This is a genomic window from Paraburkholderia sp. EG287B (genome assembly GCF_040965595.1).
Classification (GTDB): domain Bacteria; phylum Pseudomonadota; class Gammaproteobacteria; order Burkholderiales; family Burkholderiaceae; genus Paraburkholderia.
Genome location: NZ_JBFRCG010000011.1, coordinates 170,899 through 284,132 on the forward strand (window position 1 = coordinate 170,899; position 113,234 = coordinate 284,132).

Genomic DNA, 113,234 nt, shown 5'->3' on the forward strand with positions numbered 1-113,234 from the left:
GCTGCCCCGCCGCCAGCGGCATGCCGGCCACGAATTCGCGCGCGGGCAGGCGCTTGCCGCCCGGCTTTTGCAGCTGCGTGAGGCGCAGCGCGCCCTCGCCGCAGGCCACCACCACGCCCGCCGCGCTCACTTCGAGAATCTCACCCGGCTCGGCGGCGGCGGTCGACGTACGCTCGACCGGCTCGGCGGCCCACAGCTTGAGCTGCGCGCCGTCCAGCGTGGCCGCGCCGCCCGGGAACGGGTCGAACGCGCGAATCTGCCGCGCGAGCGCCAGCGCGGGCCGGCGCCAGTCCAGCGCGGCTTCCTGCTTGCCGATTTTTTCGGCGTAAGTCGCGCCTTCTGCCGGTTGCGGCGTGGCGGGCAGCGCGCCGTCGCGCTCGAGCGCGACGAGCCCATCCACGATCAGCTGCGCACCGAGTTGCGCCAGGCGGTCGTGCAGCGTCGCCGTGGTGTCGCCGGGCGCGATCGGCGTGCGCACCTCGGAGATCATCGGGCCGGTGTCGAGCCCCGCGTCCATCTGCATGAGCGTGATGCCGGTCTCGGTGTCGCCGGCTTCGATCGCGCGATGAATCGGCGCCGCGCCGCGCCAGCGCGGCAGGATGGACCCGTGAATGTTGATGCAGCCGCGCGGCGGGATGTCCAGCACTTCCTGCGGCAGCAACAGCCCGTAGGCTGCCACCACCATCACGTCGTGCGGTGTGGCGCGCAGCAGGTCCAGCGCCGCGGCGGCCTCCTGCGGATACTTGCCCGCACGGCGCAGCGACGGCGGCTGGGCGACGGCCATGCCATGCTCCTGCGCATAGCGCTTGACCGGGCTTGCCTGGAGCTTCATGCCGCGGCCCGCCGGGCGGTCCGGCTGGGTCAGGACGAGCGGCACGGCAAAGCCCGCTTCGTGAATCGCCGCGAGCGCCGCGGCGGCGAATTCCGGCGTGCCGGCGAAGATGACGCGAAGAGTGTGGCTCATGGGCGCTCGGTGCGTGGCGGGTTGATGAAGAAAGAGACCGTCGGATCGCGCTTACATCGCGCGTTCGAGCTTCTTCATCTTGCTGCGGATGCGCGTCTGCTTGAGCGACGACAGGTATTCGACGAACACCTTGCCCATCAGGTGATCCATTTCGTGCTGGATGCACACGGCGAGCAGCCCTTCGCAGTCCACCTCGTAGGTCTCGCCCTTTTCGTTCAGCGCGCGCACGCGCACCTTTTCCGCGCGCTCGACTTCATCGTAGATGCCCGGCACGGAAAGACAGCCTTCCTCGTGCACTTCGCGCTCGTCGCTCGACCAGATGATTTCCGGGTTGATGAACACGCGCAGCTCGTCGTGCGCGTCGGACACGTCGATCACCACGACGCGCTCATGCACGTCGACCTGGGTGGCCGCGAGACCAACGCCCGGCGCGGCGTACATGGTTTCGGCCATGTCGGCGACCAGCTTGCGGATGCGGTCGTTGACCGCCTCGACCGGCTTCGCGACCTTGTGCAGACGCTTGTCCGGGTAATGAAGAATGTTCAGTAGAGCCATGATTTGACGGGTTTCTCGTTGGGCGCCTGAAAGAGCCGGGCACAGGGAACGATGCACGGCCTGGCCATTCGGCCAGCTTGCGGGTCCCAGGCCGGATACGGAGGATATCTCCTCATATTCGGACGAAAGGGCCGCAATTCAACGTTGAACGCGCGTATCGCCCGTGCGGGCGCAGTGCGCCCGAAGGCGTGTGCGCAGTGCCACGGGTCAGGACGCCACGGTGTATTTCGGATGGTGAAAATTTTATCACGAGGTGCGGCAAGCCGTCCGCGCCCGGGGAACGCGATGCCGACGACCTTGCCGCTGTCAGAAGAGGAACTGGCCGCCTGGCTGAGCCTCGCCCTCGCGCGCGGCCTGAGGCCCGCTGCGCTGCGCGCGCTGCTCGGCGCGTTCGGACTGCCTCAAAACGTGCTGGCCCAGCCGTTCGCCGCGCTCGCCGCGGTGGCGGGTGCGCAAGCCGCCCACGCTGCCCTGGCCGAGTCCCGGCCGGACTTCGCGGCGCAACTCGATGCCCTGCAGGCGTGGCGCGCGGCGCCCGGCAATGCGCTAATCACGCTTGCCGATCCGGCCTATCCGGCCCGCCTGCTCGACATGCCCGATCCACCGCCGTTGCTCTACGCAATGGGCCGGCTCGAGCTGCTCCACGCGCGCGCGGTAGCCGTCGTGGGCAGCCGCAACGCCACGCCGCAGGCCGTCGAGGACGCCATGCGCTTCGCGCGCACACTCGCCGCGTCGGGTCTCACGGTCGTCTCGGGGCTCGCGCTCGGCGTGGACGGCGCCGCGCATCGCGGTGCACTCCACGAGCGGGGCGGCACCGTCGCCGTGATCGGCACCGGCGCGGATCTCGTCTATCCCCCGGCCCATCGTCCGCTCGCGATCGAGATCGCCGCACACGGCGCCCTCGTCTCCGAATGGCCGCTCGGCACCCCGGCGCGCTCCGCGAACTTTCCGCAGCGCAACCGCGTGATTGCCGCGCTCGTCGAAGGCGTGGTGGTGGTCGAGGCCGCGCAACGTTCCGGCTCGCTCATCACGGCAAGGCTCGCCAACGAAATGGGACGCGACGTGTTCGCGCTGCCCGGCTCGATTCACGCGCCGCTCACGCGCGGCTGCCACGGGCTCATCAAGCAGGGCGCGCAGCTGGTCGAAACGCCCGAAGAGGTGCTCGATGCACTCAATGTCGGGCCACCCCCGGGTGCCGGGCGCGCGCTCGCGTCGCCGCGGGAACCACGCCGCCAGAAGGTCTCGGTTCCCTTCGATTGCATCCAGCGCGACGACACAAGCGAAACGCCGCAGCTGGCGCTCGCACTCCCTCACCCCGAGCCGCCGCCTGTGCCTCGCACTGAAGCAGCGCGAAAACCGCCCGCCAGCCTTGGCGCCGAAGCCCGGCGCCTGCTCGACGCGCTCGGTCACGCGCCGGCCACGGTTGAAATCCTCGCGCAGCGCACCGACATGGCCGAAGCGGTGCTGCAAGGCACGCTGCTGCAACTCGAACTCGCGGGACACCTCGACGCCCTGCCCGGCGGCTGGTTCGTGCGGGCTTCGCGCGGCTGATGCCGCACATTGGGGGAGCATCACCGCCTGCGCGCCGCCGTGATACATTCGCGCCAAATACCCCGCTCTATATATAAGAGAACGCAAGGAACGACCATGCCCGCGCTAGACCTCGACACCGACGCCGACCAGATCGCCGAGCGCGTCAGCAATCAGGACACGCTGTTCGTCGCGTGCCTGTGCGCGCAGTGGTGCGGGACGTGCCGCGACTACCGTGCCACGTTCGACCGCATCGCCGAGGCGCATCCCGATGTCTGCTTCGCATACATCGACATCGAAACCCATGCCGACCGCTTCGACGATCTCGATGTCGAGAACTTCCCGACCATCCTGATCGAGGACGGTCACGCCACGCGCTTTTTCGGCACGGTCCTGCCGCACGCCGCCGTGGTCGAACGCATGCTCTCGGACCTCACGGCGCTGCCGGGTGTGTCCGATGCGCCCAAGCTGCGCCCCGCCCTGAGCGCGGTTTGAGCGCCCCCAGCATCTGACCCCGATCAGGCACACCGCTTGCCGCGCGGCCTGGCGCGCCCTTATGATTGGGCGCCCTGGCGGGTGCGCGGGTGTCGTCATGAGATGACGCAAAAATCGACGCCGACGCGCCATGTGCTATAAAGCGGTCGAGAACGGCCCCCCGAGCGGGGCAGCAACGCCGGGCATCGAGCCCAAGCGCCCATTCAGGCGGCATCGGCCCCGGGGGCGCCAACCGGAACACCCACAAGTAACCAGTCATGTCCAAAGCTCTGATCATCGCCGAGAAGCCGTCCGTCGCGAACGACATCGCGCGCGCGCTGGGCGGTTTTACCAAGCATGACGAGTACTACGAGAGCGACGACTACGTGCTCTCGTCGGCAGTCGGCCATCTGCTGGAAATCGCAGCGCCGGAAGAATACGAGGTCAAGCGCGGCAAGTGGAGCTTCGCTCACCTGCCCGTGATCCCGCCGCACTTCGACCTGAACCCGATCGCCAAGAGCGAATCGCGGCTCAAGGTGCTCAACAAGCTGATGAAGCGCAAGGACGTCACGCAGCTCATCAACGCCTGCGACGCGGGGCGCGAGGGCGAACTGATCTTCCGCCTCATCGCGCAGCACGCGAAGGCGAAGCAGCCGGTCCAGCGCCTGTGGCTCCAGTCGATGACGCCGCAGGCGATCCGCGACGGCTTCGCGAACCTGCGCAGCGACCACGACATGCAGCCGCTCGCCGACGCCGCCCGCTGCCGCTCGGAAGCCGACTGGCTCGTCGGCATCAACGGCACGCGCGCGATGACCGCCTTCAACAGCAAGGGCGGCGGCTTCTTCCTCACGACGGTGGGCCGCGTTCAGACGCCAACCTTGTCGATCGTCGTCGAACGCGAAGAGAAGATCCGCCGTTTCATCCCGCGCGATTATTGGGAAGTGCGTGCGGAGTTCGTCTGCGCGGGCGGCTTCTACGAAGGCCGCTGGTACGACCCGAAATTCAAGAAGGACGAGTTCGATCCGGAAAAGCGCGATTCGCGCCTCTGGAGCCTGCCGGCCGCCGAAACCATCGTGGCGGCCTGCCATGGCCGCGAAGGCACGGTCAGCGAGGAATCGAAACCGTCCACCCAGCTCTCGCCCGCGCTTTTCGATCTGACGAGCCTGCAGCGCGAAGCCAACGGCCGCTTCGGCTTTTCGGCCAAGAACACGCTCGGCCTTGCCCAGGCGCTGTACGAAAAGCACAAGGTGCTCACCTACCCGCGTACCGATTCGCGCGCGCTGCCCGAGGATTACATGGGCACGGTGAAAGAGACGCTCGAGATGCTCAAGGAGAGCAACAACTACCTGCCGCACGCCAAGCAGGTGCTCGACAAGGGCTGGGTGAAGCCGAACAAGCGCATTTTCGACAACTCGAAGATCAGCGACCACTTCGCCATCATCCCCACGCTGCAGGCGCCGAAGTCGCTCTCGGAGCCCGAGCAGAAGCTGTACGACCTCGTCGTGAAGCGCTTCCTCGCCGTGTTCTTCCCGGCGGCGGAATATCGCGTCACCACGCGTATCACCGAAGTCGCCGGACATCACTTCAAGACCGAAGGCAAAGTGCTGGTCGAGCCGGGCTGGCTGCAGGTCTATGGCCGCGACGCGGGCGGCGACGACGCCAACCTCGTGCCGGTGAAGAAGGACGAGAAGGTCAAGACCGACAAGATCGCGGCGCACCAGCTCGTGACCAAGCCGCCTGCGCGCTACAACGAAGCGACGCTGCTCTCGGCCATGGAAGGCGCGGGCAAGCTCGTGGACGACGAAGAGCTGCGCGAGGCCATGGCCGCCAAGGGCCTGGGCACGCCGGCCACGCGCGCGGCGATCATCGAAGGTCTGCTCGGCGAAAAGTATCTCGTGCGCGAAGGCCGCGAACTGATCCCCACGGCCAAGGCATTCCAGCTCATGACGCTGCTGCGGGGTCTCGACGTGAAAGAACTCACCGCTCCGGAACTCACCGGCGAGTGGGAGTACAAGCTTTCGCAGATGGAGCGCGGCAAGCTCCCGCGCGACGCGTTCATGCAGGAAATCGCCCGCATGACGCAGACCATCGTGAAGCGCGCGAAGGAATACGACTCGGACACGATTCCCGGCGACTACGCGACGCTGCAAACGCCATGTCCGAATTGCGGCGGCCAGGTGAAGGAAAACTACCGCCGCTTCGCCTGCACGAAGTGCGAGTTCTCGATCTCGAAGATTCCGGGCGGCCGTCAGTTCGAAATCCCCGAAGTGGAAGAGCTGCTGCAGAACAAGACGATCGGCCCGCTCTCGGGCTTCCGCAGCAAGATGGGCCGCCCGTTCTCGGCGATCCTCAAGCTCTCGTTCGACGACGAAATCAAGAACTACAAGCTCGAGTTCGATTTCGGCCAGGACTCCGGCGCGGAAGACGGCGAAGCGCCCGACTTCTCGCAGCAGGAGCCGGTGGGCGCGTGCCCGAAGTGCAAGGGACGCGTGTACGAGCACGGCATGAGCTACGTGTGCGAGCACTCGGTCGCGAATCCGAAGACCTGCGATTTCCGTTCGGGCAAGGTGATCCTGCAGCAGGAGATCGCGCGCGACCAGATGGCCAGGCTGCTGGCCGAAGGCCGCACCGACTTGCTGACCAACTTCAAGTCGTCGCGTACGGGCCGCAACTTCAAGGCCTTCCTCGTCAAGCAGCCGGACGGCAAGATCGGCTTCGAGTTCGAAAAGAAGGAGCCGAGCGCGAAGACAGCGGCCAAGACGGCCGCGAAGAAGTCGGCTGCTGCGACGGACGATGCCGCGAACGACGCGGCGGAGTCGGCCGAAGAAGGCAAGGCGAAGCCCGCGCGCAAGACGGCGGCCGCCAAGGCCGCACCGGCGCGCAAGACCGCCGCCCGCAAGACGCCGGCGCGCAAGACAGGGTCGTAAAGCCCATCCTCACCAGGGCCGTCGCCGGCCCCGGTGCAGCAAGGCAAAAAGGCGCAGCTTCTCACGAAGCTGCGCCTTTTTTATCGCCGGATGAACGGCGATATCGGGCTTATAGCGGCGAGATCGCCGAAGTCCGGGTGCGCGCCGCCGAAGCGCGCGCGGCCTTCGGTGCACGCTCGCCGTCCATGCCGTTGTGCTCGCCGTCGTGCAGGCTACCGCCCGGCGCGGGCTGCACGCCATCGTAGTCGTCGCCCGCAACACCGTTGCGAGCCGCCGCTGCCGGACGTGCAAGACCATCCTTGACCCACTGCTCGCCAAGCTGGCTGTTCGGCGTCTGGCTGAAGTGCTCGACGAGATGGTCGATGAACGTACGCACCTTGGCCGGCAGGTGACGGCGGCTCGGATACGCGACGTTGATCTCCACCTGCGGCAGACGATAGTCGCCAAGCAGCCGCACGAGGCGCCCGCGCGTCATGTCGCGGCCGATCAGGTAGCTCGGCAGGATCGCGATGCCCATGCCGAGCAGCGCGAACTGACGCAGCATCTCGGTGTTGTTCGCCACGATCACGTTGGTCGGGCGCACGCGGATTTCGCCGTCCGGCCCCGTGAACACGCGCTCGTCACCCCAGTACTCGGAGGGCAGCGAGAGGCTCGGGTGCTCCATGAGGTGCTCGGGGCGCGTGGGCGTGCCGTGCTTTTCGAGGTACGCGGGCGTGGCGCACACCGTCATGCAACCCGTCGTGAGGCGGCGCGTGACGATGCTGGCGCTGCGCATCTGGCGCGCAGTCACGACGCCCAGATCGAAGCCCTCTTCGACGAGATCGACCTGACGGTCCACCAGCGTGACGTCAGGAATGACCTGCGGATAGCGCTGCGTGTACGTCTGCAGCACCGGCGCGAGATTATGGAGCCCGAACACGACCGGCGCGACGATGCGCAGCGTGCCGACGGGCTCGTGATTGCGCGCGACGACCATCTGTTCGACATCCTCGAGTTCATCGAGGATCTGGCGGGCGCGCTCGAGATAGACCTGACCCGATTCGGTCAGGGAGAGACTGCGGGTCGTGCGGTTGAGCAAACGCGTGCCGAGTCGACCTTCGAGGTCGGCAACATGCCGCGTCGCAACCGCGTTGGAGATATCCATCGCGGAAGCGGCCCGGGCGAAACTGCCGAGGTCGGCCACTTTGACGAATACTCGCATCGACTGCAAATGATCCATGAGACAACTCCTGCCTGTTACTACCCCGCTGTTAATCAGCGGAGGAAACCGCGAATTCTCCTACGACAGCAGAAATCCTGCAGAAGTTGCCTCCGAAGCCCTTATTTTCTTTACGAATTCTTCAACTGCACCCCAAAATGCATTAACCGAGGTCCGATTGTTACCTCGAACGAAACAATTTTGCGCATTGCAGCGAAATAGCCGCTCAAACGGCGAACAGACGGGCCAGTGCACCGCACCAATGCATTCGACCCCGAAAATAAAAAAGGCCGCCCGAAGGCGGCCATTCAGTTAGCGAGCGCCCACATCACATACTTACAGGCGCGTTTCCAGCGTCTTGCGAGCGTCCTTCAGCACTTCCGGCAGGCCATGAGCGAGCTTGTCGAACAGCTCGGCGTGCAGCGCGAGTTCGGCGCGCCAGGCGTCGGCATCCACCGAAATCACCTGCTCGAACTGCTCCTGCGTAAAGTTCAGGCCGCTCCAGTCGAGATCGCTGTAGCGCGGCGACACGCCGAATGCGTGCTCGTCGCCCGTGGCCTTGCCCTCGATACGGCGCACCATCCACTCGAGCACGCGCATGTTCTCGCCGAAGCCCGGCCACACGAACTTGCCATCCGGCCCCTTGCGGAACCAGTTCACGCAGAAGATACGCGGCACCGTCGCGCCGGCCCTGGCGAGGCGTGCGCCCACGTCGAGCCAGTGGCCGAAGTAGTTGGCCATGTTGTAGCCGCAGAACGGCAGCATCGCGAACGGATCGCGGCGCACCACACCCTGCTGCCCCGCGGCCGCGGCCGTGGTCTCCGAGCCCATGGTCGCGGCCATGTAGACGCCCTCGGTCCAGTCGCGCGCCTCGGTCACGAGCGGCACCGTGGTCGAACGGCGGCCGCCGAAGATGAACGCATCGATGGCCACGCCCTTGGGGTTCTCCCACTCGGGATCGATCGAAGGGCACTGCGACGCCGGCGCCGTGAAGCGCGCGTTCGGATGCGCGGCCTTGCGGCCGGTTTCCTTGCCGATGGCGGGCGTCCAGTCGTTGCCGAGCCAGTCGATCGCGTGCGCCGGCGGCTCGTCGGTCATGCCCTCCCACCAGACATCGCCGTCGTCGGTGAGCGCGACGTTCGTGAAGATCACGTTCTCCTTGAGCGTCGCCATGGCGTTGAAATTGGTCTTCTCACCGGTGCCCGGCGCCACGCCGAAATAGCCGGCCTCCGGGTTGATCGCGTAGAGACGGCCATCGGCGCCGGGCTTGATCCACGCAATATCGTCGCCGATCGTGGTGATTTCCCAGCCGTCCATGGCCGGCGGCGGAATCAGCATGGCGAAGTTGGTCTTGCCGCACGCCGACGGGAACGCCGCCGCGACGTGGTACTTGCGGCCTTCCGGCGAACGCACGCCGAGAATCAGCATGTGCTCGGCGAGCCAGCCTTCGTCGCGGCCCATGGTCGAAGCGATGCGCAGCGCGAAGCACTTCTTGCCGAGCAGCGCATTGCCGCCGTAACCCGAGCCATAGCTCCAGATCTCGCGCGTTTCCGGGAAGTGGACGATGTACTTCGTCTTGTTGCACGGCCACGGCACGTCCTGCTCGCCCGCCGCGAGCGGCGCGCCCACGCTGTGCACGCACGGCACGAACGCGCCGTCTTCGCCGAGCACGTCGTACACGGCGCGGCCCATGCGCGTCATGATGCGCATGTTCACGGCCACGTAGGGGCTATCGGAAAGCTCTACCCCGATATGCGCGATCGGCGAGCCGAGCGGGCCCATCGAGAACGGCACGACATACATCGTGCGGCCGCGCATCGAGCCTGCGAACAGGCCGTCGAGAGTCGCGCGCATTTCGGCGGGCGCGACCCAGTTGTTGGTGGGGCCGACATCTTCCTTGGTGGGCGAGCAGATGAAGGTGCGGTCTTCGACGCGCGCGACGTCCGAGGGGTCGGAGCACGCGAGATACGAATTCGGCCGCTTCTGCGGATTGAGACGGCGCATCGTGCCGGCCTCGACCATCTGCGCACACAGGCGGTCGTATTCTTCCTGGGAGCCGTCGCACCAGACGATGCGATCCGGCTGCGTATGCGCTGCGATTTTCTGCACCCAGTCGATCAGTTTCCGGTGCCGGACCCAGGCGGGCACCTGCGCGGCGGCCTGGGCTTGGTAATCGGGATGGTTCATCGAGCTGTCTCCATTTTTAGGGCTGTAAAAAGGGAATCGGCCCTTTTCAACGCTGCACGCGAGAGGCGCAACTCATGCGAACCGGATGTCGATGGCAGATCAACATGCGAATCGATTCGCGCAGTTGGGCAGGTCGTCAAGGTCCTTCAGCCTGGGGTTCGAAACCGTCTGTAAAGCGGCTTGCATCGGAGCCCGACAAGCTGTTAAAAGTTGCAAATTCGCGGCTGATTACCGCGTCAAAAACCTGCGTGCGTAGCCTCGGGCTTGCGCAATTGCAATGCCTGCTGCGCACGCGGCGAGCGACGTGAAGGCTCCCTATATTCATACCAGCCTTCCCGGCGCTGCATAGTGGGATAACCACCAGATGAACACCGAAGTCGCGCTACGAAAGGCGCGATGCAAAACACGCAAAACAACCCGCTGCCATGAAAATTGCCATCCTTGACGACTACCAGGACGCCGTCCGCAAGCTCGACTGCTTTCAACTGCTCGCCGACCACGAGGTCAAGGTTTTCAACAACACGGTGCGCGGCCTCGGCCAGCTCGCCAGCCGCCTCGCCGAAGTCGACGCGCTCGTCCTGATTCGCGAACGCACCCGCATCACCTCGCAACTGCTCGACAAGCTCCCGCATCTGCGCATGATCAGCCAGACGGGCAAGGCCGGTCCGCACATCGACATCGAGGCCTGCACCGAGCGCGGCATCGCCGTGCTCGAAGGCACCGGTTCGCCCGTCGCGCCCGCCGAACTCACGTGGGCGCTCATCATGGCCGCGCAGCGCCGCATTCCGCAGTACGTCGCCAACCTCAAGCAGGGCGCGTGGCAGCAGTCGGGCCTCAAGACCTCGGCGATGCCGCCCAACTTTGGCCTCGGCCAGGTGATGCGCGGGCAGACGCTCGGCATCTGGGGCTACGGCAAGATCGGCCGGCTCGTGGCCGGCTACGGCAAGGCCTTCGGCATGCGCGTGCTGGTGTGGGGCCGCGAGCATTCGCTCGAAGCGGCGCGCGCCGACGGCTACGAAGCCGCCGCAAGCCGCGAGGCGCTGTTCGAGGAGAGCGACGTGCTCTCGCTACATCTACGCCTGCACGATGACACTCGCGGGATCGTCAAGCAGGAAGATCTGCTGCGCATGAAGCCCACGTCGCTGCTCGTCAACACGAGCCGCGCAGAGCTGATGGAAGAAAACGCGCTGCTCGGCGCGCTTGCGCACAACCGGCCGGGCATGGTCGCGATCGACGTGTACGAGAGCGAGCCGATCCTGCAGGGCTACAGCCTGCTGCGCATGGAAAACGTGATCTGCACGCCGCACATCGGCTACGTGGAGCGCGAGAGCTACGAGCTGTACTTCGGCGGGGCGTTCCGCAACATCCTCGCGTTCGACGCGGGCGATCACGCGAGCGTCGCGAACCCCGAAGCGCTGCAGGGCGGCCGCCGCAAGTAAGCGCGGCGGCACGGGGGGCGCGCGCCGCCCTTCGTGCGACTTTGCGTCTGATTTTCGATGCGGCCGCGTGCGCTCAAGCGTTCGCGGCCGCTTCCATGACCTCGGGCAAACGCGCGAGGAAGCGCTCGCCGTCCACGCGGCCGAGGTTGTAGGCGTGCTGCATCTGCTGCGGGCTCGTGTAGTCCCAGCTCGAGATCGGCACCCTGGCCGACGGCTGCACGTAAAGGCGCTGCTGCACGCCCTGCGTTGCCTGATGCCGCACCACGAACATCTGCGGACGCGGATAGAGCCGCGTCACCATCACCAGCACACGGCCGGGCGTGTCGTCGAGCGCGCCGACCGGCACGTTGTCGACCATGCCGCCATCGAGCACCGGGCGGCCGTCGCGCCGCAGCACCGGCGTGAACGGCGGCGTGCATGACGACTGCAGGATGAGATCGGCCAGATCCTCCACGCTCGCGCATTCCTGCGCCGTCACGAACTCCGGATGAAACCCGAGCCTGCGCCCGAGCGTGGGGTGCAGCGTCTTGCGGATGTGTTTTTCGATGTTGTACGCGATGAGACCGGCCGCCACGGCGCTGCGCGCGCCGAGCCAACGCGGCACATGCGACACGCCGATGCGGATCTCAGGCGCGTCCTGAAGCTGCGTGAACGGCTCGCCGTAGATGTCGAGCAGCGCCTGGCGATAGATGCGGTAGTGCGGAAACACCGACTCGCCGCGCAGCAGATTGCCCCAGTAGGCGTTGCGCTTGTTGTGGCGCAGCGCTTCCTCGTAATAGCGCATGACCCAGTCGGCGTCGCGCGTGTAGAGCATGCACGCGGTGGCCGCGCCTGCCGAAATGCCCGTAATGACGCGCGGGCGAATGCGCAGCTCGGGCTGGACGATGTCCCAGAACCCCGCCTGCCACCAGCAGCGATTGCCGCCGCCAGCGAAAACCACCTGATCGAACATGCCTTCTGCGTCCTTCGAAGCGACCGAAACCGATCGGAAGCGCCAAGCTTAATCGAGCAGCGCGTAGGTCGAGGTCGCGTGAACGGCCATCCGGCCGTCTTCGTCGTAGAGTTCTATTTCACCGAACACCAGATTGCGGCCCATGCGCAGCACGCGCGCCGTCACGAGCACGTCGCCCTTGCGCACCGCGCGCATGAAGTTCGTGTTCAGCGCGACGGTCGTCATGGGCTTGAAGCCGCCGAGCGCGGCCGTGATCGCGACGATCATGGCCGTATCCGCCGCCGCCATGAACACCTGGCCGCAGATCACGCCGCCCGAATGGCGCAGCTCGCCGGAAAACGGCAGGCGCAAGGTGGCGCTGTCTTCCGAGACCTCGACGGGCTTCATCCCGAGCGCGCGCACCCACGGGGCCAGCACGCGCTCCAGCAGCGCGTCGATTGCGTTGTCGTCCATCGTTTGCCTTTGTGGATTGCCGTGCGACGATTCCAGCCGATTGCCACCGACCTCGGCCAGCTTTGGCTTCGGCAAACGGGCGGTGCACAGCGGCTGGCTTGAAACCTGGCTTGATGCCAGGAGTGGCGACATCATACCGGGACAGCAAGGCCCCCGTGGTAAAGGGGCAAACGCGTTCGCAGACGGAGCCTGCACCGCATCGACAAACTATTTCCAGATAATTTGCAGAAGGGGCTTGCCAAGCCCAAAAAAGTCCTGCATAATCTTTCTTCTGTTGGGGGCGTTAGCTCAGTTGGTAGAGCAGCGGACTCTTAATCCGTAGGTCGAGTGTTCGAGTCACTCACGCCCCACCAGCGAATTCAGCCAAAAAGCCCGATCCTTGCGATCGGGCTTTTTGCATTTCTCCGCCGCCACAGGCCTGAGTTACTTCACGCGCCTCACGTGACGCGAGGCCTGCTTCGGGCGCGGCAGCCAGCGGCCGAGCGCCTCGAAGCCGTCGAGCTGGCGCAGCAGCGTGTCGACGGTCGAGAGTTGAACGTGGGTCAAATGATTTTGCTTCAGAAGCGCGTGCAGGCGCTTGCGCCAGTACGCGACACCCATCACCGGCATTTCGAAATCGCCAGCCAGCGACGGCGGCATCACGCGCGCGATGTGCGCGATTTCCTGTTCGACGAATGTCATGGCTATCCCCGTTGGTCCTGCCGTGGTTTCTTATCGTATGAAGTACTGTAGGACGCTCCGGGGCGCTCGCCAGCCTACCCGTATGGATAGGTAACAAATAGTCCGACTAAATTGGGGATGGACGCCGCTGAAAGCGGCGCCTCGTTGCCCGACTCTCGTGCCTCACCGGTAGTCGGCAAGCCGGTCATGCACTTGCCACGCTTGCCAGGTCCGTAACGGTATGGACGGCAAAAAGCTTCGGAATCCAGACGATCCAACGCCGATCCGCTCGCCTCGCTTTTCGGCCTCTTCTTCGGCGTCATGCTCGCGGCCCAGAACCTCTAGCCGCCAGCGCTCAGAGGAACGGCTTGCCGTCCACCTGTTCGTAGACAACGTTGCCATCGTCGTCTTCGAACTGCTCCAGGTAGTTGCGGGCGCCGCACAGCGGACACCGGAACAAGGGCCCCTGCCCTTCGTTCTTGATCACCACCTCGTTCTGTTCCCACGGGGTGCCGCACGACTGGTTGCGGCAAACAAATGTACTCGACATGCAGACTCTCCTGACTGTTACGGGTGCAAAGCCTACCGCAAGTACGGCCCGCGCGCCGCAAATCTCCGACTCCCGCCGCTATTGCGCTCCCAGGCTGTTCACTTCTTGAGCAGTTGGCCGCGCTCCTGTTCCGGCCTGACGCAATCCTTTCGCGGCCCTGAAGGATCGCGCGCCGCGCATTCGAGCGGCATGCACGCGCCAGGCCGCGACTGCCCGGCGGCGCGCCGCGCTGGCATGGTTCTCGCGTTAGCGTGCCGCGGTAGCGCGGCCTCGCCGCGTCCATCCATATCGAGATCGAGAACACAGAGGAGCACGCAGATGAATCACGCGGACATGCAATTCCTGACCACCGAATTCCCGTACAAGAAGCAGTATGGCAACTTCATCGGCGGCGAGTGGGTCGCGCCGCTCGGCGGCGAGTATTTCGACGATGTCTCGCCCATCACCGGCCACGCGTTCACGTCCATCCCGCGCTCGCGTGAAGCCGACATCGAACTCGCGCTCGACGCCGCACACAAGGCCAAGGCCGCATGGGGCAGGACCTCGCCCACCGAGCGCGCCAACATTCTCAACCGCATTGCCGATCGCATCGAGCAGAACCTCCACAAGCTCGCCGTGGCCGAGACCATCGACAACGGCAAGCCGCTGCGCGAAACGCTCGCCGCCGACATCCCGCTCGCCGCCGACCACTTCCGCTATTTCGCGGGCTGCGTGCGCGCGCAGGAAGGCGGCATCTCCGAGATCGATCACGATACGGTCGCGTATCACTTCCATGAGCCGCTGGGCGTGGTCGGCCAGATCATCCCGTGGAACTTCCCGATTCTCATGGCCGCGTGGAAGCTCGCGCCGGCGCTCGCGGCCGGCAACTGCGTGGTGCTCAAGCCCGCCGAGCAGACGCCCGCGTCGTTCCTCGTGCTCACCGAACTGATCCAGGACCTGCTGCCGGCCGGCGTGCTCAACGTGGTGAACGGCTTCGGCCTCGAAGCCGGCAAGCCGCTCGCCTCGAACAAGCGCATCGCCAAGATCGCCTTCACGGGTGAGACCACGACGGGCCGCCTCATCATGCAGTACGCGAGCCAGAACATCATTCCCGTGACGCTGGAGCTGGGCGGCAAGAGCCCGAACATCTTCTTCGCCGACGTACTCGACCACGACGACAGCTATTTCGACAAGGCGCTCGAAGGGTTCGCGATGTTCGCGCTCAACCAGGGCGAGGTGTGCACGTGCCCGTCGCGTGTGCTCATCGACGAGAAGATCTATGACCGCTTCATGGAGCGTGCGCTCAAGCGCGTAGCGGCGATCCAGCAGGGCCATCCGCTCGACACGAAGACGATGATCGGCGCGCAAGCCTCGCAGGAGCAGCTCGAGAAGATCCTCTCGTATATCGACCTCGGCAAGCAGGAAGGCGCGCAATGCCTGATCGGCGGCGAGCGCAACAGCCTCGCCGGCGAACTCGGCGAGGGCTATTACGTGAAGCCCACCGTCTTCCGCGGCCACAACAAGATGCGCATCTTCCAGGAAGAAATTTTCGGACCCGTGGTGTCCGTCACGACCTTCAAGACCGAAGAGGAAGCCCTGGAAATCGCCAACGACACGCTCTACGGCCTCGGCGCAGGCGTGTGGACGCGCGACGGCACGCGAGCCTATCGCTTCGGCCGCGCGATCCAGGCGGGACGCGTGTGGACCAACTGCTACCACGCTTACCCGGCGCACGCGGCGTTCGGCGGCTACAAGCAGTCGGGCATCGGGCGCGAGAACCACAAGATGATGCTCGACCACTACCAGCAGACGAAGAACCTGCTCGTGAGCTATAGCGAGCAGCCGCTCGGGTTCTTCTGATCGCACGGTGTGCCCTGTGCGTCGCGCGCGGCGTTTTGCGGTCGAGCAGCCGCAGCCGCGCGCGACGCCTCCATCATTGCACCTTGAGAGGAGCATCACGACATGGTCGAACGCGTTATCGCCACGCCGGCCGCGCTCGCGCTGATCGAGCAGTTGGCGCGCGAGCACGGGTCCCTGCTCTTTCACCAGTCGGGCGGCTGCTGCGACGGCAGCGCGCCCATGTGCTTTCCCGTCGGCGAGTTCATGGTCGGCAATGCCGACGTGCAGTTGGGAGAAATCGGCGGGATGCCGTTCTATATGACCCAGGCGCAGTTTGAATACTGGCAGCACACCCAGCTCGTCATCGACGCCGTGCCAGGCAACGGCGGCATGTTTTCGCTCGAACGCCCCACGGGCCTGCGCTTTCTCACGCGCTCGCGGCTCTACGACGACGAAGAGAACGCGTGGCTCGAGGCGCATCCGGTGACGCGCGTGAGCTTGTGAGGTTCGAGCGCCCGGCACGTCAGGGACGTCGCACGGAGCGTGGTGCTATCTTGGTCCGCAGGCGCTGCGCATTCGCGCGGCCATCGCACCAGGAGACGCCATCATGCAAAACCACGACGTGAAACTCCTCACCCTCGAGCCGATGGACCTGCTCGCCGTCAGCCACGTGGGTCCGTACATGAAGATCGGCGACGCGTTCTACACGCTCGCGCAATGGCTCGGCGAGCGCAACGTGCGCACGTCGGGCTCGAAGATGGTCGGCATCTATTACGACGATCCCAATACGGTCGACGAGTCGAAGCTGCGCTCAAAGGCGGCGCTGCATCTGGGGCACGAAACCGATGTGGAGGTCGTGGCGCCGGTCGAGAAGTTCCAGCTGCGCGGCGGCGAGCACGCGATGGTGCTGTACAAGGGGCCGTATCAAGGGCTGGGCCAGGTGTGGATGTGGTTTTACAACGAAGGATTGCAGAAGCTCGGACGCACGCCGGACTTTTCGGCGCCATCGTTCGAGGTTTATCTGAATACGCCCGATGAGGCGGCGCCGGATGACCTGAGGACCGAGCTTTATATTCCGCTCGCATGAGCTATGCGATTCGCACGGTTTGAACGATGCCGCCGGGACGTTTACGGCGGCATCTTCGTTTCCGATGCGAGGGTTCTAAGGTTTTAATAACGTATGTATACGTAAACGTAGTAATAGTTAACAAGCCCCTGGGTAATCTGTGGATAACCCCGGAAAACCATTGAGTAAACAAGGCTGTGGAAAAACCATAACCTTGCGGGCGTTAACGGGACAACGCCAGATTGCTGCTGGCAACTTTTCCACAGTTTGCGTGCAGACGAAGTTATCCCCGATTCATGCACAGTGATTTCCTGGGGTTTTCCGAGAGTTATCCGCTGGGGGCTGTGGATAGTGCAGGACGCGAATTTCCGCTGTCTTCCAGACGAAAAAATGGCGCCTTCAAGGGCGCTTTTTCGCTGGTGAAAATCGCGACGTTGAATCGGACCTCGCAATCTCGAATTTACGGTCTATAACTTCTGCGAGTGGGCCAGTGGTGACTGTTGATCAAATTGCGCCATGGCCCGAGTGTCGCTCGAAAAGGTGAAATAGTAAGAATCGAAGGCCATTGAGGCCTGCTCCGTCACTCATGGAGGCGCCGGATGAAACGCCGTGAACTGCTGGCCGCGCTAGCTGCGGGCGCAATGACCCAGGTTTCCACCGGCCAGGCACAGGCGAGCCCGGCGAAGTACACCGACGAGATCGAACTGCCCAAGCCCAAAGTCTCCGGCACGGTCTCTCTCGAGGATGCCATCCAGCGGCGCAGGTCCGTGCGCAGGTTCCGGTCCGACGCGCTGCCTGTCGAGACCATCGGCCAGCTGCTGTGGGCCGGCCAGGGCGTGACGAGCCCGGACGGCAAGCGCGCGGCGCCTTCGGCCGGCGCCTTGTATGCGCTTGAACTCTACATGGTGACCGCCGCGGAGGTGATGCACTACGTGCCTCAAGGCCACCGCGCGCAGACGCGAGCAACGCCCGATATGCGCCCCAAGCTGCAAGCGCTTGCACTCAACCAGGCGTCTGTCGGGGCGGCGCCAGCCTTGATCGTGGTGGCTGCCGATCCCGGCCGGCTCAAGCAGCGGTATGGGGGAAGAGCCGGTGTGTATAGCGACCTGGAGGCCGGGCACGCCGCCCAGAACATGCTGCTGCAGGCCGTTGCGCTGGGGCTCGTCGCCGTGCCCGTGGGCGCGGTCGACGGGCCGCAGGCAGCCCAGGCGCTCGGTTTGCCTGCCGGGCAGAGCGTCGTCTATGTCATCCCGGTGGGATTTGCGGCTTGAGTTGCGGCGTGCGACCGTACAAAAAACAAACGCCCGGGAAACCGGGCGTTTGTTGTTCAATGACAGCAACAGACGATCAAACGTCGATATTCCCCGCCCGCAGCGCATTGCTTTCGATAAACGCGCGACGCGGTTCGACATCGTCACCCATGAGCGTTGTGAAGATGCCATCGGCGGCGATCGCGTCCTCGATCTGCACGCGCAGCAGACGGCGCACCGTCGGGTCCATCGTCGTTTCCCACAGCTGCCCGGGGTTCATCTCGCCAAGCCCCTTATAGCGCTGCTTCGACACGTTGCGCTCGGCATCCGCGATCAGCCACTTCATCGCGCTCTTGAAGTCGTTCACGGCCATGCTGCGCTCGCCGCGCTTGATCACGGCGTTCTTGCCGATCAAGCCCTTGAAGGTATTGGCCGTGTTCACGAGCTGCTGATAGTCGGCGGTGAGCTGGAACTCCTCGTCGATCACCGAGACCTTCACGTTGCCGTGATGGCGGCGCTCCACGCGCAGCGAACGTTGCTCGCGCACCTGATCGTACATCGGCACCACGCTCACTTCAGGCTTGAGCGGATCGTCGCGCAGCTGCGCTTCGAGTGCACGCGCCGAAGCTTCGGTCGAGGCTTCGCTCGACAGGTCGATCGCCACGCCGTCCATGATCGCTTCGAGCGCGCGCTCGTCGTACAGACGCGAGAGACGATCCACCACGCCGCGCGCAAGCTGGTACGAGCGCGCGAGTTCGCCGAGCGCGTCGCCGGAGATCGGCGTGGCGCCTTCGTTCGGCACCAGCTCCGAGCCTTGCAGGGCGAGACGCAGCATATGCGCGTTGAGCTCCGAATCGTCTTTCAGATAACGCTCGTCTTTCCCCGCCTTGAGCTTGTACAGCGGCGGCTGCGCGATATACACGTAGCCGCGCTCGATCATCTCCGGCATCTGGCGATAGAAGAACGTGAGCAGCAGCGTGCGGATGTGCGCACCGTCCACGTCCGCGTCGGTCATGATGATGATGCGGTGATAGCGCAGCTTGTCGAGGTTGTAGTCGTCCTTGCCAATGCCGCAGCCGAGCGCGGTGATCAGCGTGACGATCTGCTCGGAAGACAGCAGCTTGTCGTAGCGCGCCTTTTCGACGTTCAGCACCTTGCCGCGCAGCGGCAGGATTGCCTGGAACTTGCGATCGCGGCCTTGCTTGGCCGAGCCGCCTGCCGAATCGCCCTCGACGATATAGACCTCCGACTTCGCCGGATCCTTTTCCTGGCAGTCCGCGAGCTTGCCCGGCAGCCCCACGCCGTCGAGCACGCCCTTGCGGCGCGTCATTTCGCGCGCCTTGCGCGCCGCGTCACGCGCCCGCGCGGCGTCGACGATCTTGCCGCAAATGGTCTTCGCGTCGTTCGGCGTTTCGAGCAGGAACTCTTCGAGCGCCTTCGCCACGACGTCTTCCACCGGCGCGCGCACTTCCGAGGAAACCAGCTTGTCCTTCGTCTGCGAGCTGAACTTCGGCTCCGGCACCTTCACCGAAAGCACGCACGACAAACCTTCGCGCATGTCGTCGCCCGAGGTTTCCACCTTGGCCTTCTTGGCGATTTCGTTGTCGGCGATGTACTTGTTGATCACGCGCGTCATCGCCGCGCGCAGGCCGGTCAAGTGCGTGCCGCCGTCGCGCTGCGGGATGTTGTTCGTGAAGCACAGCACGCTTTCGTTGTAGCTGTCGTTCCACTGCATCGCCACTTCCACGCCCACGCCGTCCTTCTCGCTCGAGACGTAGAAGATGTTCGGGTGCAGGACCTGCTTGGCCTTGTTGATGTACTCGACAAAGCCCTTCACGCCGCCCGCGAAGGCGAAGTCGTCTTCCTTGCCGGTGCGCTGATCGGTCAGGCGGATGCGCACGCCGTTGTTCAGGAACGAGAGCTCGCGAATGCGCTTGGCGAGAATGTCGTAGTGGTACTCCACGCTGCCGAAGATGGTTTCGTCGGCCATGAAGTGCACTTCGGTGCCGCGATTTTCCGTGTCGCCGAGCACTTGCATCGGCGAGATCGCGTGGCCGTCGCGCTCTTCGAGAATGCGGTTCTGCGGCACGCCACGGTGGAATTCCATGAAGTGCTTCTTGCCGTTGCGGCGCACGGTGAGGCGCAGGAAGCTCGAAAGCGCGTTCACGCACGACACGCCCACGCCGTGCAGGCCGCCCGAGACCTTGTAGCTGTTCTGGTCGAACTTGCCGCCCGCGTGCAGTTCCGTCATCACGATTTCGGCGGCGCTGCGCTTCGGATCGTGCTTGTCGTCCATCTTCACGTCCGTGGGAATGCCGCGGCCGTTGTCGGTGATCGAGATGGAGTTGTCCGCGTGGATCACCACGTGGATGTCGTTACAGTAGCCGGCGAGGGCTTCGTCGATCGAGTTGTCCAGCACTTCGAAGACGAGGTGGTGCAGACCGGTGCCGTCCGACGTGTCGCCGATGTACATCCCGGGGCGCTTGCGCACTGCCTCCAGACCTTCGAGGATCTGGATCGACGAGGCGCCGTAGCTGCTGTTGTCGGGTTGCGAGTTGTTCGTATCAGTCATGGAATTTTCCGGTTCTGCGTACTGCCTGTGTTACTGCTCGAGACTTTTTCAAAAAGCCATAAAAACGCCAAAGGGGCGCAGCGCCCCCTGGTGTTCTTCTTCTGTCGCGCTTTTTAGATGCGCATCGGCATCACCACGTACTTGAATTCCTCGTTCTCGGGAATCGTGATGAGCGCGCTGGAGCTGGCGTCGCCGAGGCTCACTTCCAGCGTGTCGACCTTCAGGTTCGCGAGTACGTCGAGCAGATACGTGACGTTGAACCCGATGTCGATGGTGTCGCCCTGGTAGGCGATTTCCAGCTCTTCCTGCGCCTCTTCCTGGTCGGCGTTGGTCGACATGATCTTGAGCTGGCCCGGCTCGATGATGCAGCGCACGCCCTTGAACTTGTCGGACGTGAGAATCGCCGCGCGTTGCAGCGAGCGTTGCAGTTCTTCGCGGCCGATCTGGAAGGTGTTCTTGTGCGCCTTCGGGATCACGCGCTGGAAGTCGGGGAACTTGCCTTCCACGAGCTTCGAGACGAGCTCGACCTGGCCGAACGTGAACTTCACCTGGGTCGAACCGATGTCGATCTTCAGCACGTCGTCGATGTCTTCGAGCAGGCGCTGGAGTTCGAGAATGGTCTTGCGCGGGATGATGACTTCCTGGCGCGCGAACGAGCCTTCGATCTTCATCGACGAGAACGCGAGGCGGTGGCCGTCGGTGGCGACTGCCATGAGCTGGTCGCCGTCCACGACGAGCAGCATGCCGTTCAGGTAGTAACGGATGTCCTGCTGCGCCATGGCGAAATACACCATGCCGAGCAACTGGCGGAACGTCTTCTGCGGCACCGCGAGGTTCGCGCCGAAGTCCTTCGCCTGCGCCACCGTGGGGAACTCGTCCGCGGCGAGCGTTTGCAGGGCGAAGCGGCTCTTGCCCGACTGCACCGTGAGGCGCTTGTCCGCGAGCGTGAGCGTGACCTGGCCGTCGGGCATCGCGCGCAGGATGTCGAGCAGCTTGCGTGCGGCGACGGTCGTGGCCACCTGGTCGTTGCCGACGCCGAAGTCGGCGGTCGTGGTGATCTGCAACTCGAGGTCGGTCGACAGGAACGAGACGTCGGAACCGGTTTTGGTGATCAGCAGATTGGCGAGGATCGGCAACGTATGGCGGCGTTCGACAATGCCGCTCACCGTTTGCAGCGGCCTCAGCAGGTTATCGCGTTCGGTCTTGACCAGTTGCATAGAGTTCCTTCGTTGATGTGACGGACTGCGCGCCCGCCTGGCGCCGGTTTTGCCGACGTGACCCCACGAAAGTCACGCGGCTTTGGCGCCGCTCAGGCGGTTAATGCGGCACAGGCCGCGGCGGTGGTTCCCGCCCCTGACCGCCGGGCGGTTAAACCCATATTGTGCCTGAAAACGGACCACTTCCCTAAATTGGGGGCGATCCGCGAAATAAACAAGGCAAACCTTTCGGGATGCGACGTCCGCCCCGCCATTCCGTTGCCGCCTGATGCGTATTACCCCTTCAGCGTCTGCTCGAGCACGTGCAGCTCATGATTGAGCTGGGCGTCCTTGGTGCGTTCGTCGGCGATCTTGCGCACGGCGTGCAGCACCGTGGTGTGGTCGCGGCCGCCGAACAGCTCGCCGATTTCCGGCAGGCTCTTCTGCGTGAGCTCCTTGGCCAGATACATGGCGATCTGGCGCGGGCGCGCGATGTTCGCCGGGCGCTTCTTCGAATACATGTCGGCGACCTTGATGCTGTAGAAGTCCGCCACCGTCTTCTGGATGTTCTCGACCGAAATCTGGCGGTTCTGCACCGTCAGCAGGTCCTTGAGCGCTTCCTTGGTCAGCTCGATCGAGATCTCGCGGCCGTGGAACTTCGAATACGCGAGGATCTTGCGCAGCGCGCCTTCGAGTTCGCGCACGTTCGAGCGCAGGTGCTTGGCGACGAAGAACGCCACGTCCTCGTTCAGGCTCACGCCTTCCGACTGCGCCTTGCGCATCAGGATGGCCACGCGCATTTCGAGCTCCGGCGGCTCGATCGCTACGGTCAGGCCCGAGTCGAAGCGCGAGATCAGACGGTCGTCGATACCCGAGATTTCCTTCGGATAGGTATCGCTCGTGATGATCACCTGCGCCTTGTTGGCGACGAGCGCCTCGAACGCGTAGAAGAACTCTTCCTGGGTGCGCGACTTGCCCGAGAAGAACTGAATATCGTCGATCAGCAGCAGGTCGAGCGAGTGGTAGTAGCGCTTGAAGTCGTCGAACGCCTTGCGCTGGTAGGCCTTCACCACGTCGGACACATACTGTTCGGCGTGGATGTAGCGGATGCGCGCGCCCGGCTTGTCGAGCAGCAGCTGGTTGCCGATCGCGTGGATCAGGTGGGTCTTGCCGAGGCCCACGCCGCCGTAGAGGAACAGCGGGTTGTACGAAATGCCGGGGTTGTCGGCGACCTGGATGGCGGCCGCGCGCGCGAGCTGGTTCGCCTTACCCGTCACGAAGTTGTCGAACGTGAGCACCGGGTTGAGCTTCGAGCGCTCGTAGGTCGGGTCGGGCTCGCCGCTCGAAGCGGCCGCAGCCGCACCCTGGCCCGGACGCCATGTGCGGCGGCCGGCGGCGGCTTCGTTGGCGTCGAGGCTCGGCAGGTCGAGGTCGGCGGCGTCTTCGGCGGTGGCCTGCGCGGCGGCGGCCGACGCGGCTTGCACCATGCCCGCGAGTCCCGTACCGCCCGTCACGGCGGCCGGGTGCGGCGCGGCGGCGGCGCTCATGACCGATGCGGACGCCGGCGCGGCAGCCAGCGGGCTGCGCGATGCCGCGGCGGGTGCCGGTGCGACATGAGGCGCGCGCATGCCCGCCTTCGGGTCGAGGACGAACTGCACGTCGACGGGCGTTTGCCAGAAGTCGCGCGCGAGATCGGTGATCCGGCCCGAGAACTGACTCTTGACCCAGTCGAGCTTGAAACGGTTGGGAGCGGCTATCTGCAGCGTGTTCGCCGCAGCATCGAAGGCAACCGGGGCCAACGGTTTAATCCACGTCACGTACTGCTGGGGCGTTAGCTCACGCTCCAGTAGTGCGGAACAGTGTTGCCAGAATTCGTTCATCGAGTTGCTGTGGTCGTTTTGTTTGCATGCGTTGCGGTCGCTTCGCTCTTGTCGCACAGATGCGACGAGGCCCTGACGAGGCGACGGCAATGGCTCCGGAAGCCCGCGCGGCAAAGGTCTTGCGGCAAGCAGGCGGGCCGGAGCGGCATGCAGGATTCTTGGGATAGGCGAGATTCTAACGCCGAAATCCCCTCACCAGGAAGTTATCCACAGGGACGGATCAACGCACGCTCGTTCGTGCCCTCGCCGCGGCCGATGCAGGCGCTGCGCGCCCGTCCCGGAAGGTTCGATCGCCTAACCTATTGACGGCCAACGAAAAACCGGCTTAAATAGCGGGTTCCTCGAAAACCAATCCCTAGTACCACCGGCCATTGCCTTTTTCCGCGATGCTCGCCGCGGTCAAAACTCAACAGTGAGAGCAACATGAAACGTACTTTCCAACCTTCCGTTACCCGTCGCAAGCGTACCCACGGTTTCCGCGTGCGCATGAAGACCGCCGGTGGCCGCAAAGTGATCAACGCACGCCGTGCGAAGGGTCGCAAGCGCCTCGCCGTCTAAGTCGGGCAGCATCGCTATCAGCGAAATCACGGGTAGCGGCCCGCTCGCGAGCACGGCGAACAGGACGAACCTGGTAACTGATCGGGGCGTCATGCCGTCGCGAACGCAAGCCGCTTTTCCGAAAGCCGCAAGGCTACTGAAAACGGATGAGTTCTCATCCGTTTTTCGTTTGCGCCCCTGGCGCCGCACCGAGCACTTCGTCGTGTACGGCCGGCCCACCGGCAACGAGGCGCGGCTCGGACTCGTGATCGGCAAGAAGTACGCACCGCGCGCGGTCACGCGCAACCTGGTGCGCCGGATTGCCCGCGAAGCGTTTCGTGTGCGTCGTGTGCAGTTCGAAGGTTTCGACCTGCTGCTGCGCCTGCATACGAAGTTCGACCGCAAGGCGCTGCCGGGCGCGTCTTCGCCGGGGCTCAAAGCTTTGTGCCGCGGCGAGATCGAGACGCTGCTCGAAAAGGCCGCGCGCGAAGTCACGCGGCGTGGCGGCGCCGTGCCTGCGACATCTGCGCGCACCCCTTGCGCAACGCAGGCTGCGGCACCAACTGGGCAGGCAGCCGGGAAACCGGCGCAGGCCCAGGCCAGTAAAGATTTGCCGCCGGACGAGAGCAAGACCCGCGCATCATGAGCGGGGCGCGCGAGTCCGGCATATCCGACGTCGCCGCCGCGCAAGCGGCACGTGGTTCGTCATCGAACGCGGCGCAGCCAGGCCGCAACGCCATGCAAACGGTATTGATCGCACTGCTGCGTTTCTACAAGCTTGCCGTGAGTCCCCTCCTCGGCAGCCGGTGCCGTTTTTATCCTTCCTGTTCGGATTACGCACGCGAGGCAATCCAGTATCATGGCGCCGCGCGTGGGACTTACCTCGCCGCGCGGCGGCTGTGCCGCTGCCATCCGTTTTCGGCGGGCGGCGTCGATCTCGTCCCGCCTGCATCTCCGAAAAAGCGCTGACGCGCCATTCCATCGACACTGAGACAACGCATGGATATCAAACGCACCGTCCTATGGGTCATCTTCTTCATGTCAGCTGTCATGCTGTACGACAACTGGCAGCGCGACCATGGACGCCAGTCGATGTTCTTCCCGAACGCGACGCAAACGCAGACGCAAACCGCCGCGAGCGGCCCTGCGCCGGCTAGCGCCGCCAACGGCGCGTCCGACCTGCCGACGGCCGCCGCCGCGGGCCAGGCGCCGACGAACACCGCCCAGCCGGCTGCAGCCGCAGCACAGCTCGTTCACTTTCGCACCGACGTCTACGACGGCGTGATCGACACGCGCGGCGGCACGCTCGTGAAGCTTTCGCTTGTCAAGGAAAGCGCCGACGGCAAGGGTCCCGACCAGTACATCACGCTGTTCGACCACACCAACGACCACACGTACCTCGCGCGCACCGGCCTGCTCGGCGGCGACTTCCCGAACCACAACGACGTGTTCACGGCAGTCGAAGGCCCGCGCGAGCTGACCGGCGACGCCAACTCTTTCCAGATCGCGCTGCAGTCGCCCGAGAAAGGCGGCGTGAAGGTCACCAAGACCTACACGTTCACGCGCGGCAGCTACGTGATCGGCGTGGACTGGAAGGTGCAGAACGTCAGCGGAGCGCCGGTTTCGCCCACGCTCTACATGGAAATCGTGCGTGACAGCCAGCCGGTCGAAACGCCGCGCTTCTCGCACACCTTCATCGGCCCGGCGGTGTACTCGAACGAGCATCACTTCCAGAAGATCACGTTCGGCGACATCGACAAGAACAAGGCCGACTTCGTGACCCAGGCCGATAACGGCTGGATCGCGATGGTGCAGCACTACTTCGCGACCGCGTGGATTCCGCAGCAAGGCGTCAAGCGCAGCATCTACGTCGAGAAGTTCGACAACTCGCTCTATCGCGTGGGCATGAAGCAGCCGCTCGGCACGATCGCACCGGGTGCGACGGACACCGTGCAGGCGCGCCTCTTCGCGGGTCCGCAGGAAGAGCGCATGCTCGAAGGCATCGCGCCGGGCCTGGAACTCGTGAAGGACTACGGCTGGGTGACGATCATCGCCAAGCCGCTCTTCTGGCTGCTCGAGAAGATCCACGGCTACGTGGGCAACTGGGGCTGGTCGATCGTGCTGCTCACGCTGCTCATCAAGGCCGTGTTCTTCCCGCTCTCCGCCGCCAGCTACAAGTCGATGGCGCGCATGAAGGAAATCACGCCGCGCATGCAGGCGCTGCGCGAGCGCTTCAAGAGCGACCCGCAGAAGATGAACGCGGCGCTCATGGAGCTCTACAAGACCGAGAAGGTGAACCCGTTCGGCGGCTGTCTGCCGGTGGTGATCCAGATCCCGGTGTTCATCTCGCTGTACTGGGTGCTGCTCTCGTCGGTGGAAATGCGCGGCGCGCCGTGGATTCTCTGGATTCACGACCTCTCGCAGCAGGACCCGTTCTTCATCCTGCCGGTGCTGATGGCCGTCTCGATGTTCGTGCAGACCAAGCTGAACCCGACGCCGCCGGACCCCGTCCAGGCGAAGATGATGATGTTCATGCCGATCGCGTTCTCGGTCATGTTCTTCTTCTTCCCGGCCGGCCTCGTGCTGTACTACGTCGTGAACAACGTGCTGTCGATCGCGCAGCAGTACTACATCACGCGCATGATGGGCAAAGGCAAGAAGAAGCTCGCCTGAGCGCCGGGGCGGCAGTGATGCCGCCACCTGAATCAAGGCTCGAAAAAAAGCCGTCCGGTGCGAACCGGACGGCTTTTTGCATGATCGGAGCGCCATTTCCTTGACGACGCAGAGCGCAGCGTTCGGGTGCGCGCGTTAGCTCTTGTCCGCGTCGCCGTAGAATTGGGCGACCAGTTCCTGCACGAGATAGCGGTGATGGGCGCTGAGCGACTCGATCTTCGAGGCCAGTTCGAGCGTTTCCTCGGAAACCGGATATTTGCCGTCAGGCTTGCGCGGCCGCGGCACGCCGGCGCCTGCGTTACCCGGAGGACCGTAGTGCAGCCAGTGGATGTCCACGTCGAACCATTTCGCCAGCGTCTCCAGCTTGTCCTGGGTGGGAATGGTGCGGCCGCTCAGCCACTTGTGAGCGGTTTGCGGCGAAACCGGATGCTCGCCGTGATGGCGCAGATTGAACCGGTTCGCCAGGTCGGTGCTGCCGCGTAGTTTTTCGGGCGCGCGCTTCATGGCGAACCTGAGACGTTCGGCAAAAGCGGCTTTTTCGTTGGAGGTCGGCATGGGCCAGATTGTGCAACCCGAAATCGCCGAAGATGACAACCAGTTAGGCTACATTTAACGTGTAAAAGTGAAAATTCACCTGCTTATGGTTGGCGTATGACTTTGGTCGAGATCTCCGCGAGTTCGCTTGTGGCAAGACGTCGGTGGGGTCCAGCGCCCGAATTCTGTGAAATCTGACAGAATTCTCTAAGACTAATCTTAGCTAAATTAAGATAAAGCGAGACGATTCTTAGCCGAGCTTCCAGCCGGAAAACGCTCTGTCCGGCGCGTTACAATGCCTCGCGTTTTGCGAGTGCTCGCAAGACCGCAGCGAGTCCCCGCACTCCATCCCGATTCCAGCCCTGCTCTACGGTCCGCCCATCATGCTCGCCACCGATTCCGATCCCATCGTCGCCATTGCTACTGCGCCCGGACGCGGCGGGATTGGTGTCGTGCGCGTGTCGGCCGGCCGCGCCGGCGCGGCGGCGACCGCTGCGTTGATGCAGGCCCTCACGGGCCAGGAGCTGGTTGCGCGCCACGCGAGCTACGTGCCGTTCCTCGACGGCGCCGGCACGGTGCTCGACCGGGGTATCGCGCTGTCGTTCCCCGCGCCGCATTCGTACACCGGCGAGCACGTACTCGAACTGCAGGGCCACGGCGGCCCGATCGTGCTGCAACTCGTTTTGCAACGCTGCATCGAGGCCGGCCGCGAATTCGGGCTGCGCCTCGCGGAACCCGGCGAATTTACGCGGCGCGCGTTCCTCAACGACAAACTCGATCTGGCCCAGGCGGAAGCCGTGGCCGACCTGATCGAGGCGAGCACCGAAGCGGCGGCGCGCTCGGCGGGCCGCTCGCTCGACGGCGCGTTCTCGCGCGACATTCATGCGCTCGTGGACGACGTCGTGACGCTGCGCATGCTGGTGGAGGCGACGCTCGATTTTCCCGAGGAAGAGATCGACTTCCTCGAGGCCGCGGATGCCCGCGGCAAGCTCGCACGCATTCGCGAGCAGCTCGACCACGTGCTCTCCGAAGCGCGCCAGGGCGCGCTGCTACGCGAGGGTCTTTCGGTCGTGCTCGCGGGGCAGCCCAACGTGGGCAAGTCGTCGCTGTTGAACGCGCTGGCAGGTGCGGAGCTCGCGATCGTGACGCCCGTGGCCGGCACGACGCGCGACAAGATTTCCCAAACCATCCAGGTCGAAGGCATTCCGCTGCATGTCATCGACACGGCAGGTTTGCGCGACACCGAGGACGAGGTCGAGAAGATCGGCATCGAGCGCACGTGGAGCGAGATCGGCCGCGCAGACGTAGTGCTGCATCTGCTCGATGCGCGCACGGGTATGAACGCCGAAGACGAGGTGATCGCCGCGCGCTTTCCCGCCGGTGTGCCGGTCGTACGCGTGCTCAACAAGACCGACCTGACCGGTGTGCCGCCCGAAGTGGCGAAGCGTCGTGCCGAGAACGGCAGCGATGTTTGCGAGTTGCGCCTTTCGGCGAAACAGGGCGACGGTGTCGGCCTGCTGCGCGCCGAGCTGCTGCGCATTGCGGGTTGGCAGGCGGACGCGCAGAGTGTCTATCTCGCGCGCGAGCGCCATCTCATCGCGCTGCGTGCGGCGCGCGAGCATCTCGCACAGGCGGCGGCGCATGCCGACCAGAATTCTCAATTGCTCGACCTGTTCGCCGAAGAGCTGCGGCTCGCGCAGGAGTCGCTGAATTCGATTACCGGCGAATTCACGTCCGATGACCTGCTGGGGGTGATTTTCAGCCGCTTTTGTATCGGGAAGTAACCCGCAAGCGCGCTTCGCCCCGCCCCATTCTTCTCCAGCCTGGAACAATCCCTTCGAAGGCTGAGGGTTAACCCTCGGCGGCAATCCGCCTAGACTTTCGCTCATCGGATGCAGACACGTTGTCGCACCGAATCAAAAGCCAAAGGAGGTAGTTAGCATGAAGTCCCTGATCCAGACCGTAGCCGTTGCCGTTGCACTCGTGGTGCCGATGGCATCGTTCGCGCAATCGAATGCGCCCGTGACCCGCGCCCAGGTGCGCGCCGAGCTCGAGCAGCTCGCGAAGGCGGGCTGGCATCCGGGCGCAGGGGCGGACCCGCACTACCCCGACGATCTTCTCGCAGCCGAAGCCAAGGTAGCCGCCGCGAACGGCGCAACGAGCGGCTATGGCGGCGTGGCAGCCGGCAACTCGGATGCAGGCCGCCCGGCGGTGTCCAAGGCCGACTGGAACGCGATGTATAACCATCCGTAACACGGCAATACTGCTGAAACGCTTGCGAAGATCCCGCGCAGGCGTTTCGCATACCTGAACGAATACCTCCGCCGTCGTTGACGCGACGGCTTCGCTCGGGCCTTCGGGCCTGGGCGCTTTTTCCAGCGACCGTCGAGCAAACTGGCGAGGCTGCTCAAAAGCAAAGCTTGTTCAGCCTCATCTCTGCGCACTACGAGCTAACTGCCAGGTCATTTAGTTCGTAGTGCGATCTATCAAGCAGCCCCCAAGCAGTCAATCGCTTTGCACAGGCCTCAACGCTTTCGCTCGCTAACACGCCCCTGTCTCACTCCACAAGCGCGCAGCGGCCGCTGTGTGCGGTTGTAATTTGTGGACACACATCGTTGCTTTTCCAAACCCTTGCCGCGGCGTGGCTCGTCGACAATCAGTGGCATAGGAGAACGACGATGAAAACACTCTTCTGCGTTATTGCTCTGGTTGGCTTGTCGGCTGGCCTCACCGGTTGTGTGGTGGCGCCGCCGTATGCGTACGCGCCTGCGCCGGCCTACGGCTATGGCTATGCGCCGGGCTACTATGCGGCGCCGTCGGTGGATATCGGGGTTGGCGTGGGCGGCTATTACGGCCACGGCTGGCGACGTTAAGGGGACCGTAACAAGCCGTCTGAAAGGTTGAGGTCTGACCTTTGAACCTGACCTATCCGATGTGATAGCTGGACACGCGCCGCCGCCGAACTAAAGTGGCGAGACACGTTTTCATAAGACGTTGGACCAGTGCACGGGGGCAACCATGAGATTCATCGACGACGAAATCGCGCATATCACGCGCGCGATGGCACCCTCGTTATCCGCTGGCACGACGCCGGCAGTCTTTTCATTCGATTACTGGTACACGCGCCTCTGCGCGTTGCTCGACCTCGTCCAGATTACGCCGTCGCAGTTCCGCACCGTCGACGCGCTCATGGTCGAGCTCGAATCGCGTCGGGCTGCGAGCGGCGCAACGGTGCGCGAGGCGCTGGCCGCCTGACTCACCGGTTCACACGTTTGCTTTGCGCGCGCCCCGCGCCGCGAATTCCCGCTTAACCTCGCCATGTCACCCGAGCATGGATTAGCCCGCGCGAGCGGGCTTTTTTCTTTTGCAGGGCGCTCGCCAGCGGACTGGCAGACTCGATCAGAAGCTTGACGTTCCGGCCGACCCGGCGCGCGCTCTTGAAAACGTCGCGCGCCCCCTGCATGTACAGCCCACTTTTTTCGGAGATTCAGATCGTGGGCAGACGACCTTCCTTCATTGACGATCTGGCTCGCGGCGTCCCTCCCGACGGCGCGGGCCAGCGCCCGGGCTTCGACGACGACGCACTCCTCGACGCCTATTCGCGAACCGTGATCGGCGCGCTGGAGCGCGTGCAGCCCGCCGTCGCGCATATTGCCGTCGAGCGCCGCGCATCGGGCCAGGCGCCCGCGCGCGGCGGCAGCGGCTCGGGCTTCCTGTTCACGCCCGACGGCTACTTGCTGACGAACAGCCACGTCGTGCATGGCGCCAGCAAGCTGAGCGTGACGCTCGCGGACGGCACGACGCAGGGTGCCGACCTCGTCGGCGACGACCCGAGCACGGATCTCGCCGTGCTGCGTATCGGCGCGGCAGAGGCGCTGCCGCACGCGCAGCTCGGCGATTCGGCGGGCCTGCGTGTCGGGCAGATCGCGATCGCCGTGGGCAGCCCGCTCGGCCTCGCGCAAACGGTGACGACGGGCGTGGTGTCGGCGCTCGGCCGCTCGCTGCGCTCGGAGTCCGGCCGCATGATCTACGACGTGATCCAGACCGACGCCGCGCTCAATCCGGGCAACTCGGGCGGGCCGCTCATCAATTCGGCCGGTCAGGTGATCGGCGTGAATACGGCGATCATTCCGGGTGCGCAGGCCATCTGCTTCGCCACGGCCATCGACACGGCAAAGTGGGTCATCACGCAGCTCTTCGCGCACGGCCGGGTGCGGCGTGCCTATATCGGCATTGCCGGCACCACGGTGCCGATCGCGCGCAAGGTGCAGCGTTACTTCGACTTGAGCGCGACCACGGGCGTGCGGGTGATGGAGATCGTCAAGGGCAGTCCCGCTGCGCTGGGCGGCCTGCGCACGGACGACACGATCGTGACGATCGATGGCGTGCCCGTCGACGGCATCGATACGCTGCAGCGTCTCTTCGACGTTTCGCGCATTGATCGCGCGGTGGAAGTCGGCGTGATCCGCTTGACGCAGCGACTCAACCTGAGGGTGACGCCCGTCGAGCAGACGGGCTAGGCGCGCGGAGCAACCGGTGATGGGCGGCGCACCGTCGCGTGCGCCGCTTCAGGCATTACCAGCCGCCGCCGGGCTGGGCATAACCCGGCTGTTGTCCGTAGCCGGGCTGCGCGTAGCCGTCGTCATATTGCGGCGGCGGTGCAGGCTGGGCCGGTGCGCAGGGCACGTAGCGGCCCGAATACTGGTCGTAACACGCCGCGCCGGCCGGGGCGGCGACATAAACCGGCGCCGGCTCGGCATACACGGGCGCGGGCTGCACATAGGCCGGCTGAGCCGGGTAGGCCACCGCCGGGCCGCTGTTGAGCACGGCGCCCACCGCGGCGCCAATCAACGCGCCGCCAACCAGCGCACCCACCACGTCACCGCCGTGATCGTGCGCGCTCGCGGGGCCAGCTGCCACCGCACACCCCGCCAGCACCAAAACGGCTGCCATCTTTCGCATGTCGTTCTCCCTGAGAACCTTTGAAAACATGCGAGCGATTGTCAGCCCGATTGCTGGATACAGGTGCTGCAAGTGGTAACGCGGAATTACGGGGGTGTGGCTTGCCAGCGCGCGCTGGCCGGGAGCGAGTCCCGTCAGCGTGCGTGCTCGCCGTCGTGCGCGTCTGCCACGTGTGTGCGCGGCGTGCTACCGCGCTGCCCGGCAGACGGACAGAGAAGGGTGAGCGCGATGGATAGCACCATCAGCACGAACAAGGCGACGAAGTACGCCATCCAGGAGAACTCGAAATCCAGGAGTGCCACCCATGTGCTTCGGCGCATTCATCCGCGCGATGCGTGCTCCCGCTCAGTGATGCAGGAAGCTGCGTAGCGGATGACGCCAGTCCATATGATGTCCGTCTCCCGCTTCTACGCGCTGTCGATGCTCCTCGAGGATTTCGTCGGAAAACAGGAAGACGACAATGACAAGGGGAATCACCAGAAACGCGCCCAGTATTACGTGCTCGATCACGATTACCTCCTGGTTGTCAAGCGGTTTGCAATTGCATTGTAGCCAAGACGCGACAGTTTGCACATTGGGCGCGCACTGAAGCTTGAAAACAATGTTCGCCAACCATCACAACCCGCGCTGAGCAGCCTGCGTGCCCGGTTTGCAGCCCGGTTCGCAGGGCTCGGGACGTGCCCCGCATCAAGGTCGCCGTCGATCCGGTTGCGCCGCTTACGCCGCCGACTTTCTCCACGCGGCGGCAAAGAGCCCGGCGCCGATGAGCAGCGTGCCGCCCGTACGATTGACCGCGCGCTGTACGCGCGTGCTGCGCACGACCTTGCGCGCGGCCGCCGCGAGCAGCGCGTAGGCGAACGCGTTGAGCGTCGCCAGTGCGATGAAGGTGGCTTCGAACACGACGATCTGCGGCGTCATGGCCAGATGCGGATCGATGAACTGCGGCACGAACGCGACGAAAAAAATGATGCTCTTCGGGTTGAGCGCGGTGACGGCGTATGCATGCGCGAAGATGCGGCCGGTGCGGGTCTCGGAGGTGTCCGGCGCGTCGCCAACGCCAACGGGCGCGCGCCAGAGCTTCACGCCCAGATAGATCAGATAGGCGGCGCCGATCCATTTGAGCACCGAGAACAGCGTGGCGGAAGCCGCGAGGATCACGCCGAGTCCGAGCATGGAAGCAGTCATCGCCGTGAAGTCGCCGAGCGCGACGCCGGCCGTGGTGGCGAGCGCGTAGCGGCGGCCGTGGCCAAGCGCGTACGAAACGACGAGCAGTACGGTCGGGCCGGGAATGGCCACGAGAATGGCCGACGCGATCGCGAACGGCAGCCAGTGAGCGAAAGTCATGGGGTTCCTCCATTGGGAAGCCCGATTTATCCACGAACTTTTGCCGTATGCAAGCGCGGGCACGGGTTCGTTTCGAGAGGCTCATGGAGCATCTGGCATCGATTTTATTCTGTCGCCAATCCATTAATGCGCGCGTTCCAGTTGGCGCTTACGGGACTTTAGGTGCGCCGCGTCATAGGCTGCCTGGCGAGCTATTAAACCGTTTAAATCAAAGCGGGCTTGATTTCCCTATCCTGGCTATAACCGGCTGCGCCTTGTCGGATAAGGCGCGGGACGATGTAATCGATGCTTCGGAGTGCTGCTGGACGCCCTTTAGCGCCAGGCTGAAAGATATAACGGCACTCGACACCATGCTGCAAGCCTCCATGACTGTTGCAAACGCACACAAGTCGGGCTTGCAGTCTTTCGGCAGTTTTCTATGTTTAAAGACGCGGGTGAGGCATGAGAGTTAAATACATAGCTAACCTGAGTAAAAGCCCGCAGGAGGCAATCATGAAAACGCTAACCGGTGTGGTCGTCGCGGCGGCCAGCCTCGCTTGCGTCGTTGCGGTTCAGGCTCAGGATGTGAGTGTCAAGCCGCAGCAAACGGTGCAGCTCAAGCCGGGCTCCTATGGCTGCCTCACGAAAGACAAGCTCGACGCCGTCGCGCTTCACGAGCAGGCCGGCGAGCATCAGCAGATGCAGGAATACTTCACGGGATTCCAGTGTCTGTCCACACCCGAGAACCAGTCGTTCCGCGTCGTACAGGTGGTGGGCCACGACGTCGAATTCGTCAACGCCGCGAACGGCGACGAGCAAGGTCTCTGGACCACGGACCGCTTCATCAAGCAGTAAGCTCCAACGCGCCTCTCGACATGGCCCGACGCACGTGCGCCGGGCCATCGTGCTTGCCGGGCGCGCGGCCGTGACGCGATGCAACGCGCCGCGCGCCGCTGTCAAACCCGCGTCATTTTCCCGTCAGACCATCCGCATTGCATCGCGCACCGCAGCGACGCGCGCTGCGCGTCCATTCGACCGGCACGTGGCTTGCTAGAAACTTCGCTATCATGTGCGGCTTTCGCAAGACCGGAATTCGGTATGGCACTCAAATCGACCATCTACAAGGCAGAACTGCAGATCGCGGACATGGACCGGCATTACTACGCCGACCATGCGCTCACGATCGCGCGCCATCCGTCCGAAACCGACGACCGCATGATGGTCCGCATCGCGGCCTTCGCGCTGTTTGCAGGCGAGCGGCTCGAATTCTGCAAGGGCCTGTCCGATACGGACGAGCCCGACCTCTGGTGCAAGGACTACACCGGCGCGATCGAAACGTGGATCGAGGTTGGCCAGCCCGACGAGCGCCGCATCGCCAAGGCAAGCGGGCGCGCGGGCGAGGTCATCGTGATCGCCTACGGCGGACGCACCTCCGACATCTGGTGGCAAGGCGTGCGCAACAAGGTCGAGCGCCTGCGCAACGTGACGGTCTGGTCGCTGGGCGAGGGCGTTGCCGCGTCGCTCGGCGCGCTGGCCGAGCGCACCATGCGCCTGCAATGCACGGTGCAGGACGGCGCGGCGTGGATCGGCAATACGAGCGCCGAGCCAGTGGCAGTCGAATGGAGCGTGTTCAAGGCGCCCGAGAACGTCTGAAAGCCGGCTGTGCGCCCTCAAGCGTGCGGCGGCCCCTTGAGTTCCACCATGTTGCCCTCCGGGTCGAACAGATACAGCGACGGCCCCAAACCCTCCGCCCCATAGCGCTCGACCGCATTGCCGGGACGCGCGCCATGCTGCGTCAGATGTGACGTCAGCGCCTCGGCGTCGAACGGCTCCACGCGCAGACAAAGATGATCCATGTTGCCGCTCGCGCCAGCCGGCGCTGCGCCGGAACCCCGGTCGAGCGGGCCGCCGATCGTCACGAGATCGATCAGCGAGCGTCCCGCGCGCAACTGCATCAGGCCGAGATCTCGCTGTTCACGCTCCGGCTGGCAACCGAGTACTTCGCAATAGAAACGCGTCATGGCGGCCACATCGGCCGCCCGGATAACGACGTGATCGATCTCGCGAATCTGGATCCGCATGGCGTCCTCGAGGTCGTGTTGAGAATCTCATGATGAACCTGTGCAAGCCGGGCTGCGCAGAAGGCGCGCATCTCAGCGAGCCTTGCGAACCGGAATCGCGGGCAGCAGAACCGTGGGAGCCGGCGGAAAATAGCTTCGGGCTCTCAGGCGAGGGAAGCGCCGCGAGTGGCGGCGAGTTGACGTACGGAAACGCTGGACGAAAAAAAGCCCGCTGCATTGAGCGGGCTTAATCCATATCAGGAGGAGACATGGAGGAGACAGGAACCACTATACCGAGTCGGCTGTCGCGACGCAACAACTTTTTAAGGGAAAACCCGCAAAGTTGCCATTTTGTCGCACGGGAATCGGCAAGACGCCACCAGGGATTCACCGAAGACCATAAAAGTACCGGATCATGGCGCATTCACGGCCCATGTCGACCGCAATGACAGCGCAAGATCCGGCGCGCCGTCGTCCGTACGCGAAGCTAGAGTAAGGGCATACAGACAGGCACTTCGAGGAGCCTCAAATGTGCGCCGTCCCTGCAATGAAACCAGCGATGAAACCCGCCAAACCCAGCCAGACGCCAGACAGCGAGTGGACGAACGACGCCGACCGCTGGCAAGCCGTCACGTCGCGCGACGCCCGCGCCGACGGCGCGTTCTTCTACGCCGTGCGCACCACCGGCGTGTTCTGCCGCCCCTCGTGCGCGTCGCGGCTGCCGCGCCGCGAGAACATCGAATTCTTCGCCGAGGCCGACGACGCGCGCGCCGCCGGCTATCGCGAATGCAAGCGCTGCCGCCCGGGCGGCCTGCCGCGCGAGCTGGAAATCGTGCGGCGCGCGTGTGCGGCGCTCGACGCCGACCCGCAGGAGCGTCTCACGCTCGCGCAACTGGGCGAAGCCGTGCACCTGAGCCCGTTTCACCTGCAGCGCCTTTTCAAGCGCGTGCTGGGCGTCTCGCCGCGCCAATACCAGGCGGCGCGCCGCGGGGCCGTGCTGCGCGACGCGCTCGGCGAGGGCGCCGACGTCACGCGTGCCAGCGCCGACGCGGGCTTCGGCTCGTCGTCGCGGCTCTATCACAGCGTGCCGGGCGAGCTCGGCATGGCGCCTTCCGCCTATCGCCGCAAGGGCGCGGGGCTGACGATCCACTACGCCGCCACGCCCACGCCGATCGGCTTCGTGCTCATCGCGGCAACGGAGAAGGGCATCTGCCGGATCGCGTTCGGCGACGATGCCGCGACGCTCACCGCCGCACTCACGGCCGATTTCGCGAACGCGCAGTGTATCGAGGACAAGGCCGCGATCGCGCCGTTCGCCGCGCAGATCGACGCCTATCTGCACGGCCGCCGCGAGCGTTTCGATCTGCCGCTCGACATTGCCGCGACGGCGTTCCAGCAGCGCGTCTGGGACGCGCTCCAGCACATTCCCTACGGCGAGACGCGCAGCTACTCGCAGATCGCCGAAACGCTCGGCGCACCGCGCGCGGTGCGGGCCGTGGCGAGTGCGTGCGCGTCGAATCCGGTGGCGCTGGCAATTCCGTGCCATCGCGTCGTGCAAAAGGGCGGCTCGCTCGCGGGCTATCGCTGGGGGCTCGAGCGCAAGGCGGCGCTGCTCGACGGCGAAGCACGCGCATCGCAAGGTGCGCAAAATGGCGCAAAAAACCTGAAAGGCACCCGTTCGACCTCGAACCGCGCCAACACGCCGGAGACCGCCACTTGAGCGCCATCCCCTCCCAATCCGCAGCACAAACCGAGGCGCCGACGCACAGCGCCACACTCGAACTGCCGTTTCGCGCGCCCTACGACTGGCCACGCGTGCTGCGCTTCTTCAGCGGCCGCGCAACGCCGGGCGTCGAGGCCGTGGAGGACGGCGCGTGGCTGCGCGCGATCGACTTCAACGGCGCGAGCGGCACGCTCGCCGTGTGCCGTCACGCGCGCAAGCATTGCCTCGTCGTGCAGATCGACGGACCCGTGAGCGCGCACGCGGCGGCACTCGCCGCGCCGCTCTCGCGCATGTTCGACCTGCATGCCGATCCCGCCGCCGTCGCCGCGCATCTGCGCAGCGACCCGTGGCTCGCGCCGCTCGTCGCTGCCGTGCCGGGGCTGCGCGTGCCCGGCGCCTGGTCGGGCTTCGAGCTCGTGGTGCGCGCGATCGTCGGCCAGCAGGTCAGCGTGAAAGCGGCGACGACGATCATCGGGCGCCTCGTCGAACGCGTGGGCAAGCGCATCGACGACCATGCGCACGCGCGCACCGCGTGGCGCTTTCCGACGCCCGCCGCGCTCGCCGCCGCCGATCTCGCGGGTATCGGCATGCCGGGCAAACGCGTCGCCGCGCTGCAGGGCTTCGCGCAGGCCGTGGCGAGCGGAGCGGTGATCATCGAACGCGACTACGAGCAGAACGATCCAGACAATTCGCGCCACAAGCGTCAAAGCAGACGAATCGACGCGATTGCAGCCGAGCCCGCCGACCTCGACGCCATGCGCGCCGCGCTGCTCGCGTTGCCCGGCATCGGCCCCTGGACCGTCGAATACGTCGCGATGCGCGCATGGCGCGACGCGAACGCCTGGCCCGCGACCGATCTCGTGCTCATGCAGGCCATCGCGGCGCGCGACCCGTCGCTCGTGCGCGCGACCCAACAGCGCACCCGCACGGATGCATGGAGCCCGTGGCGCGCGTACGCGGCCATGCATTTGTGGAACGAAATCGCCGATCGCGCGGGCGCGGCGCGCGGCGGCTAGCGCAACGGAAGGCAGCGCAGGAAAGGGGTGCCATCACCGCGAGAAGTGCGCGCCGACGGGCCAAAACCCCGCCCGAGGCAGGCCCAAGCAGGTCTTTCGGCGAGATGTTAAAGTGCCCGCTACCGAAAAGAATCCCGGCCGGCGAATGTCAGCAACACTGCGCGCAGCACTGCGCCGCCGGCCCGAGCCCGACTTGCCTCAATGTCAGACACGACCTCTACACGCACGAACGACGTTCTCGCACAGCGCCTTTCCGTGCTGGGCGACGGGCCACATCGCGGCGCGCTCACGCGCGGCCTGCGCGGCATCGAGAAGGAGAGCCTGCGCGTGACGCGCGACGGCCGTCTCGCCATGACGCCGCACGCGGCAGCGCTTGGTTCGGCGCTCACGCATCCGTCGCTGACCACCGACTATTCGGAAGCGCTGATCGAGATCATCACGCCCGCCGAACCCGATGCGTCGATCACGCTCGCGAAGCTCGACGAGCTGCACCGCTACGTCTATGCGGTACTCGCGCGTGACGGCGAGATGCTCTGGAACGAATCGATGCCGGGCCTGCTGCCCGACACCGACGACGGCATTCCCATCGCGCGCTATGGCAGCTCGAACATCGGCCGCCTCAAGTACGTGTACCGCATGGGCCTCGCGCTGCGCTACGGCCGCACGATGCAGTGCATTGCCGGCATCCACTACAACTATTCGCTGAGCGAGGACGTGTGGCGCGTGCTGCATGCGCATCAACAGTCCACGGCCTCGCTCACCGACTATCAGTCGGAGCGCTACCTCGCGCTGATCCGCAATTTCCGCCGCACGAACTGGCTGCTCATGTACCTGTTCGGCGCCTCGCCCGCGCTCGACGCGCGCTTCCTGCGCGGCCGCGCGCACAAGCTCGAAACCTTCGACGCCGACACGCTCTATCTGCCGTACGCGACGAGCCTGCGCATGAGCGATCTCGGCTACTCGAACACAACGGGCCAGTCCGCCTTGCGCGCCGACTACGACACGCTGGCAGGCTATCTCGACGCGCTCGCGCAGGCCGTGAGCCAGCCGTATCCGCCCTACGAGGCGATCGGCACGCATCGCGACGGCGAGTGGGTGCAGATCAACACGAACGTGCTGCAGATCGAGAACGAGTTCTACTCAACGATCCGCCCCAAGCGCGTCACGCATCCGGGCGAGCGGCCGCTGCATGCGCTCGCCGCGCGCGGCGTGCAGTACGTCGAGGTGCGCTGCATGGACATCGACCCGTTCGAGCCGACCGGCATCTCGCTCGAAACCGCACGGTTCCTCGACGCCTACCTGCTCGCCTGCGCGCTGGATGAAAGCCCGTTCCTGCCTGCCGACGCCTACGCCGAATCGAACGAAAACTTTGGCCTGGTGACGAAAGAAGGGCGCCGCCCGGGTCTCGCGCTCAAGCGCGACGGCAAGGACGTGCCGATGCACGAATGGGCCGAAGCGCTGTTCGAGAAGATCGGCCAGGCGGCCGCCGTACTCGACGCGGCGCATGGCAGCGACGAACACACACGTTCGCTCGCGACACAGCGCGCAAAGCTGGCCGACCCGTCGCTCACGCCATCGGCGCGCGTGCTGCAAACCATGCGCGATGGCAAGCAGTCCTTCCTGCAATTTGCCCGTGCACAGAGCGAGCACCACGCGGCGCAATTCCTCGCGCGTCCGCTCGACGCCGCGGCTACGGCCGAGTTCGAAACGCTCGCGCGCGAATCGCTCGCGGAGCAGGCGCAACTCGAGCGCGACGAAGTCGGCTCGTTCGACGCGTTCGTCGCCGCGTATCGCGCTTATACGCTCAATCGCTTCAGCGTCTGAGCCGCGCGCCGGTGCGCCGCTGCGGCGCGCTCCCATCCCTCGAGGTTTGTCCCAGGCACCGCATTTGCTCGCAACACCAGCGTGCAGATGCGGTCCAACCAGGGTAGGCGCCGCGTTTCCGAGCCGCGCGGACGACGCGCGCGCCGGACGAACGAAACTGAAAACACCAAAAATGCACGGGCCGCGCGCAATGCGGCTCACTCTGGGAGGAATCCACGCGATGAAACGAATGCTTGCGATCCTGCTGTGCGCGACGGCTGCGGCCTGCGCGTCGCGCGGGCAGGTCAATCCCGACGTCATGCAGATCGCGACCGCGCCGCTCACCTGTTCGAACAAGACGGAATGCGATCTCTGGTGGCAACGCGCCCAGGACTGGGTGCGCAGTCATTCGAAGTACGAAGTGCAGACCGTGACCGACACGCTGATCCAGACGTCGGGCCCGGGCGGCGGCCGGCGTCTGCTCGCCTATGAAATCACCAAGCAGGCCAACGCCGACGGCACGGCCACGATCGGCTTCGCCGCGCATTGCGACAGTTCGCTCGGCTGCAAGCCCAACCCGTGGTCGGCGGGCGCGGCGTTCAAGCAGTATGTGCGAACCGGCGTCGATGCGCCGATTCCCGGCGACACGACCACGGGCGCAGGCGGCGACACGGCCGGCGTCAGCGGCGCGGCCGTGGCGGAGCCGGCGTCGAGCGCGCATTGATCGGCACATGGCCGATTTTGGGCATTGTCTGATTGAGGTGGGGATTGAGGAGCCCGTATCTTGGGCTGGTTTCGGCCTGCGTGGTCTGGGCCGTTCATCCTCATCCACAACTCGAATCGACAATGAAACTGCGCCTCCTGTCTGCCAGTGCCGCGGCTGCCGTCATCGCCGCCGCCGCTGGCTGCACTACCGCCTCAGGCCCCACTCACAATCTCGACATCGTCACGCTCGCTAACGGCTCACAGGCGTATCGCGTGCAATGTTCCGGCCTGTTGGAAAGCTCCAGAACCTGTATGAAAAAGGTCAACGAGATCTGCGGCAGCAAGACGCCGCTGCGCGTCTCGTCGGTGGATCACGCCGTTGCCGGCTTCAAGCCGGAAGACGACCCGCGTGAAATCACGTTCATCTGCCAGCCGCCGCAGCAGCCGGTCCCGTCGCCAGCGCCGGCGCCGATCGGCGAGACGCCGGCCCCGGTTCAGCCGCGCACGATCACGCTGAACGCCGACGCCAACTTCGCGTTCGACAAGGCCGATCTGCTGCCCGACGGCAAGCGTACGCTCGACCAGTTCGTCAGGGAAAGCGACGGTGTGAACATCGGTACGGTCGTGATCGACGGTCACACCGACTCGGTCGGCTCGAAGGCGTATAACGATCGCCTCTCGCTGCGCCGCGCCGAGGCCGTTCGCAACTATCTCCAGTCGCGCGGCCTCCACGCCGGCCAGTACGAAGTGCACGGCTACGACTTCTCGCGGCCCATCGCGTCGAATGCCACGCCTGAAGGCCGCGCGCAGAACCGTCGCGTCGAGATCCAGACGAGCGGCATCACGCAGCGCTAGTCACGCCGCGCAACGCGCACCTGGTCGCCCGCGGCTCGCTCGGGCGTCCTTTCGCGGGACCGTCAATGACCCATTGCCGGTCCCGCGCCTTTTTTCGGCTTCGTCACCCACACCAGCAGGGCCAGCACGACAAACATCGCGCAGGAAATGCGGAAGAAGTCGTTGGTGGCCATCATGTAGCCTTGCGTCGTCACGACATCGTTGAGCTTGGCAGTCAGGCTTTGACCCGCGAAACCGAGGTTCGCGAGCGCGTCCTTGTACGCGACGGTGTTCGGCGAGGACTGGGTCACCGATTCCGACAGCACGGCGTGGTGATAGATCGCGGCGTCTTCCCAGAACGTCGTACTCGCCGCCGTGCCGATCGCGCCCGAGAGCGTACGCAGAAAGTTCGAGAGGCCCGCGGCGCTCGCGAGCCGCTCGTCGGGAATGCTCGAGAGCGTGATGGTCGTCATCGGCACGAAGAAGCAGGCCACGCCGATACCCTGTACGAGACGCGGCAGGATCACGTGGTCGAACGGCACGTCGAGTGTGAACGTCGAGTTCCAGAGCGACACGAGCGCGAACACGATAAAGGCGAAGCTCGCGACCATGCGCAGATCGAGCCGATGCATGTTGCGTCCGATGAGCGGCGAGAGCACGAGCGCGAGCAGGCCCACCGGCGCGGTGGCCAGGCCCGCGAGGCCCGCCGTGTAGCCCATGACGGTCTGCAGCCAGAGCGGGAAGATCACCACCGAACCGAAGAAGGCCATGAAGCCGAACGAGATGATCATCGCGCCGAGCGCGAAGTTGCGGTCGCGAAAGAGCGAGAGATCGACCACGGGGTCTTTTTCCGTGGCCTCCCACGCGAGCATGAACGCAAGCGCGACCACCGCGATGATGGCGAGCGTGACGATGAACGTCGAGTTGAACCAGTCACGATCCTTGCCGAGGTCGAGCATCATCTGCAGGCACGACACGCCGATCACGAGAAGCGCGAGGCCCACGGCGTCGATGCGCTGCTTCGTCGTTTTCGTCTCGCGGCCACGCAGCAGCAGGTACGCGCAGATGCCCGAGAAGATGCCGATCGGCACGTTGATATAGAAGATCCACGGCCACGTGTAGTTGTCGGTGATCCAGCCGCCCATCACCGGACCGAAGATGGGCGCAACGATCACGGTCATCGCCCAGAGGCCGAGCGCGAGGCCGCGTTTGGCGGGCGGGTAGGAGCGCATGAGGATGGTCTGCGAGAGCGGGACCATCGGGCCGGACACGAGCCCTTGCACGAGACGGAACGCAATCAGCGTCTCGAAGTTCGTGGCGAAGCCGCAAGCGGCCGAGGCCAGCGTGAACAGCAGCACGGAGAGCGTGAAGAGGCGCACTTCGCCCACGCGGCGCGCGAGCCAGCCGGTGAGCGGCACCGCAATCGCCGAGGCAACCGAATACGACGAGATGACCCACGTGCCTTCGCTGTTGGCGACGCCGAGGTTGCCCGAGATGGTCGGCACCGCCACGTTGGCGATCGAGGTGTCCAGCACCTCCATGAAGGTCCCGAGCGCGAGCCCGACTGTGAGGAGCGCGAGCGTGCCGCCGGAAAACGGTGCGGGTTCGGCCTGCGCGGGCACCGCGGGGGAAGCTGCCATGTTCCGTGTCCTTGTTGGGTCGGCCGTGGCTGCCGCCTCCAGGGGGCAGCGCACGGCAGCGTACTATTTCGTGTCTGTGCATATTCTGCCCAGACAGTGATTGGATCAAACTACGCCACGTGTTGCGCCGCGGCGCGTCGTGCCGCGTGGCTAGCCGCCGTCTTCCTGCGCCGGCGCTTCTGCGTCCTTGCCGGTGCCGATCATCGATCCGCACAGCGGCGTGGTCGAGCCGTCATTGGCGATGAAGCGCTGCAGCAAATGAACCAGCGTCGCGACTTCTTCGGGCGAGAAGCCGCGCAACTGCTCGGACATCTCCGCGGCGATCAGGTCGGGCAATTGCTGCGCCGCCGTGCGTCCCTGATCCGTCAGTGCGAGTTCCACGACCCGTCGGTCCGCCTGGCTGCGCTGCCGCTCGAGAAAGCCTTTTTTCTCCAGCCGGTCGAGCATGCGCGTCATAGAGCCGGTGTCGTACGAGAGCGCGCGCGACATCTCGTTCGGCGTGCTGGCGCGCTCGAACCACAATAAAAGGATCACACCAATTTGCGACGATGTGAGTCCAAGCGGCGCGACCGCACGGTCGATGCGCCCGGCCAGCACGTTGCGCGCCGTTGACAGGAAATAGCCGAGACTTGGCTCGACGCCCAGACCGGCCGGGACGAAAGGACCGTCGCTCATGGCAGTTCGCTTTGCAGCATCTCAAAAGACGGGCGGATTATAGCGGGTTATGTCGCTGCTCAGGCAGATAAATCAGGTAGCAGGTCGCGATCGCTTCTGTCGTCGCGATCGGCGCGTAAAAACAACAGTTGGTTTGATGCGCTGCAAAGTATGTTGTGATTTGATTGCATAGTCAATATTATGACAGGCAACCAGTTTCATTCTTCTACGCCCACCCGTTTCCGCATCATGCTTTTCCTGATCAACGCGCTTGGCGGCCTTGGCCGCTCCGTCACCGACACCGCCCGCCTCGCTTTCGCGAAGACCGGTGAGTCGTCGCGCTGGCGCAAGCTCGCGTTGTATGCAGCCATGTTCGCGCTGCCGGGCGGCTCGATTGCGGTGGTAGCCGTGGTGCTGGCGCAGCGTCGGCGCGCGCAGCCCGAAACCGCCGCGGCAAGCGCCGTCGTGCCGGCCACGCCCGCGGCCGCAACGGCAGTAACACCGGCAGCAGATGCGCTCGCGTGCGGTGGCGGCCAGCTCGCCTGCCGCGCGCCGAAGCGCCGCCGTAACGACGCGTAACCTGCGCGCCTCACGCCGTAACACCCGCCAACCCTTCCAACGCGTAAGCTTTCGGATTCCGTGCAGTGACTAGCGCGTGCGCTACCATTGCCGCAACGCGACAACCCCGTGCGCGGCCGGCCGCCCGAACGCGCGCCGGTTGCATCGACAGGAATCCTTGCATGCCTTGCCGTTTCGTCCGCTCCGGCGCGACCGCTCGACCCGCCGGGTCCGTGGCGCGCCGCGCGCCCAAGCCGCTCTCCATCCTGACGCTGTGCGCGGCCGCCGCGCTCACCTTCCAGTTGACCGGCTGCGCCGTCGGCCCCGACTATCACCGGCCCAGCGCCGCCGTGCCCGCTTCGTTCAAGGAAGCGCCCGAGGGCTGGAAGGTCGCGCAACCGGCCGATACCGCCGACCGCGGCGCCTGGTGGCTGATCTACGACGACGCGCCGCTCAATGCGCTGATGGATCAGCTCAATACCAGCAACCAGACGGTCGCGCAATCTGCCGCCGCCTACCGTCAGGCGCGCGCCCTCGTGGGCGAGGCGCGGGCGGCGTACTTCCCCGTGATCAGCGGCTCGTTCGCGGGCACGCGCTCGTACACGCCCACGCGCGTGGCCAACTCGAGCGGTGGATTGTCGAGCGGCAGCATCAACAACAACGTCAACCTGGGGCTCGACGCCACCTGGGAACCCGATCTCTGGGGCAAGGTGAGCCGCACGGTCAGCTCGCAGGAGGCGAGCCAGCAGGGCGCCGCCGCCGATCTCGCGAACGCGCGTCTGTCGGCCCAGGCCACGCTCGCGCAAACCTACTTCACGTTGCGCTCGCTCGACGCGCAGCAGAAGCTGCTCGACGATACGGTCGTCGCGTACCAGAAGTCGCTGCAGCTCACGCAGAATCAGTACGCCCAGGGCGTGGCGGGCCGCGCCGACGTGATCCAGGCGCAAACCCAGCTGCAATCGGCCCAGGCTTCCGCGATCGACAACGGTGTGGCGCGCGCCCAGGACGAGCATGCGATCGCCGTGCTGGTCGGCCAGCCCGCCTCCACGTTCTCGATCCCGCCGTCGCCGCTCGCCGCCACGCCCCCCACGCTGCCGCTCGCCATGCCTTCGGCGCTGCTCGAGCGCCGGCCCGACATTGCCTCGGCCGAGCGCAAGGCGGCGTCCGCCAACGAGCAGATCGGCGTCGCGATTGCGGCGTATTTCCCCACGCTCACGCTGTCCGCGAGCGGCGGTTTCGAAAGCTCGGTCATGTCGCAGCTGTTGCAGATGCCCTCGCGCTTCTGGACGCTCGGGCCCTCGCTTGCCGGCACGATCTTCGACGCCGGGCTGCGCAAGGCGCAGACCGAGGCCGCGCGCGCCGCCTACGACCAGCAGGTGGCCACCTACCGGCAAACGGTGCTGGCCGCGTTCCAGGACGTGGAGGACAACCTCGCTTCGCAGCGCATCCTCGGGCAAGAGGTCGTCGTGCAGCAGCAGGCGGTGGAGTCGGCGCAGCATGCGCTCGCGATCGTGACGAACGAGTACAAGGCGGGCACGACCGACTTCCAGAACGTGCTCTCCGCGCAGGCCACGGCCTTTACCGCGCAGCAGAAGCTCGTGAGCATCGGCGGGCAGCGCATGGTGTCGTCGGTGGGGCTCGTGAAGGCGCTGGGCGGCGGCTGGGATGCCTCGCAGATGGACCGCGAGACCGGCAGCGTCGCCGCGCCCGCGGTGGCTTCGGCAGCTTCGGGCCCAGCGGCGGCTCCGACGGCCGCCCAGCCGCAGTAACGCATACGCGCCCGCTCAGGCGGGCGCACGCTCAGCCCACGAACCTCAGCGCATGAACGTCAGCGCGACGGTTCCCGGCCCGACCGGCCGCCCCAGCAGATTCAGCAGGCCCGCGAGGTTGTCGCGCTGATCCGGCGCGGCGCTCGCGGTGCCCTGAAACGATGCCGACGCACGCGAGAACGAGCCGCGCCCCGCGAGCATCAGCGGTCCCTTTTGTGTCGACAGGTCGAGCGTCGAGGTCGCCCCTTGCGCCTGCAGCACCACCTGATACGTGCCGAGCGGCTTCACGAGCGAAACGCGCGAACTCATGTCGGCGAGCGAGACGGTCAGTCGTCCGAACGCATCCGTGCCGAACACGCGCCACGGGCTCCATGCGAGCCGCACCTTGCCGTCCAGATCGAGTGTGTTGAAAGGCGCGCCGAGACCCGCGAGCAGCGACGCCGGCACGGCGATCGTGCCCGCGCTCAGGTTCGCGCCGCGCAACGATGCATCCACCGTGACCGGGTCGGGCATCGCTTCGGTCTGCAGCATCTCCATGCGCACGCGCGCGACGAACAGCGGCCAGAACGCCGTACGCCAGACGATGCGCCCCGGTAGCAGCGTCGCGCCGCGTGCGTCCTGGCCCGCGGCGAGCATCAGCGTGGCGGAGCCGTGCCAGAGCGAGCCTTCCGGGTCGATCAGATTCACGTGGCCCTGGGTCGCGCGCGCGAACTGCGGCGCGATCCAGGCCGCGGGCAGGCGGGCGAGCAGCACGACGGCGCTCGACAGCACGCCCACGATCAGCCAGGGCAACGCGGCGCGCAGGCGCCGCATCCAGTAACTCATTGCGTATTTCTCCGGCGATTCTCATTGCGCGCTTTTCGATGCGCGCTTTTTCTTCTTAATGCGTATTCGCCGGTTGCAGCGAGGCCGTCAAATCGACCTGGCCATCGGCCTTCAGCGCGGTGATGTGCGCCTCGACCACCTGCACCTTGAACTGCTTGCGCACGTCGTCGAGCCACGCGGCCCACGCCGGAAACGACGCGTTCTTCATCTGCACCTGCACCGTCGTGCCGATCAGCTGAATCTGCGCGCCCGTGAGCGCGTGATCGGCGAGCGACGCGGTGAGCGCGTCCTTGAGCGCCTGGCCGCCGGGCGCCACGCTCGCCGCCGCGCCGGCCAGCGAACGCGCCTCGTCGGCCTCGGCCGTCATCTGCGCGAGTTCGCGCTGCATGCCGGGCAGGCTCTGACGCAGGCGCGCGCGGCCGTCGGCGGCGGGCTGCCACAGCACCGACCAGCCGATCGCCAGCGCAAGCACCGCGCCACCCCACGTGAGCAGCGTCTTTTCGCGCGTCGAGCGCGCCTCCCAGAAGTTCGTCCAGGCCTCGGCCCACGCGCCGCTTAAAGCCGTTGTCTTCACGATGCGCTCCTGATGGTCCATTTGCCCGTGCTGGCATCGACCGTGCCCGCAAGGCCGTTGCCCGCGAGGCGTTTCGCGAGATCGGCGTCGACGTTGACGCCTGGCTTGAAGGTCACGTCCAGACGCCGGTCGTGATAGTCGAGGGCCGCGATGCCGTTCGCGGGCACCGGACCGAGCGAGCGCGCGAAGCCGTCGGAGAGTGCGAGGAAGTCGTCGGGCGAAGGCTCGCCCGCGGCCAGCCGCAACTGCTGCAGCTGGCGCGCCATCTGGCCGGCGGGATCGAGCACCACGGTCGTCTTCGGGAACGCGTTGAGGAGCAGCTCGGTCATCTGTGCACTCATCGCATCGCGCTGGCGCGCCATCATGAGCCACTGGATATTCGCGCCGACGACTGCCACCACGAGCGAGGTCGCCACGAGCACGATCGGCACGCGCAGACGGCGCAGCGTCGCGCGGTCGAGCCGCCACGGCTGCGAGGCGAACTCGAACTGGCAGAGGTCGAAGCGGCAGGCGAGCGCGCGGCGCGCGAGCGCCTCGAACGTGAGCGTCTGCGCACCCGGCAACGCGGCGGCCAGCGACGCGCGCGCGGCGGCACTCACGGGCTCGCCCGGCAGATTGGTGAGCACGTAGCCCGAAACCGGCGCGCCGCCGGCGAGCGCCGTGACGGTGGCGGCGACGCTCGCGGCAGGCACCGCGAAGCCCTCGGCGAGGGCGCCGCGCACGATCGCGAGTTCGAGCGCCGCTTGCGCCGTGGCGGCCGCGGGCTCGAGCGCGACGCCGGGCAGCAGTGTGGGCGCGGTCGCGACGACATGGCCGAGCACGCACGCGGTCACGGGTTCGGGGGCGGGGGTGGCGGGAGCCGCGGCGTTGGGCGCTGCGCCCGGCTCTGCCGCCCCGGCAGGTTCCGTCACTGGAACCTCCTGAACGGCTTCCACCGCCTGCGCGGCCGGCAGGCAGCGCGCCACCGGCACGGCGCGCAGATTGCGGTGCCCCGCGGCGGTGAAGCCTTCCAGCAGAAAGCGGAACCAGCCGCGATCGATGGCCGCCACCACCTGGCGGCCGTCGGCCAGGCGCTTGGGATCGAGCGCCAGATGGCAGGTCTGCGCATCCTGGATCAGATGATCCTCGACTACGTTCGGCAGCGCCTGGCGCAGCCGCGGCCCCTTGAGCGGCGGCACGGTGGCGGCGAGCGTGAGCAGGTCGCGCGCGGCGATCATCAGGATGGTGGCCGAGGCCTTCGGCAGCAGCCCGAGCGCCGAGCGGCCCGCGCGCTGCGTGTTGCCCGTCTTGTCGAGCAGCACGAACGGCAGCTCCGGCAGCTGCCATTCCTGCGAGTGGACCGCCGGGTCGCGGGGCGGCATGAGAACGATCAGCGTGCTCAAACGCACCTCTTTTCGATGTTGGTCGGGGACGGATTCATGGTTCGTCGCTAACGCGCACGATGCGCGTCGTATGAGTGAGCGGGTCGCGCCAGACTAGCGTCGTGCGGTCCACTTCGGCGCGCTCGTGCTGCACGCGCCCATGGACGAGAAAATAACTCGTGTTGACGTCGATCTGCGTCGTATCGATCGAGGCCTGCTTCACGCCCACGCCTTCGAGCGCGAGCTGCACGTCGCTCACGTTGCGGAAAAACACGCTCTGGCGGCGCGCGACGAGGGCCTGTGCGTTCGACAGGCTCATGCCCGTCACGACGGAGGCGATCACCTCGGCGCTCGCCGTGTTCATGTTCACAGGCGTCACCGTGGGCAGGATCGTCACGAACGGGCGCAGCCGCGCGACGGTGTCTGGCGTGAAGCCGGGCACGTCGAGCAGCGAATCGACGCTCGTCATCAGGATCGGGGCGACGCCGCTGTTGCTGTCGGCGTCCGAGAGGCCCGGGTTGTCGGTGTAGTTGCCGCCACCCGTCGAACCGCCGCCTGCGAGCACCTCGGTTTGCGAGGTGCCGCTCGTCGTGGCGGTTTGCGTCTGGAAGCGCGTTGCGGAGTAGGCGAGGCCCGAGCGCAGATACACCGCGGTGTTCTTGGCGAGCTGCTGGTCGATGCCGAGAATCTGCAGCAGGCGCGCAAACGCTTCGATTTCGGTCAGGTTCAGCTGCAGCGAGCCCGGCGCGCTGGACGCCACCAGATCGCGCAGATTGAAGCGCGCCTGAGCGTCTTCGATCGAACCCGAGAGCCAGGTGTCCGCGCCCTGTTGCGCGTGCGCCTCACCGATCTGGCCGAGAAAGTCGGACAAGCGCGTTCTCGCGAGCGGCACGCCCCACGCGCCGCCGAGATACGTGATGCCCGCCGACGTATCCGCTTCGGAGCGCAACACGAGGCGCGTCCAGTCGAGCGAGGCGCGCGCGATCCATTGCGCCTGCGCGAGCAGCCGCTGATTCTCGATGCGGCGCAATTGCACCTGCTGGCGCCACAACATGCCCGAGACGAGGATAGCCGACAGCGCCACGACGAGCAACGCGCTGATGATGGCCGCGCCGCGCCGTGCGCGCGTCGCGCGGCTGAATCGTCGGCATCGTCGGGCGGAGGTTCGTTGTGTGCGCAACGTCATTCCCCCACCATGAATACGCGGGTCACCGGCCGCTCGAGCGAATGCGAACCCACGCTCACCTGTACGCCCGTCACCGCGCGCGGCAGCGGCGCGTTGCCGAGCTGCGGCACCTTGAGATCGTTGTTGTAGCCGCTCACCTGCGAGCGCACGTCCTGCATGTTCGCCGTCCAGCCTGTTTTCGGCACGTACAGGCGCGCGTTGATGACGTCCACGCCGCTCATCATCGGCAACGCGCCCCAGTTGTCGCCTTCGCCGCCGCGCAACGCGCGCCGCAGCTCGCCGAGATTGGCGAGCGGGGGCGACGCATAGCGCACCACCTGGCCGCCCGACACGCGGTAACGCACCACCTGCAGGCGCGGCGCCGCGCCCGGCGGCACCGCGAACGCGCGCACGATCTGCAGCGCGCCGCCGTCGAGCGAAATGGCGACGCCGCCCGCCTCGTCGTCGGAGGTCGCTTCGCGCAAGTCGATGCGCATCTGGTCGAACATCTGCGCGAACACGCGTTCCTCCGCCATCGAGCGCGTGATGGTTTCGCGCCCGCGCACGATCTCGTCGAGGCCGCGCCACGAGAGGATCGCCACCACGGCCATGATGGCGATCGCCACGAGCAGCTCGATCAGCGTGAAGCCGCGCGCTGACGAGGCGGCGCGCGCGCGGTCACAACGAGCGGTTCGTCTCATTGGCGAGCACCGTGACGAGTTGCGCGAGATTGCCGGAACGGCCGGGCGTCGCCACCGACACCTCCACGCGTCGGAAGACGGGGTTGGGCGTCGTCGCGACCTGCTGCGTGCAGGTCAGGCGCAGATTGCCCTGCGAGCAGTCGAAGCTGCTCTCGCCAAGGTCCGGCCATGCGTGCGCGAGACGCAGTTGCGCGAGCGTGTTGTCCGCACTCCAGCCCGCGAGCAGGCGGTCGTGCAGATCGGCTTCGCTTGCGGCGAGGCTGCCGACGGCGCGCAGCGAAGCAGCCAGCGCAATTGCGATGATTGCGAGCGCAACCAACACCTCGATCATCGTGAAGCCGCGCTCACGCACCGGACGAGCCGGACGAACCCCGCGAGCGCCGTAGCCGCGCCTTCTTCCACGCATCGAGAGCCGCATCTCAGCGCACCTCGAAGCGGCCGGTGCCGGTGCCGACGATCGTCGCGCGGCCGGCTGCCGAGAAAAGCGTGACCTGCACCGGCACGTCCACGGCTTCCGTGCCGAAAATGAGCCGGTTGGCCTGCGTGTCGTCGCTGCCGGGGTAGGTGATCGCCACGCCGGTCACGCCGCCTTCCCAGTGGCGCGGACCGAGCAGATCGTCGCGCAGCGGACGCCAGCCGTCTTCGGTATGGACGTCGAAGCGGAACCCGCCCGCGAGCGGCTGCCATGCGATGGGCCGGGCACGCACCTGCGCCTCGTCGCCTGCCGATTCGAACAGCAGCGCGAGGCGCTGCGCTTCTTCGTTCAGGTCGGTGCGCGGATTGCGCGTGAGCGTGAGCGAAGCGAGCGAGATGAGAATCCCCGCGATCAGCAGCACCACGAGCATTTCGAGCAGCGTGAAGCCCGCCGCGCGCGAACGCATGCCCGCGCGTGACGCGCGCGCGCTGCGTGGCGATCGGCGGTCCCGGCAAGGGACGAGGCGGCTCGGTTGCATGGCTGCGGCGTGGCGGACGACTTACTGCCAGGACCCGACGTCGGCGTCGTTGCCCTCGCCGCCGGGTTTGCCGTCGGCGCCGTAGCTGAACACGTCGATCTCGCCGTGCACGCCCGGATTCAGGTACTGGTACGCGTTACCCCAAGGGTCGTTGGGCAAACGCTCCAGATAGCCGCCGTCTTTCCAGTTGTTGGGCACGGGGTCGGTAGTCGGCTTTTGGACGAGCGCTTGCAGCCCCTGGTCCTGGGTCGGATAGCGGCCGTTGTCGAGGCGATAGAGCTTCATCGCCTGCATGATCGTGCCGATGTCCTGGCGCGCGGCGACGCGGCGCGCTTCATCGGGACGGCTCATGATCTTCGGCACGATCAACGCGGCCAGAATGCCGAGAATCGCGATCACGACCATGATTTCGATGAGCGTGAAGCCGCGTTGGCGGCGCGCGCGCGTGACTTCGATTTCGGCACGGCGTTTGGCCCACATGGACATGAGTTCTTTCCTCCCTCGCTAGATATGGTTGCGGTGCACGCCTGTGCGCCGCGCTTCGTCCCGCCTGCAATCGAACCCGCCGCTCGATTCGGCCGGGTCCTCGCACGCATGACGGGTCATTGTAATGTCACACGATGACGCCTTTCCGACGCCTTGCGGGCATGGCAAACGCGTACATCAAAATTTTCATAAACCTTCGTACAATGAGCGCATGAACCCACTGCAAATCCGCCTTCTTTCCCTCGCCGCGTTTGCGGTGTTCTGCGCCACGGCCACGTGGTGGGGAATCACCCTGGCCACGAACCACGCGGCGCCGGTGCAGGCCGCCGCCGCCCGGGCGCCGGTTTCGCTCGACCAGGCCGGCACGCTGTTCGGCGGCAGGCTCGAGCGCAATCCCGTGCAGGACATTCACCTGTTCGGCATCCTCTCGCTCGCGCAGGGCGCGGCGGCCATCGTCAGCGTGGGCGGTGAACCGCCGCGGGCCATTTCGCTCGGCGGCCCGATCGACCAGAACTCGAAACTCTTCGAAGTGCGCCCCCGCTCGATCGTCATCGACCGCCACGGCGTGCACTCCGAAATCTTCCTGCCGCCCAACGCAGCCGGTCCCACCATCTACGTGCGCTGAGTTCCGCGCGCCCGGCTTCCCGCGACTTCGTGCCGTTCGTAGGCCTTACTGCACGAGGTTGTTCAGCTCGATGATCGGCAGCATCACCGCGAGCACGATCACGAGCACCACGCCCCCCATCGCCAGGATCAGGAGCGGTTCGAGCAGGCTCGTGAGGAACATCGTGCGCCGCTCGAGTTCGCGCGCCTCGCCTTCGGCCGCGCGGTCGAGCATGGTCGTCACGTCGCCGGTCGCCTCGCCCGAGCGAATCAGGTGCACGAGCACGGGCGGAAATGTCTTCGTGTTGCCAAGCGCCCGAGACAGCGACGTGCCTTCGCGCACACGCACGATGGCTTCGTCGATGTTCGTGCGCATCGCCTTGTTCGAGAGCGTTTCGCCGGCCGCCTGCAGCGCGCGCAGGATCGGCACGCCCGCCGCGCTCAGAATGCCGAGCGTGCTCGCGAAGCGCACGGTGTTGTAGCCGCGCACGAGCTTGCCCGCGAGCGGCGCGGTCAGCATCCAGCGGTCGAACGCGAGACGCGGGCCGGGCCGGCGCAAGGTCGAGCGCACGATCCACGCCACCACGGCCACGGCGATCAGCACCGCCCACCACCATTGCCGCACGAAGCCCGAGAGCGCCATCATCACGATGGTGAGCAAGGGCAGTTGCTGCTTCGTGCTCGCGAACACGTTCACCACTTGCGGCACCACATAGCTGAGCAGGAACGTGACGATGCCGAACGCGATGATCGTGACGATCGTCGGGTAGGTGAAGGCGAGCACGATCTTCTGCTTGAGCGCGTTGCGCTGCTCGATGTAGTCGGCCAGACGTGACAGCACGATGCCGAGCTTGCCGGTGTGCTCGCCCGCGGCCACGAGCGCGCGGTAGATGTCCGGAAAGTCGCGCGGATGCTGCTCGAGCGCGCTCGCGAGCGAATGGCCGCCGAGCACCTCGGCGCGAATGGCCGCCATCAGCTCGCGGATGTAGTCGCGCTCGGACTGCTCGGTGAGCACCGCAAGCGCCTCGCCGAGCGGCAGGCCCGCCACCAGCAGGCTCGCGAGCTGGCGCGTGAGGATCGCCTGCTCGCGCTGCGAGAGCTTGCGCCCGAGCGCGAGCCGCTGCTGGCGCGCGCCGCGCGTGCGGCTCGCGGCGGGTTCGACCACGAGCGGCGTGAGGCCCTGGCCGCGCAGCAGCGCACGCGCGCCGCGTGCACTGTCCGCGTCGAGCACGCCTTTTTGCGCTTTGCCCGTGGCGTCGATGGCTTCGAAGCGAAATGCCGGCATGTTGCTGATCGCCCTCGCTTTTAATGAGCGTCCAACTGGGGGTTCATCGGGCGGCCCATCACGCGCCGCCCGTCACGCGCAGCACTTCCTCGAGCGAGGTCCTGCCCGCCTCGACCCAGCGCTCGCCGTCTTCGCGCAGCGTGCGCATGCCTTGTGCGCGGCCGGCCTCGAAGATCTCCGCATCGGCGGCGTTGCGGTGGATGAGCGCGCGGATCGGCTCGTCGATGAGCAGCAGTTCGTACACGCCGCGCCGACCCGCGTAGCCCGACTGGCCGCAGCGATCGCAACCCACCGGATGCCAGCGTTTTCTGCCGTCGTCTTCCTCGCGTTCTTCCTTGCACACGGGGCAGAGCTGGCGCACGAGGCGCTGCGCGAGCACGCCGAGCAAAGACGACGCGAGCAGATACGGCTCGACGCCCATGTCGGTCAGACGCGTGACGGCGGAGGCGGCGTCGTTGGTATGGAGCGTGGCGAGCACGAGGTGGCCCGTGAGCGACGCCTGCACGGCGATCTGCGCGGTTTCGAGGTCGCGGATTTCACCGATCATGATGATGTCCGGGTCCTGACGCAGGATCGAGCGCAATGCGCGCGCAAACGTCATGCCGATGCGCTCGTTCACCTGCGTTTGCCCGATGCCCGAGAGGTCGTACTCGATCGGGTCTTCCACGGTCATGATGTTGGTCGTGGCCGTTTCGAGCCGCGACATCGACGCGTACAGCGTGGTCGTCTTGCCCGAGCCCGTCGGGCCGGTGACGAGCACGATGCCGTGCGGCTTCGCGATCAGCTGGTCGAACTTGCCGAGCGTGTCGCCGGCCATGCCGAGCGCTTCGAGGTTCAGACGCTGCGCATCTTTTTCCAGCAGACGCAGCACCGCACGCTCGCCGTGGCCCGTGGGCAGCGTGGACACGCGCACGTCCACCGGACGCCCGCCCACGCGCAGCGTGATGCGGCCGTCCTGCGGCAGGCGTTTCTCGGCGATGTCGAGCTGCGCCATGATCTTGATACGCGAGATCAGCGCGCCGTGCAGCGCCTTCTTCGGGCGCACGACGTCGCGCAGCGTGCCGTCCACGCGAAAGCGCACGACCGAGGCATTCTCGAACGGCTCGATATGAATGTCCGATGCCTGCTCGCGCGCGGCCTGCGTGAGCAGCGCATTGATCATGCGGATGATCGGCGCGTCGTCTTCGGACTCCAGCAGGTCTTCCACTTCGGGAATGTCCTGCATGAGGCGCGAGAGATCGACTTCGCCTTCCACTTCGCCCACCACCTGCGCGGCGCTGCCGTCCTGGCGCGCGTACGCCTGGTTGATGGCCTGCGTGAGTTCGTCGGCCGGCACGCGCACGAGCGCGAACGCGCCGAAGTTGCGCGCGACCTCGGCGATGGCGGCCTGCGAGGTACGCTCGCTGATCCACACTTCGAGGCCTTCCGCGTGCTGCTGGGCGACGAGAATCTGGCCGCTGCGCGCAAAGCCGTACGGCACGAGGCGCGCGGCAAGCGGCGAGGGCGGCTCGCGGTCCGCACCGCCGTTGGCCGCAGGCGCGTGCGGCGTGCTCACGGCTGCACCCGCGTGGTGGCAGGCGCCGCCTGCTGCACCGGCGTGGTTTCGACCGGCGCCGTTTGCACCGGTGCGGCGGGCTGCATCTGCACGGCGCTTGCCGGGTTCGCGGGCGCCGCTGGCTGCACGCCCAGCGCCTGTTGACGCCGCATCTGGTCGAGATCGAACAGGTTCAGCACGGAGCCGCCCTGGCTCGGGCCGACCGGCATCGGCGGCACGACCGGGTCGTCGCGATCCTTGATCAGGTTGTTGTCGGACTTGTAGGCGCCCGTCACGCCCTGGATATAGTCGTAGCGATTCGACGTGACCGCCTGCGCCGTGTCGCGGTCGCTGATGATCACCGGCCGCAGGAACACCATCAGGTTGGTCTTCTCGCGCGTCTTGTTTTCCGAGCGGAACAGCTGGCCGATCCACGGAATGTCGCCAAGCAGCGGCACCTTGCTGTTGGCGACCTGGTAGTTGTCCTGCATCAGGCCGCCGAGCACGATGATCTCGCCGTTGTCGGCCAGCACGGTCGACTGGATCGAACGCTTGGTGAATTCGGGGCCGGCGGGATTGGTCGTCGCGTTGGTCGTGCCCGTCACGATCGCCGAGTCTTCCGTGTACAGCTGCAGCTTCAGGATGCCGCCGTCGGTGATCTGCGGCTTGATGTGCAGCGTCAGGCCCACGTCCACACGATCGTAGGTGTTGAACGCCGTGCTCGCCGTGCCGCTCGTGAGGTTCGAATACGAACCCGTCTGGATCGGCACGTTCGTACCGACGACGATCTTCGCTTCCTGGTTGTCGAGCGTAATGAGGTTAGGCGTGGACAGCACGTTGGCGTCGGCGGTTTGCGAGAGCGCCTGCAGCAAGGCGCCGAGACCCCGCACACCGAAGATGTTCTTGATCCAGCCTACATTCAGGCCCTGCTGGAGGCCGGAAGCCCCGAGCGCGCTCGCAAGGCCGCCGGTGCTGGCGTCGGCGGCCGCAGCGGCCGTCAGGTTGATGATGCTGTTGCCGCTGCCGGTGGAAAGATTGGTGCCGGCGTACAAATTGCCATTCGCGACCTGCCACTGAATGCCCAGGTTGGCGTTGGTGGTCGAGTTCAGTTCGACGATCAGCGCCTCGATATAGACCTGCGCGCGCCGCGCATCGAGCTGGTTGATCACGGCGCGCAGGTTGCGGTACACCGCGTCCGGGGCCGTGATGATCAGCGAGTTGGTCGCCGCGTCGGCCTGAATCATGCCGCCCGGCTGGTTCTCGTCGCCCTTGTCCTTGTCGCCGCCGAGGAACGGCGCTTCGTTGCTGCCGCCGCCACCGCTGCCGTACGAGCTGCCCCCGCCCAGCGAACTGCCCGACGACGTACCGCCGCTGAGCGAGCTCGACGGCAGCGGCGGCGTGCCGGAGGTGCCCGTCGACATGCTGCCGCCGCCGCCGCTGTTGCCGGCCTGGTTGAAGCCGTTCGCGTTGCCGGACGACGACGTATCGTTGCCGCCCTTGCCGAGCATGCCGCGCAGCGTCTTGGCGAGCTGCGTGGCGTCGGCGTTGCGCAGCGGCACGACGTGAATGTTGCCCGGCATGCTGGTGGGCGCGTCGAGCTGCTTCGAGAGCTGGACCGCGGAAGCGAGGCGTTGCGCGTTCGAGGCGCGCAGCATCAGCGAGTTGGTGCGCGGGTCGGCGATGACCGAGACCTTCAGCGACGGGTCCGAGGCGCCGATCGCGCCCGGGTCGAGCATCTTCGCGATTTGCGGCGCGATGTCGAGCGCATTGGCGTTGTGCAGCGGCACCACCTGGACCTGCTGGCCGGCGGCCGAGTCCACACCCGCGATGATCGAGGCGATGCGGCGCACGTTGTCCGCATAGTCGGTCACGATGAGCGTGTTGTTGGCCGGGTAGGCGGCAATCGTGTTGTTCGGCGAGATCAGCGGGCGCAGCACCGGCAGCAGGTTGTTCGCCGACTCGTGCCTGAGCGTGAACACCTGGGTCACCACCTGGTCGCCACGCGCGGTGGGCGCATTGCCCACATAGGTGGGCACGCCCTGCAGCTTGGCGTCGGCTTCCGGCACGACCTTCAGGACGCCGTGATCCTGCACGAGCGCGAAGCCTTGCATGCGCAGCGCCGACTGCAGGGTCTTGAGCGCCTGGTCTTCAGGCACGGGGTTCTCGGAGACGAGATTGAGCTGCCCCTTCACGCGGGGATCGACGATGATCGTTTTGCCGGTGGCGGCGCCAATTGCCTTCGCCACCTGGTCGATGTCGGCGTTGACGAAATTGAGCGTGACCTGCGCATAGGCAAGCTGTGCCGTAATCAGTCCGCTCACGAGCAGCGCCGTGGCGACGCGACGCAAAGCCATACGATTTCTTCTCATGGGTGTCTTATCGAAGCCAGCGGCAGACGCGCGCGGCTATTCGTCCTCGACGTACGGCTGTGGGGCCGACTCGCCTGTGCTTTCCTGACTAGTGCCGGCGCCGGCTCTCCTCAGCCCGGACGTCCGTTAGTCAACAAAAGATGGAACAGTAGCAGTTTTTCATGTCGAATTTGTCACAAAAAATGGGGCTCCGGGGAATTCTTCTAATCGCCGAGCCGCGCCAGCCGGTAATCCCAAGCTGTTTGTAAGCATGCGTGCCTCATGAGCTGGCGTGCGCGGACTTCGATTGGTTCGAAGCGCCGCGTCTTGTCTGAGCAGCCAGCTTGACGCGTCATCGGTGACCGGTATCATACGAGCGGCCCGAAGGATGGCCAACGCACGTTTCCCCCGTCTTTATGTGGGAATTCCCGCATTGCGCGCCAGAAATCAGGCCGGCCAGCGAGAGATTGCGTCATCCTGCAGGCTGCGTCGTTCGCCTCTTTGCTTGTCCTTTGCTTGCCCGTTGTTTGCCCTTCTGTCTGCTTTCGCGCGAGTCGCCATGCCAAACGTCTGGTCCGCTACGCTTGCCGCCGTCGTGGTGCTCGTCGCCGCGAGCGTCAGCACGCTCGCGCACGCGGACTGTTTCGACGAGGCCGCGCGCTATCAGAAGGTCAATCCGCTGATCCTGCGCGCCATTGCCTGGCAGGAGTCGCACAACCGGCCCGACGCGGTACACAGGAATGCGAACGGTTCGATCGACTACGGCGTCATGCAGATCAATTCCGTGCATCTGCCCGTGCTCTCGCAGTACGGCATTTCGCAAAGCACGCTCATGGAGCCGTGCAAGAACGTCTATATCGCCGCGTGGCACCTGCGCCAGAAGATGAACAAGTACGGCAACACGTGGGCTGCCGTCGGCGCTTACCATTCCGAAACGCCGACGCTGCGCGACCAGTACGCGCAGCAGATCGCCGACATTCTGCGCAAGTGGCATCTCATGCAGTAGCGCGCTTGAGCGCATGTTGAGCGCTCACCGCGTGCTCGCGCCCTGAATGCGGCGGCACGCGTGCCCTGCGCGGCGCGCGTGCATGGTGCAAAATGCTGGCTGGCGCCGCACCCTTACGAGGATTTCGATCCTTTCGCGCGGCGCGCCTCCCGACTCACTTTCTGCACCAAACTGCGATGAACCAGCCGCCACTGCCCGTCACCGTGCTCTCGGGTTTTCTGGGCGCGGGCAAGACCACGCTGCTCAACCATATCCTGTCGAACCGCGCGGGCCTGCGCGTGGCGGTGATCGTCAACGACCTCGCCTCGGTGAACATCGACGCCGCGCTCGTGCGCGACGCCTCGGCGCTCTCGCGCGTGGGAGAGCGCGTGGTCGAAATGTCGAACGGCTGCATCTGCTGCACGCTGCGCGACGACCTGCTCACCGGGATCCAGCGCCTCGCCGACCCGGCGCGCGCCGGCCAGCGCTTCGACGCCATCGTGATCGAATCGACCGGCGTGGCCGAGCCGATGCCGATCGCGGAAACCTTCACGTTCGCCGGCGACGACGGCGTCGCGCTCGACGAATTCGCGCGTCTCGACACAATGGTCACCGTCGTCGACGCATTCAACTTCCTGCGCGACTACGCGAGCCCCGACCAACTCGCGCAGCGCGGCGTGGCAGCGAGCGAGGAAGACGACCGCGCGATCGTGGAACTGCTCGTCGATCAGGTGGAGTTCTGCGACGTGCTCGTGCTCAACAAGGCCGACCTCGTAAGCGACGACGAACTCGCACGCCTGCAGCACATTCTCGCGCGCATCAATCCGCGCGCGGTGCAGGTGGTGAGCCGCTTCGGCAACGTGCCGCTCGAGGAGGTGATCAACACCGGCCGCTTCGATTTCGATGCGGCGTCGAGCGCGCCGGGCTGGCTCGCGTCGCTGCACGACCATGACCATTGCGATGACCCGGCGCATTGCCACGATCCGGCGCATACGCATGCGCCGCGCAACGAAGCCGACGAGTACGGCATCAGCAACTTCGTTTATCGTGCGCGCCGCCCGTTTCATCCCGAGCGCTTCTGGGCCCTGCTCAACCAGGAATGGAAGGGCGTGCTGCGCTCGAAGGGCTTCTTCTGGCTCGCCACGCGCAACGAGGTAACGGGCACGCTCTCGCAGGCGGGCGGCGTATGTCGTCACGGCCCCGCGGGCACGTGGTGGGCGGCACTGCCGCGCGAGGAATGGCCGCAGGACGCCGAACTCGAAAAGGAAATCGCCGCCGACTGGCAAGGCGATCTCGACGACCCCAGCGTCGGCGACCGCCGTCAGGAGCTGGTGATGATCGGCGTGGATCTCGACCGCGATGCATGGCGCGCGAAGCTCGATGCGTGCCTTCTCAACGATGCGGAATACGCGGCAGGTCCCGAAGCCTGGCTGGGCTACGCCGACCCGTTCCCGTCCTGGGAGCTCGACGACGACGATCACGATCATGATCACGGCGATCACGACGAAATCGTCCACCGTCCGAACTGAGCCAAACGACGCGCTCAACGAACAACGGCGCCGCAAAAATGCGGCGCCGTTTGCTTTTGCGCGCGCGATGCATGAGGCTCGCAGGCGAAAAAAAACCCGCCAGGGGCGGGTGTCAACTTAAAGCGGCAATGCCTTAGCGCTTGTTGACGGCGTCCTTGAACGCCTTGCCAGCCGTGAACTTGACGGTCTTGGCAGCGGGAATCTTGATGGTTTCGCCGGTCTTCGGGTTACGGCCCGTACGGGCTGCGCGCTTGCCCGAACCGAAGCTGCCGAAGCCGATCAGCTGAACCGCGTCACCCTTCGACACAGCCTTCTTGACCACTTCGAGGAGCGTGTCCAGCGTCTCGCCGGTTTGTGCCTTGCTAGCGCCCGTCTGTGCTGCGACGGCGTCGATCAGTTCCTGTTTATTCATTGAGAAGTTCCTTTCTGTGTTTAGGTTGACACGAACAGCGCGAACGCGCCGATTATACGGACGCGTGCCGCGCCGTCGAGCAGCGACGGACCCGGAGCACCCCGGCGTTTTCGCGTTGCGGCGACTAGCGTGTGTCTGCTGCCGCAACGTCCGTGCTGCCGCTTCCCTGGGCGGCGCTTGCTATGATAGCGCAGCGCAAACCCAATAACGACAAGGGTTTCGAAGATTTCGCGCGGGAAATGCGGGTTTTTTGGAGCTTGTAGACCTTTTTCGGGTGTCCACCCCCGCAAATCGCCACGTCTGCGACGTTTTTCCCGCCGCAGGCGTTGCGCCGCGCCAACGCAGCATGCGCGCAAACGCCGGCCCGGCAAGCGTTTGCGGCGACGCGATCCGCCTTTGCCACACGCTTTTTGCAGCCTCGCTGCTTGCCCGTTTTCTCCTCACCTCTGGCTTCGCGTTCCTCATGACCGCCACCCTGACACCCGCCACGCTCGCTTTCCGGGAAGACGGCACGCCGTTTTCGCCCATCTATGGCGACGTCTACCACAGCACTGCGGGCGCATTCGCACAGGCTCAAGCCGTCTTTCTGAACGGCAACGCGCTGCCGCAGCGCTGGCAAGACCGGCGCATCTTCACCGTGGTCGAAACCGGCTTCGGCATGGGCGTAAACTTTCTCGCCACGTGGTCGGCATGGCGCGACGACCCGGCGCGCTGCGAACGCCTGCATTTCGTTTCGGTGGAAAAACATCCGTTCGCGCGCAACGACCTGCGAAGCGCACTCGACGCAGTCGTTGCGCACGCACGCGAAGCGCCGCTCGCGCGCGAGCTCGTGAACGCCTGGCCGATGCTCGTGCCGGGCACGCACCGCCTGGAATTCGAGGGCGGGCGCGTCACGCTCACGCTCGTGTTCGGCGACGCGCTCGAGGTATTTCCCAAAATGTGGATGCGCGCCGATGCGATCTACCTCGACGGCTTCGCCCCGGCGAAGAATCCCGACCTCTGGTCGCCGGCCATTTTCAAGGCGCTCGCGCGCATCGCCGGCGAGGACGCCACCTTCGCGACCTGGAGCAGTTCGGGCGACGTCAAGCGCGCGCTGCAGCAAAGCGGCTTCGAATACCACAAGGTGGAAGGCTTCAACGGCAAGTGGGCGATGCTGGCCGGACGCTTCGCGCCGCGCTGGCGCGTGCGCCGCTACGAGCCGCCGCTGCCGCTTACGCTGCGCGAGCGGCACGCGGTCGTCGTCGGAGCGGGACTCGCCGGCTGCGCGCTCGTCGAGCGGCTGGCCGTGCGCGGCTGGCGCGTGACGCTCGTCGAACGCAACGCCGCGCCCGCGCTCGAGGCATCGGGCAATCCGGCCGGCGTATTTCATCCGCTGATTTCGCGCGACGACAGCAGCGCGTCGCGCATCACGCGGGCGGGTTTTCTCTATGCGCTGCAACGCTGGGCCGCGCTCGAAGCCGCCGGCCATGCGCCCCGGCGCTCGCACGCCGGCTTGCTCCATCTCGCCACCGACGACGAGTCGCGCGCCGTCGCCGCCGCGCTGGAATCGTTCGGCTATCCAGAAGAATTCGTGCGCGCCGTCACGCGCGAGCAAGCACAGACGCTGGCCGGCGTCGCGCTCAATCAGGGTGGCTGGTTCTATCCGCAGGGCGGCGCGATCGACCCGGCAACCCTCTGCCGCGCCCAGTGCGCCTTCGCCGCCGCGCTGCCCGGCGCGCAGGTCGAGACACGTTTCGGTGTGCGTATCGGTCACATTGCGCGCGCCGGCGAACAGGAAACCGACGAATGGCAGGTGTTCGACGACGCCGGTCGGCTCGTCGCCCAGGCAGCCGCGGTGATCTTCGCCAACGCCCAGGACGCGTCGCGCGCCGCCGCGCTCGCGCACGCGCCCACGCGCATCGTGCGCGGCCAGCTCACGCTCGTCGATCCCAGCCCGCTCGCGAACCTGCGCGTACCCGTGATCGGCGAGGGCTACGCGGTGCCGCTCGACGGCGGCGTCACGCTCGCGGGCGCCACCTACGAAGTCGACGACGCCGACCACGCGCTGCGCGCCGCGGGCCATGCCGAGAACATCGAACGCGTCGCGCAGATGCTCCCTGAGCTTGCCGCGGCCCAAAGCGCAGGCGAGCGCGATTTCGCGGGCCGCGTGGCGTTCCGCTGTGTCACCAGCGACCGCATGCCGATGCTCGGCCCGCTCGCCGACGAAGACGCCGCCCGCCGCGACGCGCAGCGTTTGGCCGGCGCGTGGCCGCTCGACCTGCCGCGCGCAAGCGGCCTCTACGGCGCGTATGCGTTTGGCTCGCGCGGGCTCGTCTGGGCGGGGCTGGGGGCGGAGCTGGTCGCATCGCAGCTGGAGGGCGAGCCGTGGCCTCTGGAGCGGGAACTCGCGGACCAGCTGGATCCGGCGCGCTTCCTGCAGCGCGCCTTGCGCCAGCGCAGTCTTTGAGGGCCCTACACGGAAAAAAGAGCCTCCAGGTTATCCACGCAAATCTGTGGATAACCGCGCGAATTGGCAGCGAATCGAGTGTGGAAGCGGTGTGGACGTAAACGGGGTAACTCGGCACGCCCCGCTCCAGGCCCAAAAGTTACTCTTCGAAGTGCGCATGGACCGCACATGCTTTGCGTGCGGTTGTACGAGCGGCAACTCGCGGATTCCTTTCGGTAAACCCCGGTTATCCACAGGAAATCCAGGCCCTTGTTAACTTCTACTACGTATACATACGGTAAACAGTAAACCCCAAGCTAGCGCCATCGCTGCCGACAAAGACGATCCAGCCGGAGCTTGAAAACCCAGACGAAAGCCGGCCGCCGATGCGGTCATTTTTTCCGCATACGTCGCCAAAAGCGCACAATACGGACGCTATTACCGTCTTTGTCGATGCTTTCGAAGAGGTGGGGACAATTGCAAAAAAGCTATGGCACAATCGCCGTTCTTTCCGCGTCAAATGCCGCATCAGACGGTCGACGCATCCAAGGAACGGTTGCCCCTCATCCTGAATCTGAGTGCTCAGGGTAGACGGCAGCGTTCTTCATCCAACGCGGGCGCAGCCACACCACACGCAACGCGCCCGTACCGGCTGTTCGCCGCACCGTCATGTGCCGGCTGCTTTGTCGCAGCGTTTTGCCGCACGGTTTGTCCGCACTCGCCGCAGGAAGCGCCTGGTCGCGCCGGCTCGCCCAATCGTCATATCGTCGGGCCAGCCGGCTGCATGGATTGGTGCGCCAGGCAGGCAGACAACGGACGGGGAGTAGAGGTGTCGTTCGCCTCGTGCGGCACGCGGCTTGCCTGTTAGCCAGTCGTATGTCGAACTAACGTCGGACAGCCGGATTCGATCCCACGCAAGAAGTCGTTGCCAAGGAGAAGCCACCACGATGAAGTCGGCGTTTTCGTTTTTTCCCGCCTGGCCGTTGCAGCTCGACGGAATTTTCTGGGCCGGGCTCGCGCTGCTCGCCGCCGGTTTGTGCGGCGAGCTTTGTTATCGGGCGTGGCGCTTGCCGCGGATCTCGGGCTATGGGGTGATCGGGCTCATTGCCGGATCGGCCGGGTTCGGCGTGATCGACGCCGATGTCGGCACGGCCGCGCGGCCGCTGCTCGATGTCGCGCTCGGCCTGCTGCTGTTCGAACTGGGCAGCCGTCTCGACCTGCGCTGGATCCGCCGCAATCCCTGGCTCATCCTGTCGAGCCTCGCCGAGTCCTCGCTCACCTTCGTGCTCGTGCTCGCGGTGCTGCTGTTCCTTTCCGTACCGACGATGATCGCGCTCGTCGTGTCGGCGATCGCCATGGCGACGTCGCCTGCCATGGTGATCCAGCTCAAGACGGAGCTGCGCGCAGAAGGCCAGGTCACGCAGCGCCTGCTCACGCTCACGGCGCTCAACAGCATGTATGCGGTGATCGTCGAAAAGCTCGCCTCGACCTGGCTGCATCAGGAGATGTACGGCAACGTGTTCGCGACGATCCTGCAGCCGCTTTATCTGCTGATCGGCTCGCTGATTCTCGCGTTCGTGCTCGCCCGCGCATGCACGCTGTTTTACCGCCGCCTGAGCCCGCAGGACGAGCACTCGTTCGTCGCACTCTTCGGCCTCGTGCTGCTCGCGATCGCCATCGCGCACCTGCTCAAGCTCTCGACGATCCTGAGCCTGCTCGCCGCCGGCATCATCGTGAAGAATCTGGAGCCGCGCCCGCAGCTGTGGCCGCAGCATTTCGGCACGGCCGGATGGCTGCTCACGGTGATTCTGTTCGTGCTCACGCTCACCACCTTCGAGTGGCACGACATTCTCGTGGGCGGCGTGGCGGCGGCGGGGCTGATCGTCGCGCGTCTCGCGGCCAAGCTCGTCGGCGTGCTGATGTTCGCCAAGCCGAGCGGGCTGCACTGGAAGCAGGGGGTGGCGCTCGGCCTCGCCTTGACGCCCATGTCGGCGCTCGCGCTGCTGCTCGTCGAGGACACCTACGAGCTTTATCCGACCTTCGATCCGCGCCTGCGCGCGATCATTCTGTGCTCGATCGTCGTGCTGCAGCTCTTCGGACCCTGGGTGGTCTACCGCGCGCTTGCGCTCGTCGGCGAACGCGGCGAAAAATGAATCTCGCGGCGCGCGCGGCCGGCGGCTTGCGCGCGACGCCCCGAAGGAAACGCCATGTCACTTGAAACGTTTGTCGATTCGAAGCCGTTCACGTTCGGCGTCGAACTCGAAATGCAGATCGTCAACACGCACGACTACGATCTGACCAAGGCGGGGAGCGACCTCATGCGCCTCGTCAAAGATCAGGAGATTCCGGGCAATATCACGCCCGAAATCACCGAAAGCATGATCGAACTCTCCACCGGCATCTGCACGAATCACGAGCAGGCCGTGGCCGATCTGCGCAGGATTCGCGACGTGCTCGTCAGCGCGGCCGATCGTCTCAACGTCGGTCTGTGCGGCGGCGGCACCCACGCGTTCCAGCAATGGAGCGACCGGCGCATCGTCGATACGCCGCGCTTTCAGTATCTGTCCGAGCTGTACGGCTACCTGGCGAAGCAGTTCACGGTGTTCGGCCAGCACGTGCATATCGGCTGCCCCGATGCGGACAGCGCGCTCTTTCTGCTGCACTCGCTTTCGCGCTTCATCCCGCATTTCATCGCGCTCTCGGCGTCGTCGCCCTATGTACAGGGCGTGGACACCGGATTTCATTCGGCACGACTGAATTCCGTGTTCGCGTTTCCGCTGTCGGGCCGCGCGCCGTTCGTGCTGAGCTGGGAGGAGTTCAAGGAGTACTTCTCGAAGATGGTGCACACGGGCGTTGTCAACAGCATGAAAGACTTCTACTGGGACATCCGCCCGAAACCGGGCTTCGGCACGATCGAGGTGCGCGTGATGGACACGCCGCTTTCGGTGGAGCGCGCCGCCGCGATCGCCTGCTACATCCAGACGCTCGCGCGCCATCTGCTCACCGATCGGCCGATCGCGCCGCTCGAGGACGACTACCTCGTCTACACGTTCAACCGCTTCCAGGCGTGCCGCTTCGGCTTGGCCGGCACCTGCGTGAATCCGCAAACGGGCGAGCGCCGCACGATTTCTGAAGACATACTCGAAACGCTGGACCGGATCGCGCCGCACGGCGAGGTGCTCGGCTCGACGCGCGCACTCACCGAAATCGGCACGATCGCCCGTGCGCAGAACAACGACGCCACGTGGCTGCGCAGCGTGGTGGCCGAGGAAAAATCGCTGCACGAAGCGGTGCGCCAGCAGTGCCTGCGCTGGCGCGCCTGACGGGAATCGTAAGAGGGAGCCGGCGGACACACAGGACCACTGACCGATTTTCGCGGGGTGCCGGATGCGCCCCGCGCCGGCAAAGCAGGATGCGAGGGCAGCTTTCGGGCTGCCCTTCGTGCTTTCAGGGACCGGAAAACGGGTAAGAGCTGTTAAAAGCGGGCCAAAAACGGGTCGCGTTGGTTCCGCACGCCACTTTTTTCGCGGTGGACGAAATTTTTTTTGCCGGCTTCGAGGTACCTGGGGGTTCTTATTTTTTTGACCTGGGTCCCGACATGGTCCATATTCAAGAACAAATGGCCCAGGCCGTTGTGGGTAACCTTCGTTTTCCCTGCAAACTCAATGGACTACGTAATGATTGGTTAGTCACAATCGGGCAGATTCCAGTTGCGTTCGGGACAGAAATCCGCGATAACCTGCATGGGTCACGGGGCGGTGGCGGCGAGCAGCGCGGAACCTGTACACAAGGCAATAGCCTGCTTATCAACGGGTTATCCACAATTCGCGCTGGATAAGTTAGCTGTGCGATTTGCCGCTCTCGCATAGAATGTCGGTTTGCTGCACTGGCGTCGGGACTTGAAGGATGTTTCCGGGGCCAGCGGCAAGAAACATGACAGTGCAACGCGTACGATGGCGTACGCGAAGCAGGAATTTTTTGAGATGGTGCGGCGCTCGGGGAACCGGGCGCCAGCGTTCCCACAGGCCGTCGGTCAAAGCGGCGGCTGACGATGCAGCGCAAGCTGCCAATAACCAGCGAAAGACTATGAGCGAAGGCGTATACGGAGAGCAGGCAGCCGGGCGGGTGACCCATAGCCTGCTGCGACTGAGCACGGCAATGCGGAGCCAGGCGTGGGACTGGGCCGAAGGGGCAGGACTCACGCCTACCCAGGGCGAAATTCTCGTGCTGCTGATGCAGCGAAAGGGGCCGATGCGCCTCGGCGAGATCGCGCGTGAAACGGCCCTCACGGCCGCGACCACCAGCGATGCGGTGAGCACGCTCGAAACCAAGGGGCTGGTCGAAAAGCGCCGTGCGCTCGACGACGGCCGCGCACTCGCGGTGCGTCTCACGTCGCGCGGCCGCACGGCGGCGAAAAAGGCCTCGCAGTGGCCCGACTTCCTGTCGAAGGCGGTCGGCACGCTGAAGGCGGACGAGCAGTCCACGCTTTATCGCACGCTGCTCAAGACGGTTTTTCTGCTCGAAGCGCAGGAAACCAGCCCGCAGCACCGCATGTGCCTGACCTGCTCGCATTTCGAGCCGAGCAAGAACCCGAAGAAGACGCCGCATCACTGCCAGCTGCTGAACATCGACATGGCTGACACGGATCTGCGTCTCGATTGCTCGGTCTACGAACAGGCCGACGTGACGACCCAGAAGAAAAACTGGAAGATCTTCGCGGTGTAAGGCCGAAGCTGCGCCGCCGCCCCCATGCGGGCGGCGCGCGTCATGCATGTAATGCACGGTAATGCAAAGCAGCGCGCGGTCGTTGGCGTGCCGACGTTGCGTGCTGACTTTGCGTGTATCAAACGCGTGCGTGGCAATTTGTGTAGTTCTCGCAAGTATTGGCCATACGTTTTTTGTCACGACCGCTGGCGCAAACGTTCGCACGCGCCGTGAAAGAGCGGTGACGTGCATGCCGTCCACAGCCGACCCGGGAATTTGCCGATGAATCGCGAAGTATTGGCTGTGCGCCATGTCTATTTCGAGGACCTCGGCAGCTTCGAGCGCGTGCTCGGCGACCGCGGCCGTCCCGTGCGCTACGTCGACGTCGGCTTCGCCCGTGTCGGCGCGCTCAATCCGCTGTCGGCGTCGCTCATGGTCGTGCTCGGCGGCCCGATCAACGCGTGCGACGATGCGCGCTATCCCACACTCGTTCCCCTTGCCGCGATGATCGAAAAGCGCATCGCGGCGGGTCTGCCTACGCTCGGCATCTGCCTCGGCGCGCAGCTCATTGCGCGCGTGCTCGGCGCTCGCGTGTATGCGGGGCCCCAGCCCGAGATCGGCTGGACGCCGCTCACGCTCACCGACGCCGGCCGCGCCTCGCCGCTGCAGCACCTCGACGGCGCGGCGACCTCCATGCTGCACTGGCATGGCGATACCTTCGATCTGCCGCAGGGCGCGACGCGCCTCGCTTCCACGCCGCTCTGCGAGAACCAGGCGTTTTCGTGGGGCGACAATGTGCTCGGCCTGCAGTGCCACCCGGAAGTGCGCGCCGACCGCTTCGAGCCCTGGCTGATCGGTCATGCCGCGGAAATCGCCGGCGCGGGCGTGGACGTGAACGCGCTGCGCGACGACACGGCGCGCCACGGGCCGCTCCTCGAAGCGCAGGCGAGCCGCATGTTCGGCGAATGGCTCGATGCCGTCGACGCACAGATGGCCGCGCGCCAACCCTGACCCGCGCCTGAACCCGGCTTGATCCACTTCGCGCCGGCGCACGCCGCGCAGGCGTCGTGTTCCCTGTCGAACGCGTGAAAAAAGCGCGTGCTATTCTCGGACGCTTCTGCCAACCGTCCGTGGACCTCCCATGAGCAAGCTCTTCACTCCGCTCGAACTGCGTGGCGTGACGCTCCCCAATCGCATCGTCGTTTCGCCGATGTGCCAGTACTCCGCCGAGCGCGGCGAAGCGAACGACTGGCACATGATCCATCTCGGCCACCTCGCGCTTTCGGGCGCGGCGATGCTCTGCATCGAAGCGACGGCGGTCGAGCCGGACGGCCGCATCACGCCGGGCTGTCTCGGCCTGTGGGACGACGTGACCGAAGCCGCGCTCGAGCCCGTGATCGCCGCGATCCGCCGCCATTCGCCTGTCCGCATCGCGATGCAGATCTCGCACGCGGGGCGCAAGGCGTCGAGTCATGTGCCCTGGGAGGGCGGCCAGCTGATTCCGGTCGCCGACGGCGGGTGGCTGCCGCATGCGCCTTCGGCGCTCGCGCACAAGGAAGGCGAGGCGCCGCCGCTGGCACTCGACGTCGCGGGTCTGAATCGCGTGCGCGATGCGTTCGTGGCCACGGCGCGCCGCGCGGCGCGTCTGGGCATCGACGCCCTCGAAATCCACGCGGCGCACGGCTATTTGCTGCACCAGTTTCTCTCGCCGATCGCGAACCAGCGCAGCGACGAGTACGGCGGCTCGCGCGAAAACCGCATGCGCTTTCCGCTCGAAGTGTTCGACGCCGTGCGCGCCGAATTTCCGGCCGATCGCCCGATTGGCGTGCGCGTTTCGGCAACGGATTGGGTCGATGGCGGCTGGACGCCGGAGGACACCGTCGTCTTCGCGCAGGCGCTCAAGGCGCGCGGCGCGGACTGGATCGACGTGTCGTCGGGGGGCGTGTCGCCGCTGCAGAAGATTCCGCTCGAACCCGGCTATCAAGTGCCGTTCGCACGCAAGGTGAAGGCCGAAACCGGCATGACGACGATTGCCGTGGGCCTCATCACCGACGCCTTGCAGGCCAACCAGATCATCGAAGACGGCGAAGCCGACATGATCGCGATGGCGCGCGCGATGCTCTACGATCCGCGCTGGCCGTGGCACGCCGCGGCGCAGCTCGGCGCGAGCGTGAGCGCGCCGCCGCAATACTGGCGCTCGCAACCGCGCGAGTTGAAGAAGCTGTTCGGCGAGACGACGCTCGGCCAGCGCTGAAACACATGGCGCGTGGCGGTTTCTCACGGCGCATATGGGTTGAACGAAAGAGGCGCGAGCGTGTACGATGCCGTCTGTGGCGCGCCGGGCGTCGCATGAGCGCGGCGCCCAATCGGCGCCGCGTTTGCGTACGGAGCGCGACGAGCCAGGGCGCGAGGTTTGATGCAAGGGCCGATGCAAGGCCAGGCAGACCGCCAGGCACGGCTTCATGAGAGAGCCGCAGGCGGCGCGCGGGAGGACATGTTCCGCGCCGCCTGTCATGACCGGGACAGTCTCCCCCAGTACTTCACAAGGATTCATTCAATGAGTGAACGCAGGATCGTCGTGCGCCAGTCGGGCGTGCACGGCAAGGGCGTGTTTGCGGCGGTCCCCATTGCGACCGGCGAACGACTGATCGAATACAAGGGCGAGCGCATCTCCTGGAAGGAAGCGTTGCGGCGTCATCCGCATAATCCTGCCGAACCGAATCACACGTTCTATTTCGCGCTCGACGACGGCGACGTGATCGACGGCAAGGTGAAGGGCAACAGCGCGCGCTGGATCAATCATTCGTGCGCGCCGAACTGCGAAGCCGAGGAAATCGACGGACACGTCTATATCCACGCGCTGCGCGATATCCCGGAGGGCGAGGAGCTTTTCTACGACTACGGCCTCGTGATCGACGCGAAGCAGACGAAGAAGCTCAAGCGCGAATACGAATGCCGTTGCGGCGCCCGCAAGTGCCGCGGCACGATGCTCGCGCCGCCCGACGACGACAAGTCTGCGAAGGGCGCGAAAGCGTCGAAAGGCAAGAGCAAAAAGAAGAAGTAAGCGGCGCGGCGCGCGTCGCACCGTATCAAGCACAAGGGCCGCATGAGCGGCCCTTGTCGTTTTCCCGGCACCTGCAGCGTCAGAGATCGACGCTCGCCTGGTGGCTCGGTTTGTTCTCGCGCGGCGGCTCGCCGGCCTCGTCCGTACGCAGATTTGCGGCCTCGAGCGCGGCGGCCTCCTTGCTGTCCTTGCGGTCTTTGGCGTCCTTGCCGCCAGGCGCGCCGCGATGCGCGAGCGGCACGCGCACGATGAAGCGCGCGCCGCCTTCCGGCGCGTCTTCGTAATGCACGCTGCCCCGATGCAGCGTCATGATGTCGTGGACGATCGCGAGGCCCAGGCCCGCGCCGCTATCGACACCGCTTTCGCTCTGGCCGTCGCCGCGGAAGAAGCGCTTGAAGAGATCCGCCTGCTGCGAAGCGGGCACGCCGCCGCCGTTGTCTTCCACGACGATCTCGGCCATCGGCATGCCTTCCGCGGAGGACTGCGAAACGGTGACGGTGATGCGCGCGCCTTCGAGACGCGCGGGCGGCAAATACTTGAGCGCGTTGTCGAGCAGATTCGCGATGACCTCATGCAGCAGCACGGGGTTGCCGCGCACCATCAGCGGCGTGTCGTTTTCGGGGTCGTCGAGGCGCTGGAAGCCGAGATCGACGTGGCTCGCCAGCGCCCGCGGCACCCACTCGGCGCCCGTCTCGAAGGCGAGCGCGGCCATGTCGATATCGACGAAGCGCGCGGCCTGTTCACCCGGCTCCGCGCGCGCGAGCGAGAGCAACTGGTTGGACAGACGCACCGCGCGATCGGCGGCCGCCCGCAGTTCGCGCACCGCGTCGGTGACCTTCTGTGGCTCGCGTGCGTTCACGGCCTGCTCGGCGTGCAGCTTCACCGCGGTGAGCGGCGTACGCAGCTGATGGGCGGCGTCGGCGATGAACTTGCGCTGCGCGTCGAGCGCGGTCTTCAGGCGGCCGAGCAGCGCGTTCAGCGCGCCCGTGAGCGGACGGATCTCGACCGGCACGTAGGTCTCGTCCACGGGTTCGAGCGACGTGTGCGTCTGGCGGTTGAGCGAGTCGGCGAGCGCGGTGAGCGGGTTGAGCTGCTGGTTGACCACGCGCCACACGATGACCCAGCCGGCGAGCAGCAGGAGCAGCAACGGCATCATGATCGCGACGAGAAATTCGGCTGCGATGCGAAAGCGATGATGCACCGGCTGACCGACTTCCACGACGATCGGATTGCCGTGCGCTTGCGGCACGCGCACCTGGGCGACGCGCACGGTTACGCCCTGATAGATCGTTTCGAACACGTACGCGTAGTGCATGCGGCGCACGTTGGTGCCCTGCAGCGGCAGGTCATGGTCGCCCGCGATCTCCGTTTCGCCGTTGCTGATGCGATAGACGAGGTGCTCGACGGGGTCGGAAAACATCGCCTGCGCGAGCGGCGGGACGGTATTGGCGGCATCGTCGCCGGCGATCTGGATCTGGCGGGAAATGGCCGTGGCGAGGTCGGCGAGCGAGCGGTCGACCACGTGCTGCGTGTACTGCCAGGCGAGCCAATAGGCGATCAGGCCGCTCATCAGCGCGAGGAGCGAAAGCGGGGCGGCGAGGCGCCGTAACAGCGTGCGCCGCAGGCTCGTTGCGGCCGGTGAGGACATGATGGCTTCGGGGCGAATGATGAATCGTGGGTGCGGCGGCGTGCGCGGCACGGGACCGATCCATTGTACGCGGGCCGCGGGCGTGGCGGCTGAAGTGCCAGTGAGACGCCAAAGCCGGCGCCATCAAGCGCAAACGGCGGCGGATTGCTCCGCCGCCGTTGGCTGGCCCGGAAAGCGAGGCGGATCAGGCCGCCTGGCGGATTTCCTGCAGCAGATAGCCGAAGCCGCGCACCGTGACGATCTCGACACGGCAGTTCTCGAGCTTCTTGCGCACGCGGTGCACGTAGACTTCGATCGCGGTGTCGCCGAGGTCGCCGCCGAAGTGCGTGAGGTGGTCCTGCAGTTGCGCCTTGCTCACGACGCGGCCGTGCCGCAGCAGCAGCATTTCGAGCACGGCGAATTCACGCGGCGAAAGTTCGAGCGGCTTGTCGTCGTTGAAGATGCGGCGATCGACGCCCGACAGGCGCACGCCGCCGAGCGACACTTCGGGGCGCGGCACGTCGCCGTGCGGGCCGCTGCGGCGCATCACGGCGCGAATGCGCGCTTCGAGCTCGGCCGGTTCGAACGGCTTGAGCATGTAGTCGTCGGCGCCGGAATTCAGGCCCTGGACGCGGTCGTTCAGTTCGTCGCGCGCGGTGAGCACGATGACGGGCGTATGCCGGTTGCTTTGGCGAAAGCGCGAAAGCAGCGTCATGCCGTCGATTCCCGGCAGCCCCAGATCGAGGATCACGAGCTCATGGCGATTTTGCGTGAGGGCCTGTTCGGCGAAGATGCCGTCGTGGACCATGTCGACCGTAAAGCCGGCTTGTTCGAGGCTGGACTGGATGCCGCGTGCGATAGGGCGGTCGTCTTCGATCAGAAGGAGTCGCATGGGATTCGCTCAAGTACAATGGGTTTAGCGTTCAGGCACGCAGTTCGCGAAGCGTCGCTTGCTGGCCTCGAGGCACAGCCCGACGGTTGCGCGATCACGATCCACATGTCCGATATTTCGATCACCGAACTCGAAGCCGCGATCAACTTCTGGCGCAACCGCTCGCCTTCGATTGGCGATGAACTCGCGTTGTGCCAGGAGGCGAGTGCGCTCTCCAAGCCTTATGCGCTGCTGATTGTACAGCGTCAGAACACCATATCACCGGAACGTTTAGACCCGATTGCCCGCGCTGCCTGGGAGTCTTACGTATCCATCAAGAATAGCCTTCAAAGCTGAAGGTTTGAAGGCCCGGTACCCTGCATTATGCTTTCACGGCGCGCTGTGCGCTCGTTGTGTGCATTCGCCGTGCGCACAGCGTACCCATGCTTAGTACCGCTGCTTATGCGCTGAGCGGCCCCGGCGCGATCGAATCGATGAAGCGCGCGAGTTCGATGTCGCGCGAGGTGAGGCCGTCGGCTTCGTGGGTGGAAAGCGTGATCTCCACACGGTTGTAGACGTTGAACCACTCGGGGTGATGGTTCATTTCCTGCGCCTTGATGGCGACGCGCGTCATGAAGCCGAACGCTTCGTTGAAGTCGGCGAAGCGGAAATGGCGCTGGATCGCATCGCGGCCGGCGACGGCCTGCCAGCCGCGCAGGTCGGCGAGTTCGGATGCGCGCTCTTCGGATGTGAGTCGATTGATCATCATTGCACCTGTATTGAGCTTGAGGCCGGGCGTGAGCCGTGAGCCGATCAGCCATTTTTTCACGTCTGGGGCACGCGTGCGAGCGCTCGCATCAAGGAACGCGCGCTTGCTGCGGCGCAAAGCCCGCGTGTCGGTCAGACGTCGCCGTCGTCGAGCCAGCCCTCGCGCGTGCCGCGCGTGAGGATCGTGTCGCTGTGCAGCACGTCGCCTGCAGCGTGAGGCTGCGCCGCGATGAGCGCCGCCGGATCAGCCAGACGCGCAGCAATGCCCGCGCCCAGCGCGTCGAAAAGCTGGGCGAACGAATCGATCACGAAGTAGGTCTTCTGGAACGTGTCGATGCGATAGCGCGTGCGCAGCACGCGGTCGAGGTCGAACCCAAGCCGGTTGGGCGCCGGGCTCTCCACGCTGTAGAGCGTTTCGCCCTTGCTCGAGACGATGCCGGCGCCGTAGATCTTCACGCCGTTGGGGGCGCTCGCGTCGTGCATCAGGCCGAACTCCACCGTGTACCAGTAGAGCCGCGCGAGCAACGGCAACGCGCGTTCCTCGACGGCGAGCGCGGCGCGCCCGTAGGCGTGAATCGCATCGGCGAAAGTGGGGTCGGTGAGCAACGGGACATGGCCGAACAGGTCGTGAAAGCAGTCGGGCTCCTCCAGATAGTCGAGCTGATCGGGACGGCGCATCCACCAGGTGACCGGAAAGCGCCGGTTCGCCAGGTGCTCGAAGAAAATGCGCTCGGGCACGAGGCCCGGTACGGCCACGATGCGCCATCCGGTTGCGGCCATCAGGCGCTCGCTCACCTGCGCGAAGGACGGAACATGGGCAACATTCAGGCCGATGCGCAAGGCGCCCTCCAGGAAGGCTTTGCAGGCGCGGCCTTCGAGCAGGGCGCGCTGGCGCCGGTAGAGCTGGTCCCAGACGGCGTGATCGGCCGCGCCGTAGCGCTCGAGCGGCTGGTCGATCGTGAAATCGGGACGGGTGGTGAGACCCGCGTCGAACTGCTCCTGCAGTTTCGCGGTGGCGGCGGCCATGTTCGTAACGCTCCACTAAAAAGGCTTGCTGTCATGCAAGTCTAGAGCGGGTGGCGCGCGGCATGTGCGCGTACTCCATGGGTTGCGGCTGGAATATGCAATAATCGAGCACAATATAGTCAATTAATGCGGATTCAATTCATGCTTGAACTCGACCATTTCGATCTGGCGCTGCTCGACGTACTGCAGCGCTTTGGCCGCGCCACCCATCAGCAGCTTGGCGAGCAGGTGCCGCTCTCGCCCTCGCAGATCGGCAGGCGGCTGCAGCGCCTCGAGGCGTCGGGGGTGATCGACGGCTATCGCGTGGTACTGCGCCCCGAAAAACTCGGGCTGGGCGTGACCGCGTTCACGAGCCTCAAGCTCAAGCATCATGGGGATTCGATCATCGAGCAGTTCCAGCAGCAGATCGACGTGCTGCCCGAAGTGCTCGAATGCCACGCCGTGGTGGGGGACGCCGATTATTTGCTGCGCATCGTCGCGCCCGATCTGAACGCGCTGTCGACCTTCGTCATGAAGAAGCTCATGCGCGTGCCAGGCGTGGACAGCGTGCGCTCGAACATCGTGCTCACCACGTTCAAGCGCAACGGGCCGCTGCCGCTCGGGCATCTGGAGCCGGGCGCGCCGGCGGCGTGAGTGGCATGGGAGGGAAGGCGTAGCGGGCCGCAAGGGCCCGCTTGGCCAATTTCAGATGTCAGGCCGCGTTGGCCGTATTGAGCAGATCCACGTAAGCTACCGCGACGAGATCGCTTTCGTCCACGCCGAGCTTCGCGAACATCGCGTGCGCTTCGGCTTCGCCGCCTTGCTCGTCGTCCTCGGGGCCGAGTACCACTTCCAGTTCGACGAAGTCGCCGAGACCATCCACGCGGTCCAGGTGGATGCGCGTGCGGCCAGCCAGATACACGTGGCGCTCCTTCGAGACGATGCCGCGCGTGGTGAGCGCCGTGGCGAGCAGCGAGTGCATGGCCTCGGCATTCGTGACGGGGCTGCGCGTGTAGTACGAGGCCTTCGGGCCGTCGCGGTCGTCGCGCTGATAGAAGATCAGCTCGGGCGGCGTGCCGTCGTCGAACTGGCGCAGCTTCAGGCGGCCGCGCGGTACGTCATAGAAGAAGTCCTGCTGGCGAAAGATCAGCGGCGCTTCGGTGGCGAGCTGGGAAGCGCGATCGCGCAGGGCGTCGAATTGACGGGCGCGGGCTTTGATTTCGATGTTGCGGGCCATGCAAGGCTCCTGTCGAACGAAGAGAACAAGGGGAACGATGGGAGAAGCGGGAAACGCGCCGCGCAGGGTGAACACACCCGTGGGCGTGCCGAAAACGCGGAGCGAATTCCCAATCTATCAAAACTTGTGTGACAGCGCTGTTACGCGACCAGGTCGGCGCTTACGTCAGACATGAACGGCGCACGTGCCTCTTCATGAGCGCGGCTCATATCGCCCACTGCGTTTCGATCGCCTTGAGCGCCGACGCGATGGTGGGCTCGTCGCGCCGCGCGGCGAGCGTGACGAAGGTGAGTTCCGTGGGCACCGTCACGCCTTCGACGATGGTGAGCCCGTGCGCGTGCGCTTCGGCAAGGGCCGTGGAATCGCGTGCGAGCGTGAGACCCACGCCCGACTTCACGAGATCGAGCATCGACGGCTCCTGGTCCACCTCGGCCACCTTCACCGGCCTCGCGTGCGCGGCCTCGAAGAGTGTGGTGAGCAGGCGATTGTGCGCGGAGGCGGGCGGAGTCCAGATCCACGGCAGCGCGGCAAGTGCGCGCCAGTCGTGCGCATCCTTCACGCGGTCTTTCCAGCCCGCGGGCGCGAGCACACGGTACTGGAAGCGCGTGAGCGTGATGGCGTGGAAGGTGTCGGGGTCGGGGGCGGGCTGGCCGATGTAGTAGCCCACGTCGAGCTCGCGCGAGCGCACCTGGTCGAGCACCCAGCCCGACATGCCGTGGCGCAGCGCCGTTTCGATCTGCGGCCAGGTTTCGACGAGCTGGCGCAGAAAGCCGCCGAGGCGCAGGAATGCCGGATCGAGAATCGTGCCGATACGCAAGCGCCCGCGGACTTCGTGCCGCAGTGCAGCAGCGGCGCGCTGCACGTCGCCGGCGGCGGCGAGCGCGCGTTCGGCGTGTGGCAGCAGCGCCTGGCCGTCGCGTGTGAGCGCGAGGCCGTGCGAGGTGCGCGTGAAGAGCGTGACGCCCAGCGCCTCCTGCAGATGCTTGATCTGCAGGCTCACGGCCGGCTGCGTGAGATGCAGATGGGTCGCCGCGCGCGTGAGGTTGCCCTCGCGCGCGACCGTGACAAACGCTCGGAGCAAGGTCAGGTCCATCTCCTGATATTAAACCGCCTTATATCGCTGTTGAGCATTAATCATTGGATCGCGCCCCAGCCTCGCGATTACGCTAGTTGGATCGAGGCTTCACGACAAAAGAGGCACACCCATGGGCGAGACACATCAAAACGAAGCCGGCGTACGCATGCTGACGCACTTCGTCAACGGCAAGCCGCTGGCTGGAACGGGCGAGCGGCATGGCGACGTCTTCAATCCGGCGTTCGGCAAAGTGAGCGCGCGCGTGCCGCTCGCCACCGTGGCGGAGGTCGACGCCGCCGTTGCCGCCGCGCAGGCCGCCTTTCCCGCGTGGGCGGAGATGGCGCCCATCAAGCGCGCGCGCATCCTCTTCAAGTTCAAGGATCTGCTCGACCAGCATCACGACGAACTCGCCGAACTCATTACGCGCGAACACGGCAAGGTGTTCTCCGACGCGAAGGGCGAGGTGATGCGCGGCATCGAGGTGGTCGAGTTCGCGTGCGGCATTCCCAATCTGCTGAAGACCGATTTCACCGACCAGATCGGCGGCGGCATCGACAACTGGAATCTGCGCCAACCGCTGGGCGTCGTGGCGGGCATCACCCCGTTCAACTTCCCGATGATGGTGCCGTGCTGGATGTTCCCGATCGCGCTCGCCTGCGGCAACACGTTCGTGCTGAAGCCTTCGGAGCGCGATCCTTCCGCTTCGGTGCGGCTTGCCGAACTGCTCAAGGAAGCCGGGCTGCCCGACGGCGTGTTCAACGTCGTACACGGCGACAAGGTGGCCGTTGATGCGCTGCTGGCGCATCCCGACGTCACCGCGCTGTCGTTCGTCGGCTCGACGCCGATCGCCGAGTACATCTACACGGAAGGCACGAAGCACGGCAAGCGCGTGCAGGCGCTGGGGGGCGCCAAGAATCACCTCGTCGTGATGCCCGACGCCGATCTCGACCAGGCCGTCGATGCGCTGATCGGCGCGGCCTACGGCTCGGCCGGCGAGCGCTGCATGGCGATTTCGGTGGCGGTGGCCGTGGGCCATATCGCCGACGAACTCGTCGAGCATCTCACGCCGCGCGTGAAGGCGCTGCAGATCGGCAGCGGCATGGACGGCGCCTCGGAAATGGGGCCGCTCGTCACGGGCGTGCATCGCGCGAAAGTTCAGGGCTATATCGAGGCGGGCGTGGCGGCGGGCGCAAAGCTCGTCGTGGACGGGCGCGGCCACAAGGTGGACGGTCACGAGGACGGCTTCTTCCTCGGCGGCACGCTGTTCGACGACGTGAAAACCGACATGACGATCTACAAGGAAGAGATCTTCGGTCCGGTGCTGTCGGTCGTGCGCGTGCCCGATTTCGCCAGCGCCGTCGAGTTGATCAACGCGCACGAATTCGCCAACGGCGTGTCGTGCTACACCTCGGACGGCGGCGTCGCGCGCGCCTTCTCGCGCCAGATCAAGGTGGGGATGGTGGGCATCAACGTGCCGATTCCGGTGCCGATGGCGTGGCACTCGTTCGGCGGCTGGAAGCGCTCGCTGTTCGGCGATCACCACGCCTACGGCGAGGAAGGCGTGCGCTTCTACACGCGTTACAAGAGCATCATGCAGCGCTGGCCCGACAGCATCGCCAAGGGTGCGGAATTCACCATGCCGGTGGCGAAGTAGGCGGGCGGGAGCCGGGCGGTTCGACAGGAATCCGAAGCGTTCGATGCCGTCCGGCGCAGCAATCGCAGTTCAAAAAATACAACATGAAGAGAGCAGTCATCGCTGGAGACACATCATGCCTGCACCGAGTGAAGCCCAGGCCGCGCGCCGCCTCGAAGGCGAATTCGACTACGTGATCGTTGGTGCGGGCACCGCGGGCTGTGTGCTCGCCAATCGCCTGACCGAAGACGCGGACGTCTCCGTGCTGCTCATCGAGGCGGGCGGCAAGGACGACTATCACTGGATCCACATTCCCGTGGGCTACCTGTACTGCATCGGCAATCCGCGCACGGACTGGCTCTACAAGACCGCCGCCGAAAAAGGCCTCAACGGCCGCTCGCTCTCGTACCCGCGCGGGCGTGTGCTGGGCGGCTCGTCGTCGATCAACGGCATGATCTACATGCGTGGCCAGCGCGAAGACTACGACAACTGGGCGCGCGAGACCGGCGATGCCGGCTGGTCGTGGGACAGCGTGCTGCCCGTGTTCCGCCGCAGCGAAGACCATCACGGTGGCGCGAGCGAGTTTCACGGCGCGGGCGGCCAATGGCGCGTGGAGAAGCAGCGCCTGCGCTGGCAGATTCTCGAATCGTTCGCGCACGCCGCGCAGGAGCAGGGCATTGCCGCCACCGACGACTTCAATCGCGGCGACAACAGCGGCGTGGGCTATTTCGAAGTGAACCAGAAGCGCGGCGTGCGCTGGAATGCGTCGAAGGCGTTCTTGCGTGCGGCAATGAAGCGGCCCAACCTCACGGTCGTCACCGGCGCGCTCACCCAGCGCGTGATATTCGAAGGAAAGCGCTGCGTGGGCGTGGAGTATCGCGGCGACGTCGACTACGTCGCGCGGGCACGTTGTGAAGTGATCCTGAGCGCCGGTGCCGTGAATTCGCCGCAATTGCTCGAGCTTTCCGGCATCGGCGACGCTGCGCGGCTCGCGCAGCTCGGTATTGGCGTCGTGCAGGATCTGCGCGGCGTGGGCGAGAATCTCCAGGACCACCTGCAATTGCGCATGGCGTTTCGCGTGAGCGGCGTGCGTACGCTCAACATGGCCTCCGCGCACTGGTGGGGCAAGCTGATGATCGGCATGCAGTACGCGTTCTTCCAGAGCGGGCCCATGTCGATGGCGCCCTCGCAGCTCGGCGCGTTCGCGAAGTCGGACCCGAGCGATCCCGCGCTCACGCGGGCCGACCTCCAGTATCACGTGCAGCCGCTTTCGCTCGACCGCTTCGGCGAGCCGCTGCATCGCTTCAACGCGTTCACGGCCTCGGTGTGCAATCTGCGGCCCACGTCGCGCGGCAGTATCCATGCCGTTTCGGCTGACCCGTCGCAGGCGCCCGTGATCGCGCCCAATTATCTTGCGACCGATCACGACCTGCGCGTTGCGGCCAACTCGATCCGGCTCACGCGGCGCATCGCGGCTTCTGGCGCGCTCGCGCGCTACCAGCCGCACGAGATCCTGCCGGGGCTCGCGTTTCAGACCGAGGAGCAGCTGCGCGAGGCGGCCGGCAACGTCGGCACGACGATCTTTCATCCGGTCGGCACCTGCCGCATGGGCCGCGCGGACGACCCCGACGCCGTGGTCGACGCGCGCCTGCGGGTGCGCGGTGTGGAGGGCCTGCGTGTGGTGGACGCCTCGGTCATGCCGACCATTACTTCGGGAAACACGAATTCGCCGACGCTGATGATTGCGGAGCGCGCCGCCGAGATGCTGCGCGCCGACCGCCGCGAGGGCGCGCGTGCGCAAACGGAGGCCGCCGCCGGTGCAACGCTGACGACCGCCTGAGGGCATGGAGCGGCGCGCAAGATAGCGTCGATTCGAAGACTATTTGGGACGCGAGCGGAAGCGCTTCCGCTCGCGTGTTTCTGTACGTCTGTGAGCTACAGGTTGGCGGCGATCGTGCGCCTAACGTGTGCGCATCTTTCATCGTACTGTCGTCAACTGCCGGGTGTAATGTTCGCTGTCCTTGTGGCGCTCCCTTAAGTGCAAATCCCAATGATTGCGCTGCATCATTGGCGAGACAATGACGCGAAAGTCGGCAGGCGCGCGTTGCGCGCATCGGGAGGCGCGCCGCCACGTCCGCGCCGGACCTCATCGTGCACCACGCGTCACGGACGGTCTGCAGTGTTACGCCTTACCACGCTCGGAAGGGGACATGATTCTCGGCGACACGATTCTGGAGACGCGCGACCTCACGAAACAGTTCAAGGGCTTCACGGCCGTGAACGGCGTGAACCTGCGCGTGTGCCGCGGCTCGATCCATGCGCTGATCGGACCGAACGGCGCAGGCAAGACCACCTGCTTCAATCTCCTCACCAAATTCCTCGTGCCCAGCGCGGGGCGCATCGTCTTCAACGGCATCGACATCACGCATGAGCGGCCGGCGCAGATCGCGCGGCGCGGCATCATCCGCTCGTTCCAGATTTCGGCTGTGTTTCCGCACCTCACGGCGCTCCAGAACGTGCGCGTGGGGCTGCAGCGCTCGCTCGGCACCGCGTACCACTTCTGGAAGAGCGAACGCACGCTCGCGGAGCTCAACGATCGCGCGATGGATCTGCTCACGCAGGTGGGCCTCACCGATTTCGCCGACGTGCCCACGGTCGAGCTCGCCTACGGCCGCAAGCGCGCGCTGGAAATCGCCACGACGCTGGCGATGGAGCCCGAGCTGATGCTGCTCGACGAACCGACCCAGGGCATGGGTCACGAAGATGTGGACCGCGTGACGGCGCTCATCAAGAAGGTATCGAGCGGTCGCACGATCCTCATGGTCGAGCACAACATGAACGTGATCGCCGGCATCTCCGACACCATCACGGTGCTCCAGCGCGGCGAGGTGCTCGCCGAAGGCAGCTACGCCGAAGTCTCGAAGAATCCGCTCGTCGCCGAGGCCTATATGGGCAGTGCGGACGCGGCGCTCACGGGGGCGCACGCATGAATACGGTCACCGAACGCGAAACGACTGCGGCCGCCGGCGCGACCGAGAGCGCGAAGGCGCTCGAGATTGCGGGGCTGCAGGCGTGGTATGGCGAGTCGCACATCCTGCACGGTGTCGATCTGTCCGTCGGGCGCGGCGAGGTCGTGACACTGCTCGGGCGCAACGGCGCGGGGCGCACGACGACGCTGCGCGCGATCATGGGGCTCACCGGCCGGCGCACGGGCTCGATCCGGATTGGCGGGCGCGAGACCATCCAGATGCCCACCTATCGCATCGCGCACTGCGGCGTGGGGTATTGCCCCGAGGAGCGCGGCATTTTCGCGAGTCTCTCGTGCGAAGAGAATCTGCTCCTGCCGCCGCACATCGGGGCGAAAGGGGCGAAGTTGGCGGAGGGCATGTCGCTCGACGAGATTTACGCGATGTTTCCCAATCTCGCCGAACGGCGCAACAGCCAGGGCACGCGGCTTTCCGGCGGCGAGCAGCAGATGCTGGCCGTGGCGCGCATCCTGCGCACGGGCGCGAACCTGCTGCTGCTCGACGAGATATCCGAAGGTCTCGCGCCGGTGATCGTGCAAACGCTCGCGCGCATGATCCTCACGCTCAAGTCGCGCGGCTACACGATCGTGATGGTCGAGCAGAATTTCCGTTTTGCGGCGCCGCTCGCGGACCGCTTTTACGTGATGGAGCACGGGCGCATCGTCGAGCATTTCGGCACTGCCGAGCTCGAGGGGAAGATGCCGGTGCTGCACGACCTGCTGGGCGTTTAATCTTTTGGTCTGGTTTGCTGCGCGACGCAACCGTGCCGCGCGAATCGCTTTGCCTCCAGCGTTCATGGAGTGTTCCTGAATAATTACGCAACCAAGGAAGGAGACTGCAATGAAGAAAACCACGTTCGCGCGGCTCGCGGGCCTTTTTGCCGCCTCGGCAGCTGCGATGGCGTTCAGCGCGGGGAGCGCGCAGGCCGCCGACGACGCGGTGAAGATCGGCTTCATCACGGACATGTCCGGCCTCTACGCCGACGACGACGGCCAGGGCGGCCTCACGGCGATCAAGATGGCGGTCGCGGACTTCGGCGGCAAGGTGCTCGGCAAGCCGATCCAGATCGAGTACGCCGATCACCAGAACAAGGCCGACATCGCCGCTTCGAAGGCGCGCGAATGGTTCGACCGTGACGGGCTCACCATGCTGCTCGGCGGCACGAACTCGGCAACGGCGCTGGCGATGAACCAGGTCGCGCAAGAGAAGAAGAAGGTGTACTTCAACACGGGCGCGGGCACGGACGCCCTGACGAACGAGCAGTGCACGCCGTACACGGTCCACTACGGCTACGACACGGTCGCGCTCGCGAAGGGCACGGGCCTCGCGGTGCTCAAGCAGGGCGGCAAGAGCTGGTTCTTCCTGACCGCCGATTACGCGTTCGGCAAGTCGCTCGAGAAGAACACCGCGGACGTCGTGAAGGCGAACGGCGGCCAGGTGCTCGGCGAAGTGCGCCATCCGCTCTCGGCGTCGGACTTCTCGTCGTTCCTGCTGCAGGCACAAGCCTCGAAGGCGCAGATCCTCGGCCTCGCGAATGCGGGCGGCGACACGGTCAACGCGATCAAGGCCGCGAAGGAATTCGGCATCAACAAGACGATGAAGACCGCGGCGCTGCTGATGTTCCTGCCTGACGTACACAGCCTCGGGCTCGACACCACGCAGGGCCTCGTGCTGACGACCGGCTGGTACTGGGACCAGAACGACGACACGCGCAAGTGGGCGCAGCGCTACTTCGACCAGACGAAGAAGATGCCGTCGGAACTGCAGGCGGCTGACTATTCAGCGGTGACGAATTATCTGAAGGCGGTGCAGGCGGCCGGCACGACGGACTCCGACAAGGTCATGGAGCAACTCAAGAAGACCAAGGTCAACGACTTCTATACCAAGGGCGGCTACATCCGCCAGGACGGCGTGCTGATCCACGACATGTATCTCGTCGAGGTGAAGAAGCCGTCGGAGTCGAAGAAGCCGTGGGACTACTACAAGGTGCTGCAGACGATCCCGGGTGAGCAGGCCTATACGACGAAGCAGGAGAGCAAGTGCGCGCTGTGGAAGTAAGCGCGCGCGCGTAAATGCTGCAGTCGGATGCCGCGCCCGGCGCCCCAAGGTGGGTGCGCCGGGCGCGGCATGATTGTGTAATCCGTTAATGCGTCAATGGGCGGCTCTCATGACGATTTTTGGCATTCCGCTTCCGGCAATGCTGAGCCAGTTGCTACTCGGGCTCGTGAACGGCTCGTTCTACGCGATCCTGAGCCTCGGTCTCGCGGTGATCTTCGGCATGCTCAACGTGATCAACTTCGCCCACGGCGCGTTGTTCATGCTGGGCGCGATGCTCACGTGGATGGGGCTCGCGTACTTCGATCTGCCGTACTGGGTGATGCTCGTCGTCGCTCCACTCGTGGTCGGCCTGTTCGGTGTCTTGATCGAGCGCTCCATGCTGCGCTGGCTCTACCGGCTCGATCATCTGTACGGACTCCTGCTCACTTTCGGCCTCACGCTCGTGGTGGAGGGCGTATTCCGTTCGATCTACGGTTCGTCGGGCCAGCCCTATGATGTGCCCGACCTGCTCGCCGGCGCGACCAATCTCGGCTTCATGTATCTGCCCAACTATCGCGCCTGGGTGGTGGTGGCTTCGCTTGCCGTGTGTTTCGCGACCTGGTTCGTGATCGAAAAGACACGCCTTGGCGCGTATCTGCGCGCGGGCACCGAGAACCCCAAGCTCGTCGAGGCGTTCGGCATCAACGTGCCGCTCATGATCACGCTCACCTACGGCTTCGGCGTCGCACTCGCGGCGTTCGCGGGCGTGCTCGCCGCGCCCGTGATCCAGGTGTCGCCGCTCATGGGCCAGCCGATGATCATCACCGTGTTCGCCGTGGTCGTGATCGGCGGCATGGGCTCGATCATGGGCTCGATCCTCACCGGCCTCATGCTCGGCGTGATCGAAGGCTTCACGCGGGTTTTCTGGCCCGAGGCCTCCGCGACCGTGGTGTTCGTGATTATGGCGATCGTGCTGCTGATTCGCCCCGCTGGTCTCTTCGGCAAGGAACGATGATGCAAAGAAAAGCGCTCTATGGTTTGTTGCTGCTCGGGTTGATCGTCGCGCCGTTTGCCGGCGCCTATCCGCTCTTCGTGATGAAGGTGCTGTGCTTCGCCCTGTTCGCCGCGGCGTTCAACCTGCTGATCGGCTACACGGGCCTGCTCTCGTTCGGCCACGCGATGTTTCTGGCGAGCGCGGGCTATACGGCCGGCTATGCGATCCAGTCGCTCAATTTCACGCCCGAGGTGGGCGTGCTCGCGGGCACGGTGGTGGCCACGGTCCTCGGGCTCGTGGTCGGCATCTTCGCGATTCGCCGGCAGGGCATCTACTTCTCGATGGTCACGCTCGCGCTCGCGCAGATGGTCTACTTCGTGTTCCTGCAGGCCCCGTTCACGCACGGCGAAGACGGTCTGCAAGGCGTGCCGCGCGGCAAGCTGTTCGGCGTACTCTCGCTCGGTTCCGATCTCACGCTGTACTACGTCGTGCTCGTCGTGATGGTGCTCGCGTTCGGTCTGATCGTGCGCATCGTGCATTCGCCGTTCGGGCAGGTGCTCGTGGCGATCAAGGAGAACGAACCGCGCGCCGTTTCGCTCGGCTACGACACCGACCGCTTCAAGCTGCTCGCGTTCGTGTTGTCGGCGGGGCTCGCGGGTCTGGCCGGCGCGCTCAAGGTACTGGTGCTCGGCTTCGAAACGCTCGGCGACGCGTACTGGACCATGTCCGGCCTCGTGATCCTCATGACGCTCGTGGGCGGCATGGGCACGCTGTTCGGGCCGCTGCTCGGCGCGACGCTGATCGTCGCGCTGGAGGACCGGCTGGGCGACATCGGCACGGCGCTCGCGAGAGGGACGGGTGTGGAGTGGTTCCGCTCACTCGGTGAGTCCACAACGATCGTCACGGGCCTCATCTTCATTGCCTGCGTGCTGGCGTTCCGGCGCGGCATCGTCGGCGAGATCGTGGCGCGCGTGCGGCCCCTGCGCGCGTGACTGCCGGGTATGCCAGGACTGCTCTGGACTACGATAGAATGGTCGCCCGCCGGCCTGAGCTGGCATAGCCCGCGCAAAGATGTCGCGTTGCGGCATGCCGAGGCGGCCCGCCGTGCGACAAACCTGTGTAGCAACGCCCCATTTCGGTGCCGCACTGCACCACTAGGGTAAATGCTAGTTGCTGCAGAGGGGGGTGAAGTTTAAAGTTGCACCTAGTTCTGATGCACCGAATTTGCAGGTGGAGAACGAGGAGACAACTGAGGCACCAAGTGCCCGGACAAGGAAGCGCTGTTGGATGAGAGTCCAACAGCGCTTTTTATATTTCTGCGCGCCTGTTTTCAACGACGAGCCGATTACATTTTATCCGCTGCGAGGCGTTTGACTTACGCACCTTCGCACGCGTCGATTATCCCTTCCCAAATTACGCAAATCAGGCCACGCGGCCGGCTTCGCCCGCTGCACAAGCGTTTGCACGTTACGCAAAGCGAGCGCGGAATCCTGCTCACTGTAAGCAAATGGAAAGCGCTTGCCATCTGAATACGCAGACCGCTACACTCGCCAATCACCGACCATGCGGTCAGCATTTTTGCGTTGATTTCCCGCAGCCGATTATCGATTTGCGTATGAGGTAATCGGCCGCGGTGCGCCACAAATCCGTAGCAATAAAGAAAACGAATATCGAAGGAGTGGAGATGCAGTCGGTTTTGCGTTGGATGGGGGCGGCTTGCGTCGCGACCGGGGTGCTCGCGGCGACGGCCGGCGGGGCGTATGCAGATGTGAAGATCGGAGTGACGCTGTCGGCGACGGGGCCGGCTGCCTCGCTCGGGATTCCGGAAAAGAACACGGTTGCGCTGCTGCCGAAGGAAATCGCGGGCCAGAAAGTCGATTACATCGTGCTCGACGACGCCACGGATTCCACCCAGGCGGTGAAGAACGCGCGCAAGCTCACGAGCGAAGATCATGTCGACGGCTTGATCGGCTCGACTGTCGTGCCCAACTCGCTCGCCATGATCGACGTCGCCGCGGAAACGTCCACGCCGATGATCTCGATGGCCGCCGCGGCCTCGATCGTCGAGCCGATGGATGCCAGGCGCTCGTGGGTCTTCAAGACGCCGCAGAACGACGCGCTGATGGCCGGCGCCATCGCACAGCACATGGCGGCGCAAGGCGTGAAGACGGTAGCCTTCATCGGCTTCGCGGACGCCTATGGCGAGAGCTGGTACAAGGAATTCAGCGCGGCCGCTGCCAAACAGAACATCAAGGTCGTCGCGAACGAACGCTTCGCGCGTAACGATGCCTCGGTCACGGGCCAGGTGCTCAAGATGATCTCGCAGCACCCCGACGCCGTGCTCATCGCAGGCGCGGGCACGCCGGCCGCGCTGCCGCAGAAGACGCTCAAGGAGCGCGGCTACGCGGGCAAGTACTACCAGACCCACGGCGTGGCCAACAACGACTTCCTGCGCGTGTGCGGCAAGGACTGCGACGGCACCTGGCTGCCCGCCGGGCCGCTGCTCGTCGCCGATCAATTGCCGGATTCGAATCCCGTGAAGCAATCGGCGCTTGCGTATAAGGGAGCTTATGAAAAGGCCTATGGCGCAGGCTCGATCTCAACGTTCGGAGGTCATGCGTGGGACGCGGGCCTTTTGCTCCAGCAGGCGATTCCGGTCGCGCTGAAAGCGGGGCAGCCGGGCTCGAAGGCCTTCCGCGAAGCGCTGCGCGCCGCACTCGAAAACTCGCATGACGTGGCAGGCGCGCACGGCATCTTCAACATGAGCGCGACGGACCACGCGGGTCTCGACCAGCGTGCCCGCGTGATGGTGGAGATCGTCGGCGGCAAGTGGAAGCTCGCCGGCGATTGAGCGCCGGTTGAATGAAGCACGAAACACAAAAAAGGCACGCTCGATTGAGGTGCCTTTTTTGTTGCCATCGCAACAGAATCGCAGCAGATTCGCAGCAGCAGGGAAGGCAGTAAAGGCAGTGCAGCAGGCAGTCGATAAAAGGGAAAGCGCACCCACGCGCGCGGCGGCTTGTGCGGCGCCGCAGGCAGGGAAAACCATGCATTACACGCGCGATCCCGATTACTACACTCAAAGGCCGGCGCCGATTTACGAATATCCTAGTAATCGGCGCAGGATCAATCGACAACACGCAGACGAAGCGTTTGGAGACGCGCAATGAAAACGAAGAAGTGGGTTTTGAGCTCGATTAGTGCCGGACTCGCAGCGGCGCTGATGGGCACGGCGGGCATCGCCGCCGCGCAGGTGAAGATTGGCGTGACGCTCTCGGCAACGGGGCCGGCCGCGTCGCTCGGCATTCCCGAGAAGAACACCATCGCGCTGCTGCCCAAGGAGATTGCAGGCAAGAGCGTGCAGTACATCGTGCTCGACGACGCCTCGGACACGAGCAAGGCCGTGCAGAACACGCACAAGCTGATCGACGAAGACCACGTGGACGCGATCATCGGTTCGTCGGTCACGCCGAACTCGCTCGCCATGCTCGACGTCGTCGCGCAGGGCAAGACGCCGATGATCTCGCTCGCCGCGTCCGCTGCGATCGTCGAACCGGTCGAGGGGAAGCGCCAGTGGGCTTTCAAGACACCGCAGAACGACAGCCTGATGGCCGACGCGCTCGCGAGCTACATGGAGAAGCAGGGCGTGAAGACGGTGGGCTTCATCGGCTTCACCGACGCCTACGGCGACAGCTGGCTCAAGGAATTCACCAGCGCGGCCGGAAAGCACAACCTCAAGATCGTGGCGAACGAGCGCTATAACCGCACCGACTCGTCGGTGACGGGCCAGGCGCTCAAGCTGATGTCGGCGAACCCCGATGCGATCCTGATCGCCGGCTCGGGCACGCCCGCGGCGCTGCCCGCGACCACGCTCAAGGATCGCGGCTACAAAGGCAAGATCTATCAGACGCACGGCGTGGCGAACAACGACTTCCTGCGCGTCTGCGGCAAGGACTGCGAAGGCGAGCTGCTGCCCGCAGGCCCGATTCTGGTGGCCGACCAGCTGCCCGATTCGAACCCCGTGAAGAAGTCGGCGCTGGCCTACAAGACGGCCTATGAGAAGGCCTATGGCGTCGGCACGGTGGCGACCTTCGGCGGTCATGCGTGGGACGCTGGGCAGCTGCTCCAGCGCGCCATTCCGGTCGCGCTGAAGGCAGGCCAGCCGGGCACCGAGGCGTTCCGCGTGGCGCTGCGCGCCGCGCTCGAAAGCTCGCAGGACGTGGCGGGCGCGCACGGCATCTTCAACATGAGCGCGACGGATCATGCGGGCCTCGACCAGCGCGCGCGCGTGATCGTCGAGATCGTCAACAACAAGTGGAAGCTGCAGGGCGAATAACGTGCGGCGCACGGGAAAGCGCCGCGCGCTTTCCCGTGAAACCCACGCGCGTGTCACGGCGTCATTCTGGCCACTGACAATCGAGATCAAGCAAGATCAAGCGAGATCAAGCATGAGCGGTGTGCGGCGTCGTCGCTGCGCACCGGCTTTTCGAACATGAAGTCCGAACCGCGCCTGTGACGGTTCACTCACGCCAGCATTGCCGTTGTTTCGACGTCTTAGTTTTTCCGGGTTCCAGAAAGTTTCAGGAAGAGGGGAGTATGGATTTATCGATCGCCGCGATCCTCGCGCAGGACGGCATCACCACCGGTGCGATCTATGCGCTGCTAGCGCTCGCCCTGGTGCTGGTGTTCTCCGTCACGCGGGTGATCTTCATTCCGCAGGGCGAATTCGTTTCATATGGCGCGCTCACGCTCGCCGCGCTGCAATCGCAGAAGTTTCCGGCCACCTGCTGGCTGCTCGTCGCGCTCGGCGCGGCGTGCTTCGTGGTCGAGACCGCCGGACTCGTGCGTCACGCCGAACGCAGGCGCCATGCAGCGCGCACACTCGTGACGCTTGCGGGCAAGTATCTGCTCTTTCCCATCGCGCTCTATGCGGTGACGCGCGGCGTAGCGAGCCAGCAGCTACCCATGCTCGTACAGATCGCGCTCACGCTCGCGATCGTCGTACCGATGGGGCCGTTCATCTATCGCCTCGCGTACGAGCCCATCGCCGAGGCGACCACGCTGCTGCTGCTGATCGTCGCGGTGGCCGTGCACTTCGCGATGGTAGGCCTCGGGCTCGTGATGTTCGGCGCGGAAGGTTCGCGCACGAACGCGTTTTCCGACGCCACGTTCAACATCGGCAGCCTGTCGATCTCGGGCCAAAGCCTCTGGGTGATCGGCACGGCCGCCGTGCTGATCGTCGCGCTGTATCTCTATTTCGATCGCACGATTTCGGGCAAGGCGCTGCGCGCGACCTCGGTGAACCGGCTCGGTGCGCGGCTCGTCGGCATCGGCACCACGCAGGCCGGCCGGCTTGCGTTCACGCTCGCCGCAGGCCTCGGCGCGCTGTGCGGCATTCTCGTCTCGCCGCTCACCACCATCTACTACGACTCGGGCTTCCTGATCGGCCTCAAGGGCTTCGTGGGCGCCATTATCGGCGGCCTGGTGAGCTATCCGCTGGCTGCGGCAGGTTCTGTGTTCGTGGGCCTGCTGGAGTCGTACTCGTCGTTCTGGGCGAGCTCTTACAAGGAAGTGATCGTGTTCACGCTGATCATCCCCGTGCTGCTGTGGCGCTCGCTCTCGACGCCGCACGCCGAAGAGGAAGAGGAGTGACGCGATGAAACGATTCGTCATGCACAACCGCTTCTTCTGGCTGTTCCTCGTGGTGATGTTCGCGTTGCCGGTGCTGCCGCATCCGGTGCACGTGCCCGAGTACTGGATCACGCTGCTCAACTACATCGGCCTGTATTCGATCGTCGCGATCGGGCTCGTGCTGCTCACCGGCATCGGCGGAATGACGAGCTTCGGGCAGGCCGCGTTCGTCGGGCTCGGTGCTTACGCGACCGCCTATCTGACGACGCAGTACGGCGTTTCGCCGTGGCTCGCGCTGATCGTCGGCGTGGTGATCACGGGGCTCGTGGCGCTCGTTCTGGGGCTCGTGACGATGCGTCTGTCGGGCCACTTCCTGCCGCTCGGCACGATCGCCTGGGGCCTCGCGCTGTTCTTCCTGTTCGGCAACCTCGACATGCTTGGCAAGTACGACGGCATCAACGGCATTCCCGTGCTGAACGTGCTGGGCATCGACCTCGAATCGGGCCGCCATATCTACTACCTGATCTGGGTCGTGGTGCTAGCGTCCGTAGTGTCGGTTCAGAACCTGCTTAATAGCCGCATGGGGCGGGCGATTCGCGCGCTGCGCGGCGGCGGCTTGATGGCCGAGGCCATGGGCGTGAACACCGGCTGGATGCGTGTGGTGATCTTCGTCTATGCGGCCGTGCTCGCGGCCGTTTCGGGCTTCCTGTACGCGCATCTGCAGCGTGCGGTGAACCCGACGCCGTTCGGTCTGAATCACGGCATCGAGTATCTCTTTATGGCCGTGGTGGGCGGCGTGGCGCACGTCTGGGGCGCGGTGCTGGGCGCGGCGATTCTCACCGTGCTGCAGGACTGGCTGCAAACGCTGCTGCCGAAGCTGCTCGGCGAGAACGGCAACTTCGAGATCATCGTGTTCGGCATTCTGATGGTGCTGCTGCTGCAATACGCTCGCCGCGGCGTCTGGCCGTTCGTGGCGCGCTTCTTCCCGCGCGGTCCGCGGGCGCATGTGCCCGAGCACGCCGAGGCTTTGCCGCAGCGCAGCAAGCCGACCACCGGCGAAATGCTGCTTACCGTGAACAAGGCGCGCAAGCAGTTCGGCGGCCTCGTGGCCGTGAACGACGTGAGCTTCGAAGTGAAGGCGGGGCAGATCATCGGCCTGATCGGTCCCAACGGCGCGGGCAAGTCGACGACCTTCAATCTCGTGACCGGCGTGCTCCAACCGACCAGCGGCGAGATCACGTTCCGCGGCGAGCGCATCGATCGCCTCACTTCACGTGAAATCGTCGCGCGCGGCATTGGCCGCACGTTCCAGCACGTCAAGTTGCTGCCGACGATGACGGTGCTCGAGAACGTCGCTATCGGCGCACACCTGCGGGGTCATGCGGGCGTGCTGCGCAGCGTCGCCAAGCTCAATGCAACGGAAGAAGGGCGGCTCATGAGCGAGGCGGCGAAGCAGATCCGCCGCGTGGGGCTCGAGCAGCATATGTATGACGAAGCGGGCAGCCTTGCGCTCGGCCAGCAACGCATCCTGGAGATTGCACGCGCGCTGTGCTGCGATCCGACCTTGCTGCTGCTCGACGAGCCGGCGGCGGGCCTGCGTTACAAGGAAAAGCAACAGTTGGCGGCATTGCTGCGCAAGCTGAGAGAAGAGGGGATGAGCGTGCTGCTGGTCGAACACGACATGGATTTCGTGATGAATCTCACCGACCGCCTGGTGGTGATGGAGTTCGGTACGCGCATCGCAGAAGGTCTGCCGGAAGAGGTGCAGAAGGACCCGGCGGTGCTCGAAGCATATCTGGGCGGGGTGGAATGATGACGACTCCCGTACTGGAAGTTTCCGGACTCGCGGTTCGCTACGGCAAGATCGAGGCGCTGCACAAGGCGGCGATCAAGGTGGGCACGGGGCAGATCGTCTCCGTGATCGGTCCGAACGGCGCGGGCAAGTCCACGCTGCTCAACGCCATCATGGGCGCGCTGCCCGTGACGGGGCACGCGAGTGGCCGCATCGCTTATATGGGCGAAGAGATCGGCGAGCTGCCGATCGAGCGGCGCGTGGCGCGCGGCATGTGTCTCGTGCCGGAAAAGCGTGAGCTGTTCGCCTCGATGACGGTGGAGGACAACCTCGTGCTCGGCGCATACCGCCGCAAGCGCGCCGGTGAGCGTAATTTCCTCGATCAGCTCGATCCGGTTTTCGCGCTGTTTCCGCGCTTGAAGGAGCGCCGGGCGCAGGCGGCCGGTACGCTCTCGGGCGGCGAGCGGCAGATGCTTGCAGTCGGCCGCGCATTGATGGGCAAGCCCGATCTGCTGATGCTCGACGAGCCGAGCCTGGGTCTCGCGCCGCTGATCGTGAAGGAAATCTTCCACATCATCAGTGCGCTGAGGCAAACCGGCGTCGCGACGCTGCTCATCGAGCAGAACGCGCGCGCCGCGCTGCAGATTTCCGATTACGGCTACGTGCTGGAAACCGGCGACCTGGCGCTCGAAGGGCCAGCAGGGGAGTTGGCGCAGAACCCACGCGTGATCGAAACGTATCTCGGGTTGGCCAAGAAGCCGGTCTGACTTCGTCTATTGCTGTAGAAATGAGCGGTGTGTTTCACGTGAAACACGCCGCTTTTTTTTTGTTCAACACGGGCCGCGTCCGGGAACAAAATTCGGGTGTGAACGGCCGAAAACCCGAAACCGTTATAATTCGCGGATACCATTTTTTTCTGAGAAGGTTCACGCGGTCGTTTCCGTCCATGCGTGAGGTCCCGCCATGCTTTATCCCACAGAGTTTGACGTAATCGTCGTCGGCGGCGGTCACGCCGGAACCGAGGCTGCGCTTGCCGCCGCCCGCATGGGCGTCAAGACGCTCCTGCTCACGCACAACATCGAAACGCTCGGCCAGATGAGCTGCAATCCGTCGATTGGCGGCATTGGCAAGGGCCACCTGGTCAAGGAAGTCGATGCGCTCGGCGGCGCCATGGCCGCGGCGACGGACGAGGGCGGGATCCAGTTCCGCATCCTCAATTCGTCCAAGGGCCCGGCAGTTCGGGCGACGCGCGCACAGGCCGACCGCATTCTTTATAAGGCGGCGATCCGCCGTCGCCTCGAGAATCAGCCGAATCTGTGGCTGTTCCAGCAGGCCGTGGAAGACTTGATGGTCGAAGGCGACCGCGTCGTGGGCGCCGTCACGCAGGTGGGCATCCGCTTCCGCAGCCGGGCAGTCGTGCTGACGGCGGGGACGTTCCTCGACGGCAAGATCCACGTGGGCCTGAACAACTACACGGGCGGCCGCGCTGGCGACCCTGCTGCCGTGACGCTCTCGTCGCGCCTGAAAGAGCTGAAGCTGCCGCAGGGCCGCCTCAAGACGGGCACGCCGCCGCGTATCGACGGCCGCACGATCGACTTCTCGGTGCTCGAAGAGCAGCCGGGCGACCTCGATCCGGTGCCGGTGTTCTCGTTTCTCGGCCGCGCCGAGCAGCATCCGCGCCAGATTCCGTGCTGGGTCACGCACACGAACGAGCGCACCCACGACATTATCCGCGGCGGTCTCGACCGCTCGCCGATGTACACGGGCGTGATCGAAGGGGTAGGACCGCGCTATTGCCCGTCGATCGAGGACAAGATTCATCGCTTCGCGTCGAAGGAGTCGCATCAGATCTTCCTCGAACCGGAAGGCCTGACGACGAACGAGTTCTACCCGAACGGCATCTCCACGAGCCTGCCGTTCGATGTGCAGCTCGAGCTCGTGCACTCGATGCGCGGCCTCGAGCACGCGCACATCCTGCGTCCGGGCTACGCGATCGAATATGACTACTTCGACCCGCGCGGCCTCAAGGCTTCGCTCGAAACCAAGGTCATCAACGGCTTGTTTTTTGCGGGCCAGATCAACGGCACCACAGGCTATGAAGAGGCGGCAGCACAGGGCTTGCTCGCCGGCATGAACGCAGGCCTGCAGGTGCAGGGCAAGGACGCATGGTGCCCGCGCCGCGATCAGGCGTACCTCGGCGTGCTGGTCGACGATCTGGTGACGCGTGGTGTTTCCGAGCCGTATCGCATGTTCACGAGCCGAGCCGAATACCGCTTGAGCCTGCGTGAAGACAACGCGGATATGCGTCTGACGGAGATCGGTCGCGAGCTGGGTGTGATTGATGACGTTCGTTGGGACGCGTTCTGCCGCAAGCGCGATACTGTTTCACGTGAAACAGAGCGTCTGAAGTCGACGTGGGTGAACCCCAAGACGCTTTCGGCTGAAGAAGCGACGGCACTGCTTGGCAAGTCGATCGACCGCGAATACAACCTTGCGGACCTGCTGCGCCGCCCGGGCGTGAGTTACGACGGCGTGTGCGGTCTGCGCGAAGGCGCTTGCGCGCCGGAAACTCCGCTCGCCGACGACGAGGTGCTGCTCGCCCAAATCAAGGAGCAGATCGAAATCGGCATCAAATATCAGGGCTATATCGATCGCCAGGCCGACGAGATCGAGCGCAATGGCGCACAAGAAAATACCCGTCTGCCCGAAGGCATCGACTACGCGGAAGTGCGCGGTCTTTCGTTCGAAGCGCGCCAGAAGCTGAGCCAGTTCCGCCCTGAGACGATCGGCCAGGCGTCGCGCATTTCGGGCATTACGCCCGCCGCTATTTCATTGCTGATGGTGCACCTCAAGCGTGGCCTCGGCCGCCGTCGCCAGAATCCAGGCGTTGCTGACGAAAGCGGCACCGACTCGACGCCGGTGGCGCAATGACGGGCCGCTCGAGGCAACCCGGTATTGCGGACCGCGACGCGCTGGCTCGTCTGCTGAAAGAGGGCGCCGAGGCACTGGGTGTCGAACTCAGCGAACGGCAGCACGAGCAGTTGCTCGACTACGTTACGCTGCTCGCGAAGTGGAACGCCGTGTATAACCTCACGGCGATCCGCGATCCGCGTCAGATGTTGATCCAGCATATTCTCGATTCGCTCTCGATCGTGCCGCATCTGCCGACGCGCGCCGAAGCAACGGTGCTCGATGTCGGCTCCGGCGGTGGACTGCCCGGCATCGTGCTCGCAATTGTGCGCCCGGACTGGCAGGTCACGCTCAACGATATCGTGCAGAAGAAGTCGGCGTTCCAGTCGCAGGCGAAGGCTGAACTCGGACTCGCGAACCTCTCGGTGGTGACCGGCCGGGTCGAATCGCTGCGTCCCGGCGTCGAAGTACCGAAAAAATTCGATTTGATCGTGTCTCGGGCATTCGCGGATCTCGCCGATTTCGTTACACTGGCCCGTCATCTCGTTGCCGACGGTGGCGCGATCTGGGCCATGAAGGGTGTGCACCCCGAAGGCGAGATCGAGCGCCTGCCGGCGGGCACCCGGGCGCTGAATACAATCCGCCTGAGCGTGCCGATGCTCGATGCGGAGCGCCACTTGATCGAAGTGTCGGTTGAGTCGGTCGCAGCGGCCTGAACCGGTCCTGCGATGGCCAATCGGCCGAATGGTGCGCGAAGCAGTTGCGTCATAACGTCAGCAAACTACTTAAGGCAGTAAAAGGGACACACAAAAGATGGCAAAAATCTTCTGCGTTGCGAACCAGAAGGGCGGCGTCGGCAAGACGACGACAACGGTCAATCTCGCCGCGAGCCTCGCATCGCAGGGACAACGTGTCCTTCTCATCGACCTCGACCCACAGGGCAACGCCACGATGGGCAGCGGCATCGACAAGGCCGCGTGCGAGAACACGGTGTACGAGGTGCTCGTCGACGGCGTCACGGTGAACGCCGCGCGCACGCGGCCGGAGCAGGTCGGCTACGACGTGCTGCCGGCCAATCGCGAGCTGGCCGGCGCCGAGGTCGAACTGGTGACGGTCGAACAGCGCGAGCGGCGCCTGAAGGCTGCGCTCGCCGAAGTCGACGCCGACTACGACTTCGTACTCATCGACTGCCCGCCGGCGCTTTCGCTGCTCACGCTCAACGGCTTGTGTGCCGCCCATGGCGTGGTGATCCCGATGCAGTGCGAATACTTCGCGCTCGAAGGCCTTTCGGATCTCATCAATACGATCAAGCAGGTCCACGCGAACATGAATCGCGACCTGAAGGTGATCGGCCTTCTGCGCGTGATGTTCGACCCGCGCATCACGCTGCAGCAGCAGGTTTCCGAGCAGTTGAAAGAGCACTTCGGCGACAAGGTCTTTGACGCCGTGATCCCGCGCAACGTCCGCCTCGCCGAAGCACCCAGCTACGGCTTGCCGGGTGTGGTGTTCGATCGCGCCTCGCGCGGCGCACAGGCCTACGTGCAGTTCGGCGCGGAAATGATCGAGCGCGTGCGCGCACTCTGACGAGACTGGGGAAGCACGATGAATGCAGTAGCACGGAAGAAGGGGCTGGGCCGGGGGCTGGAGGCATTGCTCGGCGGCAGCGCGGACATCACCGAGGCGGTGAAGATCGACGGCGCGCCCAACACGCTGCCGCTGACGCAGATGCAGGCCGGCAAGTACCAGCCGCGCACGCGCATGGACGAGGGCGCGCTCCAGGAACTGGCCGCGAGCATTCGAGCGCAGGGTCTGATGCAACCGATTCTCGTGCGCCCGGTTGCGACGGGGCGCTACGAAATCATCGCGGGCGAGCGACGCTTCCGTGCTGCGCACATCGCCGGCCTGACCGAAGTGCCGGTGCTCGTGAAGGACGTGCCCGACCAGGCCGCCGCCGCGATGGCGCTGATCGAGAACATCCAGCGCGAGGACCTGAATCCGCTGGAAGAGGCGCAGGGCATCCAGCGCCTGCTCGACGAGTTCAGCTTCACGCACGAGCAGGCGGCCGAGTCGGTGGGACGCTCGCGCAGCGCGGTGTCGAACCTGCTGCGTCTGCTCAACCTCGCGGCGCCCGTGCAGACCATGCTGCTGGCCGGCGATCTCGACATGGGCCACGCCCGCGCGTTGCTCGCCGTGGATGCCGCCACGCAGATCCAGCTCGCCAACCAGGTAGTCAACAAGCGGATGTCGGTGCGTGAAACGGAAAAACTCGTTTCGGCCACCACGAAGGCCGCACCGGCGGTGAAGGCGAAGGCCGCGCACGACGGCGGGCGCGACACGCGCCGCCTCGAAGAGGAGTTGTCGGACCTGCTCGCCGCATCGGTGAAGATCAAGCTTGGCCGACGCGGGCGAGGGCAGCTCACGGTCGACTTCGGCGACCTCGACGCGCTCGACGGCATCCTGCTGCGCCTGCGCGGCGAGACGGCGGCGTGATGGGCACGATGGGCACGATGCGCGCCGCCGTGGCTAACGCACGCGCCGGCGCATAAAGCCGGTGCGCGAATCGGAGCAGGGCGCGCGTGAGCCCTTGAGCCTGTTGCGCCGCATCGGTGCATTCGCCGTTTCGGAGCCGGTGCTCGCGATCCTCGTCGTGGCGTTCGTGGCGTTGCAGATTTACGCGCCTCGTCCCATCGCCTCGCTGCCCGCACTCGTCGACTGGCAAACGGTGATGACCCTCGCGGGCCTACTCATTCTGACGAAGGGTATCGAATATTCAGGACTGCTGACCTGGCTCGCGCACAAGCTCGTCCACCACATTCACTCGGAGCGCGGGCTCGCGTTGCTGCTCGTCGCGCTGGCCGCGGTGCTGGCGATGATCGTGACCAACGATGTGGCGCTTTTCGTCGTGGTGCCGCTCGTGCTGTCGCTGCACAAGCTCACGCCGCTGCCGCTCAAACGGCTCGTGATCGTCATCGCGCTTGCCGTGAACGCGGGTTCGGTGCTCACGCCGCTCGGCAACCCGCAGAACCTGTTTCTCTGGCAGGTGAGCGGGGTCTCGTTCGGACACTTCGTCGTGGGGCTCTCGCCGCTTTGCGCGTTGCTCATGGCGATGCTCATCCTGCTCTCCGCGTTTCTTTTCAAGGCCACACCGCTCGATCTCTCGAAAGACGCCGCGCCGCAGCGCGTCGATCGCGCATTGGCGAGCGTGGCGGCCCTGCTCTTCGTCGCGTTCGTGCTGCTCGCCGATGCACATCACGCAGGCGTCGCGCTGGCCGCCGTCGCCGCGGGCTTCGTGATCTGGCGCATTCGCATCGTGCTCAAGATCGACTGGCTGCTGCTGCTGATCTTCGTGCTGATGTTCATCGTCCTGCGCAGCGTGGCCGCGCTGCCCGCTATCCATCACGCGCTGACGTCGCTGTCGCTGCAAACGCCGATGCGCGCCTTTGCCGCAGGCGCGGTGCTGTCGCAAGTTATTAGCAATGTTCCGGCCGCCATTGTGCTCGCGGGCTTCACGCACGACTGGCGCGCGCTCGCGTTTGGCGTGAGCGTGGGCGGCTTCGGGGTCGCCATCGGCTCGCTGGCGAATCTCATCGCCGTGCGTCTGTCCGGCCAGCGCGGCGTGTGGATGCTGTTTCACCTGATCGCCGTGCCGTTCTGGATCGTGGCCTTTTTGGGCGGCGCGCTGCTGCTGCATCTGTTCTGACGGCACCCCGTCCCACATCCTGGCGCATAGCCCGGGTTGCGCGCCAGATGGCCTCAAAATTACCTGGTCATCCTGATGATTGCGCCTTGCCTGCTACGCCCCTTACAGTTACCGGTCACACCCTCGCGGCGCTGAGTTTTCCGCATCATGAAGTCGCATTTCACGGGTGTTATTGAAGGGCCTAAAGTCTTGAATTGCCTGCAACTATCGCTTACAATCGCCCGGATTTATTTGGTTGGCGATGCCGTAAGTGCGCTGTAATAAAACGCGTGCAAGGCGAATTTCCGGAATAAAGCGATGGTGGGTCAGAGGCCAGATGAAGCGCCGCAAGCGCATGAAGGGCCCGATGTACCGCCGGGCGCAGTCGGAGCATCCAGCCGGGGGCAGGGTGTAGCGGCAAAAAATTCCGGACGCGTTGTTTCCAAAGCGGATCACAACGCGCGCTGGGATGAGCTGGACGCCAGCCAGCAAGATAACAACGACATCGTTCCGCTCACCCGGGCCGAAGCCGAGCAGATCTTCGGCGCACAGGTGAGTCGCCCATCGCGCGTCACGCCGTTTCGTGTCGTCGCGGCGCAAGTGGTTTTGTCCCTGGTTGCAACGTTGGCGTGGTGGCTGTTTTATAAGCCGCCGGGCAGTGCTGCGTTGTCGGCCTTCCTGGGCGGAGCGATCTGCTGGTTACCCGGTGCGCTGTTCGCGGCGCGCCTGAAGCAGTTGAGCAGGGCGGGCACCGTATTTAACTGGATGCTCGGTGAAGCCTTCAAGATGGGGGCGACGATTGCGATGTTCGTCGCCATCGCGTTCTGGTATCACGACGTGCTGTGGATTCCGCTGCTCGTCACGTACCTGATCGCACTAAAGACATACTGGATCGCGCTCGCGTGGCGCTGACCCACCCACATCGCGCCGCCTCAAGTCAAGGCGTCGAAGCGATGATGGTGGAAGTTAGCTGGCCGATGCGAAGTAGATAAGACACGATCCACGGCGGCGCGTTCCCGCAATACAGTATTGCGGCGGGAACGGCCGAAAACGATTTTCGACAATTTGGGTGGCTCTAACGATATGGCAGCTAGCGAAGGAACGAGCGGACCGGGTCCGTCCGAGTACATTGCTCACCACTTGCAGAACTTTGCGACCTCGCACCAGACGTCGATCGTCGACTTCAGCGTCTGGAACATCGACACGCTGTTCTGGTCGATTCTGTGCGGCGTCGTGACGATCCTCATCCTGCGCCTCGCTGCGCGCAAGGCGACCCCGGGCGTACCGGGCCGCTTCCAGTGCGCCATCGAAATGCTGGTCGAGATGGTCGAGGACCAGTCCAAGTCCATCGTCCATGGCAACCGCGCATTTATCGCACCGCTCGCGCTGACCGTCTTCATCTGGGTCGCGCTCATGAACTCGCTCGACTTCATTCCCGTCGACCTGCCCACGCGCGTGATCGGCTGGCTCGGCCTGTCCGAAGCACTGCCGCACCAGCGCATCGTCCCGACTGCCGACCTCAACGGCACGTTCGGCATCGCGCTCGGCGTGTTCGTGCTGATGATTTACTACAACCTCAAGATCAAGGGTCCTGGCGGCTTCGCACACGAGCTGCTCTCGGCCCCGTTCGGCGCGCATCCGCTCCTGTGGATCCCGAACCTTGCACTGAACATCATCGAGTTCGTCGCCAAGACGGTTTCGCTCGCCCTGCGGTTGTTCGGCAACATGTATGCAGGCGAGCTGCTGTTCCTGCTGATCGCGCTGCTGGGCGGTCTGTGGAGCTTCGGCGCGGACACGACGGTGCTTGGCTTCATCGGCCACGTGATTGCGGGCAGCGTCTGGGCGATCTTCCACATCCTGATCGTTCTGCTGCAGGCGTTCATTTTCATGATGCTGACGCTGGTGTACATCGGCCAGGCACACGACAAGCACTAAGTGCTCGTCAAACCAGATTTGCAGTTTTAAATCCCCAGTTCCAGAAAATCTCAATAAGGAGTGATCATGCAAGCTTTCATCGCCAACATCCAGGGTTTCACGGCCATCGGTATCGGCATCATCATCGGCCTGGGTGCAATCGGCGCCTGTATCGGTATCGGCCTGATGGGTGGCAAGTACATCGAAGCGTGCGCACGTCAGCCTGAGCTGATGAACCCGCTGCAAACGAAGATGTTCCTGCTGGCTGGTCTGATCGATGCGGCGTTCCTGATTGGCGTTGGTGTTGCAATGCTGTTCGCGTTCGCTAACCCGCTGCTCTCGAAGCTCGCGGGCTAAGTTCCCTGGAAGGTTGCGCCTGACCTATAACGGGTAGTGGGCGCATGGCGGAACGGGAGACGAGGCGCTGATCGAGTTTCACAACCGATGAGCGCCTTGCCGTTTCAATTCCCCGGAATAGCAACGATTAAGGAAACACCGTGAATCTCAACGCAACCCTGTTTGCGCAAATGGTCGTGTTCCTGATCCTCGCGTGGTTCACGATGAAGTTCGTGTGGCCGCCGTTGATCAACGCCCTCGACGAGCGCTCGAAGAAGATCGCAGACGGCCTGGCCGCTGCGGAAAAGGGTAAGGCGGAACTCGAAGCGGCGCACAAGCGCGTCGGCGAAGAGCTCGCCACGGCCCGTAACGAGGGTCAAAGCCGTATCGCCGACGCTGAAAAGCGCGCGCTGGCCGTCGCAGAAGAAATCAAGGCCCAGGCACACGCCGAAGCGGCACGCATCATCGCTCAAGCGAAGGCCGACGCCGACCAGCAGGTCGTCAAGGCACGCGAAGCACTGCGTTCCGAAGTCGCAGCTCTCGCTGTGCAAGGCGCCGAGCAGATCCTGAAGCGCGAAGTCGATCAGTCGGCCCACGCCGAACTGCTGAATCAACTGAAAGCCGAGCTCTGATCATGGCCGAACTTGCAACCATCGCCCGCCCGTACGCAGAAGCATTGTTTGGCGTGGCCGAAGCTGGTGACACCGCCGCCTGGTCCACGCTCGTTTCGGAGCTGGCACAGGTTGCGGCCTTGCCCGAGGTGCAGTCGGTCGCGACGAGCCCGAAGGTGAGCCATGCCCAGGTCGCCGAGCTGCTGCTCGCGGCGGTCAAGTCGCCGGTCAAGGAATCGGCCGAGGTGAGGAACCTCGTGCAGATGCTGATCGAGAATCATCGCCTGGCGCTGCTGCCGGAAATCCAGACGCAGTTCGAAGCGCTCAAGAACGCCAGGGCAGGTGCTGCTGACGCAGTGATCGTCAGCGCGTTCCCGCTCGAAGGCACGCAACTGGACGAACTCGTGGCCAGTCTCGAACGCAAGTTCAAATGCAAGCTGAAGCCGACGGTCGAGGTCGACAAGTCGCTGATCGGCGGCGTGCGCGTCACGGTCGGCGACGAAGTGCTCGATACCTCGGTCCGCGCGCGGCTCGCCAGCATGCAGGTGGCTCTGGCCGCCTGAGCGCCCCGATTACAAATATCGGGCGCGGCGGCTGGCACGCAACAGAATTGAACATCAGGAGCGAATAATGCAACTCAATCCCTCTGAGATCAGCGAGCTGATCAAGAGCCGGATCCAGGGCCTTGAAGCGAGCGCAGACGTTCGCAATCAGGGTACCGTGATCTCCGTGACCGACGGTATCGTGCGTATCCACGGCCTGTCGGACGTGATGCAGGGCGAAATGCTCGAATTCCCGGGCAACACCTTCGGCCTCGCGCTGAACCTCGAGCGCGACTCGGTCGGCGCGGTGATTCTGGGCGAGTACGAGCACATCTCGGAAGGCGACATCGTCAAGACGACGGGCCGCATTCTCGAAGTGCCGGTTGGCCCCGAACTGATCGGCCGCGTGGTCGACCCGCTCGGCAACCCGATCGACGGCAAGGGCCCGGTCAACGCCAAGATGACCGACGCGATCGAAAAGATCGCTCCGGGCGTGATCTGGCGTGAAGGCGTGTCGCAGCCGGTGCAAACGGGTCTGAAGTCGATCGACTCGATGGTGCCGATCGGCCGTGGCCAGCGTGAGCTGATCATCGGCGACCGTCAGTGCGGCAAGACCGCAGTGGCCGTCGACACGATCATCAACCAGAAGGGCAAGGACCTCATCTGTATCTACGTCGCCATCGGTCAGAAGGCTTCGTCGATCCAGAACGTGCTGCGCAAGCTCGAAGAAACGGGCGCGATCGAATACACGATCGTCGTCGCCGCTTCGGCTTCGGAATCGGCCGCGCTGCAGTACCTCGCGCCGTACGCCGGCTGCACGATGGGCGAATACTTCCGCGACCGCGGTCAAGACGCCCTGATCATTTATGACGACTTGACCAAGCAAGCCTGGGCATACCGTCAGATCTCGCTGCTGCTGCGCCGCCCGCCGGGCCGTGAAGCTTACCCCGGCGACGTGTTCTATCTCCACTCGCGTCTGCTCGAGCGCGCCGCGCGCGTGTCGGCCGACTACGTCGAGAAGTTCACGAACGGCGAAGTGAAGGGCAAGACGGGTTCGCTCACCGCACTGCCGATCATCGAAACGCAAGCCGGCGACGTGACCGCATTCGTTCCGACGAACGTGATCTCGATTACCGACGGCCAGATCTTCCTGGAAACCGACCTCTTCAACGCAGGCATCCGTCCGGCAATCAACGCCGGCGTTTCGGTCTCGCGTGTGGGTGGTGCGGCTCAAACGAAGGTCGTGAAGAAGCTGTCGGGCGGTATCCGTACCGACCTCGCGCAGTACCGTGAACTGGCGGCATTCGCCCAGTTCGCATCGGACCTCGACGAAGCGACCCGCAAGCAGCTCGAGCGCGGCCGCCGCGTGACGGAACTGCTCAAGCAGCCGCAGTATCAGCCGCTGCAAGTGTGGGAACTGGCTGTTGCGCTGTTCTCGGCGAACAACGGCTACCTCGACGACATCGACGTCAAGGACGTCCTGCCGTTCGAAAAGGGCCTGCGCGAATACCTGAAGTCGAAGCACGCTGACCTCGTCGCGCGCATCGAGGACAAGAAGGACCTGTCGAAGGACGACGAGAACGCGCTCCACGCGGCTCTCAAGGACTTCAAGAAGTCCGGCGCATATTGATCCGTCCGGGAATCAATCACGATAAACGGACTGGGACCCGAGTCAGCGCGAAAGCGCTAACCCGGGTCGACAAAGGAGCAAAGCAATGGCTGGAATGAAGGAAATTCGCGGCAAGATCAAGAGCGTGCAAAACACGCGCAAGATCACCAAGGCGATGGAAATGGTCGCGGCGTCGAAAATGCGCCGTGCCCAGGAGCGCATGCGCGCCGCCCGCCCGTATGCCGACAAGGTCCGCGACATCGCTGCGCACATGAGCCGTGCGAACCCCGAGTACCGCCACCCGTTCATGGTGGAAAACACCGGTGCGAAGGTCGCAGGCGTGATTCTCGTCACGACCGACAAGGGTCTGTGCGGCGGGATGAACACCAACGTGCTGCGCGCGACGCTGCAGAAGTTCAAGGATCTGGAAGCATCCGGCACGTCGATCGAAGCAACTGCGATCGGCAGCAAGGGCCTCGGTTTCCTGAACCGTCTGCGCGCGAAGGTCGTCTCGAACGTTGTCCAACTCGGCGACACGCCGCACCTCGAAAAGCTGATCGGCGCGATCAAGGTGCAGCTCGACCAGTACTCGGAAGGCAAGCTTTCCGCCGTGTACCTCGCGTACACGCGCTTCGTCAACACGATGAAGCAGGAGCCTGTGATCGAGCAACTGCTGCCGCTGTCGGCCGAGCGTCTCGAAGCGAACGACGACGGCACGACGCCGAAGTCGGCGTGGGACTACATCTACGAGCCGGACGCGCAAACCGTCGTGGACGAGCTGCTGGTGCGCTATGTCGAAGCCCTGGTCTATCAGGCCGTGGCGGAGAACATGGCTTCGGAGCAGTCGGCCCGTATGGTGGCGATGAAGGCGGCGTCGGACAACGCGAAGACGGTCATCAACGAACTGCAGCTCTCGTACAACAAGAGCCGCCAGGCCGCGATTACGAAGGAACTTTCGGAAATCGTCGGCGGCGCAGCAGCCGTTTGATCAAGCGACAAGCGCGAACCGATTGCGAAACCGCGCCGGTGTATGCCGGTGAGCGAGTGAAGAATTCAGGTATCTAAAGGAAAATCGATGAGTACAACTGCTTTGGTAGAAGGCAAGATCGTACAGTGCATCGGCGCGGTGATCGACGTGGAATTCCCGCGCGAGAGCATGCCGAAGATCTACGACGCGCTGATTCTCGAAGGGTCGGAACTGACCCTGGAAGTGCAGCAGCAGCTGGGCGACGGCGTTGTCCGCACCATCTGTCTGGGTTCGGCTGACGGCCTGCGCCGCGGCACCGTGGTCAAGAACACGGGCAACCCCATCCGCGTGCCGGTCGGCAAGCCGACCCTCGGCCGCATCATGGACGTGCTCGGCCGTCCGATCGACGAAGCCGGCCCGATCGTGAGCGAAACGACGCGCTCGATCCACCAGAAGGCTCCGGCGTTCGACGAGCTGTCGCCGTCGGCGGAACTGCTCGAAACCGGCATCAAGGTTATCGACCTGATCTGCCCGTTCGCAAAGGGCGGCAAGGTCGGTCTGTTTGGTGGTGCCGGCGTGGGCAAGACCGTCAACATGATGGAGCTCATCAACAACATCGCCAAGGAACACGGTGGTTTCTCCGTGTTCGCGGGCGTGGGCGAGCGTACCCGTGAGGGCAACGACTTCTACCACGAAATGAAGGACTCGAACGTTCTCGACAAGGTCGCGCTGGTGTACGGCCAGATGAACGAGCCGCCGGGCAACCGTCTGCGCGTCGCGCTGACCGGTCTGACGATGGCCGAGCACTTCCGTGACGAAGGCCTCGACGTGCTGTTCTTCGTCGACAACATCTACCGTTTCACGCTGGCTGGCACGGAAGTGTCGGCACTGCTCGGCCGTATGCCGTCGGCAGTGGGCTATCAGCCGACGCTGGCTGAAGAAATGGGCAAGCTGCAAGAGCGCATCACGTCGACCAAGAAGGGCTCGATTACGTCGGTTCAGGCCGTGTACGTCCCTGCGGACGACTTGACCGACCCGTCGCCGGCTACGACCTTCGGCCACCTGGACGCAACCGTCGTGCTGTCGCGTGACATCGCCTCGCTGGGTATCTACCCGGCAGTCGACCCGCTCGACTCGACCTCGCGCCAGATCGACCCGAACGTGATCGGCGAAGAGCACTACTCGATCACGCGCGGCGTGCAGCAGACGCTGCAGCGCTACAAGGAACTGCGCGACATCATCGCGATTCTGGGCATGGACGAACTGTCGCCGGAAGACAAGCTGACCGTCGCCCGCGCTCGCAAGATCCAGCGTTTCCTGTCGCAGCCGTTCCACGTCGCGGAAGTCTTCACGGGCTCGCCGGGCAAGTACGTGCCGCTGAAGGAAACGATCCGCGGCTTCAAGATGATCGTCGGCGGCGAATGCGATCACCTGCCGGAGCAGGCGTTCTACATGGTCGGCACGATCGACGAAGCCTTCGAAAAGGCCAAGAAGATCCAGTAAGGGTTGAGTTGCCAACGGGCGGGCAGGTAACGCGTTATTTGTCCGCCGAAGCAACCCATTGACCCCAAGGAGTCGACACATATGGCAGCAACCATCAAGGTAGACGTCGTCAGCGCCGAAGAGAGCATCTTCGACGGCCAGGCGAAGTTCGTCGCGCTTCCGGGCGAGGCGGGCGAGCTGGGCATTCTGCCGGGCCACACGCCGCTCATCACGCGTATTCGTCCGGGTGCAGTGCGCATCGTGGCGGAAGACGGCGGTGAAGAGTTCGTGTTCGTCGCAGGCGGCATTCTCGAAGTGCAGCCGGGCGCCGTCACGGTCCTCGCCGACACCGCGATCCGCGGCAAGGATCTCGACGAGGCGAAGGCCACGGAAGCGCGCAAGCGCGCTGAAGAGACGCTGCAGAACGCGGGCTCGAACCTCGAGTACGCCACCGCCCAGGCCGAGCTGGCCTACGCGGTCGCGCAGCTCGCGGCGATCCAGCGCCTGCGCAAGATGAACCAGCACTAATTGGTTCTCGTACGCGCGCCTCGTGGCGCCGCGTTCGAAGCGAAAAGGGCTCCCCAAGCTGGGAGCCCTTTTTGCATTTTGGCGCCGGTGAGCGGGCACGGCCCAATGGCAACGCGATGAAAAACGCGGCATAAATGCCGTGAGCCACGGAGGTCGACAAAAACGCTCTGGCATACTTGACGTTTACGGAAAGGTAATGCCAAATCATGCGTTCGCAGTCGGCCCAGACCTGCGGGTAAGACTTGATGCCGCCCCCGGGAAAGCCGGTGGCACAATAGTTTTCAAATTCATTTCAAACGCGGGAGTGACGCTCCCCAGGAGACAGCCATCATGGCAATCGACGCAGCAGGCGCGCGCGCCGCGCCCGGTGTACATGAGCCGCTCATCGCGCCGAAAGACGGCCTTTCCTACGTGCGAGGCACGACCGACGTGCCGCTCAGCGACGCGACCCTCGGCACGTTCCTGCAGGAGACCGCGGCCCGCTTTCCCGAGCGGCCTGCCGTGGTGTTCCGCGAGCAGGGCATCCGCTGGAACTGGCGCGAGTTCGCCGCCGAAGTCGACGTGCTCGCCGCCGGTTTCGCCGAGCTGGGCATCGTCAAGGGCGACCGCGTCGGCATCTGGTCGCCCAATCGCGTCGAATGGCTGCTCACCCAGTTTGCGACCGCGCGGATCGGCGCGGTGCTCGTCAACATCAATCCCGCTTACCGCCTCGCCGAACTCGAATACGCGCTGAACAAGGTCGCTTGCAAGGCGATCGTCTCGGCCGAGAGCTTCAAGACCTCGAAGTATCTGGAGATGCTGCAGACGCTCGCGCCCGAGCTTGCGAGCGCCACGCCCGGCCAGTTGCAGGCCGCGCGCCTGCCCGAACTGCGCGCGGTCGTGCGCATGTGCGACACAGCCACGCCCGGCATGCTCTGCTTCAGCGAACTCGTGGAGATGGGCCGCGAGCGCATCGCGCGCGACGGCACGGCGTGGCTCGACGCCATCACCGCGACGCTATCGCCCGACGAAGCCATCAACATCCAGTTCACGAGCGGCACGACCGGCAATCCGAAGGGCGCCACGCTCACGCACCGCAACGTGCTCAACAACGGGCGTTTCATCGCCCAGGCGATGCGCCTCACGGAAGAAGACTCGCTCTGCATTCCGGTGCCGCTCTATCACTGCTTCGGCATGGTGCTCGCGGTGCTCGCGTGCGTCTCGGTGGGCGCAAACATGGTGTTCCCGGGCGAGGCGTTCGATCCGCGTGCGACGCTCGAAGCGGTCTCGGAGGAGGGCTGCACGGCATTGCACGGCGTGCCCACGATGTTCATCGCGGAGCTCGATCATCCGGAGTTCGCACGCTTCGATCTTTCGAAGCTGCGCACGGGCATCATGGCCGGCTCGCCGTGCCCGATCGAGACGATGAAGCGCGTGGTCTCGAAGATGCATCTCGCCGAAATCACGATCGCCTACGGCATGACGGAGACGAGCCCGGTGTCGTTCCAGAGTTCGACCACTGACCCGCTCGACAAGCGCACGACCACGGTGGGCCGCATTCAGCCGCATCTCGAAGTGAAGATCGTCGACGCGCTCGGCAACACCGTGCCGGTGGGCGAAACGGGCGAGCTGTGCACGAAGGGCTATTCGGTGATGCAGGGCTACTGGGGCGACGCGGAGAAGACGGCCGAGTCGATCGTCGATGGCTGGATGCATACGGGCGATCTCGCGACGATCGACGCCGAAGGCTACTGCAACATCGTCGGCCGTCTCAAGGACATGCTCATCCGCGGCGGCGAGAACATCTATCCGCGAGAGATCGAAGAGTTTCTGTTCCGCCACCCGAAGGTGCAGTCCGCGCAGGTGTTCGGCGTGCCCGACGCGAAGTACGGCGAGGAGGTGTGCGCGTGGATCGTGCTGCGTCCGGGCGAATCGGCAACCGCCGAGGAGATCCAGGCGTTCTGCCAGGGGCAGATTGCGCACTACAAGATCCCGAAGTACATCCGCTTCGTCGACGAACTGCCGATGACCGTGACAGGCAAGGTGCAGAAGTTCGTGATGCGCGCGCGCATGATCGATGAACTCAAGATCAGCGAGCAGAAGACGGCTTGATACGAGGTTCGATGCAATGCCGCGGCGGACGATGCACGACGCCGCTGCGGCATTGCAGAACGCACAAAAATAGTCGGGAAACCGAACGATTATCTGACGCTGGAGGGAGTGGGTGCAGAGCGATGCCTGTTGAATAACGAAACGTACAGGCGAAAAAAAAGCGGGCCTGGAGCCCGCTAAAAACCACACGCTACGGGGTTAGCGCGAGGAGACCAAAGGAGGAGCCGGGTCATGAAACGTCTTCGACGCCGGTCACGGCTCCAACAAGGATGCCCCTCGAGAGGGCTTCGGCGTAGGGCCGACCGGCTGGTGTTTTGTGTCCGCTCACACTGGCACCGTGCCACATCCGTGTTGAAACCGTTGAAGGCATTGTGGGCGAATTAAGATAGGTTCGCGGTAACAAAGTGTTTCAGGTTGTAACGCCCGTCAGATAAGGCTCTGCGGCTCTTTTTGCCATCCTGAGCGTTTTGCGGAAGTCATTTTTACCGCTATTTTTCGAGGCTGTTTGACAGCCTTGGCGGCAATTCGCGCGCGAGGATTCGAATGGCATGAAAGAAGGCCCACGGCATGGGCCTTTTACGCAGGACGCGCACGGTACAGAATTACCGGCTGCGCACATGCGCAATGCGTCGGCATTGCGCATGTGCGCGAAATGCAAACTTTGCGCGCCCCGCGTGACCCCATCTTCTGCAACTCATCGTAGCAATTCGAAGGGCCATAACAATGCGGCGCGATTCAACACCTCACTTCAGCCACTTGTCGGAGATTGCCTGATATTCGCCGCTCGCGCGCGCAAGGTGCAGCCACTGATCGACATACTGCTGGAACACCACGTCGCCGCGCGGCACCATCCACGCTTTCTCGCCGTATTGAAACGGCTTGTCGGGATGCACCGAGCACAGCCCCGGGTTGAGCTTCTGCTGCAGCATGGTCTCGGAGGCGTCGGTCACCATCACGTCGGCCTTGCCCGCGAGAATCTGTTTGAAGATCGTCACGTTGTCCGGATACATGATGAGATTCGCATTCGGCAGGAACTGTTTCGCGAAGCGCTCGTTGGTGCCGCCCGGATTCATGATCACGCGCACCGAAGGCTGGTTGATCTGCGCAACGGTCTGGTACTTCTTGACGTCTTCACAGCGCACGATCGGCGTCTTGCCGTCGACCTGATAGGCCTCGGTAAAGAACGCGCGCTTCTGGCGCTCGAGCGTCGTGGAGACGCCGCCCACCGCAATGTCGCACTTCGCGAGGAAGTCGTTCATGAGGTTCGACCACGATGTCTTCACGAACTCGGCCTTCACGCCCAGCGATTTCGCCAGCGACTGGGTCATGTCGATGTCGATGCCCTCGAACGTGCCGTCCTGCCTGTAGAACGAGTAGGGCTTGTAGTCGCCGGTCGTGCAGGCGCGCAGCGTGCCGCGCGCAATGATTTCGTCGAGGCGCGAAGGGGCGGTGGCGGTCTGCGCACCGTTGGCGGGGGTACCGGCGGACTGGTTCGTGGCGCACGCGCTCAGCAAAGCGGCGCTAACGATCGTCAGGCCGAGGGCGGCTTTTTTCATCGTGTCTCCAGATCTGGTTTTGATTGATGTAATGTTTTGGAAAGCCGTCTGATGATAGTCCTCGCGTACGCGGCCGTTAAGCGCGGACTTACCTGGGTAGGCAGGCCTATACTTCAGTGGCATTGCGCTTTCTGATCCCGCCCATCGGCGGCATGACGCGGCGGCCGCTCCGGTAAAATGGCCGCTTGCTTCCGAACCTTGGCGCGACTTCGCGCATCCAGCACGTGGCCCACACTCTCCTGAACGACACCTTCCTGCGCGCGCTGCTGCGCCAGCCGACCGAGTACACGCCGATCTGGCTGATGCGCCAGGCAGGCCGCTATCTGCCTGAGTACAACGCCACGCGCAGCCGCGCGGGCAGCTTCCTCGGCCTCGCGAAGAATCCCGATTACGCGACCGAGGTCACGCTGCAACCGCTCGAGCGCTATCCGCTCGACGCCGCGATCCTGTTCTCCGACATCCTCACGATTCCGGACGCGATGGGCCTCGGCCTTTCGTTCCAGGCAGGTGAAGGGCCGAAGTTCGCGCACCCCGTGCGTACCGAAGAAGACGTGGCGCGACTCGCCGTGCCCGATATCGGCGCGACGCTCGGCTACGTGACCGACGCCGTGCGCGAAATTCGCCGCGCGCTCACCAATGCAGAGGGGCGCCAGCGCGTGCCGCTGATCGGCTTTTCGGGCAGCCCGTGGACGCTCGCCTGCTACATGGTCGAAGGTGGCGGCTCGGACGACTTCCGCACCGTGAAGTCGATGCTGTACGCGCGCCCCGACCTCATGCAGCGCATTCTCGAAGTCAACGCGAAGGCGGTGGCGGCCTATCTGAACGCGCAGATCGAAGCCGGTGCGCAGGCCGTGATGATCTTCGACACCTGGGGCGGCGCGCTCGCGGACGGCGCATACCAGCGCTTCTCGCTCGCGTACATCGCACAGGTGGTGGCGCAGCTCAAGCGCGAGCACGACGGCGAGCGTGTGCCCGTGATCACGTTCACGAAGGGCGGCGGCCTCTGGCTCGACGAAATCGCCAATACGGGCGTGGATGCCGTCGGCCTCGACTGGACCGTCAACCTCGGCCGCGCGCGCGAGCGCGTGGGTGACCGGGTGGCGCTGCAGGGCAATCTCGATCCCACGGTGCTGTTCGCTTCGCCGGCCGCGATTCGCGAGCAGGCACGCGCGGTACTGGACAGCTTTGGCGCGCACCCGGGGCACGTGTTCAATCTCGGCCACGGCATTTCGCAGTTCACGCCGCCCGAAAGCGTGGCCGAACTCGTGGACGAAGTGCATCGTCACAGCCGCGCGATTCGCGCGAACGGTGCGTGACGTTTTTGGTGCGTCGCAGCAAGCTGGGCTCCGGGCGTCAGGGTATGACCGGGCCCAAGAGGCCATCCAGACGCCATCGCGGTCCTGTCAAGACTTGACTTATACACACTTGGCTCGTTGCGGCGCGCAAGAGGGAAAGGTTGTCGCAGGCGCCCGTTCAGGTCTGGGGAGAATCAATCAGACCCTTGACAGACAAGGCTTTCGGCGCTCCACGGCGCTGTGTGCGGTATCCCACATAACGACGACACGCGGGAGCGCCGCGGCGGCGCCCGGCAAGTTCTCAACAAAGTTATCCACAGGCGCAGATTCGGGGGCGCGATTGTTCTGCGGAATCCAAAACTTAGCGCGAAATCTAAAGTATTACTTTAGGTTTGCGTGTCTGTGCGCTCGCGTACGGAACTTCCCTGGGAGTCAGGCATGACAGGGCAGTACGTGCGCGTGGCGCTGGATCATCCACTGGATGCGCTCTACGACTATCGCTATGGCCTCGACAGCGCGCCGGAGCCCGGCATGCTCGTGCGCGTGCCGTTCGGGCGTCGCGACGTGGTCGGCCTGATCTGCGAAGTGAACGCTCACAGCGA

105 protein-coding genes, 1 tRNA gene and 1 pseudogene (2 of these 107 only partly in view) are annotated in these 113,234 nt (G+C 65.0%); 69 read left to right on the forward strand and 38 right to left on the reverse strand.

Translation table 11 applies throughout. The features are described 5' to 3' along the window. A protein-coding gene (gene fmt / locus AB4Y40_RS21320; RefSeq protein ID WP_368689462.1) for a methionyl-tRNA formyltransferase crosses the window boundary here: on the reverse strand, positions 1-964 show its 5' portion. It extends 32 nt beyond the left edge of the window; only the first 964 of its 996 coding nucleotides appear in the window; the start codon lies at positions 962-964; the stop codon falls past the left edge of the window. A 51-nt stretch (positions 965-1,015) separates the two neighbouring features. Then, entirely contained in the window at positions 1,016-1,519 is a 504-nt protein-coding gene (gene def / locus AB4Y40_RS21325; RefSeq protein WP_368689463.1) for a peptide deformylase, read from the reverse strand. Positions 1,520-1,804: 285 nt separating this feature from the next. On the opposite strand from def, the gene dprA reads away from it, so the two are divergent. The 3 genes from dprA to AB4Y40_RS21340 all read left to right on the forward strand — a co-directional run bounded on the left by dprA (position 1,805) and on the right by AB4Y40_RS21340 (position 6,450). Beyond that, positions 1,805-3,070 carry a DNA-processing protein DprA gene (dprA, locus tag AB4Y40_RS21330; RefSeq protein ID WP_368689464.1) on the forward strand — a complete coding sequence of 422 codons (1,266 nt, stop codon included), beginning with the start codon at positions 1,805-1,807 and terminating at the stop codon, positions 3,068-3,070. A gap of 96 nt (positions 3,071-3,166) precedes the next feature. Further along, positions 3,167-3,544, forward strand: coding sequence for a thioredoxin family protein (locus tag AB4Y40_RS21335; RefSeq protein ID WP_110383187.1), 378 nt, complete (start codon positions 3,167-3,169; stop codon positions 3,542-3,544). 257 nt (positions 3,545-3,801) lie between these two features. Further along, positions 3,802-6,450 carry a DNA topoisomerase III gene (locus AB4Y40_RS21340; protein WP_368689465.1) on the forward strand — a complete coding sequence of 883 codons (2,649 nt, stop codon included), beginning with the start codon at positions 3,802-3,804 and terminating at the stop codon, positions 6,448-6,450. Positions 6,451-6,559: 109 nt separating this feature from the next. On the opposite strand, the gene AB4Y40_RS21345 is transcribed toward AB4Y40_RS21340, so the two are convergent. Then, positions 6,560-7,669, reverse strand: a complete 1,110-nt coding sequence (locus tag AB4Y40_RS21345; RefSeq protein WP_368689466.1) for a LysR family transcriptional regulator — start codon at positions 7,667-7,669, stop codon at positions 6,560-6,562. A gap of 315 nt (positions 7,670-7,984) precedes the next feature. After that, positions 7,985-9,835 (reverse strand): phosphoenolpyruvate carboxykinase (GTP), encoded by a 1,851-nt coding sequence (locus AB4Y40_RS21350; protein WP_368689467.1) that lies wholly within the window; start codon positions 9,833-9,835, stop codon positions 7,985-7,987. A gap of 425 nt (positions 9,836-10,260) precedes the next feature. Between AB4Y40_RS21350 and AB4Y40_RS21355 the strand changes: the two genes are divergently transcribed. After that, on the forward strand, positions 10,261-11,274 hold the full coding sequence (locus AB4Y40_RS21355; protein WP_321922812.1) for a D-2-hydroxyacid dehydrogenase family protein: 1,014 nt from the start codon (positions 10,261-10,263) through the stop codon (positions 11,272-11,274). A 73-nt stretch (positions 11,275-11,347) separates the two neighbouring features. Here AB4Y40_RS21355 and AB4Y40_RS21360 read toward each other — a convergent pair whose 3' ends face one another. Next, positions 11,348-12,226: a patatin-like phospholipase family protein gene (locus tag AB4Y40_RS21360; protein ID WP_342949131.1), complete on the reverse strand. Its 879-nt coding sequence runs from the start codon at positions 12,224-12,226 to the stop codon at positions 11,348-11,350. 48 nt (positions 12,227-12,274) lie between these two features. After that, the gene (locus AB4Y40_RS21365) at positions 12,275-12,679 is read right to left on the reverse strand and encodes a PaaI family thioesterase (protein ID WP_028203232.1); all 405 of its coding nucleotides are present in this window, start codon (positions 12,677-12,679) and stop codon (positions 12,275-12,277) included. Between the two features lie 277 nt (positions 12,680-12,956). On the opposite strand from AB4Y40_RS21365, the gene AB4Y40_RS21370 reads away from it, so the two are divergent. Next, positions 12,957-13,032, forward strand: a tRNA-Lys gene (locus tag AB4Y40_RS21370). Between the two features lie 70 nt (positions 13,033-13,102). Here AB4Y40_RS21370 and AB4Y40_RS21375 read toward each other — a convergent pair. Together AB4Y40_RS21375 and AB4Y40_RS21380 are read right to left on the reverse strand one after the other, a co-directional pair. Then, positions 13,103-13,360: a hypothetical protein gene (locus AB4Y40_RS21375; protein WP_051481331.1), complete on the reverse strand. Its 258-nt coding sequence runs from the start codon at positions 13,358-13,360 to the stop codon at positions 13,103-13,105. A 334-nt stretch (positions 13,361-13,694) separates the two neighbouring features. Next, positions 13,695-13,889 carry a hypothetical protein gene (locus AB4Y40_RS21380; RefSeq protein WP_368689468.1) on the reverse strand — a complete coding sequence of 65 codons (195 nt, stop codon included), beginning with the start codon at positions 13,887-13,889 and terminating at the stop codon, positions 13,695-13,697. Between the two features lie 318 nt (positions 13,890-14,207). Here AB4Y40_RS21380 and adh point away from each other — a divergent pair, with 318 nt between their 5' ends. From adh to AB4Y40_RS21400, 4 genes are all read left to right on the forward strand, one after another. Next, complete coding sequence (adh, locus tag AB4Y40_RS21385) at positions 14,208-15,728, forward strand: aldehyde dehydrogenase (RefSeq protein WP_368689469.1); 1,521 nt, start codon at positions 14,208-14,210, stop codon at positions 15,726-15,728. 102 nt (positions 15,729-15,830) lie between these two features. Then, positions 15,831-16,211 (forward strand): DUF779 domain-containing protein, encoded by a 381-nt coding sequence (locus tag AB4Y40_RS21390; RefSeq protein ID WP_368689470.1) that lies wholly within the window; start codon positions 15,831-15,833, stop codon positions 16,209-16,211. Between the two features lie 103 nt (positions 16,212-16,314). After that, positions 16,315-16,794, forward strand: a complete 480-nt coding sequence (locus tag AB4Y40_RS21395) for a GyrI-like domain-containing protein (protein ID WP_368689471.1) — start codon at positions 16,315-16,317, stop codon at positions 16,792-16,794. A 578-nt stretch (positions 16,795-17,372) separates the two neighbouring features. Beyond that, on the forward strand, positions 17,373-18,044 hold the full coding sequence (locus AB4Y40_RS21400) for a SagB/ThcOx family dehydrogenase (protein WP_368689472.1): 672 nt from the start codon (positions 17,373-17,375) through the stop codon (positions 18,042-18,044). Positions 18,045-18,120: 76 nt separating this feature from the next. Here the strand turns inward: AB4Y40_RS21400 and gyrB are convergent, their stop codons facing one another. From gyrB to dnaA, 3 genes are all read right to left on the reverse strand, one after another. Further along, a complete protein-coding gene (gyrB, locus tag AB4Y40_RS21405) occupies positions 18,121-20,595 on the reverse strand; it encodes a DNA topoisomerase (ATP-hydrolyzing) subunit B (protein ID WP_368689473.1) in 2,475 nt (824 codons plus the stop codon). Between the two features lie 113 nt (positions 20,596-20,708). After that, the gene (dnaN, locus tag AB4Y40_RS21410; RefSeq protein WP_028203240.1) at positions 20,709-21,812 is read right to left on the reverse strand and encodes a DNA polymerase III subunit beta; all 1,104 of its coding nucleotides are present in this window, start codon (positions 21,810-21,812) and stop codon (positions 20,709-20,711) included. Between the two features lie 275 nt (positions 21,813-22,087). Then, positions 22,088-23,671, reverse strand: a complete 1,584-nt coding sequence (gene dnaA / locus AB4Y40_RS21415; RefSeq protein ID WP_368689474.1) for a chromosomal replication initiator protein DnaA — start codon at positions 23,669-23,671, stop codon at positions 22,088-22,090. Positions 23,672-24,094: 423 nt separating this feature from the next. On the opposite strand from dnaA, the gene rpmH reads away from it, so the two are divergent. The 4 genes and pseudogenes from rpmH (at position 24,095) to yidC (ending at position 26,881) form a co-directional block, all read left to right on the forward strand. Next, positions 24,095-24,229 carry a 50S ribosomal protein L34 gene (gene rpmH, locus AB4Y40_RS21420; RefSeq protein ID WP_026120950.1) on the forward strand — a complete coding sequence of 45 codons (135 nt, stop codon included), beginning with the start codon at positions 24,095-24,097 and terminating at the stop codon, positions 24,227-24,229. A 91-nt stretch (positions 24,230-24,320) separates the two neighbouring features. Beyond that, a pseudogene (gene rnpA / locus AB4Y40_RS21425) lies at positions 24,321-24,743 on the forward strand (ribonuclease P protein component); the annotation flags it as partial. A gap of 203 nt (positions 24,744-24,946) precedes the next feature. Continuing rightward, positions 24,947-25,177 (forward strand): membrane protein insertion efficiency factor YidD, encoded by a 231-nt coding sequence (gene yidD, locus AB4Y40_RS21430; RefSeq protein WP_028203242.1) that lies wholly within the window; start codon positions 24,947-24,949, stop codon positions 25,175-25,177. Positions 25,178-25,207: 30 nt separating this feature from the next. Then, on the forward strand, positions 25,208-26,881 hold the full coding sequence (yidC, locus tag AB4Y40_RS21435; RefSeq protein WP_368689475.1) for a membrane protein insertase YidC: 1,674 nt from the start codon (positions 25,208-25,210) through the stop codon (positions 26,879-26,881). A gap of 135 nt (positions 26,882-27,016) precedes the next feature. On the opposite strand, the gene AB4Y40_RS21440 is transcribed toward yidC, so the two are convergent. Then, a complete protein-coding gene (locus AB4Y40_RS21440) occupies positions 27,017-27,436 on the reverse strand; it encodes a helix-turn-helix domain-containing protein (RefSeq protein WP_368689476.1) in 420 nt (139 codons plus the stop codon). A gap of 362 nt (positions 27,437-27,798) precedes the next feature. Here AB4Y40_RS21440 and mnmE point away from each other — a divergent pair, with 362 nt between their 5' ends. The 5 genes from mnmE to AB4Y40_RS21465 all read left to right on the forward strand — a co-directional run bounded on the left by mnmE (position 27,799) and on the right by AB4Y40_RS21465 (position 31,935). Further along, on the forward strand, positions 27,799-29,199 hold the full coding sequence (gene mnmE, locus AB4Y40_RS21445) for a tRNA uridine-5-carboxymethylaminomethyl(34) synthesis GTPase MnmE (RefSeq protein WP_368689477.1): 1,401 nt from the start codon (positions 27,799-27,801) through the stop codon (positions 29,197-29,199). Positions 29,200-29,356: 157 nt separating this feature from the next. Beyond that, positions 29,357-29,668 carry a DUF4148 domain-containing protein gene (locus AB4Y40_RS21450; RefSeq protein WP_110383218.1) on the forward strand — a complete coding sequence of 104 codons (312 nt, stop codon included), beginning with the start codon at positions 29,357-29,359 and terminating at the stop codon, positions 29,666-29,668. Positions 29,669-30,093: 425 nt separating this feature from the next. Then, on the forward strand, positions 30,094-30,288 hold the full coding sequence (locus AB4Y40_RS21455) for a hypothetical protein (RefSeq protein ID WP_028203247.1): 195 nt from the start codon (positions 30,094-30,096) through the stop codon (positions 30,286-30,288). Between the two features lie 145 nt (positions 30,289-30,433). Beyond that, positions 30,434-30,670, forward strand: coding sequence for a hypothetical protein (locus AB4Y40_RS21460; RefSeq protein WP_368689478.1), 237 nt, complete (start codon positions 30,434-30,436; stop codon positions 30,668-30,670). A gap of 239 nt (positions 30,671-30,909) precedes the next feature. Further along, entirely contained in the window at positions 30,910-31,935 is a 1,026-nt protein-coding gene (locus AB4Y40_RS21465; RefSeq protein ID WP_368689479.1) for a S1C family serine protease, read from the forward strand. Between the two features lie 55 nt (positions 31,936-31,990). Here AB4Y40_RS21465 and AB4Y40_RS21470 read toward each other — a convergent pair whose 3' ends face one another. The 4 genes from AB4Y40_RS21470 to AB4Y40_RS21485 form a co-directional block, all read right to left on the reverse strand. Further along, positions 31,991-32,377, reverse strand: coding sequence for an ecotin precursor (locus tag AB4Y40_RS21470; protein WP_368689480.1), 387 nt, complete (start codon positions 32,375-32,377; stop codon positions 31,991-31,993). Positions 32,378-32,511: 134 nt separating this feature from the next. Beyond that, positions 32,512-32,679: a hypothetical protein gene (locus AB4Y40_RS21475; RefSeq protein ID WP_368689481.1), complete on the reverse strand. Its 168-nt coding sequence runs from the start codon at positions 32,677-32,679 to the stop codon at positions 32,512-32,514. 43 nt (positions 32,680-32,722) lie between these two features. Beyond that, complete coding sequence (locus AB4Y40_RS21480; RefSeq protein WP_167334410.1) at positions 32,723-32,887, reverse strand: hypothetical protein; 165 nt, start codon at positions 32,885-32,887, stop codon at positions 32,723-32,725. Positions 32,888-33,094: 207 nt separating this feature from the next. Further along, the gene (locus AB4Y40_RS21485) at positions 33,095-33,721 is read right to left on the reverse strand and encodes a LysE family translocator (protein ID WP_368689482.1); all 627 of its coding nucleotides are present in this window, start codon (positions 33,719-33,721) and stop codon (positions 33,095-33,097) included. A gap of 83 nt (positions 33,722-33,804) precedes the next feature. Here AB4Y40_RS21485 and AB4Y40_RS21490 point away from each other — a divergent pair, with 83 nt between their 5' ends. From AB4Y40_RS21490 to AB4Y40_RS21500, 3 genes are all read left to right on the forward strand, one after another. Continuing rightward, positions 33,805-34,173, forward strand: coding sequence for a hypothetical protein (locus AB4Y40_RS21490; protein WP_368689483.1), 369 nt, complete (start codon positions 33,805-33,807; stop codon positions 34,171-34,173). A 40-nt stretch (positions 34,174-34,213) separates the two neighbouring features. Then, the gene (gene sap1 / locus AB4Y40_RS21495; protein ID WP_368689484.1) at positions 34,214-34,555 is read left to right on the forward strand and encodes a surface attachment protein Sap1; all 342 of its coding nucleotides are present in this window, start codon (positions 34,214-34,216) and stop codon (positions 34,553-34,555) included. A 243-nt stretch (positions 34,556-34,798) separates the two neighbouring features. Further along, a complete protein-coding gene (locus AB4Y40_RS21500) occupies positions 34,799-35,353 on the forward strand; it encodes a YaeQ family protein (protein ID WP_110383224.1) in 555 nt (184 codons plus the stop codon). A gap of 17 nt (positions 35,354-35,370) precedes the next feature. Here the strand turns inward: AB4Y40_RS21500 and AB4Y40_RS21505 are convergent, their stop codons facing one another. Beyond that, the gene (locus AB4Y40_RS21505; RefSeq protein ID WP_368689485.1) at positions 35,371-35,781 is read right to left on the reverse strand and encodes a VOC family protein; all 411 of its coding nucleotides are present in this window, start codon (positions 35,779-35,781) and stop codon (positions 35,371-35,373) included. Positions 35,782-36,319: 538 nt separating this feature from the next. Here AB4Y40_RS21505 and ada point away from each other — a divergent pair. The 5 genes from ada to AB4Y40_RS21530 all read left to right on the forward strand — a co-directional run bounded on the left by ada (position 36,320) and on the right by AB4Y40_RS21530 (position 41,862). Beyond that, a complete protein-coding gene (gene ada / locus AB4Y40_RS21510; protein WP_368689486.1) occupies positions 36,320-37,480 on the forward strand; it encodes a bifunctional DNA-binding transcriptional regulator/O6-methylguanine-DNA methyltransferase Ada in 1,161 nt (386 codons plus the stop codon). Between the two features lie 5 nt (positions 37,481-37,485). After that, entirely contained in the window at positions 37,486-38,499 is a 1,014-nt protein-coding gene (locus tag AB4Y40_RS21515; RefSeq protein ID WP_368689581.1) for a DNA-3-methyladenine glycosylase, read from the forward strand. A 201-nt stretch (positions 38,500-38,700) separates the two neighbouring features. Beyond that, positions 38,701-40,323: a glutamate--cysteine ligase gene (gshA, locus tag AB4Y40_RS21520; RefSeq protein WP_368689487.1), complete on the forward strand. Its 1,623-nt coding sequence runs from the start codon at positions 38,701-38,703 to the stop codon at positions 40,321-40,323. A gap of 220 nt (positions 40,324-40,543) precedes the next feature. Further along, positions 40,544-41,026, forward strand: coding sequence for a hypothetical protein (locus AB4Y40_RS21525; protein WP_368689488.1), 483 nt, complete (start codon positions 40,544-40,546; stop codon positions 41,024-41,026). A gap of 293 nt (positions 41,027-41,319) precedes the next feature. Further along, positions 41,320-41,862, forward strand: a complete 543-nt coding sequence (locus tag AB4Y40_RS21530) for an OmpA family protein (RefSeq protein ID WP_368689489.1) — start codon at positions 41,320-41,322, stop codon at positions 41,860-41,862. 62 nt (positions 41,863-41,924) lie between these two features. Here AB4Y40_RS21530 and AB4Y40_RS21535 read toward each other — a convergent pair whose 3' ends face one another. Then, the gene (locus AB4Y40_RS21535) at positions 41,925-43,481 is read right to left on the reverse strand and encodes a DHA2 family efflux MFS transporter permease subunit (RefSeq protein ID WP_368689490.1); all 1,557 of its coding nucleotides are present in this window, start codon (positions 43,479-43,481) and stop codon (positions 41,925-41,927) included. Positions 43,482-43,631: 150 nt separating this feature from the next. After that, the gene (locus AB4Y40_RS21540; RefSeq protein WP_368689491.1) at positions 43,632-44,156 is read right to left on the reverse strand and encodes a MarR family winged helix-turn-helix transcriptional regulator; all 525 of its coding nucleotides are present in this window, start codon (positions 44,154-44,156) and stop codon (positions 43,632-43,634) included. A gap of 228 nt (positions 44,157-44,384) precedes the next feature. On the opposite strand from AB4Y40_RS21540, the gene AB4Y40_RS21545 reads away from it, so the two are divergent. Together AB4Y40_RS21545 and AB4Y40_RS21550 are read left to right on the forward strand one after the other, a co-directional pair. Then, the gene (locus AB4Y40_RS21545) at positions 44,385-44,714 is read left to right on the forward strand and encodes a hypothetical protein (RefSeq protein WP_368689492.1); all 330 of its coding nucleotides are present in this window, start codon (positions 44,385-44,387) and stop codon (positions 44,712-44,714) included. 161 nt (positions 44,715-44,875) lie between these two features. Further along, entirely contained in the window at positions 44,876-46,462 is a 1,587-nt protein-coding gene (locus AB4Y40_RS21550; protein WP_368689493.1) for an efflux transporter outer membrane subunit, read from the forward strand. A gap of 45 nt (positions 46,463-46,507) precedes the next feature. Here the strand turns inward: AB4Y40_RS21550 and AB4Y40_RS21555 are convergent, their stop codons facing one another. The 8 genes from AB4Y40_RS21555 to gspG are packed head-to-tail and all read right to left on the reverse strand — an operon-like array spanning position 46,508 to position 52,527. Next, positions 46,508-47,287, reverse strand: coding sequence for a type II secretion system protein N (locus AB4Y40_RS21555; protein ID WP_368689494.1), 780 nt, complete (start codon positions 47,285-47,287; stop codon positions 46,508-46,510). Positions 47,288-47,342: 55 nt separating this feature from the next. Beyond that, positions 47,343-47,882: a type II secretion system protein M gene (locus AB4Y40_RS21560; RefSeq protein ID WP_368689495.1), complete on the reverse strand. Its 540-nt coding sequence runs from the start codon at positions 47,880-47,882 to the stop codon at positions 47,343-47,345. Continuing rightward, positions 47,858-49,243 carry a type II secretion system protein GspL gene (gene gspL / locus AB4Y40_RS21565; protein ID WP_368689496.1) on the reverse strand — a complete coding sequence of 462 codons (1,386 nt, stop codon included), beginning with the start codon at positions 49,241-49,243 and terminating at the stop codon, positions 47,858-47,860. Before gspL ends, AB4Y40_RS21560 begins: the two co-directional genes overlap by 25 nt. 34 nt (positions 49,244-49,277) lie before the next feature. Then, positions 49,278-50,408 carry a type II secretion system minor pseudopilin GspK gene (gene gspK / locus AB4Y40_RS21570; protein ID WP_368689497.1) on the reverse strand — a complete coding sequence of 377 codons (1,131 nt, stop codon included), beginning with the start codon at positions 50,406-50,408 and terminating at the stop codon, positions 49,278-49,280. Next, positions 50,405-51,088: a prepilin-type N-terminal cleavage/methylation domain-containing protein gene (locus AB4Y40_RS21575; protein ID WP_342920281.1), complete on the reverse strand. Its 684-nt coding sequence runs from the start codon at positions 51,086-51,088 to the stop codon at positions 50,405-50,407. Before AB4Y40_RS21575 ends, gspK begins: the two co-directional genes overlap by 4 nt. After that, entirely contained in the window at positions 51,066-51,494 is a 429-nt protein-coding gene (gene gspI, locus AB4Y40_RS21580) for a type II secretion system minor pseudopilin GspI (protein ID WP_368689498.1), read from the reverse strand. Before gspI ends, AB4Y40_RS21575 begins: the two co-directional genes overlap by 23 nt. A gap of 13 nt (positions 51,495-51,507) precedes the next feature. Then, a complete protein-coding gene (locus AB4Y40_RS21585) occupies positions 51,508-52,041 on the reverse strand; it encodes a GspH/FimT family pseudopilin (protein ID WP_368689499.1) in 534 nt (177 codons plus the stop codon). Positions 52,042-52,062: 21 nt separating this feature from the next. Further along, positions 52,063-52,527: a type II secretion system major pseudopilin GspG gene (gene gspG, locus AB4Y40_RS21590; protein ID WP_302056945.1), complete on the reverse strand. Its 465-nt coding sequence runs from the start codon at positions 52,525-52,527 to the stop codon at positions 52,063-52,065. A 211-nt stretch (positions 52,528-52,738) separates the two neighbouring features. On the opposite strand from gspG, the gene AB4Y40_RS21595 reads away from it, so the two are divergent. Further along, on the forward strand, positions 52,739-53,152 hold the full coding sequence (locus tag AB4Y40_RS21595; RefSeq protein WP_368689500.1) for a hypothetical protein: 414 nt from the start codon (positions 52,739-52,741) through the stop codon (positions 53,150-53,152). A gap of 45 nt (positions 53,153-53,197) precedes the next feature. Here AB4Y40_RS21595 and gspF read toward each other — a convergent pair whose 3' ends face one another. From gspF to gspD, 3 genes are read right to left on the reverse strand one after another with little or no spacing between them, the layout of a single operon-like run. Then, complete coding sequence (gene gspF / locus AB4Y40_RS21600) at positions 53,198-54,415, reverse strand: type II secretion system inner membrane protein GspF (protein ID WP_028203270.1); 1,218 nt, start codon at positions 54,413-54,415, stop codon at positions 53,198-53,200. A gap of 58 nt (positions 54,416-54,473) precedes the next feature. Further along, positions 54,474-55,970 (reverse strand): type II secretion system ATPase GspE, encoded by a 1,497-nt coding sequence (gene gspE, locus AB4Y40_RS21605; RefSeq protein WP_368689501.1) that lies wholly within the window; start codon positions 55,968-55,970, stop codon positions 54,474-54,476. Then, on the reverse strand, positions 55,967-58,303 hold the full coding sequence (gene gspD, locus AB4Y40_RS21610) for a type II secretion system secretin GspD (RefSeq protein ID WP_368689502.1): 2,337 nt from the start codon (positions 58,301-58,303) through the stop codon (positions 55,967-55,969). The genes gspE and gspD overlap by 4 nt, the downstream gene beginning before the upstream one ends. A gap of 553 nt (positions 58,304-58,856) precedes the next feature. Here gspD and AB4Y40_RS21615 point away from each other — a divergent pair. Both AB4Y40_RS21615 and AB4Y40_RS21620 read left to right on the forward strand, forming a co-directional pair. Then, positions 58,857-59,303: a lytic transglycosylase domain-containing protein gene (locus tag AB4Y40_RS21615; protein ID WP_368689503.1), complete on the forward strand. Its 447-nt coding sequence runs from the start codon at positions 58,857-58,859 to the stop codon at positions 59,301-59,303. A 176-nt stretch (positions 59,304-59,479) separates the two neighbouring features. After that, positions 59,480-60,811: a GTP-binding protein gene (locus AB4Y40_RS21620; RefSeq protein ID WP_368689504.1), complete on the forward strand. Its 1,332-nt coding sequence runs from the start codon at positions 59,480-59,482 to the stop codon at positions 60,809-60,811. Between the two features lie 133 nt (positions 60,812-60,944). Here AB4Y40_RS21620 and AB4Y40_RS21625 read toward each other — a convergent pair whose 3' ends face one another. Then, a complete protein-coding gene (locus AB4Y40_RS21625; RefSeq protein ID WP_027815965.1) occupies positions 60,945-61,223 on the reverse strand; it encodes an HU family DNA-binding protein in 279 nt (92 codons plus the stop codon). Positions 61,224-61,686: 463 nt separating this feature from the next. Between AB4Y40_RS21625 and mnmC the strand changes: the two genes are divergently transcribed. From mnmC to AB4Y40_RS21660, 7 genes are all read left to right on the forward strand, one after another. Beyond that, on the forward strand, positions 61,687-63,669 hold the full coding sequence (gene mnmC / locus AB4Y40_RS21630; RefSeq protein WP_368689505.1) for a bifunctional tRNA (5-methylaminomethyl-2-thiouridine)(34)-methyltransferase MnmD/FAD-dependent 5-carboxymethylaminomethyl-2-thiouridine(34) oxidoreductase MnmC: 1,983 nt from the start codon (positions 61,687-61,689) through the stop codon (positions 63,667-63,669). A 926-nt stretch (positions 63,670-64,595) separates the two neighbouring features. After that, positions 64,596-65,801, forward strand: coding sequence for a cation:proton antiporter (locus AB4Y40_RS21635; protein ID WP_368689506.1), 1,206 nt, complete (start codon positions 64,596-64,598; stop codon positions 65,799-65,801). Between the two features lie 54 nt (positions 65,802-65,855). Then, positions 65,856-66,971, forward strand: a complete 1,116-nt coding sequence (locus AB4Y40_RS21640) for a YbdK family carboxylate-amine ligase (RefSeq protein ID WP_368689507.1) — start codon at positions 65,856-65,858, stop codon at positions 66,969-66,971. Positions 66,972-67,734: 763 nt separating this feature from the next. Next, complete coding sequence (locus AB4Y40_RS21645; protein ID WP_368689508.1) at positions 67,735-68,373, forward strand: MarR family winged helix-turn-helix transcriptional regulator; 639 nt, start codon at positions 67,735-67,737, stop codon at positions 68,371-68,373. 261 nt (positions 68,374-68,634) lie between these two features. Continuing rightward, positions 68,635-69,363 carry a glutamine amidotransferase gene (locus AB4Y40_RS21650; RefSeq protein WP_368689509.1) on the forward strand — a complete coding sequence of 243 codons (729 nt, stop codon included), beginning with the start codon at positions 68,635-68,637 and terminating at the stop codon, positions 69,361-69,363. A 130-nt stretch (positions 69,364-69,493) separates the two neighbouring features. Next, positions 69,494-70,606 carry an NADH:flavin oxidoreductase/NADH oxidase gene (locus tag AB4Y40_RS21655; protein ID WP_368689510.1) on the forward strand — a complete coding sequence of 371 codons (1,113 nt, stop codon included), beginning with the start codon at positions 69,494-69,496 and terminating at the stop codon, positions 70,604-70,606. A 303-nt stretch (positions 70,607-70,909) separates the two neighbouring features. Then, on the forward strand, positions 70,910-71,416 hold the full coding sequence (locus tag AB4Y40_RS21660) for an SET domain-containing protein (RefSeq protein WP_368689511.1): 507 nt from the start codon (positions 70,910-70,912) through the stop codon (positions 71,414-71,416). A gap of 79 nt (positions 71,417-71,495) precedes the next feature. On the opposite strand, the gene AB4Y40_RS21665 is transcribed toward AB4Y40_RS21660, so the two are convergent. Beyond that, on the reverse strand, positions 71,496-73,064 hold the full coding sequence (locus tag AB4Y40_RS21665; protein ID WP_368689512.1) for a sensor histidine kinase: 1,569 nt from the start codon (positions 73,062-73,064) through the stop codon (positions 71,496-71,498). A 184-nt stretch (positions 73,065-73,248) separates the two neighbouring features. Then, positions 73,249-73,935, reverse strand: a complete 687-nt coding sequence (locus AB4Y40_RS21670; RefSeq protein WP_027815974.1) for a response regulator transcription factor — start codon at positions 73,933-73,935, stop codon at positions 73,249-73,251. A 105-nt stretch (positions 73,936-74,040) separates the two neighbouring features. On the opposite strand from AB4Y40_RS21670, the gene AB4Y40_RS21675 reads away from it, so the two are divergent. After that, complete coding sequence (locus AB4Y40_RS21675; RefSeq protein ID WP_069264749.1) at positions 74,041-74,271, forward strand: DUF3717 domain-containing protein; 231 nt, start codon at positions 74,041-74,043, stop codon at positions 74,269-74,271. 103 nt (positions 74,272-74,374) lie between these two features. On the opposite strand, the gene AB4Y40_RS21680 is transcribed toward AB4Y40_RS21675, so the two are convergent. Then, positions 74,375-74,728, reverse strand: coding sequence for a 4a-hydroxytetrahydrobiopterin dehydratase (locus AB4Y40_RS21680; RefSeq protein ID WP_368689582.1), 354 nt, complete (start codon positions 74,726-74,728; stop codon positions 74,375-74,377). Between the two features lie 86 nt (positions 74,729-74,814). Continuing rightward, on the reverse strand, positions 74,815-75,708 hold the full coding sequence (gene phhA / locus AB4Y40_RS21685) for a phenylalanine 4-monooxygenase (RefSeq protein ID WP_368689513.1): 894 nt from the start codon (positions 75,706-75,708) through the stop codon (positions 74,815-74,817). A 141-nt stretch (positions 75,709-75,849) separates the two neighbouring features. On the opposite strand from phhA, the gene AB4Y40_RS21690 reads away from it, so the two are divergent. After that, complete coding sequence (locus AB4Y40_RS21690; RefSeq protein WP_028203286.1) at positions 75,850-76,341, forward strand: Lrp/AsnC family transcriptional regulator; 492 nt, start codon at positions 75,850-75,852, stop codon at positions 76,339-76,341. A 58-nt stretch (positions 76,342-76,399) separates the two neighbouring features. On the opposite strand, the gene AB4Y40_RS21695 is transcribed toward AB4Y40_RS21690, so the two are convergent. Next, a complete protein-coding gene (locus tag AB4Y40_RS21695; RefSeq protein ID WP_368689514.1) occupies positions 76,400-76,924 on the reverse strand; it encodes a class IV adenylate cyclase in 525 nt (174 codons plus the stop codon). A gap of 205 nt (positions 76,925-77,129) precedes the next feature. Continuing rightward, positions 77,130-78,017 (reverse strand): LysR family transcriptional regulator, encoded by an 888-nt coding sequence (locus AB4Y40_RS21700; RefSeq protein ID WP_368689515.1) that lies wholly within the window; start codon positions 78,015-78,017, stop codon positions 77,130-77,132. Positions 78,018-78,129: 112 nt separating this feature from the next. On the opposite strand from AB4Y40_RS21700, the gene AB4Y40_RS21705 reads away from it, so the two are divergent. The 27 genes from AB4Y40_RS21705 to AB4Y40_RS21835 all read left to right on the forward strand — a co-directional run bounded on the left by AB4Y40_RS21705 (position 78,130) and on the right by AB4Y40_RS21835 (position 109,781). Then, positions 78,130-79,653, forward strand: a complete 1,524-nt coding sequence (locus AB4Y40_RS21705; protein ID WP_368689516.1) for a CoA-acylating methylmalonate-semialdehyde dehydrogenase — start codon at positions 78,130-78,132, stop codon at positions 79,651-79,653. Positions 79,654-79,768: 115 nt separating this feature from the next. Then, the gene (locus AB4Y40_RS21710) at positions 79,769-81,472 is read left to right on the forward strand and encodes a GMC family oxidoreductase (protein WP_368689517.1); all 1,704 of its coding nucleotides are present in this window, start codon (positions 79,769-79,771) and stop codon (positions 81,470-81,472) included. A 370-nt stretch (positions 81,473-81,842) separates the two neighbouring features. Beyond that, entirely contained in the window at positions 81,843-82,622 is a 780-nt protein-coding gene (locus AB4Y40_RS21715) for an ABC transporter ATP-binding protein (RefSeq protein ID WP_028203291.1), read from the forward strand. Further along, complete coding sequence (locus AB4Y40_RS21720) at positions 82,619-83,389, forward strand: ABC transporter ATP-binding protein (protein WP_368689518.1); 771 nt, start codon at positions 82,619-82,621, stop codon at positions 83,387-83,389. The genes AB4Y40_RS21715 and AB4Y40_RS21720 overlap by 4 nt, the downstream gene beginning before the upstream one ends. Positions 83,390-83,498: 109 nt before the next feature. Next, a complete protein-coding gene (locus tag AB4Y40_RS21725; RefSeq protein WP_069264469.1) occupies positions 83,499-84,716 on the forward strand; it encodes an ABC transporter substrate-binding protein in 1,218 nt (405 codons plus the stop codon). Between the two features lie 109 nt (positions 84,717-84,825). Further along, positions 84,826-85,710 (forward strand): branched-chain amino acid ABC transporter permease, encoded by an 885-nt coding sequence (locus tag AB4Y40_RS21730; protein WP_342920302.1) that lies wholly within the window; start codon positions 84,826-84,828, stop codon positions 85,708-85,710. Beyond that, on the forward strand, positions 85,710-86,681 hold the full coding sequence (locus AB4Y40_RS21735; RefSeq protein WP_368689583.1) for a branched-chain amino acid ABC transporter permease: 972 nt from the start codon (positions 85,710-85,712) through the stop codon (positions 86,679-86,681). Before AB4Y40_RS21730 ends, AB4Y40_RS21735 begins: the two co-directional genes overlap by 1 nt. Before the next feature lie 692 nt (positions 86,682-87,373). Then, a complete protein-coding gene (locus tag AB4Y40_RS21740) occupies positions 87,374-88,540 on the forward strand; it encodes an ABC transporter substrate-binding protein (protein ID WP_368689519.1) in 1,167 nt (388 codons plus the stop codon). Between the two features lie 315 nt (positions 88,541-88,855). Then, positions 88,856-90,025 (forward strand): ABC transporter substrate-binding protein, encoded by a 1,170-nt coding sequence (locus tag AB4Y40_RS21745; protein ID WP_368689520.1) that lies wholly within the window; start codon positions 88,856-88,858, stop codon positions 90,023-90,025. Positions 90,026-90,285: 260 nt separating this feature from the next. Beyond that, positions 90,286-91,341 (forward strand): branched-chain amino acid ABC transporter permease, encoded by a 1,056-nt coding sequence (locus tag AB4Y40_RS21750; RefSeq protein WP_368689521.1) that lies wholly within the window; start codon positions 90,286-90,288, stop codon positions 91,339-91,341. 4 nt (positions 91,342-91,345) lie between these two features. Next, positions 91,346-93,133 (forward strand): ATP-binding cassette domain-containing protein, encoded by a 1,788-nt coding sequence (locus AB4Y40_RS21755; RefSeq protein WP_368689522.1) that lies wholly within the window; start codon positions 91,346-91,348, stop codon positions 93,131-93,133. Beyond that, entirely contained in the window at positions 93,130-93,879 is a 750-nt protein-coding gene (locus tag AB4Y40_RS21760) for an ABC transporter ATP-binding protein (protein ID WP_368689523.1), read from the forward strand. Before AB4Y40_RS21755 ends, AB4Y40_RS21760 begins: the two co-directional genes overlap by 4 nt. A gap of 196 nt (positions 93,880-94,075) precedes the next feature. Then, the gene (mnmG, locus tag AB4Y40_RS21765) at positions 94,076-96,043 is read left to right on the forward strand and encodes a tRNA uridine-5-carboxymethylaminomethyl(34) synthesis enzyme MnmG (RefSeq protein ID WP_368689524.1); all 1,968 of its coding nucleotides are present in this window, start codon (positions 94,076-94,078) and stop codon (positions 96,041-96,043) included. Then, complete coding sequence (rsmG, locus tag AB4Y40_RS21770; RefSeq protein ID WP_368689525.1) at positions 96,040-96,738, forward strand: 16S rRNA (guanine(527)-N(7))-methyltransferase RsmG; 699 nt, start codon at positions 96,040-96,042, stop codon at positions 96,736-96,738. The genes mnmG and rsmG overlap by 4 nt, the downstream gene beginning before the upstream one ends. Positions 96,739-96,835: 97 nt before the next feature. After that, on the forward strand, positions 96,836-97,606 hold the full coding sequence (locus tag AB4Y40_RS21775) for a ParA family protein (protein WP_069264452.1): 771 nt from the start codon (positions 96,836-96,838) through the stop codon (positions 97,604-97,606). Between the two features lie 18 nt (positions 97,607-97,624). After that, complete coding sequence (locus AB4Y40_RS21780) at positions 97,625-98,512, forward strand: ParB/RepB/Spo0J family partition protein (RefSeq protein WP_368689526.1); 888 nt, start codon at positions 97,625-97,627, stop codon at positions 98,510-98,512. 94 nt (positions 98,513-98,606) lie between these two features. Then, positions 98,607-99,722 (forward strand): SLC13 family permease, encoded by a 1,116-nt coding sequence (locus AB4Y40_RS21785; protein ID WP_368689584.1) that lies wholly within the window; start codon positions 98,607-98,609, stop codon positions 99,720-99,722. Positions 99,723-100,019: 297 nt separating this feature from the next. Further along, positions 100,020-100,613 carry an ATP synthase subunit I gene (locus tag AB4Y40_RS21790; protein WP_368689527.1) on the forward strand — a complete coding sequence of 198 codons (594 nt, stop codon included), beginning with the start codon at positions 100,020-100,022 and terminating at the stop codon, positions 100,611-100,613. A gap of 171 nt (positions 100,614-100,784) precedes the next feature. Continuing rightward, positions 100,785-101,636, forward strand: a complete 852-nt coding sequence (gene atpB / locus AB4Y40_RS21795; RefSeq protein WP_069264450.1) for a F0F1 ATP synthase subunit A — start codon at positions 100,785-100,787, stop codon at positions 101,634-101,636. A gap of 66 nt (positions 101,637-101,702) precedes the next feature. Further along, positions 101,703-101,972, forward strand: a complete 270-nt coding sequence (atpE, locus tag AB4Y40_RS21800) for a F0F1 ATP synthase subunit C (protein WP_028203308.1) — start codon at positions 101,703-101,705, stop codon at positions 101,970-101,972. Between the two features lie 140 nt (positions 101,973-102,112). Beyond that, positions 102,113-102,583 carry a F0F1 ATP synthase subunit B gene (locus AB4Y40_RS21805; protein WP_133183351.1) on the forward strand — a complete coding sequence of 157 codons (471 nt, stop codon included), beginning with the start codon at positions 102,113-102,115 and terminating at the stop codon, positions 102,581-102,583. 2 nt (positions 102,584-102,585) lie between these two features. Next, positions 102,586-103,125 carry a F0F1 ATP synthase subunit delta gene (locus AB4Y40_RS21810; RefSeq protein WP_368689528.1) on the forward strand — a complete coding sequence of 180 codons (540 nt, stop codon included), beginning with the start codon at positions 102,586-102,588 and terminating at the stop codon, positions 103,123-103,125. Positions 103,126-103,192: 67 nt separating this feature from the next. Continuing rightward, on the forward strand, positions 103,193-104,734 hold the full coding sequence (gene atpA / locus AB4Y40_RS21815) for a F0F1 ATP synthase subunit alpha (RefSeq protein ID WP_069264448.1): 1,542 nt from the start codon (positions 103,193-103,195) through the stop codon (positions 104,732-104,734). An 85-nt stretch (positions 104,735-104,819) separates the two neighbouring features. Then, positions 104,820-105,701, forward strand: coding sequence for a F0F1 ATP synthase subunit gamma (gene atpG, locus AB4Y40_RS21820; protein WP_028203312.1), 882 nt, complete (start codon positions 104,820-104,822; stop codon positions 105,699-105,701). 87 nt (positions 105,702-105,788) lie between these two features. After that, positions 105,789-107,183, forward strand: a complete 1,395-nt coding sequence (gene atpD / locus AB4Y40_RS21825; RefSeq protein WP_321922700.1) for a F0F1 ATP synthase subunit beta — start codon at positions 105,789-105,791, stop codon at positions 107,181-107,183. Positions 107,184-107,264: 81 nt separating this feature from the next. Next, entirely contained in the window at positions 107,265-107,690 is a 426-nt protein-coding gene (locus AB4Y40_RS21830) for a F0F1 ATP synthase subunit epsilon (protein ID WP_028203314.1), read from the forward strand. Positions 107,691-108,020: 330 nt separating this feature from the next. Continuing rightward, positions 108,021-109,781 carry an AMP-binding protein gene (locus AB4Y40_RS21835; protein ID WP_368689529.1) on the forward strand — a complete coding sequence of 587 codons (1,761 nt, stop codon included), beginning with the start codon at positions 108,021-108,023 and terminating at the stop codon, positions 109,779-109,781. A 743-nt stretch (positions 109,782-110,524) separates the two neighbouring features. On the opposite strand, the gene AB4Y40_RS21840 is transcribed toward AB4Y40_RS21835, so the two are convergent. Beyond that, positions 110,525-111,337, reverse strand: coding sequence for a transporter substrate-binding domain-containing protein (locus tag AB4Y40_RS21840; RefSeq protein WP_368689530.1), 813 nt, complete (start codon positions 111,335-111,337; stop codon positions 110,525-110,527). A 224-nt stretch (positions 111,338-111,561) separates the two neighbouring features. Here AB4Y40_RS21840 and hemE point away from each other — a divergent pair, with 224 nt between their 5' ends. Both hemE and AB4Y40_RS21850 read left to right on the forward strand, forming a co-directional pair. Continuing rightward, positions 111,562-112,653: a uroporphyrinogen decarboxylase gene (gene hemE, locus AB4Y40_RS21845; protein WP_368689531.1), complete on the forward strand. Its 1,092-nt coding sequence runs from the start codon at positions 111,562-111,564 to the stop codon at positions 112,651-112,653. Positions 112,654-113,070: 417 nt separating this feature from the next. Next, positions 113,071-113,234, forward strand: the 5' portion of a protein-coding gene (locus tag AB4Y40_RS21850; protein ID WP_368689532.1) for a primosomal protein N'. The gene runs 2,092 nt beyond the window's last position; the window shows 164 of its 2,256 coding nt (coding positions 1-164); its start codon is at positions 113,071-113,073; the stop codon falls past the right edge of the window.

Coding starts and splice junctions, on each gene's coding strand:
- gshA (WP_368689487.1), top strand. CDS start 38,701: ATGTCAGACACGACCTCTACACGCACGAACGACGTTCTCGCACAGCGC.
- dprA (WP_368689464.1), top strand. CDS start 1,805: ATGCCGACGACCTTGCCGCTGTCAGAAGAGGAACTGGCCGCCTGGCTG.
- AB4Y40_RS21625 (WP_027815965.1), bottom strand. CDS start 61,223: ATGAATAAACAGGAACTGATCGACGCCGTCGCAGCACAGACGGGCGCT.
- AB4Y40_RS21730 (WP_342920302.1), top strand. CDS start 84,826: ATGACGATTTTTGGCATTCCGCTTCCGGCAATGCTGAGCCAGTTGCTA.
- gyrB (WP_368689473.1), bottom strand. CDS start 20,595: ATGACTGATACGAACAACTCGCAACCCGACAACAGCAGCTACGGCGCC.
- AB4Y40_RS21780 (WP_368689526.1), top strand. CDS start 97,625: ATGAATGCAGTAGCACGGAAGAAGGGGCTGGGCCGGGGGCTGGAGGCA.
- AB4Y40_RS21485 (WP_368689482.1), bottom strand. CDS start 33,721: ATGACTTTCGCTCACTGGCTGCCGTTCGCGATCGCGTCGGCCATTCTC.
- AB4Y40_RS21745 (WP_368689520.1), top strand. CDS start 88,856: ATGAAAACGAAGAAGTGGGTTTTGAGCTCGATTAGTGCCGGACTCGCA.
- gspK (WP_368689497.1), bottom strand. CDS start 50,408: ATGACGTTGCGCACACAACGAACCTCCGCCCGACGATGCCGACGATTC.
- AB4Y40_RS21705 (WP_368689516.1), top strand. CDS start 78,130: ATGGGCGAGACACATCAAAACGAAGCCGGCGTACGCATGCTGACGCAC.
- AB4Y40_RS21460 (WP_368689478.1), top strand. CDS start 30,434: ATGAGATTCATCGACGACGAAATCGCGCATATCACGCGCGCGATGGCA.
- AB4Y40_RS21750 (WP_368689521.1), top strand. CDS start 90,286: ATGGATTTATCGATCGCCGCGATCCTCGCGCAGGACGGCATCACCACC.
- def (WP_368689463.1), bottom strand. CDS start 1,519: ATGGCTCTACTGAACATTCTTCATTACCCGGACAAGCGTCTGCACAAG.
- AB4Y40_RS21650 (WP_368689509.1), top strand. CDS start 68,635: ATGAATCGCGAAGTATTGGCTGTGCGCCATGTCTATTTCGAGGACCTC.
- AB4Y40_RS21620 (WP_368689504.1), top strand. CDS start 59,480: ATGAACCAGCCGCCACTGCCCGTCACCGTGCTCTCGGGTTTTCTGGGC.
- AB4Y40_RS21660 (WP_368689511.1), top strand. CDS start 70,910: ATGAGTGAACGCAGGATCGTCGTGCGCCAGTCGGGCGTGCACGGCAAG.
- AB4Y40_RS21690 (WP_028203286.1), top strand. CDS start 75,850: ATGCTTGAACTCGACCATTTCGATCTGGCGCTGCTCGACGTACTGCAG.
- gspI (WP_368689498.1), bottom strand. CDS start 51,494: ATGCGTGGAAGAAGGCGCGGCTACGGCGCTCGCGGGGTTCGTCCGGCT.
- AB4Y40_RS21810 (WP_368689528.1), top strand. CDS start 102,586: ATGGCCGAACTTGCAACCATCGCCCGCCCGTACGCAGAAGCATTGTTT.
- AB4Y40_RS21665 (WP_368689512.1), bottom strand. CDS start 73,064: ATGTCCTCACCGGCCGCAACGAGCCTGCGGCGCACGCTGTTACGGCGC.
- dnaA (WP_368689474.1), bottom strand. CDS start 23,671: ATGAACGAATTCTGGCAACACTGTTCCGCACTACTGGAGCGTGAGCTA.
- AB4Y40_RS21505 (WP_368689485.1), bottom strand. CDS start 35,781: ATGCGGATCCAGATTCGCGAGATCGATCACGTCGTTATCCGGGCGGCC.
- adh (WP_368689469.1), top strand. CDS start 14,208: ATGAATCACGCGGACATGCAATTCCTGACCACCGAATTCCCGTACAAG.
- AB4Y40_RS21755 (WP_368689522.1), top strand. CDS start 91,346: ATGAAACGATTCGTCATGCACAACCGCTTCTTCTGGCTGTTCCTCGTG.
- dnaN (WP_028203240.1), bottom strand. CDS start 21,812: ATGCAACTGGTCAAGACCGAACGCGATAACCTGCTGAGGCCGCTGCAA.
- mnmG (WP_368689524.1), top strand. CDS start 94,076: ATGCTTTATCCCACAGAGTTTGACGTAATCGTCGTCGGCGGCGGTCAC.
- AB4Y40_RS21355 (WP_321922812.1), top strand. CDS start 10,261: ATGAAAATTGCCATCCTTGACGACTACCAGGACGCCGTCCGCAAGCTC.
- AB4Y40_RS21720 (WP_368689518.1), top strand. CDS start 82,619: ATGAATACGGTCACCGAACGCGAAACGACTGCGGCCGCCGGCGCGACC.
- AB4Y40_RS21490 (WP_368689483.1), top strand. CDS start 33,805: ATGGAGCATCTGGCATCGATTTTATTCTGTCGCCAATCCATTAATGCG.
- atpE (WP_028203308.1), top strand. CDS start 101,703: ATGCAAGCTTTCATCGCCAACATCCAGGGTTTCACGGCCATCGGTATC.
- AB4Y40_RS21715 (WP_028203291.1), top strand. CDS start 81,843: ATGATTCTCGGCGACACGATTCTGGAGACGCGCGACCTCACGAAACAG.
- AB4Y40_RS21670 (WP_027815974.1), bottom strand. CDS start 73,935: ATGCGACTCCTTCTGATCGAAGACGACCGCCCTATCGCACGCGGCATC.
- AB4Y40_RS21455 (WP_028203247.1), top strand. CDS start 30,094: ATGAAAACACTCTTCTGCGTTATTGCTCTGGTTGGCTTGTCGGCTGGC.
- AB4Y40_RS21395 (WP_368689471.1), top strand. CDS start 16,315: ATGCAAAACCACGACGTGAAACTCCTCACCCTCGAGCCGATGGACCTG.
- AB4Y40_RS21725 (WP_069264469.1), top strand. CDS start 83,499: ATGAAGAAAACCACGTTCGCGCGGCTCGCGGGCCTTTTTGCCGCCTCG.
- mnmC (WP_368689505.1), top strand. CDS start 61,687: ATGACCGCCACCCTGACACCCGCCACGCTCGCTTTCCGGGAAGACGGC.
- AB4Y40_RS21335 (WP_110383187.1), top strand. CDS start 3,167: ATGCCCGCGCTAGACCTCGACACCGACGCCGACCAGATCGCCGAGCGC.
- sap1 (WP_368689484.1), top strand. CDS start 34,214: ATGAAAACGCTAACCGGTGTGGTCGTCGCGGCGGCCAGCCTCGCTTGC.
- AB4Y40_RS21550 (WP_368689493.1), top strand. CDS start 44,876: ATGCCTTGCCGTTTCGTCCGCTCCGGCGCGACCGCTCGACCCGCCGGG.
- AB4Y40_RS21545 (WP_368689492.1), top strand. CDS start 44,385: ATGCTTTTCCTGATCAACGCGCTTGGCGGCCTTGGCCGCTCCGTCACC.
- AB4Y40_RS21595 (WP_368689500.1), top strand. CDS start 52,739: ATGAACCCACTGCAAATCCGCCTTCTTTCCCTCGCCGCGTTTGCGGTG.
- AB4Y40_RS21830 (WP_028203314.1), top strand. CDS start 107,265: ATGGCAGCAACCATCAAGGTAGACGTCGTCAGCGCCGAAGAGAGCATC.
- ada (WP_368689486.1), top strand. CDS start 36,320: ATGAAACCCGCCAAACCCAGCCAGACGCCAGACAGCGAGTGGACGAAC.
- AB4Y40_RS21345 (WP_368689466.1), bottom strand. CDS start 7,669: ATGGATCATTTGCAGTCGATGCGAGTATTCGTCAAAGTGGCCGACCTC.
- AB4Y40_RS21645 (WP_368689508.1), top strand. CDS start 67,735: ATGAGCGAAGGCGTATACGGAGAGCAGGCAGCCGGGCGGGTGACCCAT.
- AB4Y40_RS21500 (WP_110383224.1), top strand. CDS start 34,799: ATGGCACTCAAATCGACCATCTACAAGGCAGAACTGCAGATCGCGGAC.
- AB4Y40_RS21840 (WP_368689530.1), bottom strand. CDS start 111,337: ATGAAAAAAGCCGCCCTCGGCCTGACGATCGTTAGCGCCGCTTTGCTG.
- yidD (WP_028203242.1), top strand. CDS start 24,947: ATGCAAACGGTATTGATCGCACTGCTGCGTTTCTACAAGCTTGCCGTG.
- AB4Y40_RS21350 (WP_368689467.1), bottom strand. CDS start 9,835: ATGAACCATCCCGATTACCAAGCCCAGGCCGCCGCGCAGGTGCCCGCC.
- yidC (WP_368689475.1), top strand. CDS start 25,208: ATGGATATCAAACGCACCGTCCTATGGGTCATCTTCTTCATGTCAGCT.
- AB4Y40_RS21535 (WP_368689490.1), bottom strand. CDS start 43,481: ATGGCAGCTTCCCCCGCGGTGCCCGCGCAGGCCGAACCCGCACCGTTT.
- AB4Y40_RS21835 (WP_368689529.1), top strand. CDS start 108,021: ATGGCAATCGACGCAGCAGGCGCGCGCGCCGCGCCCGGTGTACATGAG.
- AB4Y40_RS21740 (WP_368689519.1), top strand. CDS start 87,374: ATGCAGTCGGTTTTGCGTTGGATGGGGGCGGCTTGCGTCGCGACCGGG.
- AB4Y40_RS21340 (WP_368689465.1), top strand. CDS start 3,802: ATGTCCAAAGCTCTGATCATCGCCGAGAAGCCGTCCGTCGCGAACGAC.
- gspF (WP_028203270.1), bottom strand. CDS start 54,415: ATGCCGGCATTTCGCTTCGAAGCCATCGACGCCACGGGCAAAGCGCAA.
- AB4Y40_RS21640 (WP_368689507.1), top strand. CDS start 65,856: ATGTCACTTGAAACGTTTGTCGATTCGAAGCCGTTCACGTTCGGCGTC.
- AB4Y40_RS21380 (WP_368689468.1), bottom strand. CDS start 13,889: ATGTCGAGTACATTTGTTTGCCGCAACCAGTCGTGCGGCACCCCGTGG.
- AB4Y40_RS21450 (WP_110383218.1), top strand. CDS start 29,357: ATGAAGTCCCTGATCCAGACCGTAGCCGTTGCCGTTGCACTCGTGGTG.
- rpmH (WP_026120950.1), top strand. CDS start 24,095: ATGAAACGTACTTTCCAACCTTCCGTTACCCGTCGCAAGCGTACCCAC.
- AB4Y40_RS21470 (WP_368689480.1), bottom strand. CDS start 32,377: ATGCGAAAGATGGCAGCCGTTTTGGTGCTGGCGGGGTGTGCGGTGGCA.
- AB4Y40_RS21675 (WP_069264749.1), top strand. CDS start 74,041: ATGTCCGATATTTCGATCACCGAACTCGAAGCCGCGATCAACTTCTGG.
- AB4Y40_RS21655 (WP_368689510.1), top strand. CDS start 69,494: ATGAGCAAGCTCTTCACTCCGCTCGAACTGCGTGGCGTGACGCTCCCC.
- gspG (WP_302056945.1), bottom strand. CDS start 52,527: ATGTCCATGTGGGCCAAACGCCGTGCCGAAATCGAAGTCACGCGCGCG.
- rsmG (WP_368689525.1), top strand. CDS start 96,040: ATGACGGGCCGCTCGAGGCAACCCGGTATTGCGGACCGCGACGCGCTG.
- AB4Y40_RS21560 (WP_368689495.1), bottom strand. CDS start 47,882: ATGGACCATCAGGAGCGCATCGTGAAGACAACGGCTTTAAGCGGCGCG.
- AB4Y40_RS21695 (WP_368689514.1), bottom strand. CDS start 76,924: ATGGCCCGCAACATCGAAATCAAAGCCCGCGCCCGTCAATTCGACGCC.
- AB4Y40_RS21775 (WP_069264452.1), top strand. CDS start 96,836: ATGGCAAAAATCTTCTGCGTTGCGAACCAGAAGGGCGGCGTCGGCAAG.
- AB4Y40_RS21400 (WP_368689472.1), top strand. CDS start 17,373: ATGAAACGCCGTGAACTGCTGGCCGCGCTAGCTGCGGGCGCAATGACC.
- AB4Y40_RS21760 (WP_368689523.1), top strand. CDS start 93,130: ATGATGACGACTCCCGTACTGGAAGTTTCCGGACTCGCGGTTCGCTAC.
- atpG (WP_028203312.1), top strand. CDS start 104,820: ATGGCTGGAATGAAGGAAATTCGCGGCAAGATCAAGAGCGTGCAAAAC.
- AB4Y40_RS21440 (WP_368689476.1), bottom strand. CDS start 27,436: ATGCCGACCTCCAACGAAAAAGCCGCTTTTGCCGAACGTCTCAGGTTC.
- AB4Y40_RS21555 (WP_368689494.1), bottom strand. CDS start 47,287: ATGAGTTACTGGATGCGGCGCCTGCGCGCCGCGTTGCCCTGGCTGATC.
- AB4Y40_RS21790 (WP_368689527.1), top strand. CDS start 100,020: ATGGTGGGTCAGAGGCCAGATGAAGCGCCGCAAGCGCATGAAGGGCCC.
- AB4Y40_RS21390 (WP_368689470.1), top strand. CDS start 15,831: ATGGTCGAACGCGTTATCGCCACGCCGGCCGCGCTCGCGCTGATCGAG.
- AB4Y40_RS21360 (WP_342949131.1), bottom strand. CDS start 12,226: ATGTTCGATCAGGTGGTTTTCGCTGGCGGCGGCAATCGCTGCTGGTGG.
- atpA (WP_069264448.1), top strand. CDS start 103,193: ATGCAACTCAATCCCTCTGAGATCAGCGAGCTGATCAAGAGCCGGATC.
- AB4Y40_RS21540 (WP_368689491.1), bottom strand. CDS start 44,156: ATGAGCGACGGTCCTTTCGTCCCGGCCGGTCTGGGCGTCGAGCCAAGT.
- AB4Y40_RS21375 (WP_051481331.1), bottom strand. CDS start 13,360: ATGACATTCGTCGAACAGGAAATCGCGCACATCGCGCGCGTGATGCCG.
- AB4Y40_RS21525 (WP_368689488.1), top strand. CDS start 40,544: ATGAAACGAATGCTTGCGATCCTGCTGTGCGCGACGGCTGCGGCCTGC.
- AB4Y40_RS21585 (WP_368689499.1), bottom strand. CDS start 52,041: ATGCAACCGAGCCGCCTCGTCCCTTGCCGGGACCGCCGATCGCCACGC.
- atpD (WP_321922700.1), top strand. CDS start 105,789: ATGAGTACAACTGCTTTGGTAGAAGGCAAGATCGTACAGTGCATCGGC.
- phhA (WP_368689513.1), bottom strand. CDS start 75,708: ATGGCCGCCGCCACCGCGAAACTGCAGGAGCAGTTCGACGCGGGTCTC.
- AB4Y40_RS21710 (WP_368689517.1), top strand. CDS start 79,769: ATGCCTGCACCGAGTGAAGCCCAGGCCGCGCGCCGCCTCGAAGGCGAA.
- gspD (WP_368689502.1), bottom strand. CDS start 58,303: ATGGCTTTGCGTCGCGTCGCCACGGCGCTGCTCGTGAGCGGACTGATT.
- mnmE (WP_368689477.1), top strand. CDS start 27,799: ATGCTCGCCACCGATTCCGATCCCATCGTCGCCATTGCTACTGCGCCC.
- AB4Y40_RS21700 (WP_368689515.1), bottom strand. CDS start 78,017: ATGGACCTGACCTTGCTCCGAGCGTTTGTCACGGTCGCGCGCGAGGGC.
- AB4Y40_RS21365 (WP_028203232.1), bottom strand. CDS start 12,679: ATGGACGACAACGCAATCGACGCGCTGCTGGAGCGCGTGCTGGCCCCG.
- AB4Y40_RS21635 (WP_368689506.1), top strand. CDS start 64,596: ATGAAGTCGGCGTTTTCGTTTTTTCCCGCCTGGCCGTTGCAGCTCGAC.
- AB4Y40_RS21530 (WP_368689489.1), top strand. CDS start 41,320: ATGAAAAAGGTCAACGAGATCTGCGGCAGCAAGACGCCGCTGCGCGTC.
- AB4Y40_RS21615 (WP_368689503.1), top strand. CDS start 58,857: ATGCCAAACGTCTGGTCCGCTACGCTTGCCGCCGTCGTGGTGCTCGTC.
- AB4Y40_RS21575 (WP_342920281.1), bottom strand. CDS start 51,088: ATGAGACGAACCGCTCGTTGTGACCGCGCGCGCGCCGCCTCGTCAGCG.
- AB4Y40_RS21735 (WP_368689583.1), top strand. CDS start 85,710: ATGCAAAGAAAAGCGCTCTATGGTTTGTTGCTGCTCGGGTTGATCGTC.
- atpB (WP_069264450.1), top strand. CDS start 100,785: ATGGCAGCTAGCGAAGGAACGAGCGGACCGGGTCCGTCCGAGTACATT.